This is a genomic window from Neobacillus sp. plas4, from assembly GCF_057221695.1.
In genome coordinates this window covers 3,835,950-3,951,292 of the sequence record NZ_CM170152.1, presented here as the reverse complement: position 1 = coordinate 3,951,292, position 115,343 = coordinate 3,835,950, and the positions used below count along the sequence as shown (strand labels likewise).

Here is a 115,343-nt window from a genome sequence, read left to right as displayed (position 1 = left end):
TTCTAGTTCATGTTAGATAAAGGAGTGCTTCGGATGAGGAATATGATGAATCCGTTTTTCAATATGTTTGGTAGAAAACGAAATAGAAAGGGTACCATGTGGGCATCTCTTATTGGACTTGGAATAAGTGCCGCTGTTTTTGGACTAACTAGAGGAAAACGAAAAAATATAACAATGCCGATCCAACATCTAGTCCAAAGCTTCACACCCAAAACGAACCTTAACCATATGAACAACACTGCACTAGCAGAGTTCTCAGAAGAGTTACTAGCGAGTGCATTGCGAAATGATAAAGATCGTTAAAGAAAAAGTCCGCATTTGCAAATGCGGGCTTTTTATAAAAGATAAGTATAAGTTTTTGAACTTAGTTTACTGTCCAGCTCCAGCTCCCTAGCGGCTAGTGTCCTTCGCTCTCCGCGAGTAAAAATCCCTTCAGGATTTTTACCTACTTACGATAAGTCAAGCACGAACGCGCCTCCGGCTCTTCGTGTTTCCTTTATCTCAGTTGGAGCGCCCAGGCCATATGCCGCTGACCAGGGCGCTTCCGCTTTTCTTATAATGGCGGGTTAGGGACTTTTTTTGGTTGATATTCTATAACATCTGATGAGAATAACGTGATGACTAAAAGATTCCCCATCGTTCTTGCTCGGATGATAATCGGCTGATTATACATATTTTTAAATTCAAAGTCAGGTCCATACCAGCTTACCGTGGCATCGCGCCCAGGTGGGATATAAGGAACATGTCTGCTGTGAGAAAACCGTTGCACGATTTTTAATCCTGCGCTATCGACTGCATTGAATAACGTGGAAGAAACTTGACAAATTCCACCGCCAATATCTTCTGCATATTCACCTCTTACGATTACTTTAGCCTTTTCATAGCCCTTTGCTGCAGTCCGCCTTCCAACTACACGATTAAAAGAAAAAGTCTCTCCTGGAAAAACGACATGATTATTAATAGCCTCCACGGCAAGTTTGATATTGATGGTCCGTTTTTTATTACTAGGATTAAAAGAAGTGAAATAACGTCCAATTCGTATACTCCGAATATCTGCTAGAAGTTCAGTATCAACTTTTGGATAAACAGGGTACATGGGAATCTCTAATGTTGAAGTTTGATTTTCGAAAAAATAAGTATAGAATTTTTCAGTAAATGCCTGACGATTGATACTCTGACCAACCTGCTCAGGAACAATATTTTCATTTTTGTCCAATTCTGCGTCTTTAGGCAAAACCGAAAACTTTTTCTCTAATTGTTTTAACAGGTTATCATACTTTTGGGTATCCAAAAGTAAATAATGCGGCCCGCCAATTGAATATTCTTCTCTATTGATAGTGGAAACGAAATTCCCATCTTTTGTAATGTGTAAACTAGTTTGTGGGATTACTTGTTGTATCAACAGTAAACCACTAAATAACCATGTGAAAAAATACATAATACATACCCCCTCCTGATAATTTGGTGCAAGATGGTTATTTTTATGTAAATTAGCTTTCTTAATTTTTAAGTGGCGGATTAGGGAACAGGTATTAGTCTTTTTTTAGGTTTTGTTGAAAAAAATGCAGAATAATAGTATATAATCAAGTAATAAAACGAATTACGCAAAGTGCTAGCGCTCTGCTATATAAATGATAGGAGTGTCTCCCTTGGCTGAAAACGGAAGAATACAATTAAATGTAAGGATTACAAGAGAAACATCAGACAAACTGGATGAAATAGTCGAATATTATCAAGAAAACCTCAAATTAGGCCGAGTATATAAAGGTGATGTGTTGACGGATATAATTGAAAAATCCTATGAAGTGATGAATAAACAAAAGAAAGGAATTAAGAGGTATTAATTATTAAAACAAAGGAAAAGTATTTGTCATTGCATAGGCATTATCCATGGGAACCATTTGCAGAATTGGCTGTAACAGAAGAAAGCAGGTGAGGTCTGGAAGTATCCAGGTCTCTTTTTTATGAAAAATATTAACAAACCATGAACAAACTATTAAATCCCTGGGAAGATTTTGAGGTATAGTTGATATGTATGAAAAATGTTATAAACTGAAGAATAGAAGAGTTTTTGCTAGGAGATGAAGCGATTTTGAAAATCCTTGTGATTGAAGATAATACAAGTGTTTGTTCGATGATTGAAATGTTTTTTGCCAAGGAAGGAATCGAAGGGATTTTTGTAAATGATGGTCTTGAAGGGTATAACACGTTTAAAACAGGAACGTGGGACGCTTTGATTGTTGATTGGATGCTCCCTGGTATGGATGGAGTAAGTATTTGCCGGAAAATCAGAGAAGAGAAATACACGGTGCCAATTATCATGTTGACCGCGAAAGATACAGAATCTGATCAAGTACTTGGACTTGAAATGGGAGCAGATGATTATGTGACGAAGCCATTTAGCCCGCTTACCTTAATGGCAAGAATAAAGGCAGTTACACGCAGGTATCAAACCCAAGTAAGTAATCAGCCGGAGGAATTCCTTCAGACAGATCATTTTAAGATCAGTAAAAATACCCGGGAAGTCCTTGTTGATGGAACTCCTGTTACAAACTTAACTCCAAAAGAGTTTGATCTTTTATATTATATGGTTGAACATCCTCGGCAGGTTTTTTCAAGAGAGCAGCTACTAGAACGGGTTTGGGGATATCAATTCTACGGTGATGAACGAACAGTAGACGTTCATATAAAGCGGCTGCGGAAAAAGGTAGAAACCACTGCGCAGCCATTCTTCCATACTGTATGGGGAGTAGGTTATAAGTTTGATGAATCGGCTCAGACAGATAAGAATTAAATATTTTTCTCAACAATTCATCAGCCATATTAGTATCATCATTGTTGCTTTTTTAGTCTTAAGTCTTTTGTTTGCCCATTATGTTGGGAATTTGGTGTATGAAAATAAAGCAGATGAATTGATCTCCTATGGAGAAGCCATTATTTCAGATATTGATCGTAATCCTGTTATGTCGGATCAAATAATCAATCAATATAGTAATGTTTTACGATCTAGAAAAGTTAGTTTTAGTATGTTTGATCAAGAGGCCAATCTGTATGCTGTCGGAAGAAGTGGACCAGCGATCGAGTTAAACCCTTCCGAATGGGAAAAAATTAAAAACGGGAAAACGATCATCGTCCAAAGTGATTATAAACGATTTGACCAAGGTGTTACCTTTGTTGTCTTGCCCTATATCGATCGCGGCAGGTTTGTTGGCGGAATTTTGTTAACCTCGCCAATCAGCGGTTCCAGTACAATGATCAGGCAAGTGAATCAATTTTTAATTTATACGATTCTAATCGCACTTGGCGTCTCCTTCCTACTGAGCTGGCTACTATCGAAAATACATGTGAACCGAATAAAGCGGCTACGTGAAGCAACATCGCTTGTCTCTGCTGGAGATTACCATGTCCATGTGCCTTCCTCTAATTTTGACGAAATCGGCGAATTGGCCAATGATTTCAACCATATGGTGAAAAAATTAAATCACTCGATGGAAGAAATCGAAAGCCTCGAAAATCGCAGAAGGCAATTTATGGCCGATGTTTCACATGAAATGCGGACACCCTTAACCACCATTAGCGGTGTCGTTGAAGGATTGAAAAATGACATGATTCCTGAAGAGGATAAGGAAAGAGGAATTAATTTAGTCAGTCAGGAAGCGAAGCGGCTGATTCGTTTAGTAAATGAAAACCTAGATTATGAAAAAATTCGCTCCAATCAAATTCAGTTATATCGCGAAGATATTCAGCTGTTGGAACTCTTAGAAATCATACAAGAACAATTGTCCGTACAGGCTGAAGAGAAAAATGTTCAAATAATCGTTGAGGCAAATGTGGACGTAATGGTCAATGCTGACTATGATCGACTTGTGCAAATTTTAATCAATATCACGAAAAACAGCATCCAGTTTACGTCGGATGGTACGATTTGGCTTAGAGGACGAACAGAACAGAATAATGTCATTATTGAAGTAGAAGATACAGGAATTGGTATTGACCCGAGTGAAGTTGAAAAAATTTGGCGGCGATTTTACAAAGCTGAAATATCCAGAACCAGTAATCCTTATGGTGCATTTGGTCTAGGTCTCTCTATCGTTAAACAGCTCGTTCTTCTTCATAATGGAGAAATTGAAGTACAAAGTGAAAAAGGAAAAGGAACGAAGTTTACCATTACCTTTAACCAGTAAACAGCAGAGAATTCTGCTGTTTTTTCTTTTTTTACGAAATAATTCTTTTGTCTTAAAAATTTCCAATTCCCGTTATAATTTGTTAACAATTTTTTCATATTTATGGGCTAAAGTATAGATATAGAAATCAATTACACAAGATTTTAGTGTAAAGGAGAAGAAAACGTATGAATTACAAAGATGAATTCGAAAAAGATAATGAAAATAACATTGAAAAAGCATCAGACTTTGAAAATATTCAGCCTGAAAATGAATCTATTTCCCAGCGTGAAGAAAGCAAGCCTGGACCACAACTTACTAATGAAGTGCCAAAAAGTGAAGAGTTAGTGGAAGAAGACGAGGTAAGGACAGAAGTATCTGAACAACAAGCTAACCGTATAGAGTTTAAAAATCATACCAAGAAAAAGAAAAAAGGTGTTAAAAGTTTTGCCTCCATGGTAGCGGCAGGGGTGGTTGGTTCTGTATTAACGTTAACGGTGCTTCCTTATACCGACTATATGGAAAACTTTGTTAATACAGGAACTCAGTCGAATGGTCTTACAGTGCAGAACACGAATCCTGAAGTTAATACCGTTACGGCACAGCCTACCTCAGCAAAATCATCTTCATCAATTGCGGATACGGTTGAGCACTTATCAAAAACAATTGTAGGGATCGTCAATTTTCAGCAGAAGCAAAGCAGAGGTTTTTATGGTAGCAGTACATCTCAAGATGTGGAGAGTGGGACAGGTTCAGGAGTTATTTTTCAAAAGAATAATGACATTGCCTATATCGTAACCAATAACCATGTTGTAGAGGGTGCAACAAAACTTGAGGTATCATTATACAACGGTGAAAAAGTAAATGCAGAAGTGGTTGGAACCGATGCTTTAACTGATTTGGCTGTTTTAAAAATTGATAGTAAAAACGTTGAAGCTACTGCCCAGTTTGGTGATTCCTCCAAACTTCGACCTGGGGATGAAGTTTATGCGATTGGGAACCCGCTAGGACTAGAGTTCTCAAGAACCGTAACACAAGGTATCGTTAGTGCGGTAAACAGGAGTATTGACGTTTCTACCTCAGCGGGAACGTGGGAAACCAATGTTATCCAAACAGATGCAGCGATCAATCCGGGAAATAGCGGCGGTGCGTTAATTAACCCTGATGGCTTAGTCATTGGAATCAACAGCTTGAAAATTGCTAACAGCGGTGTCGAAGGATTGGGATTTGCGATTCCAAGTAATGATTTAATTCCGATTGTGAATCAATTAATTGATAACGGAAAAGTAGAAAGACCTTATCTGGGAATTGGACTCGCTGATTTAGCGGAAGTGCCGCAATTATACTGGGAGAACCTTCCGGATAGCGTAAAAGAAGGGGTAATGATTACTGCGGTTGAACCTAACTCCGCTGCAGGAAATGGTGGATTAAGAGCGCAAGATGTGATTGTTTCCATGAATGGAACCAAAATCGCCAACAGCTCAGATTTAAGAAAATTCTTATACTCAGATGTAAAAATGGGTGATGACGTTAAATTTGAAGTTTATCGTGACGGAAAGTTTACCACGGTGAACGTTAAGCTAACGAAATAATATAAGGGAGCAATCCAATGACTTTTATTGAAAAAAACAAAAAATTACTTTTTATCATCGTGGTACTCATACTTGCGATGAGTGTGTTTCTTAGCTTAGCACTAACAAAGGACAAAGCCATTGCCAAAATTGATGGTGAAACCATCAGTAAAGACGAACTTTACGATGAAATGGTTAATCAATATGGTGCAGCAACTGTCGAGCAAATGATCTCCGATAAAATCGTAGCTTTAGAAGCAAAAAAACAAAAGGTTAGTATTTCTGATAAAGAGTTAAATGAAGAACTGGATAAATTAAAAGAATCATATGGCGGTGAAGAGGTTTTTGACCAGATGCTGGCAGCAAATAATACATCACTTGATGCTCTTAAAGAAGACTTGGAAAATTATTTAACGTTACGTAAACTTCTTGAGCCGCGAATCGAGATTACCGACGAAGAATTAAAAACCTATTTTGACGAGAATAAGGATTCATTAGGTGAAGCAGAACAAGTGAAAGCTAGCCATATACTTGTGGAAGATGAGGAGACTGCAAAGGAGGTTAAACAAAAGTTAACCGATGGAGCTGATTTCGCTGAATTAGCGAAGGAATATTCAACGGATGAAGGGTCAAAGGAAAACGGTGGGGAACTTGGCTTTTTCCCTAAAGGAACCATGGTAACTGAATTTGAAGATGTGGCCTTTACTCTGCCAATTAATGAAATTAGTGACCCAGTAAAATCTGATTATGGGTATCATATTATTAAAGTGGGAGAAAAGAAGGAAGCAAAAGAAGCAAATTATGAAAATAGTCAAGCAGCAATCAAAGATACGCTGATTGATCAAAAAATGGAATCGGAATACTCCATTTGGCTTGAAGATAAGAAAAAGGATTATGATATTGAAAATACGCTAGAATCTGTAGTGGGGTAACTCTTATAACGAGGTGAAAATGGTGAATCAGGTCGGAAGATATGCAGCTAGTGATGAAGTAGATGATTTCCTACTGATGAAGATGGTTATGGAACTCCCAGAAAAGGACAAAATGGTTATGTGGTCGCAAGGGTATTTAGATTCAGTAATCGAAAAATTACCTGAGTATGCGCGCGACATTTTGGAGAACCGTAAGCAAAAATGGGAAGATACGAAGGAGTTTTACCAACAACAGATTGAAGAAATTCTCAGCGATGAGGAATTCATAAAACAGTCAAAGGGCGAACGGAAGCAGTTTGCCCTTTTTGTCATGGAGCATTACCGTGAACTCCAGTCTTTATTGTTTGCGGCTTATGATGGAAAAATAACAGATGAAGACATTAGGAAATTTGTCTATCGGAGACGGTTTGGCGGCAGGAAAAAGTATCTTCATTAAGGTCTGTCTCGCGGGATTAAGTTTAAAAGCTTTTGATTAGTCAGACAAAATAGGCTTGCAATGATTACCAATAATATTTACAATATAATTATCTTGAGTTGAAACGGGGGTGTAAAGAGATGGTTCGTTCTATTTTTGTACGTGTAAAGTGGCTTGAAGCGCTATATTTGTGTCGTGCAATTTTTCATGATGTAGTTTTCAAAGGGGGGAGTCTGCCCTTTTTACCTAACTGCAAATTGAATATAGAACGATAACACATCTCTTTACCCATTAAAAAATATGGATAAATGAGGGTGCATTTTTGCACTCTTTTTTCATGCCATTTTTCAAGTGCGCAGGTATCTATAGATGCCTGCGCCTTTTTGTAAAGAGAGTGTTCAAAAAAGGAGAATGAACATGATCGTATGTAGTGTAAATCATATAGAAAAATCATTTGGCGGAACGATTATATTTGAAGATTTATCCTTTGAAATTTACGAAGGGAATCGAGTGGGCTTAGTTGGACGAAATGGAAGCGGGAAAACCACTTTGTTAAAATTGCTTGCCAATCAAGAAGGTGTTGATGGGGGAGTCATTCATTGGAAAAGGGGGCTGAAAATCGGCTATCTGGCTCAAATTCCTGATTATCGTGACTTAACAGTTAAAGAAGTCCTAAAAACAGCTTTTGAAGAATTAGTGGAAACAGAAGCAAAATTGCAGAAATTAGAAGTTGAAATGGGACAGGAACTTCCCCCTGTTCAATTGCAAAGGTTAATGGATCAATATGGTAAGCTGCAGGATGATTTCATCTTAAACGGCGGATATGAAATGGACGTGCAAATGGACACAGTTTCACACGGTTTAAAGATCACAGATTTGATTGATAAACCTTTTTCACTTTTAAGCGGCGGTGAAAAGACAAAGGTCGGTTTGGCATTAAGCTTATTAAAGAAGCCGGAACTGCTGTTGTTAGACGAACCGACGAACCATTTAGACTTGATGGCGATTGAGTGGCTTGGAACTTTTCTCAAGGAGTATTCTGGAACGATTATATTGATTTCCCATGATCGTTACTTTTTAGATGAGGTCGTAACGAAAGTACTCGACATGGAGGATGGGGAAATAGAGCTGTACCATACAAATTTTAGCGGCTTTGTTAAAGAGAAGGAAGAGCGCTTGTTACGGGAGTTCCAGGAATATCAGGAACAGCAGAGGAAGATTAAGAAAATGAAGGAAGCAATTAAACGGCTAAGGGATTGGGCAAATCGGGCCAATCCGCCAAGTGCCGCGCTTCATAAACGGGCTACCAATATGCAAAGGGCACTCGACCGAATAGAAAAACTGGATCGTCCAAAGCTGGATGTAAAGAAAATGGCCATCGACTTTGAAGCGAATGACCGCAGTGGCAAAGATGTCATTAAGCTTGAGGGTGTTGCGAAAAGTTTTGGCAGCCGGACGCTTTTTGAAAAAGTAAATATGCTTATTCAGTATAAGGACCGGGCAGCAATTGTCGGTGAAAATGGAACGGGGAAATCGACACTTTTAAAGATGATTCTTCGCGAAAGTGAAAGTGATATAGGAACAGTTAAGGTTGGCAGTAATGTGAAAATCGGTTATTTATCTCAACATGTCTTCAATACGATTGGTGATGATAAAGTAATCGATGTTTTCCGTTCCGAAGTAACGGTAAATGAAGGGGAAGCTCGGCATATTTTAGCACGGTTCTTATTTTACGGACCAGCAGTTTTCCGCAAGGTGAATCAATTGAGCGGTGGGGAAAGAATGCGATTGCGTCTTGCTCAGCTGATGTATCAGGACATAAATCTTTTGATTCTGGATGAACCGACGAATCACCTTGATATTGATTCATGTGAGGTGTTAGAAGAGGCTTTAGAGCAATTTAATGGCACAATTTTAGCTGTGTCACACGATCGTTATTTTCTTAATAAATTGTTTACGAAAATTTATTGGCTTCAGGATGGGACTGTCCACTTTTTTGATGGCAACTATGACTGGGCAAAAGGAAAGTTAAGTACAGTAAAAGTAATTCAACCTGCAGAACCAAAAAAAATCCAGCAAAAAAAGGTTGAAAAGCCCCAAGCTGCGAAAGCTCCTGTCCAGGTGGAAGCTATTGAACAACAGCTGGAGGAGCTTGAAGCCGAAATTTATTCGTTGAAACTGCAGATGGAAAGTGTGCTGGATATAGGAATGATTCAGAAGTATTATGCAGAAATTGAGGTAATGGAGGGAGAAAGGGATCAATTATACAGGCAATTAGATGAAGTGGTATGACTTTTCAGTGGCAACACTTACCTTTAAATGGAGCCGAAAATGCGGCTCCATTTATTTTGCTTTTCGAAAGATAAACCAATGATTATAATTAGTTATATTAAAAATAAGGTTGGTATGAAATGAATAGTTTTTCTATTAGTCATTTAATTTTTCTCCTCTCGGTGACGTTAGCGGGTGTGAGTTGGTCGGTCTTCTTTCATCAACCGCTCGTCATTGGTTTTCTGCCGGGATATATAACCCTTGTAATTCTATCTAAACAGAAAAATCAATCATTAAAAAAAATCATCAGAATTAGCTTGAAAGGAGTTTACAAGACAAGGATTGTTATTCTTATTCTTTTTCTAGTTAGTTTTTTACTCCCATCCTGGTATTTGTCTGGAACGATTGATCAAATGGTAAGACTTGCCCTTTATTTTATTAATCCTGATTATTTTTTTGTTTTAACGTTTATAGCTGCCATGGTGTTTTCGATGCTTCTAGGTACGACAGTTGGAACTCTTAGTGCGATTGGTATTCCGATTCTAGGGACAGCTTTGGTGCTTAACCTACCTACTGAGGTGGTAGCAGGAGCATTGGTTTCAGGGGCATTCGTTGGAGACAGAACATCACCTTTTTCTAGTGCTCATCAGCTATTGGCCCATACGCTAGAATTACCGGTGAAAAAACAATGGAACGCGATGCTGCTTACAACGGTTATGGCTGTGGGTATGTCGTTGCTGTTTTACGGGGCATTTGACTACTTTTCAGTTCCCGGATTGCATCAGGTTGAAACCTTGCATGGGTATGAGTTTTCCTTGATTAAGTTTATTCCACCCATCGTGTTGCTGCTTTTGGTTCTTTTTAAAGTAAGTATTCTATATGCCTTTCTATCTAGTATTCTTTCTGCTGCGATTATTACGTTGTTGGAGGGAGCCGGAGTTCTGGAAATAGCTCTAGCATTTTGGAGTGGAATTGAAGGTCTTGGCGGGGGATTCATACATATGTACCAACTCTTGCTGTTCCTTGCTTTGGCTGGTGCCTATAATGGTCTGTTGGAGGAATTGAATGTTATCCAGCCCTATCTTGATAAATGGATGAAAAATTCATCATCTTTAACAAGTGATACGTTAAAAACCCTCTTTGCTACTCTATTAATTAGTTTAATTGCGGCTAATCAAACGCTTCCGATTATCCTGACGGGCCGGTCCTTCCTGCGTCATTGGGCCAATAAATACGGGAAAGAGGAATTGGCTAGAGTGATGGGCGATACGACCATGCTATTCCCAGGAATGGTGCCATGGAGTGTGCTTGCCATCATGTGCAGTACGATTTTGGGAATACCAATCTTGGGATTTCTGCCATATGCGTTCTTTCTATGGATACTACCTTTATTAACATTGGTAGTGTCCATAGCCAAACATTTCCGAAAATCAAAAAAAATCGTAACAGTGTATTGAACGGAGTTCTAGTCTCCGTTCTTTTTGTTGCGAATGAACTCCCTTGTCCAAACATATAAGTGATTATAGAGAAATTTGGACAAGGGATGGTAGGATGCTGAAAAAATTGGCTGTAATTGGATTTGGTAGTACGATGATTGGCATTGGGGTTAACGGATTTATATTGCCATTCCATATCATAAATGGCGGTATGTTTGGAATTAGTATCGTGTTCAATTATTTGTGGCAATTAAATATTGGAATAACCTTTGTGTTTTTAAATATTCCTGTTTATCTGTATGCATACAAATCAGATTTTAACTATTTCTTTTACGGCTTAATCGGAGCCTTTTTTTCCGGTTTCATGATTGAATTTTGGTTCCCTTTAAGGGATGCGTTCCATTTACCGATTATTAGTTCGGTGATTCTTGGCGGACTGATCATTGGGATTGGAGTAGGGACGATGCTCAGGAATCACATAAGTCCCGGCGGAATGGATCTTCTTGCCTTATTACTAGCAAAATGGACAAAAATAAATGTAGGGATCATCGGATATGTAATAGATACAGTGATAATCATTTCGAGCCTGCTCCTGCTCAAGGAACCCAGATTACTATATTCGTTGTTAGTTGTATCGATAGTTGGTATATTAGCAACTGCGATAACATCATATGGTTCAGATGACTCGATATGAAAAAAGGGTGTAGTTTAGTATTATAAGGTGAGAAATGTATTTTGAATTGAGGTTTGTTTTTATGTTGAAACCAGTAAAGGATCATGTAAAAGAGAAATTAAACATTCTATTTGTTGGATTTAATCCGAGTATTCGTTCTAGTGAAACAGGACACCATTTTGCCAATCCGAATAACCGGTTTTGGAGAATCTTACTTGAGGCGGGATTGACTCCACGAAAATTTGAAGCTTCTGAAGACGCGAAGCTATTAGAGCTGGGCATGGGTATTACGAACATTGTGGCTAGACCAACAAAAGCAGCGGATGAAATTACGAAGGAAGAATTCAAAGAAGGAAAAGAAATTCTTCGAAGAAAAATTGAGCAGTTGAAGCCGCGTGTGGTGTGTTTCGTCGGGAAGGGGGTTTATCAGGAGTATAGTGGGTTGAAAAAAGTTCCTTGGGGGAGGCAGGAGGAAGCGGTCGTTCCGGGAACGATTGACTTTGTCGCCCCTTCTTCGAGTGGATTGGTGAGGATGAAGCTGGAGGAGATTGTTGAGATTTATAAGGGACTAGGAGCACTTTCTCTGGATTGAGCTAAAATTAGATGGGACAGGGTTTGCAGAAGTACACCGCCGTTGATTGTGCCGATAAATTAGGTGGTAGTGGGAATATCGTAAGAATCCGCCGTTGATTGTGCCGATAAATTAGGTGGTAGTGGGAATATCGTAAGAATCCGCCGTTGATTGTGCCGATAAATTAGGCGGGAGTGGGAATATCGTAAGAATCTGCCGTTGATTGTGCCGATAAATTAGGCGAGAGTGGGAATATGGTAAGAATCTGCCATTGATTGTGCCGATAAATTAGGCGGGAGTGGGAATATCGTAAGAATCTGCCGTTGATTGTGCCGATAAATTAGGTGGGAGTGGGAATATCGTAAGAATCTGCCGTTGATTGTGCCGATAAATTAGGTGGGAGTGGGAAGATCGTAAGAATCCGCTGTTGATTGTGCCGATAAATTGGTAGGAGTAGGATATGGTAAGAATCAGTCGATTATTGTGCCTGTAAATTAAGCGAATGTAGGGGTATGGTAAAAATTCAAGGTTTTTCTGCAATATTGAAATAATATAGGCAGCTGGGAAGTTACAAATAGAAAAAACGACGGAGACATTGAGTCCCGTCGATTCATGAATCAAATTTCTTTTGATAATGAGCCAATGCAAGCAGCGGAAAAATATAGCGGTAGCTGTGATAATGGATGTAAAAAGCACCCGCCATACCTTGGCCTTTGGGGTACGCAGTCGTCCAGTCATCTTTTTGCAGGTTTCTCAATAAATAGGCAATACCTTTTCGAATCTCTGATGTCGGTTTGTCTGAAACACTTATTAAAGCATCCAATGCCCAGGCGGTGTGGGTCAAAGTACTAATCTTAAGCGGAACATATTTTTCTTTACTATCACTATAACAAGATTCGCCCCAGCCACCATCTTTGTTTTGAATTCCCTTCAACCACTCTATTGTCTTTTGAAGCGATGTATCGGTGACAGGCACCCCAACGGCTGTTAATCCTGTCACTGCACCCCAGGTACCATAAATATAACAAATACCCCATCTTCCATACCAAGAGCCGTCAGCCTCTTGATGATCCATAAGCCATTTTATACCTTTTTTTATGATCTCATGGTCTTTTGGCAGATTTGTATAGTTACCGAAGAACTCAAGCGTCCTTCCTGTGATGTCCGCACAAGATGGATCGGTGAGGATAAACTCGCCTTTTTCAATTGGTAAAAATTCAATCAGTTTTGTATCGGTATTTTTTTCAAAAGCCGCCCAGCCACCATCGTCATTTTGCATCGACATCAACCAGTTAACCCCACGGGCCCAGGCGTCTTGACCTTCAGAAGGCATTCGAGAAATAGACCTCATTGAAGCGGTTGTATCATCAACATCAGGGTGGATAGTATTTATATTGGAAAAACCCCAGCCCCCAGGTAAACTGTTAGGATTATGAATCACCCAATCTCCGAACTTATCATGCTGTCTTGCTAATAAATAGTGATTTGCTTTCCTAACCATTTCATCCTCAAGGGAAACACCAGCCTCTTGAAGCGCATACCCAATTAACGATGTATTCCAAACATTTGCGGTTGTGTATTGCATATGCGGGAGGCCGTTAATTTCAGTTTTCATCGATTTAATTCCATTAATGGCAGCTGTTATGACAGGGTCGGTTTTCTTATACCCGAGTGAAAGAAGTGCGAAAATCATTAAAAAAGTTGAGCTGTAGTAGCTGTAGAACATTCCATCCTTTTCGATATGGTCAAGCATATATTTTTTAGCACGATCAATCGCAAGCTTGTGAAGATGGTCAGGCAGCCCCATTAAATTCTTTACACCATCCTCGATAAAAGAAAACAATGAACGCCATTCGTTAGAACGGACCCAGTTATCATCGGAATTCCGACTAACCATTAAATCAGAAAGGTCAGGACTCCTTTTCGTTATTAAGCTAAATTTCTTATCAGCGAGAATCATCATCGGTGTAAGATTTGCCCTTCCATAAACAGATAAAGAATAGAAATTAAATGGGAAATGAAGTGGGAGCAGGATAATTTCAATTGGCAGAGGCGAGAATCTTGGCCATTTAAGTTGACCTGTTAAGGACAACATCACCTTGGTAAACATACTAACCTCTTCGATTCCGCCCTTAGATAAAATAAACTTTTTTGCAGCGGCCATCCGTTTATCCGTTTTTTCAAAGTAGCCAGAATACAAAAGAGCATAATAGCATTCTACTGTAGCCGACAGATTTCCTTCATGTTCATCATAAAAAAGCTTCCATGCGCCATTTTGTTCTTGCTTGCTTAAAATCCTCTCAGCAAGCCCTTTTATTAATTCCTCATCATTAATTTCTAATGTCCGTAATAAAATGATCATATAGGCATCTGTGGATAGTCCAGTTTCAAATGGATCACTCCAAGAGCCGTCGGGAGATTGATTCCTTCTCAGCATTTCAACCAGCCAGTCAATGCCTTTCCTAGTATCCATCATCGCAGCGTTCATTCCTCTCCCTATTGTATATTCTCATCTATACATATTCAGGAAGTTGAAGGAGAATTCTCGAAGGAGGTGATTGTTATCTTTTCTATCAGGAGCCGGGAGAAGACGCCGATAGACACCATCAAGGAGGCATCACAGTTAAAGTTAAAAAATACAGAAGTCCATCACTTAACGAAAGATGAGCATGCTCTTTTAGAAAGGATTAGATGTGATACACAGGAACTGAATCTGAATAATGTCACAAGAACGAAGGCTTATTTTGATTTTTATCAAAAACATCCGGAAATCCATTGGGCATTTTTAGGGCATATGGTGTCACGGAATGGCGGCTGGAACATGACGGATTTAAAGGGGGACTTGCTCACTCGCCTTCTGACGAAAAAGGAGCGGAATGACTTTTTTAACTTTTTAGAACGCGGCAATTGGCTGATTTTTCAAGATGCATATCCACAATTTTTACTCTACAGTGAAAGTTTAAAAAGGGGGAAACCGCTGTTTTACCTTCTGCCCAATTTAAATATTTCTACATTCATGGAGACCATTTGGGATTATTTTTGGAAAAATCCGAACACTTATATCCTTACTATAGCTCTCGTAATTAACGAACAAAATTATTTAGAAAAAAGGGTTATACAAAACTCAGTCTATCAAAAGGATGTTCTAAACACGCTGGAGTTTAAACTGCAGGATCACCTGTCTTTTAATCATATTTTGTTTCCCTATCGAAAAAAAAGCCTAGCGGGTCAGACGCTTCATCAGTTTCAATCTTTACACGAGCGGATTGTATTAGGAAAACGGCTGTACGGTGTTCTTTTTAAAAAGAGAGATTTATTTATGAAATGGGCAAAGGAACATCCTCATACAGGTTCAAGAAAAGATTATTGGCCCCATATATTCAATAATGTGAACGAAGGAATTCCTGGGATTCCCTATCAGCTCCGCTTAAACTCCTGCAAGCTGAGGTGGGGAGCTAGAAAAATTTACAGTCCTGATTTAAAGTCTGCATGGAAAAATGTTAACCACCAAGAAGCGGAAAAGGGAGATTGGTTTCATGATTGGCAGGTAGCCGACTATCTCTCGGAGCTAGATGAAACACAATTAAGTGGGGAGATTGAATATGAATACTGTAAAACGCTCGAAAGGCTTGAACTTGCCGCCTTGGCCAAAAAAGTCATTACCCTTTTTGATTAAAGAATTTGGTCCAACACTCTTTTTGGCGATATTGCTGGGAACTAGCTTGGATCTTTACTTTGTTGGCAAGAATATGTACATGTTCCCGATTAGACCATTTCCTGAGGTGTTTTCGGTTAATATTGCATTTACGTTTGTAGCTTTGCCCGTTATGGTCCTTGTTTACCTTAAAATCATGAAGCAGGTTTCAAAATGGGGGAAAGCAGGAGTTATTTTATTTCTAAGTTTATTAATGCCAATTGTTGAGAGGTTTTCTGAACTGTTTGGTTTATTTGAGCATAGCCCCGAATGGAGGCATATCTATACCTTTTTTGGCTACTTAGTTTTCTTATCGATCATTTTAATATTTTATCGTGTGACAAATAAAGAACATTAAAAAAGCCAAGACCGAAGTCTTGGCTTTACGGAATGCCGCGCGAGCGACACTACGTACCCCTTCCGTCCGTACAGTGGTTAAGTGTCCCGCAACAAGCGAATGTTCGGAAGGGGTACAGTTATAATACCACAATATTGAAGATTTGAACCATGAAACTTTCTTTTCTGCGCTGGAAAGTGTATCATAAAGAAGAATTTTTTTACATAAAGGAGATGTTTATTGTGGCAAAAAAAGGACACATACAAATGCAAAACGGTGAGAAAATCGAATTTGAATTGTATCCAAATGAAGCACCGGGTACAGTTGCAAACTTTGAAAAGTTAGCAAAAGAAGGTTTTTACAACGGGTTAAATTTCCATCGAGTTATTCCTGGTTTTGTTAGCCAAGGTGGATGCCCAACTGGAACAGGCACTGGTGGGCCAGGTTATACAATTAAATGTGAGACACAAGGAAATCCACACACACATGTACCTGGATCTCTTTCAATGGCACATGCTGGTAAAGATACAGGTGGTAGCCAATTCTTTATTGTTCATGAATCGCAGCCACATCTAAATGGTGTTCACACTGTTTTTGGTAAAGTGACTTCTGGTCTTGAAGCAGCAAAAGCAATGAGAAATGGCGATGTCATGGAAAAAGTTGAAGTTTACGACGAATAGGATGTTCGGTAGGAAGGGCCTTTTGATAAGGTCCTTTTTTTGTTCACTTGCCATTGCAGCCAAGAGGCAGCTTACGTTGTGGGTAAATGGAATTACAAATGGGGATAATAAGTGACAAAGATGTGGAAGGGTCTGTTTTTATGCAATGAATCATATAAAAAGAAAACTCCTGCTTATTTTTAGCATGATCTGTATGCTATTTGTTGCAGGTTTTGACAAAACAGCAGAGAGTGAAATTACTTTTACTATTTACTCGATGACAATGGCAATGAATAAAAAAGATTCCCAAGGCTATATACAAACCTTAAGTGATTTTTTTATTAAAGAGAATTATGGAGATGAAAAATATATTACTGAAAAAATTAATGAATTTGGTCAGGTAATTGAAATTGATTTTCAAATTAAAGAGATAAAATCTTATACGGCTGTTGTTCAATATAAACTTTTACATATAAATGCTAACAGAGAAAAATCGACCTTTTATGGGGAAATGATCCTTATTAAGACTAAAGATGGCTGGAAAATCCATTTCGTTGAGGAAAAGATGATTTCTTGAAATACAACTGATTTCAAGATAATGATCGTAGTTGATGATATTTTTCTTACAAGAATGAATCGTCTCTCCCGGGGTAAATTAACGATATCATTTTACTATAGGGGGTTTTTATGAAGATAAAATTTGCAATGCTGGTGATTCCTTTTCTTTTCTTCTCGTTCCAGAGCTCATCGTTTGCAGAAAACAAGGAAACAAAAGAACTTAAAGCAGCCATTATTATTGACGATTTTGGTGGAGGGAATGAGGGCGTTAAAGAATTTTTGGAAGGGAATATTCCGATTACAGCAGCGGTGATGCCTTTTACAGAAAACTCAAAGGCGCACGCAGAATGGGCACATAAAAATGGCTTTGAGGTGATGGTTCATTTGCCCATGCAGCCGAAAAGAGGAAAAAGATCATGGCTTGGCCCTAAACCCATTACCGTGGAACTCTCTCCAGAGGAAGTAAAAAAGCGGGTGAAGGAAGCGCTCGAAAGTGTACCATATGCAGTTGGGATGAACAACCATATGGGGTCTCTAGCTGTTGAAAATGAAGGAATAGTCAGGGCAATTGTTGAAGTGGCGAAGGAAAGGAAATTATTTCTTGTCGATAGTGGTACAAGTCCCGGCACGAAGTTCCCAGAAATTGCAAAAGAACTTGGTGTACCCTTATTAAAACGAGACGTATTTCTTGATGATATTTCGTCCTCAGCACATGTTCGAAAACAAATGGCTAGGCTGGCAAAAGTAACCGAATTTCAAGGCAAAGGAATTGCCATTGGACATGTAGGAGTTACAGGAAAGGAATGTTCAATTGGAGTATTTCAATCAATGGATGAATTTAAGAAAAGAAATATTAAAATCGTACCAGTTTCACAGCTTTTCTCAGGAGAATTAGCGGACCAATATTTTATTCCATAAAACAAGGCACCTGCGGGCTGCCTTGTTTTGTGTTAAAATGACAGTCGTATAAAGAGATAAGCAGTAAGGGAGATGGAATCCGAATGAAACTTGTATCTTGGAATGTTAACGGCCTAAGAGCCTGTGTAAATAAAGGATTTTTAGATTATTTTAAAGAAGTTAATGCAGATATTTTTTGTGTGCAAGAAACAAAATTACAGGAAGGTCAAATCAACCTTGAACTGGAGGGTTATCATCAATATTGGAATTATGCTGTGAAAAAAGGCTATTCCGGCACTGCAGTTTTTACAAAGGTTGAACCGATTTCTATAAGTTATGGTTTAGGAAATGAGGATTCACAGGATGAAGGCCGAATCCTAACATTAGAATTTGAAAAGTTTTATCTAGTGAATGTTTACACACCAAATTCACAAAGAGATTTGGCTAGATTAGGTTACCGGCTTGAATGGGAAGATCGAATCATCTCTCATCTGAAAGAATTAGACGAGCTAAAGCCGGTTGTTCTTTGCGGGGATTTAAATGTGGCGCACCGGGAAATTGACTTGAGAAATCCTAAATCAAATTTAGGGAATTCTGGTTTTACTGTAGAGGAACGTGGAAAGATGACTGCGCTGCTAGAGTCAGGTTTTGTGGACAGCTTCAGGCATTTTTATCCGGAAAAAGAAGGGGCATATTCATGGTGGAGCTATATGGCCAAGGTTCGTGAGCGGAATATTGGGTGGCGGATTGATTATTTTATCGTCTCCGAAAAACTTCGTGACCAACTTATCAACGCAGATATTCATTGTGAAATTATGGGAAGTGATCATTGCCCCGTGGTCGTTGAATTGGAAATATAAGTATTTCTTATCTTAAATTATAAAAACCTCGTAATTCTATTACGTAACAGGATGGCTTAAAATAGAATGAAGAGGTGATTCCGTATGGATATTAAGAAAGAAGTTCAACAACAATTTGGAAAAAATGCGGCTTCATATGTTTCCAGTCCGATTCATAAGGATGGAAAAGACTTAGTAAAAATGGTCGAAATGGCAGATCTAAAGGGTCAGGAGGTTATGCTCGATATTGCTACAGGCGGCGGGCATACTGCTAACGCATTTGCATCGCTGGTTAAAAAAGTAACAGCGGTTGATCTTACGGAGAAAATGCTGATTGAGGCCGAGAAGTTCATAAAAGGAAATGGTCACAAAAATGTAGAATTTGTACATGGAGATGCTGAACAGCTGCCTTTTGCAGATGACGCATTTGATATTGTCACCTGCAGGATTGCACCGCACCATTTTCCGAATGTGGATTTATTTATAAAGGAAGTACATCGAGTTTTAAAGCCAAAAGGGCAATTCTTATTGGATGATAATGTAGTCCCAGAGACACAAGAGTTTGATCAATTTTATAATTCGATTGAAAAAATGCGTGATTACAGTCATTTTCGTGCCTGGAAAAAATCCGAATGGATTCAGAAACTTGAGGATAGCGGTTTAGAAGTCTTTGAATGGCACCGATTTGAGAAGACATTTTTCTTTGATCCATGGTGTTCAAACATGAAACTAGCCGATTCTGAAAAAAATCAGTTAACGAATTACATTCTTAAATCTTCACAAGGAATCAAGGATAAGTTTAGGATGGTTATCGAGAATGATAAGATAATTTCCTTTGTTGGTGAAGCAATTGTTTTAAAAGCAATTAAAAGGTAAGCAAAAGCCCAATGTACAAAAGAGAGCTGCCTCTCATTCATACATTGGGCTTTTTAAAATTCGAATGGACTGTGGAGGTCATTCAGCGCTGTACCGAAAACATCAAACTCAGGAGATCTTTCACCGTTACTAGTGTGTTCTTCTTGATCTGCTTGGTTCATAATGGTTTTTTCAGCGTCTTTTTTCTGGTAATAGCTCAAGGTAATTCAGCTCCTTTTTATGGGAATAAAGTATATTGTATTTTTACCCATAAAAAAGGTTCTAAAACATTTTTATATCTTTTCGCTTAAATACTGTATTTTGGTATAATAACAGTAGCTTTTAACTTTTAAAAAAAATCTTTAAAATTTGTTGTTGATTTCTGTCGGAATTCGTTGTATTATTATCAATGTCGCCGATACGAAGTGGCGAAGTTAGTAACTTAGTTTTCTAGTTCGTTTTTATACTATGCGGGTGTGGCGGAATTGGCAGACGCACCAGACTTAGGATCTGGCGCCGCAAGGCGTGGGGGTTCGACTCCCTTCACCCGCACTTATTATTTTTGCGATAGCAATATAATAACTTTCATGATGAATGCGGAAGTAGTTCAGTGGTAGAACACCACCTTGCCAAGGTGGGGGTCGCGGGTTCGAATCCCGTCTTCCGCTCCAAAGTTGCCGGGGTGGCGGAACTGGCAGACGCACAGGACTTAAAATCCTGCGGTAGGTGACTACCGTACCGGTTCGATTCCGGTCCTCGGCACCAGAGTTTTTTCGCGTTGGCGAAAATAACTTTCAATAATGCGCCCGTAGCTCAATTGGATAGAGTGTCTGACTACGGATCAGAAGGTTATGGGTTCGACTCCTTTCGGGCGCGCCATATTTTATCGGGAAGTAGCTCAGCTTGGTAGAGCACTTGGTTTGGGACCAAGGGGTCGCAGGTTCGAATCCTGTCTTCCCGACCATCTTCAAATTAACAAAATGGGGCCTTAGCTCAGCTGGGAGAGCGCCTGCTTTGCACGCAGGAGGTCAGCGGTTCGATCCCGCTAGGCTCCACCAAAGTTTTTTCACGATAGTGAAAATAACTTACAATTTAATCAGATATTTGGCGGTGTAGCTCAGCTGGCTAGAGCGTACGGTTCATACCCGTAAGGTCGGGGGTTCGATCCCCTCCGCCGCTACCAAGTATTTTTATGAAGTAAAAATACAAAAGTATTTTACTAAGCAACATAATTTTCAACATTTAGTATTACTGCGGAGGAATACCCAAGTCTGGCTGAAGGGATCGGTCTTGAAAACCGACAGGCGGGTCAAACCGCGCGGGGGTTCGAATCCCTCTTCCTCCTCCATAAAATTTAATTATTTATTTCTCCGATGTGGAGGGGTAGCGAAGTGGCTAAACGCGGCGGACTGTAAATCCGCTCCCTCCGGGTTCGGCGGTTCGAATCCGTCCCCCTCCACCAATGTTTTTTGCGAAGCAAAATAACCATAGTTTTTTCACGTTAGTGAAAATAACTTTCCAATTTCCATTTAGGGGTATAGTTTAAAGGTAGAACGAAGGTCTCCAAAACCTTTGGTGTGGGTTCAATTCCTACTACCCCTGCCAACGATTTGCCGGTGTGGCGGAATTGGCAGACGCGCACGACTCAAAATCGTGTTCCGTGAGGAGTGTCGGTTCGACCCCGACCACCGGTATCACAAAGAACAAAGTACGTTCATTTTAATAAATATAAATAAGCTCACAAACGTTGATAAAACAAGGTTTGTGAGCTTATTTATTTATTTATTAAGAAAGGATAGAAAAAGATAAGAATTGATTTTGTTTTACTCAAATTTTACGTTTCAATTGCAAGCTGACCTGGCACTCTTTTTCTATTCAATAAATGAATCAATACAACGACATACTGGTTTGTCCAAAATTCCACTTTTGTTTTTCCCATGGTGTAAAGACCGCCTTCCAAGGCTATTACTAAAATATTGGTGAAATACCTGAAAATGCCTTTTAATCTTAACAGATTTATAGTATCGTTCGATATGGAGCTAACGAAGAGGGGAAGAAGGAACTGTGTTGGCAGCCGTTTTTCTTTAAAAGGGCAGGAATTTATGTGTATCGACAGTAATATAAAACATGAGTTTTCCTTCACGCCTTCATTTTCGAACTATGTTACTTGCGAATCAGAAGCTTAAATTGACCATCTCTATCAAAAATTAAATGATGGTGGGGGAGCCTTTATGCCGATTGGGGACTATGGTTTTCAGTCAAAAATTTGGTTGGCTAGTTGATCGTTCCGGTGTGCCATGGCAGCTTGATTTACCTAACTGATATACATACGAACATACGCTTCTTTATAGAAAGTAAGCTTTCACCACCTGTAGATTATTGTTCCACTCTCATAAAAGAAAAAGAAAAAAGGAAGGATAAATTATGGCCCGTTGGCTGACAGGATATAGCCAAAAAGAGTTAGAAGCACTAATGGAAAACAAGACAGACTAGAACTAAGTAAAGACAAGCAAAGAAACACTGGTTTATATCAAATGGAAGAACAAATGCAGACGATCAAGCTAGCAACAAATAATTCCTAGCCATCTGAATATCGTCTTATTTAACAAACAAATTTAATTATTTTTTGGAGGTAACGATTGATGTCGCAACATAATATTAGCCCGGAACAAATTGAAAATGAACAAATATACAAGGAAATGGGATTAACAGACGAAGAGTATCAACTAGCAAAGGATCTATTAAAACGTCATCCGAACTACACGGAAACAGGCATTTTCTCTGCCATGTGGTCCGAGCATTGTAGCTACAAATCATCGAAACCATTACTTAAAAGGTTCCCAACGAAAGGTAGTCATGTTTTACAAGGGCCTGGTGAAGGTGCTGGGGTTGTTGATATTGGTGACAATCAAGCCGTTGTTTTTAAAATTGAAAGTCATAATAGCCCGTCTTTTGTCGAGCCATTTGAAGGTTCAGCAACTGGGGTTGGTGGAATAATGCGTGATGTCTTTTCAATGGGAGCAAAACCAATTGCAGCCATGAATTCCTTACGTTTTGGCAATCTAGATAATGACCATACGAAAATGTTATTTTCTGAGGTTGTCCGTGGGATTGCGAGCTATGGCAATGTGATCGATGTTCCAACGGTTGGTGGCGAGATCCAATTTGATAAGCAATATGAAGAAAATCCATTAGTCAATGCGATGGTTGTTGGACTAATTAATCATGACGATATGCAAAAGGGTGTTGCTGCTGGTGTAGGAAACGTCGTGATTTATGCTGGTGGGGATACCGGAAAGGATGGAGTTGGTGGCGCATCATTTTCTTCAGAGGTTGTTGAAGGTGGAAAAGAAGAAAATTCATCTGCAGTCGCAATTGGTAATCCACATATCGGTAAAAAATTAATGGATGCATGCTTAGAAGTCGTTCATTCGGATGCATTAGTAGGGATTCAAGATATGGGTGCGGCAGGATTAACATCATCTGCGAGTGAAATGGCAGCTAAAGCTGGTACAGGTGTTGAAATGAATCTTGACCTTGTTCCACAGCGCGAAGAAGGCATGAATGCATATGAAATTATGCTGTCTGAATCACAGGAGCGTATGTTATTAGTTGCGAAAAAAGGGCAGGAGCAGGAAATTCTTGATATTTTTGCAAAACATGATGTGGATGCGGCAGTAATCGGTGAAGTTATTGAGGAAAAAGCCTTCCGTATTAAGCAGCATGATGAGATTGTCGCAGATATTCCTGTCAATATCTTAGCTGATGAAGCACCTGTCTATCATTTGCCATCAAAAGAAGCGGCATACTATCAAGAATTTCAAGCGATGGAAAATGAAGTGCCAGCGGTTGACGATCATCAAGCGATGTTAAGACAACTCTTACAGCAGCCGACCATTGCTAGTAAGGAATGGGCATACAAGCAATATGACGCTGAGGCACAAGGAAACACGATTGCTGGTCCTGGATCTGATGCAGCAATCGTGAAAATCGATGGAACGGATAAAGCCATTGCGATTACGACGGACTGTAATTCTCGTTATATTTATTTAGATCCAAAAGTGGGTGGGCAAATTGCCGTTGCTGAAGCAGCACGTAATCTTGTTTGTTCTGGTGCAAAACCACTTGCCATTACAGATGGCTTGAACTATGGGAACCCGAACGATCCAGAAGTATTTTGGCAAATGGAAGAGAGCATTGATGGGATCAGCCAGGCATGTCTTGCTCTTGAGACACCAGTGATTAGCGGTAATGTTTCCATGTATAATCAATCAAAAGACGAAGCGATTCTTCCAACACCAATCATTGGTATGGTTGGACTAATCGAACATACAAAATATGTAACACAAAGCCATTTCCAAAATAATGGTGACCTTGTTTATTTAATTGGTGAAACGCTCCCTGAATTCGGTGGCAGTGAATTGCAAAATATAATTGCTGGAAAATATTCAGGAAAAGCGCCAGTCATTGATTTACAAATTGAAGCGAACCGTCAAAACATACTTGCGACTGCAATTAGAGAAGGTCTTGTCGTATCTGCACATGATTTATCTGAAGGCGGACTTGCTGTTGCCTTAGCTGAGAGTTTGTTTAAGGGACAAGCTTTAGGTGTTGAAGTTAACTTAACAGGTGACGCAACGGTAGTGTTATTTAGTGAATCACAATCAAGATTTTTAGTAACGGTAAAAGCAGAAAACAAAGAGCAATTTGAAACTCTATGGACAGATGCGAGCCAAATCGGCTCGGTAACGAACGATGGGAAATTGATTGTATCTGTAAATGGTGAACCTATAATTGAGGATACCGTTGATGAACTTCATAAACTTTGGAATGAAGCGATTCCTGGGTTAGTAGTAGCAAAATAAATTTTTTGTAGAACACGGCACCTTTCTGAATGGGCCGTGTTCTACCTAGTAATGTGCAAAAAAGAGGAATGTATAATGTTTGGAATTTGGAAACATGAAAAGGCATCAGAAATGAGAAGGGATATGTATTTTCTCTAGTGGGTCACCATTTATTATGCTTCCGAGTTATATTAAAGCACTTTTCTCTTTAACGATGATTATAAAAGCGAAAAAAGTGCTTCCGACACGTTATTGGAAGCACTCTTTTTTCTGCAGAAAGCGTTCTAAATCGTCTATCGAATAGATAAATACATGTGTGCTGCTACTCGGGTATTTAATAATCATAGTTGAAATCGATCCACTAAGAAAACTTACTACCATAGTATCGGCATGATCTTTTTAAATTATATAGAATCCTGTCGGCTTTAACCGCAAAGAGTTTCTGTATCAACTTTACTTGTTTAAACCCTTCATGTATTATTTGAATTGAAATACTTTATTGATTTTTCAGATTTTAAAAAACAGGAGGAAGATGAAATGGAGGAGCGAATTTTACATTTAATACGTAAGAAAAAGCAGTTGATGGCGCCTGCTTTGGCTGCTGCATTACTGTTTTATTTTTTGCTTCCTTTATCTCTTATTTTCATTCCTGATGTGATGACTCGGCCAAGCTTTATTTATAATATTTCTTGGGCATGGTTTTATGCATTTTTACAAATTCCGATGACATGGTTCTTCTGTTGGCTAAATCATACAACAGCAAAAAAAATTGAACGACAGATAGAAGCCAGCGCTAAGGAGGAATCGCTGTGAATCCTACTTATTTTTTATTCCTTATTTATATTATTGTTTGTACATTGATTATTACCTATTGGGCAGCCAAACGAAGTAAAACAACTAATCGGTTTTATATTGCTGCTGGGTCATTATCAGGTTTTCAAAATGGAATGGCCATTGCTGGCGATTTCATTAGTGCAGCCTCCTTTCTCGGTATCGTTGGGATGGTTGCAATTCGTGGCTATGATGGTTTTTTATATTCCATTGGCTTTTTAGTATCTTATCTTGTTGTATTATTTTTAGTTGCTGAACCTATTCACCGCTTAGGTAAATATTCACTTGGAGATGTCATTTGTTCACGATTTCCAAGTGAGAGTATGCGATTACTTATGGCATTTTGTACATTTATCATTTCCATCCTATATATAATCCCTCAACTAGTTGCTTCAGGATTTTTACTTCGTTTGCTGCTTGATATCAATTATTCTATTTCCGTCATTGTCATAGGGGGATTAATGACGATTTTTGTCGTTGTGGGTGGGATGATTGCGACTTCTTGGGTACAGATTGTGAAGACCGTTCTTCTTATGTCAGGAACATTTCTCCTCACACTTATCGTTCTTTCTCATTTTAATTGGGATGTTGCGGAGCTGATTGGAGAAGTAAAAACTGGTACGCCATTAGAAGAGAAATTTTTCCTTCCTGGAAATTTATTTGATCATCCACTGGAATTTCTTTCGCTACAACTTGCTTTAGTGCTTGGAACTGCAGGATTGCCTCATATATTGATACGACTATTTACGGTTAGTAATGCTTTTGAGGTTCGCAGGTCTCTAATCAGTTCAACATGGATCATTGGAATTTTTTATGTGATGACACTCGTCTTAGGGCTTGGGACTGTCGCATTCTTGGGATATGAATCGCTAATGTTACTGGACCCTACTGGAAATTTAGCTGCACCATTACTTGCAAAGGCGGTTGGAGGTGACTTCTTATTGGCATTTGTTTCTGCGATTGCCTTTACAACCATTGTTGCAGTCGTTGCAGGGCTTGTTATTTCCGCCACAACAGCTTTTTCCCATGATTTTTTTCATCATATTTTGAAAAAAGGGAAATCAACGGAGAAGGAGCAATTGAGGGTAGCTCGTTGGTCGGCATTAGGAATCGGATTGATTTCCACCTTATTTGCATTACGTTTAGAGAACATTAATGTAACATTTCTCGTTTCGATGACTTTTATTGTTGCCGCGTCAAGTATTTTCCCAGTTCTTTTATTAACGATTTATTGGAAACGCTTTACTCAAGTTGGCGCCATAATAGGGATGTTTAGTGGACTTGCTGCTTCTTTATTATTTGTCATTTTAGGTCCTTACATTATGAATCCAAGTGATGGTTGGATTAGAGGAGAGGCAATTTTTTCTCTATATAATCCAGGTATAATTACCATTCCTATTGGTTTTCTAGGTGCATATTTGGGAACTATTCTATCAAGAAGGCAATCCCAATCCATTGTAGATTTTAATAAATTTTATATTCAATCGCAGTCTGGCATTGCCTCTAGGGGAGAAAAGAAATGGAAAACTTAACGATTATATTGTTTGAACGTTTGGGACTACTTCTTATTATTGCATTTGTGATGACACGGACACCTGGTTTCAAATCATTAATGTACCGTAATTATAGTATGAAGATGTCGCTCGTTCATGCAGGAGTGTTTGGTTTATTTGGAATGGCTAGTACGGTTACAGGGATTGTCATACATGAGGATGGATTCATCAGTCATAATCTAGTTATTTTTCCAGTAGAGGATCAACATTTAATTGTTAGCATGAGTCTTGTTGCGATTGTGATTGCGGGTTTATTAGGCGGGCCGATACTTGGTTTTGGCGCTGGGGTTATTACTGGAATCCATCTCCTTTTTCTTGGCGGTGTTGGGGGATTAGCGAATGGCCTTGTCAATCCTATAACAGGCTTACTTGCAGGATTAACGGCAAGATTTTTTTCCAATGAACGCGTTATTTCTCCGCTGAAGGCATTATTTATTGGGGTTTTTCCTCCAGTTTTACATATGCAATTATTACTTATTATATACACAGATAGAATTGATATGATTGCACTTGTCAATACGATTGGCTTACCACTTGTGTTATCAAATAGTGCAGCGATTGCCATTTTTACAGCGATGATAGGAATTGTTTTACGTGAACAAGAGAATGAGGCAGCTCTTGCATCGAAACAAGCATTAACCATCGCGAAGGAAGCACTTCCATTTTTAAAAAAAGATTCTCCTTTTGATGTTGCGAATGGCTTAGCAAATTTATTATATAATCGTCTGAGGCTTGCTGCCGTTTCCATTACAGATCAAAAGGAGGTCTTAGCCCATATAGGATTAGGAGAAGATCATCATCATTTTGGTGATCCGATTACAGCACTTCCAGCACAAAAGGCGATTACATCGAAAAAGATCCAGGTTACACACGAGAAATCAGATTCGTTGTGCACTCATAAAAAATGTAGCCTAGAGGCAGCTATTTTCATTCCAATTATTGAAGATGATCAAGTAACGTATCTTATTACTTTCCATTTTCGAAAAGCAGAGCATATTTCTCCAGTTGAAATGATGATGGCACAAGGGCTTGGACAATTTATTTCAGATCAATTGAACATGCTTGGGGCTGAGAAACTAAAAGCACATATTCGAGATGCAGAGTTAAGGAATTTACAGGCACAAATCAATCCACACTTTTTGTTTAACACCCTTCAATTAATTGCAGGTTTGTTTCGGGAAAATCCAGCGAAGGCACGTCTCTTAACATTACAGTTAGCCAGTTATATGAGGTTTAATCTACGCTTAGTATCGAGATCTTTGGTTGAACTTGAAAAAGAGTGTGAACATGCGGAGGCTTATACTTCTATTATTCAAGAACGATTTAAAGGAAGATTACATATTAATTTTGTAAAGCCAAATGATCTTTCCAATATTTATATTCCGCCATCGACCATTCAGCCTTTGATTGAAAATTCGGTTCAGCATGGTTTAAAGAATGTAATAGATGGTGCAAAGATTGAAATTATAATAGAAAAAGAGAATGGGAGACTTGCCGTTTTCGTTCGGGATAATGGCAGCGGTTTTCCTAAACATATTTTACCGATTGTCAGTCTACAGCCATTAGTAGATCAAATTAATGGTGGGATAGGTATTTATAATGTGAACCAACGATTAGTTCATTTATTAGGAGAGTCAGCGAGAATGCATATTCGAAATTTGTCCGATGGAGGCAGTGAAGTGAAGTTTTCGATTCCAATACCAAATCAATTGGAAGAAATGAGGTGATAGGATGAATATTCGTGCGATGATTGCTGAAGATGAGATGATGGCAAGAAAGGAATTGCTTTATTTATTGAAAGATGAAAAGGGAGTTATCCTTACTCCGCATGCGGAAACAGGCGAACAATTAATTGAGTTATATTCTGAACATCGCCCGGATGTTATTTTTCTTGATGTAGAGATGCCAGGTTTTACTGGTATCGAGGCAGCACGATATATTATGAAACAGGAGACAGACACAGTTCCCCTATTTGTGTTCACCACTGCATATGATGAGTATGCAATGGATGCTTTTGAAGTAGAAGCAGTTGACTACTTATTAAAACCATATGACGAGACAAGATTTCGAAGGACGATGAACCGAATTCGCAAAAGTATGGCAAATCGAAAGATTAGTAGTGAAGCAACGGAAAAAAAGGCACAAACGATTGTATCAAAGATGTTAATTGATGATGGAGAACGGATGATTGTAGTCTCTCCTGATTCCATTTTCTACGCTGTACCAAATAAACGATTATTAGAGATTCATACCGAGGATAAAGTCATTATGAGTCGGATGACCTTACAAGAATTAGAGGATCAGTTGGCTGGTCATATGTTTTTCCGTGCACATCGTAGTTATTTGGTAAATCTAAATCACGTTTTAGAAATTACCCCATGGTTTAATGGAACAAGTAATTTGACATTAAAAGATAAAAGTCGAACACAAATCCCTGTAAGTCGTTCTGCGAGTAAATCTATTCTTGATATTTATAAATGATAAGATCCATAGACTAGGATCTACAACCATTCACGAGCTATATATAACCATTGAACCTATGTTTTCGACCGTTCATCCATTTTCTAGTTACAAAATATTCAAAAAATATATAATTATCTATAAATTGAAGCAGAAGGGGATGGTCAATTTTGGCTCAAAAGGAATTAATGACGGGCAAGAAAAAAAGTGTAGATTATGAAAGGGTTCAAAGCAGTCCGCAATTCAAACAATTTTTGAGCAGAAAGAAGAAATTTATTGTACCGTTAACAGTATTTTTCATGATTTTTTACTTTTTATTGCCAATTTTCACCTCTTACACAACATTTTTAAACAACCCAGCGATTGGAAATATTTCTTGGACTTGGATTTTCGCATTTTCACAGTTTCTGATGGTTTGGGTGTTAAGTGGAATGTATGTAAGAAAAGCAGCTTCCTTTGATAAAGAAGCCGAGCAAATCATTCATGAGCAGTTAAAATAAGGGGGTATGTAGATGGATCCGATAGTAGTAGTTCTTTTTCTAGCAATCGTTATTCTTACGTTAGTCATCACTTATATAGCAGCAAAACAAACAAAATCCACCGGTGATTTTTATACAGCGGGTGGAGGATTGACTGGATGGCAAAATGGATTAGCAATAGCTGGTGATTATTTATCGGCGGCATCCTTCCTAGGTATTGCAGGTATGATTGCTTTAAAAGGGTTTGACGGATTTTTTTATAGTATCGGATTTTTGATTGCTTATTTAGTTGTATTGTTTTTAGTTGCAGAGCCATTGCGTAACCTTGGTAAATACACATTAGCGGATATGATTAATTCTCGCTTTGATGCGAAAAAAGTAAGAGGGGCCGCTGCGCTTAGTACGATTACCATTGTCCTTTTCTACATGATTGCACAACTTGTTGGTGCTGGTGCACTTATACAGCTTTTATTCGATATCCCGTATTGGATTGCAGTGTTAATTGTTGGGGTAATGATGACGATTTACGTTCTATTTGGTGGAATGATTGCTACAAGTTGGGTACAAATTACAAAGGCTGTCCTTCTGATGGCAGGAATGGTTGTCATCTCCTTCCTGGTATTATTGAAATTTAACTTTAATATTGGGGCAATGTTTACGGAAGTGAAAACGGCGACCAGTCATGGTGCAGATTATTTAAATCCGGGAGTCAAATATAATAATCCTCTAGGAACGCTTTCCTTAATGCTTGCCTTAGTACTTGGAACAGCCGGTCTTCCGCACATTCTAATGCGTTTTTTCACGGTAAAAGATGCAAAAACTGCCAGAAGCTCCGTTATTACTGCAACTTGGACGATCGGAGTTTTTTATATTTTAACATTATTCCTTGGCATGGGGGCAGCAATATATGTCGGGGAAAGTGAAATTCTCGCAGCAAACCCTGGTGGAAACATGGCTGCACCACTACTAGCCCAGGCAATTGGCGGCAATATTTTATTTGCATTTATTTCAGCTGTTGCATTTGCGACAATTTTAGCAGTAGTTGCTGGCCTCGTGTTATCTGGAGCATCTGCATTTGCACATGATATTTACGGACAAATTATTAAAAAAGGCGAGATAACAGAGAAACAGCAAATGTTAGCAGCTCGCTACGCAGCATTAGGTGTATCTATTTTATCCATCCTATTATCATTAGGTGCTCAATACTTAAACGTAGCCTTTCTAGTTTCTTTAGCATTTTGTATCGCAGCAAGTGCGAATTTGCCAGTTATTTTATACACAGTATATTGGAAGCGCTTTAATACATCGGGTGCAATTTGGGCAGTTCTTTCTGGGTTGATTTCAGCATTAATTCTAGTATCGATCAGTCCTAGCGTATTCTCACCAGTTGAAGGGGCCGCTCTATTTGTAGGAAACCCAATCTTCCCATTAGATAATCCTGCACTTGTTAGTGTACCATTAGGCTTTCTTGGTGGTTATCTCGGAACAATTTTCTCGAAAGAAAATGATATGAAACGCTATGCTGAAGTCACTGTGCGGGCACATACAGGCTTTAAAAAGGCGGAATGAGAGTAGATTAGGAAACCGCGTTTTAAAAATGGGATGTTGTGTGTCTATAAAAATGACCTGTCCTGATAAGGATGGGTCATTTTTTTTGGTTATGATAAGCCGATACCAAAAGCACTTTCCTCCTTAACGATGGTTATCAAAGCGAAAAGAGTGTTTCCGACACGTTATCGGAAGCACTCTATTTTCTGCAGAGGGCGGCTGCAGAAGTATCTATAAAACCATTAATTCATTTAAAGTTTCTATAGATATTATTCAATTTGTTTGTTGAGGTTAAATACATATACCTCCTTTCTTATTTAGAGTTACTTTCTGATCACCTGGACCTATAAATTGTAATGCGGCAGGAGAAAATACCCTAACTTTTCTCTTCGTTTCCTCAAGCTGTATTCGAATTTGACTTGAAATTCTTTTACCTTCTTTTAAGTTAAAATGACATTGTATTGCCAGCTTTTTGCACTCTTTCACCACTTCTTCGGTCATTTTATACATCGTCATGACCTTTACCTTGGGAGGGATCTTTCGGACGGAATCCTTCATTACTTCACCATTGGATTTTTCGGTTTGAGCAGGAACCTTTCGATGTAGCTTAAGAAATTTCATCTTTCAAATCACTACCTTTCCGAAAAGAAATAGGGGATTTTTTTCCCTGTTGGTAATAATTCAGTAAATATTCCTAAAATCCTTTGACGAAGATATCCTTTTTCTTCGTCATTTTCTCTCGAAAACTCTGTAAAATCTATTTATACCGAGTTAATAGGAGAAATTCTTTTATCGAAATTGGAAGATTGCTAGCATTAAATGAGGAAAAGATTCATATTATTTTACCCTGAATTTTTAGAGAAATTTTCAATTTTTATAGAGATGAAAAAATTTTATATGATCCTCAAATTTTTATAGGCATTGTGTGTATTTGTATAGGCTGATATTAGCCCGTTAGCCTTTATATCCTCTTTTTTTACCTCCTTAAATACTAACTGCACTTGTGCTTCCTTCTCCAAAGGAGACATCGAGAGCGAGACGGTATTTATATCATTCCAATTTAACTGTATTGGTTCATTATTAGCGAATGAGAATGCAGGAGAGATTCCATTCCTGAAAAATGAATATTCATTTTCTTTTGTTACACCTGGTTCGTGTAAGCAAATATAAAGTGATAGGTTATCACACCATTTTAAAATGCTTAGATGGTGGAGAAACAGCTTTTCCTTTGCCATATTCCCTAGTATCCCGCACTGTTTTAATAAGCGCAGCCTCCTTGTGCTTTCGTCCTCCATAAATTTAATGCCTATTGGATCTTCTTCATATTGGAGAAAGGACGCATAATGTGCGCTGCAAAGAAGACCTGCATATTTGCTCATTTTTGCGACTTCGTCGATTCCATTTTTATAAAAAGAAACCTTTGCTTCCAAAGGATAATCCATAAAAGTGTACGGTTTTTGCTGTTCCATATTCCATAAAGGGGCTAAATCTGGTTCAATCCAACCACGATCATGTTCGTAAATCCCTAGAACCACTTCTTCTTTTCTTTCCTCTCCCTTAAAATATTCATCCTTCCACTGATGGGCAATTTCCCCAGATATTTTAGCATGGTCATGTTGGGTGATCATAATAAAGCTATCTTCAAGTTCGCGAATAATCATGTTCTCATCCTTTCTACGGCAATGTGTTATTTTTATTTTCCCTAAATTTCTTTAATTATTACCTAATCTTAGAGGCGGCATTGCTGCACGAGAAGTATCCCAAGTGATTTCGTTTCACTTGGGACCTTTTATTAACAATAAAATAAACGAAAGTGCACAAATGATGGCAAATCCAATCAGGAGCCAAAATGCTGCATCAAATGAGCCTTTTGCGGCTTCAACAAGGAATCCAATCGCAATAGGGGTTACAAAGCCTGCAAGCTGCCCGCCGAAACTGACAAACCCCATTGCTGTACCAACAATTTGTGAAGGCACTGTCTTTAGCACGTTTGTTGGAAGGAAGATAATAATAAATGCACCAAAAATCATAATAATAGTCTGATAAATCATAAATTCGGTGACACTGTTTGCAATAAACATCAGATAGAGCAAAATGCCAACACAACATGCACTAATAATTCCATAAAGATATTCCTTTCCTTTTGGCAGTTTATCTAAAAGATAACCTGATCCAAATGTTCCGATGATGGCCGCTAATCCTGGTATGGCCGCAATCCAGCCTAATTGAAGTAATTCTAATCCACGAACGCTAACAAGATAGGTTGGCAGCCACGATAAAAGTCCCCAGTTAATCGCATTTACACTAAAAGAAGCGATAAACAAGCACCAAATATAAGGGTATTTTAATAATTGAACTAGGGAAGTTGACTGGTTCGTTGTTGTTTCTTCTCGAAGATTCTCTTCCTCTGGCTGAGGATCCTTTATGTAATACCAAAAAATCGCTGCTAAAACTACGCCAATGATACCGATAATATAGAACATTGCCCTCCAGCCAATGGTTGCCATCAAAGTCGTTGCTATTATGGGTGAAAGAATCCCTAAAAATGCTCCAGATGAAAGCACAATGGACATAGCTCTGCCTCTTTCCGAATACGGAAAAGTTTGGGCAATCAGCTTTGAGCCTGCTGGCATGTAACCTCCTTCGCCAATACCAAAAAAGAAGCGAATAATTAATATGGAAGTTAACGACCAAGCAACTCCCGTTAGTACGGTAAAGATGGACCACATAATGATGGCTGTTAATAGAACCTTTCTTGAACCAAAACGATCGGCCAACCAGCCGCCAGGAATTTGCATTAAGGCATACCCAGCAAAAAAACTGCTAAGCAGAAATCCTGTTGCAGCAGCATTAAGATGTAAGTCCTTCGCAATTGAAATGACTGCGTAATTCATGACAAATCGATCTAAATTTCCGAGTGACCATCCAGCAAATAATAATGCTAATATGAAGTGTTTTCCTTCCAATGCTTTAAATTTCGCCAATAGCTTCTCCCCAGTCATTGATTTTCTAGGTAAAAAGTACGGTATCAAATATATTTTTTAAATTATGGATATAGCACTCTTTAAAAAAATAAAGATTCATTAACGAGTAGGCATAATGATCGGAGTATTTTGTTCTATACCTACCTAAAAATTCGATTAACCGCTAGTACTACATCCTTTATTAAATTATGACGAATATGTGAAAGTCTTTAAAAGGACTTTACAAATTTTTTTCAAATCGTATAATACCCATATAGGTATAAACCCTATGGGGTATTATGGTTGTTTCCTAAATACAATTAGATGATATAGACATGAATCAATTAGGAGGGACTAATATGGCACAGAAAGTAATCATTGTAGGCGGGGTTGCCGGTGGAGCTACTGCAGCGGCTAGATTAAGAAGAATTAGTGAAGATGTAGAGATTGTTCTTGTGGAACGTGGGGAACATATATCATTTGCAAACTGTGGATTACCCTATTACATTGGTGAGACTATTAAGGACAGAAGTAAATTATTAGTACAAACAGTTAAAGGAATGTCGGAACGTTTTAATCTAGATATTCGAAACTTAAGTGAAGTAACGAACATAGATCCAGAAAACAAAAGTGTTACCATAAAGAATCTACAAACTGGAGAAGTGTATGAAGAAACGTATGACAAGTTATTATTATCTCCGGGTGCGAGGCCAATTGTACCACCTATCCCAGGGTTAAATGAAAATAAAACATTATTTACGCTAAGAAATATCCCAGATACAGATAAAATTAAAAACTATGTAGATCACAATCATCCCAAAAAGGCTGTTGTTATTGGGGGAGGATTTATTGGAATTGAGATGGCCGAGAACCTTGTCGACAGAGGAATTGAAGTTACACTTATTGAAATGGCAAATCAAATTATGGCACCGATTGATTTTGAAATGGCTAGTATTTTACACACCCACTTACTTGAAAAGGGTGTGAAACTAATCTTAGAAAATGGTATTCATTCTTTCGCTAATCAAGGAAAACAAGTGCTTCTATCAGATGGAACAGAAATTCTAACAGATATGACAATTCTTTCAATTGGGGTAAGACCTGAAAACGAATTAGCCAAAACAGCAGGATTGGACTTAGGAGAGCGCGGAGGAATAATCGTAAACGAATTCCTCCAGACATCTAATGACGATATTTATGCCGTTGGGGATGCTATAGAAGTGGTAGATTACATTAGTGGAACAAAGGCGATAATTCCACTTGCTGGACCAGCCAATCGACAAGGGCGGATCGCTGCCAATAACATGATGGGGAAGAACGAGAAGTATCAGGGGACATTAGGTACTTCGATTGCAAAGGTATTTGACTTAACTGTTGCTGCTACCGGAAACAATGAGAAAATACTAAAGCGTTTAGGAATAAACTATGAAGTGGTACACATTCACCCAAGTTCTCATGCTGGATACTACCCTGGCGCAGCACCCATTTCCCTAAAATTAATTTTTAATAAGAATAATGGAAAAATATATGGTGCACAGGCAGTTGGTGCGGATGGTGTTGATAAGCGTATTGATGTGATTGCAACAGCGATTAAAGGTGGATTAACGGTAGAAGATTTAACGAATTTAGAATTAGCCTATGCACCTCCATATTCTTCTGCAAAAGATCCTGTAAATATGGCAGGTTACGCAGCAACAAATATTATGGAAGGTGAATTAGAACATATCCAATGGCATGAAGTGAATCAAATTGTTTCTGAAGAAGGTGGACTACTTATCGATGTTCGGGAACCAATGGAAAGAGAATTTGGCTTTATAGAAGGTTCTATTAATATCTCCCTTAACGACCTTAGAACTGCATTAGATGAAATTCCAAAGGATAAAACTGTCTATGTAAGCTGTCAGGTAGGATTAAGAGGCTACTTAGCGAGCCGCATTCTAAAAAATCATGGCTATCAGGTTAAGAATGTCGACGGCGGTTGGAAAACGTACTCCTCTGTATATGGCAACAATATAAATAAAAATGTTGAGAAGCAGACAAATGACCTTGGGGAAACGGAGGCAGTTGAACAAATATCAAATGAATTAAAAGCCGATTCTGTGGTGGATGTTAGTGGATTAACATGCCCAATGCCAATAATTAAATTGAAAAAAGGTATCGATTCATTGGAAAGCGGACAAGTAATCGAGCTTCTTGTGACTGACCTGGGTGCCTTAAATGATCTGCCAGCATGGTCTAAAAATGCTGGTCATACTCTTTTAAAAATGGAACAAGAAAAAAAGCTTATAAAATTTTGGATTAAAAAGAAATAATAGATATCTAAAAAAAGCAGGACTTGTATTTTCGAGTTGCGCTTTCTATTTTTTCTTTTTCGCTAGTAGAAGGTGTCTTTAATAATGCGAAATGAATATTTATGGTTGACATTATACCTATAGGGGTATAATATTGATTTTGTCATTGATATTTGTTTCATTCCAGGAGGCTTACATGATATATTTAATTCTAGTGTTGCTTGTAGTAACAATTTCTATATATAAAAGATATTTTCCTGTTTTGGGTATAAAATGTACTCCGTTAACAGAACTTGAATTATCTAGAATGGAAATTCTTGATGTCAGAGATTTTATTGATTCTTACAAGAATCCGATAGAAGGAGCAATAAATATTCCTTTAGCCTATTTTAAAAGAAATATCAATGAGATACCACATAAAGATTTACATTTAGTTGTATCCACCTTACTTGAAAAAAATGTTGGTATACGTACTTTGAAAAAAAAGGGTTATCGAGTTGTTGGATACACCCTTGTTAGGAATAATGAATATAAAAAAAGACATTTGGAAATACACGCTAATTGTTAGGAGGTAAAAAATAATGGAATATAATGATCAAGTCAAAAATCGAGTGAAACGGATTGAAGGTCAGTTAAGAGGTATATTACGATTAATGGATGAAGATAAGGATTGTAAAGACGTCATTACTCAGTTGTCTGCTGCTCGTACCGCTATTGATCGAACAATTGGAGTCATTGTGAGTTCCAATTTAGTTGAATGTGTCCGAAAGGCCGAGGAAACAAATGAAAGAAGCGCCGAAGAGTTAATTAAAGATGCTGTAAACTTATTAGTAAGAAGCAGATAAAAAAGGGTAGACACCCTCTTTTATTTTTGTTACGATAATACCCATAGGGGTAATGGTAATTAAATTATTTTTTTAATCGAATTAATACCCTGCGGGGTAAAATTTCAGGAGGTCATAAACATGACAGAAAAGAAAAAAACTACAATCGTCCTATTAAGCGGTGATTACGATAAAGCTATGGCAGCTTATATTATTGCAAATGGTGCAGCAGCTTATGATCATGAAGTAACAATTTTTCACACTTTTTGGGGATTAAATGCTTTGCGAAAAAATGAAAGCATTTCGGTGGAAAAAGGGTTTTTGGAAAAAATGTTTGCCAGAATGATGCCTAGAGGCGCGGATAACATGGGATTATCAAAAATGAACTTTGCTGGATTTGGTCCAAAGTTAATCAAGAAAGTAATGAAAAAACACAATGCGCTTCCACTTCCTGAACTCATTGAGATGGCACAAGAACAGGATGTAAAATTAATTGCATGTACCATGACGATGGATTTACTGGGTCTTCAAAAAGAAGAACTGTTAGACAATATTGAATATGCAGGGGTGGCAGCCTATTTAGCTGAAGCGGAAGATGGTAATGTAAATCTGTTTATTTAATTTAAATAGGGATTTCGGCCTACAAATTAGGAGGTTTTAGGAATGGAATTTATAAATTATCTCTTTATTGGACTTATACTCTTTTTGATTGTGAAACGTTTCATTCCAATAAAAGGCATAAGAACGATTTCAACAACAGAATTAAAAAATGAATTAAATGATAAAAATAAACAATATATTGATGTTCGAACAGCTGGTGAATTTAAGGGAAATCATATAAAAGGGTTTAAAAATATTCCCCTCCATCAACTTGCTCAAAAAGCAACTGAGCTTTCAAAAGATAAAGAAGTAGTAGTCATTTGCCAAAGCGGAATGAGAAGCCAAAAAGCTAGTAAGCAGTTAAAAAAACTTGGTTTTACAAACGTTACGAATGTTAAAGGCGGTATGAGTGCTTGGTTTTAAAATAAAAAGGAGGACTTAATCATGAGAGAAATAACAGCTAAAGAAGTGGAAAATAAATTAAATGAAGGATTAACCTTAAACATTATTGATGTGCGCGAAGTAGATGAAGTTGCGTCTGGAAAGATTCCTGGTGCTATGAATATCCGTTTAGGATTATTAGAATTCCGTATGCATGAATTAGATAAAGCAAAAGAATATATTATCGTTTGCCGATCTGGTGGAAGAAGTGCTCGTGCATCACAATTTCTAGAGTATCACGGATATAATATCATTAACATGACAGGCGGCATGATGTCTTGGGAAGGAAAAGTTGAATAAAATTTTTTATCGAAAATAATACCCTGTTAGGTATATAAAATGGAGGTTTTTAGATGGAAAACATAAAAGCAAATGTCATTTTAGACGCAAAAGGATTAGCATGTCCAATGCCAATTGTTAAAACAAAGAAGGCAATGAATGGTTTAGAAGCTGGACAAGTTTTGGAAGTCCAAGCAACAGATAAAGGGTCAAAAGCTGATTTAAAGGCATGGGCACAAAGCACAGGTCATCAATATTTAGGTACATTAGAGGAAGGCGAGGTATTAATGCACTACCTAAGAAAATCCTCTAATGATGAAACCATCGAAAGGAAACATCCAAATGTTATCGATAATGATGAACTAGAAAGAAGACTCGAAACAAATGATAAAATGGTTGTTCTTGACGTTAGAGAAAATGCCGAATATGCGTTTTATCATATCCCAAATGCTATTTCTATCCCGTTAGGTGAATTAGAAAAACGTTATGAAGAGTTAAGCAAAGAAGCTGAGATTTATGTTGTCTGTCGAACAGGCAGCCGCAGCGACCTTGCTGCACAAAAGTTAACAGAAAAGGGATTTACCAAAGTGATTAACGTAGTTCCAGGAATGAGTCAATGGTCTGGGAAAACTACTAATATGGTAAAATAAATTTTTTTAAATGAAAATATACCGTGGGGGGTAAATGGTGATGGCGATAAATGTTATGACTTCAAAAGAAGTAGCGAAAAAAGTCTTTAATAAAGAAGAGTTATTTATTCTCGATGTTCGCAATGAAGGTGACTATCTGGACTGGAAGATTGAAGGTGAAAACTTCGAACATTTCAATATTCCATATTTTGAATTACTAGATGGTATCGAAGGGATTATGGATAAGATTCCTTCAGATAAAGAGGTTTTAGTGGTTTGTGCAAAAGAAGGTTCATCCATTATGGTGGCGGAAATGCTCTCAGAAGCTGGACTTACAGTTTCTTACTTAAAAGGTGGAATGAAAGCATGGAGCGAACACTTAGAACCTGTTAAGGTTGGAGATCTAAAAGGTGGCGGCGAAATTTATCAGTTTGTCCGTATTGGTAAAGGATGTTTGTCTTACATGGTTGTATCGGACGGTGAAGCTGCGATTATTGATGCCACCCGTATGACCGATATTTATCTTGAATTTGCAGAAGGTATTGGGGCAAAAATCACACAGGTTTTTGACACACATCTACATGCAGATCACATTTCTGGTGGAAGAAATATTGCAGGAAAAACGGGTGCAACGTATTGGCTGCCTCCAAAGGACGCAACAGAAGTAACGTTTGCATATCAGCCATTAGAAGACGGAAATAATGTTGAAATTGGAAATGTAAAAATCAATATTCATGCCTTGTATTCACCAGGTCATACGATTGGATCTACTTCATTTATTGTTGATGAGAAATTCTTACTTTCAGGTGATATCTTGTTCATTGACTCCATCGGCAGACCTGATCTAGCAGGCTTGGCACAGGATTGGGTAGGAGATCTAAGAGATAGTTTATATATACGCTACAGAGAATTATCAGAGGATTTAACCGTTCTTCCTGCTCACTTTATGATTATTGATGAACTGAATGAAGATGGTAGTGTATCAGAAAAATTAGGAAACTTATTTGCCAAAAATCATGGCTTAAATATTAATGATGAAAATGAGTTCAGAAAAATGGTAACAGAAAACCTACCGCCACAACCAAATGCTTATCAAGAGATACGGGAAACGAATATGGGAAAAATCAAACCTGATTTAGAAAAACAACGTGAAATGGAAATTGGACCAAACCGTTGTGCGGTCCGTTAAAAATAGGAGGTTATATCAATGGAAGTAAATAAAATTTTAGACGCAAAAGGGCTGGCATGTCCAATGCCAATTGTGAAAACCAAAAAGGCGATCAATGAATTGGAAAGTGGCCAAGTTTTAGAAATCCATGCAACAGATAAAGGAGCAAAAAACGACCTTACTGCATGGGCAAAATCAGGCGGGCATGAATTAGTGAAACACGAAGAGGAAAATGATGTTTTTAAGTTTTGGATTAAAAAAGGTTAAGAATAAGGGAACCAGATTGGTTCCCTTTTCTTAATAGGGGAGGCAGTAAAATGGATATGGCTTTTATTATTATCATTTTCTTAATAGGTTTTATTGGTTCATATATATCCGGGATGTTAGGAATCGGCGGGTCCATTATTAAGTATCCCATGCTTTTATATATTCCACCATTATTTGGTTTAGCAGCATTTAGTGCCCACGAAGTATCCGGTATAAGTGCCGTTCAGGTATTCTTTGCGACGATTGGTGGTGTTTGGGCATATCGTAAAGGTGGCTATTTAAATAAAACGCTTATTGGTTATATGGGAGCAAGTATCTTATTTGGTAGTTTTATCGGGGGATATGGTTCAAGGATAATGACAGAAGGTGGTATTAACGTAGTTTATGGTATTTTGGCAGTAATTGCGGCTGTCATGATGTTTATTCCGAAAAAGGGAATCGATGATATTCCACTTGATCAAGTGAAGTTTAATAAATTGCTTGCAGCATCACTAGCATTCATTGTTGGGATTGGTTCGGGAATAGTTGGAGCGGCAGGAGCATTTTTGTTAGTTCCGATTATGCTAGTTGTATTAAAAATACCAACACGTATGACGATTGCGTCTTCATTGGCGATAACGTTTCTATCTTCAATCGGGGCCACTGTAGGGAAAATTACCACGGGGCAAGTAGAATTCATACCCTCTGTCATTATGATTATTGCCAGTCTAATCGCCTCACCATTAGGTGCAATGGCTGGGAAAAAGATAAACACCAAGATTTTACAAGTTGTACTAGCTTTATTAATTTTAGCTACAGCTATAAAAATTTGGATGAATATACTATAACCTTAAAAACATAAAATGAGTCTGCCTGTCTACACTATTAACTTCGTGAGACAGGCTTTTTTTTATGCCCCTGCCAAGGACCTTTATTTTACCATAAATGATAGGAAGCGTGTAATCTTACATAGTCTTTGTACTAAATCCCTACCTAAAAATTAGATTTAACAGCTTGAAGTATTTTATTAATCAAGGTCCCAGCATCATCAGCCTCGATGGTTGTTAATTGAATCCGGCAGAACGGTCTTACTCTACATTCTAAACACCTGCTAAAGCAGTCTACAATATGAACATCTACGTCATTTTGATGATGCTGGAGAAGAAGGTAAATGACTTTCTCAGCATCGGTCACTTTTATATTTCGCACGCAAAACTTAGCCACTCTCACTCTGTTTTACCTATTAGAATAAATATGCTATTCCTGATCGTAATGGGTAAATTGGATATCTAAAGTACGAAGGTAGGTTTGCAGACCCGCATCTTGAATTGGAATAATGAAGGCAGGTTCCCCTGATTCATTGTGATGAGAGTGCCACAGCCCTGGAGGGGTAACGAATGCTTTTCCTGTTACCCACTCAATCCGAATCGGATCAATGATTTGTTTTGTAAAAGGGTCTACCTTATCCCCAACTAATGTATAGGTCCCAGGTGCAGCATATGCAACAAAGTCGAGAGCAACTGATTTATGACTATGCGGTGCTTGACTTGCGCCAACCGGGACAATTCCATACATAGCCCATAAAACTTGAGTAATCGTTAAAGTTTGAGCAAAATTTTGATTGTTTAACAAAATGGAGATGCGGTTTTTTAAATGTGCATCGGGTGCATTTGCTACTTCATCTAATTTTGCTTCCGTCTGTTCCGCTGTATAAAGTGTCGGCTTAAATCGGGCTTCAGTCGCTTTTGCTCCTAAGTAGGTAAGGAGCGGTGTGTCCAAAATGTAGTAAATGGTTGAATCCTCTGCCGCTGTATGAAGGCTGACGGATCCTGCTGGAAGGGTTAAAAAGTCACCTTTTTTCCAACTGATTGTTTGACCATTTACTTCGGTGGAGCCTGCCCCGGAAATAATATAGTATAATTCACTGGTTGCGTTTGGTTGGGTATCAATCGAATCTCCTGCATTAATTCGGATAAAGTGGGCAAGGAGGGATGGGCTCGTTGCCGGATAGTTGGTCCGTAGTTCATTTGATAAATCCAATGAAATTATCCGAGTTTGTCCTGAGTTATATAATTCAGGCGAAAATTCTTTAGGAGAGATAGGACTTGTAATTCCACTGCCAATTGGATCAGCTGCAGCAGTGTACTCGTAAAAAAGGGCATCCTCGGTCCAGTTTTCGCTTACAGTTCCAATATAAAATTCCCCTGGTTGTACATTTGACATATGTAAACCTCCTGTTATATAAATATTATTTTGGCAGCCAGCTACTCATATAATTCTCAACTTCTAGATGGTGAGCATCCTTAACAATATAAAGTGGACGGAAAGTGTCAACCATGACTGCAAGTTCACGTGTCTCTTTTTTTCCGATACTTTCTTCAATTTTACCAGGGTGGGGTCCATGTGGAAGTCCGCTCGGATGAAGGGTGATGGAGCCTTGCTCAACCCCGCGCCGGCTCATAAAATCACCATCCACATAATAGAGTACTTCGTCACTGTCGACATTGCTGTGTACATAAGGGGCAGGAATGGCCTCTGGATGGTAGTCATATAAACGCGGCACAAATGAACAAATAACAAAATTATAGCCTTCAAAAGTCTGATGGACTGGTGGCGGCTGATGAACACGGCCAGTTATTGGCTCAAAATCATGAATACTAAATGCATAAGGATATAAATATCCATCCCATCCCACTGCATCAAGCGGATGAAAATCGAACGTATAGGAAGTAATCATACCTTGTGCCCGGACTCGAATTTCAAATTCACCTTTTTCATTTTTTGGCTCTAATTTTTCTGGTGTCCGGATATCGCGCTCGCAAAAAGGAGAATGCTCAAGAAGTTGGCCAAATTCATTCCTATAACGTTTAGGAGTAACGATGGATGAATTTGATTCGACAATTAAAAAGCGCGCTTCCTCTGATTCCAAAACAACACGGTAAGTAGTACCTATAGGAATCACCAGGTAATCTCCTGGCCCGAAACTTAACTCCCCAAAAATACTTTCAATTTTTCCAGTTCCTTCATGAACAAATAACATTTCATCCCCTTCGCCGTTACGATAAAAATATTCCATTTGGCGATTCGGGCGTGCCACGCCAACTGCTAGATCATTGTTTGCCATGAAAATTTTGCGTGCGGATAGAAAGTCCCCGCCAGCTTCTGTATTCCAAGAACGAAAATGCCGATGTCTCAAAGGTCCCTTTTCTTCGAATTCATAACGAACATCACAAATTTTTTCAGCTTTTTTCACTTGGGTCGGCTGATTAATATGATAGATAAGAGATTGGATGCTGGAGAAGCCTTTCGTGCCCATTAATTGCTCATAATAGAGACTTCCGTCTTCTTGACGAAATTGAGTATGCCGTTTATGAGGGATGCGACCCATTTTAACATAATATGTCATAGTCTAAACTCCTTTAGTTTTAATATTTTATTTAGATTTTTAATGCAGCTTGATTGATTAATACATTGGTCTCTGAATGTGCGGGCAGGATTTGACCTGTTACTTCACCAAACCCAATTCGATATCCATCTCCTTGGCACCAGCCGCTAATCGTCAAGGTATCACCGTCTTCTATCCAGCTGCGCTCACCACCGCCATTTAACTGGACTGGTTCAGAACCACGCCAGGAAAGTTCGAGCAAGCTGCCGCGTTCTTCTCGAGTAGGACCGCTTATTGTTCCGGATGCATGCATGTCTCCTGGACGGATGTTGCAACCTGTTATCGTATGATGTGCAACCTGTTGAGCAATGGACCAGTACATATAGCTGAAGTTGGTTTTTGTAATCCTGGTCTCTGTCCCAGTGTTTTCAGGTGTTAAATAAACTTCTAGATTAATATTAAAAGACCCAGCTTTTCCTTGCTGCAGGTAAGGAAGTGGCACTGGATCCTGCTTAGGGCCGGCCGTACGAAAAGGTTCAAGCGCCTCTAATGGTACAACCCAAGGCGAGATGGAAGTGGCAAAGTTTTTCGCTAGGAAAGGACCCAGCGGCTGATACTCCCATGCTTGAATGTCCCGTGCGCTCCAATCATTCACAAGTACGAGGCCAAAAACATGATCCTCCGCCTCATGAACGGGGATAGGTTCACCAAGTGTATTTCCAGGGCCGATAAACCATCCAATTTCAAGTTCAAAATCAAGCTGTGTACATGGGCCGAATACTGGATATTCTGAATCCCTCGGTTTTCTTTGACCTAAAGGGCGCCGAACCGGGGTACCGCTTGGGACAATTGAACTTGCTCGTCCATGATAGCCAATTGGCAAGTGTGTCCAATTTGGCATGAGTGCGTTATCCTTACCCCTAAACATCGTTCCTACATTGGTTGCATGTTCCTTTGAAGCATAGAAATCAGTATAATCACCAATTTCTGCCGGAAGCAGCATGGTTACATCTTTTAATAGGTAAAAGGCATGGGCACGAAGTATTTCATGATCACGTAAATCAGGAGTGTTTTCATCCAAAAGATGTTGAAGTTTCTTTCTTACGGCTGACCAGACTGAACGGCCAAGTGCCATAAATGAATTTAGGGAAGGAGAAGTGAAAATATTTTTTCCTTCCACACCTGTACCGTCTAATAAGCCGGCTTCTTCAATTACGGTTAAATCAAGAACATAGTCTCCAATGGCAGTACCAACACGAGGATTTGCACTATTTACCTGGAATATACCATACGGTAAATTTTGAATCGGGAAATGTGATTCTGGTTTTGTTTCAATAAAAGATTTTTTCATCTGACTAACTCCTTCTGAAATAATGCAAGCTCTCCAAGTTCTTCTCGTGGCTCATCAAAACTGCAGCTTCCGTATGATAGAGCAAATAAATTACGTGCCGTATTGATCTCTTTAGAAGTGACAGTTAGATTCCGCCAACAAAGTTCATTTGTTGTAAAGGTAAAATGGTCCGGGTTTTCATCAAGTAATATCGCTTCAATCGTTTCTTCTCTAATGGAGAGGGAATAGGTCATAATCGAAGCCGTAAAAACGTTAACGAATCCATGCATGTAGGCCTCTACTTCTTGACGGTATTGGCGAATCGGGTGGTGAAGACCGGCTGTAAACTTTAGTGAAAGTCCTAGTTTTTTACATTCATGGATAACGTACGCTGCAGTTCTCGCAGATGGAAACAAATTTGCTGTAATTCCACCCATTCGAAGTTTAATCCCAATAGGTCGTGAGGATCCTAGATTCATCATCTTAATTTTTTCAAATGAGGATTGCAGTTGTTCCTTTGTACCTGCTATTTCAGAATAAATTCGATATCCCGAAATCAATTGATCAAGCTTTTCGAAAATTCCAGAATTCAGTTGATAGGTTGGAGGAACTTCAATACCCTCTATCATTCCTGCTGTTTGATAGGTTTCTGAAAAATGCTGAATTGCTACCAAATCTGTTTTTAACTCATGAGATTTTGATAGAATAATGGATAGTCTTAGTGGCAGCTGTTCATGAAATAAATCCCTAAAAGGTTCTAGTTCCCCCAATCGTGATGCCGGAATCACAAACGGCCCAAGCATCCAGCTATCCTCTTCCTGAAAATAAGAATGATAGTTTAAAATTGCTTCTTTAAGAGGAAGTGCTGCAGGTGGGAACAAGCCTGCATAATCAATCAGGTCCGTCATGAAATGACTGACTGCGTCCTCTTTCCAATTTTTCTTTACTGTTGTTAACAATTAACCAGCACCTCCTATGAAAGTAGGTCATGCCAGCTATGAAACTGGCATGACACCGAATCCATTAAATATTTCCTCGAAGTTCCTGCTCGCGTTCAATTGACTCAAAAAGCGCTTTAAAGTTTCCATCACCAAAACCAAGTGCACCTTTTCGTTGAATAATTTCGATAAATAGTGTTGGCCGGTCAACAAGTGGTTTTGTAAAGATTTGGAGCAGATATCCTTCATCATCTCGATCAACGAGAATATTAAGTTCCTGCAGTTTTTTTACATCCTCATCAATTTCACCTACACGGCTGGCGAGGTCTTGATAATAGGTGTCAGGTGTAAACAATAATTCAACTCCGTTTTCTCTAAGTGCGGCAACCGTGCCAATGATATCATTGGTTAATAGAGCAAGATGCTGAACTCCTGGTCCATTATAGTAATCTAGGTATTCTTGAATCTGTGATTTTCGTTTTCCTTCCGCAGGCTCGTTAATTGGGAATTTAATCCGGCCAGTTCCATTCATCATTACTTTAGACATGAGCGCAGAATATTCAGTGGAAATATCTTCATCATCAAAATGCTTAAGAACGTTAAACCCGAATACTTTTTCATAATAATTTACCCATTCTTCCATTACCTCTACATTGCCGACAAGGTGGTCGACACCAATTAGGCCTGTTGGTTTTGTACCATAAATGTCCTCACGCGCTTCAAAACCTGGCATAAAGACACCTTTATAATCGATCGGTTCAACCAATGTATGAATGGTGTCCCCATATGTACCAAGAATCGCTTTTTTTACTTTGCCATTTTCATCTTCTTCTACCCAAGGTTCCCGAATTGCAATGCCACCACGTTCAATTGCACCCGCATATGTTTTTTCTAAGTCCTTCACAAGAAGGGCGATATCTTTAACACCTTCACCGTGAGTTTTTATGAATGTTGCAATGTCAGTTTGATCTGATAGACTACCAGTTAAAATTAAACGAATGGCCCCTTGCTCCAATACATATGAAACACGATCACGGCAGCCAGTTTCCAATCCTCGATAAGCTACAAGCTTGAAACCGAATGCCTTTGCGTAATAATAAGCAGATTGTTTTGCGTTTCCTGTATAAATTTCTACGTAATGAATATTTTTTACTGGGAATACTTCTTCCTTTTTTACCTTAGTTGCTGCTAACATTTTTTCGACCATTTTTACCACTCCCACAATTGTTTTAGACTAACAAACAGAATTTTCAAAAATCACTGCCTGTTAATGTCAAACATCATAATACATAAAAAAAACGGGTGCAAACCTAGGATTTAACGCGTTTTTTCTTTTGAGCAATAACATTTTAATGCGTTAAAGCTAACTTGCGTTTAGGCATGCTCTTGCGAGTTTTTTAAATATTCCCATAAAATATGGGCAATAAAATAAAGGGAGTGCTATCAAGTGAACATTAAAGTAAAGTTTTGTCCTTGTAATTTTGAAGATGAATTGGAAACTACTAAAGAAAAATTAAGAGTACGAGAGGATTTAGAGGTTATTGAAGAAAGATGCTTGTTGTACTGTGGTCAATGTCTAATGGAACCCTTCGCGATTGTAAACGGAAAAAATGTTGTTACAGACCATCCAGATAAACTTTATGAAAAAATTGATCAATGTGTTACTGAATTGAAGCTGGGAGTGGTATATCAATAAATAGTATTTAACTTATCAACAACCTTATGAATATATGCAAAATTCACTTAATCCTTCAGAAGGAGAAAATAAAAATATTTATGGTAAAATAAAAGTAAAGCCCTGCGAAGAAAAATTGTAGGGCATTCTTTGTTTTTGAAGGAGTTTTTTCTGATGACTGCATTGATTGGGAAAAAATTTAAAGATAGTGTTTTAATTATGGCGGATAAAAGAATTACCTATAGAGAAACAACAAGATTTAATGATGATGAAAAGAAAATTATTGCGTTAAATCATAATGTGATATTTGCTTATGCAGGTGTCAAAAATATCATTGATCTGCCCCTAGAGGAACTTAAAAAGTTTTCAAATAAATCAAATTCTTTTGAAGAAATTAAAACACACGCACAAGGATTATTTGCTGCTTCTTTACAATTATTCAAAAAATTGAATCCAGATCAAGATTACGCAACTGTTTATATTTTGGCTGGTTTTTCAGCAGATGGTTTACCATGTGTTACTTATTTTTCTTCAGATAACGACTTCCAGAACGGTAATTTGCTAGAATTTTTTTATAAGACTTTTCCTACTAGCGAAATGGAGCATTTAAGGGAGTTTTTAATAAATGAAGTGGATGTTAACAAGAATTGTTTAAAATACTACATTCGAAAATTTTCCGCAGCCATTCGTCAGATTAACAGTGGAAAAGTTAGCAAAAATGCCTATTCTATCTTTTTATCCAAAAAAGGTTTACAGGAAATTGACATAAATCAGCACGGAAAATTTACTATTGTTCCATTTAACCCTAATTATTAATACTTCTAAAGGCTAGCTTTTTTGCTTTAATACAGTAGTGTAAAGCCTCGTCGAAGTAACAATGCTTTGAAGTGCAGGATTGCAGTATATCAAAAGTGATTATAAAATTTAGAAAAATCAGAAATGATTTTAATTTTTTGTTGCTTTAACACTATTATCACAGTAAAATTAGGAGGAATGATAGGCAAAAAATAAATGTGAGTGATGTATGCTTTTTCTGAGTGATTATTCTGTATACATTATCTGAAAATTTAGACTACAGGTGGGATAAAGGTGAAATCAAAAAACAATCAGTCTAAAACTCTACAAAATCAAGTTTATGAATATTTACATGAAAAGATTGTAAACGGAATCATACCTCCTGGACAACGAATCGTGGAAGAAAAAGTTTCTCAGGAAACAGGGGTCAGCAGAAGTCCGATTCGCGAGGCAATTCGCCGGTTAAATAGTGATGGATTAGTTTCAGTCAGTCCAAGGGGAGGAGTAAGAGTTTATCGACCAACGTTTTCTGATTTCAAATATCTTTATGAATGCCGGTTAGGTCTAGAACCAACTGCTGCTTATTATGCCGCTATACGTATGAATGATGAGCAACGTAATCATTTGAAAAATTTAGTAGAAGAAATGAACTTGGTTATTGAAAAGCGGGATCTTGAAAAATTAAAAAATCTTAGTACTCAATTTCACTTCTTTATTGTTGAATCAAGTGAAAACCCTTACTTAATGAAAATGATGAAACAGTTAAATTCGTTAATGTCTTTCTACCGGAATGAGGTATTGAATATTCCTATGAGGGTAGAGGATGGTGCAAAAGAACATCAGGCAGTATGGCAGGCTATTCAAATCAGAGATGGAAAAGCAGCTGAAGAGTTAATGAGGACACATATTCAACTTGACTACCAATTTTATAGTGATATGTATTCAGAATTTAACAGTAAAAAATTGAAAAACTTTAGTTATTCAGTTAATCATTTATGAATGGAGTGAATTTGCCGTGATTTTTCCTGAAAAGATTAAAATTCGTGATGTTACTTTAAGAGACGGTCTGCAAAATGAACCGGTGTTTGTAGAAACCGAACAAAAGATAAATAAAATTAAAGATTTAATTTCTGCAGGATTTGATCGTATAGAAGTGACATCCTTTGTCCATCCCAAATGGGTTCCTGCCATGCAAGACGCAGATCTTTTAGGACAAAATTTACCCAAGGTTGCTGGAGTTGAATATGAAGCGCTTGTTCCGAATCAACGCGGCTTGGACCGATTTTTAAAATCGAATATAAATACTGCGGTTTTTTTCCTTTCAGCAAGCACTAAGCATAACCAGGCAAATTTGAATAAGAGCAGTGATGATTCGTTAGCAGAAATAAAAAGTTTAGTTGAAAAGACGAAAATGGAAGGTAGAAGGGTGATTGGGGCCATTTCAACCGCATTTATCTGTCCGTTTGCTGGATCTGTTCCATACTCAGAAGTAGAAAGAATTGCAGACAATCTTGTCAGCATGGGAGTAGATGAATTAGGTCTTGGAGATACAATCGGAAAGGCAACACCGAGAGAAGTATATGAATACTGCAGCCGTTTAGCTGAAAAATTCCCAGATATCCCAATTGGACTTCATTTGCATGATACATACGGATACGGCTTAGCGAATATCATGGCTGGTATTCAAGCGGGTGTGCATTTATTGGATGTAGCTCAAGCTGGACTGGGAGGCTGTCCATATGCGCCTGGGGCACCAGGAAATGTTCAGGCAAGCCGGGTTGTTGAGTTTTTAGAACTTCAGAATATTAAAACAGGCCTGAAGCTCGAACAGTTAAAGCAGTTAGATCACTCCTTCTCTCACTTATTAAGAGAAACCAAAGCCTTAACAAAGACCGTACAAAGTTTGTAGAAAAGAGCGATTTATTTCGCATATATTAACTGAATATTCTGTTAAATATTTTACAACAATTAAAAAGGCGGGATTCCATGAGAAAACCATTAGACGGAATAAAAGTTCTAGAATTAGGAAACTTTGTGGCAGCACCCTTTGCTGGAAAGATTTTTGGTGAATTTGGTGCCGAAGTGATAAAAGTTGAGGATCCAAAAAGTGGTGATTCAATCAGGAATTGGCGAGTCATGCATAAGGGAACCTCTCTATGGTGGTATGTTCACGCAAGAAATAAAAAATCGATTACCCTTAATCTTCGTGAAGCAGAAGGACAGGAAATGGTGCGTGAATTAGCAAAAGACGCTGATGTAGTAATTGAAAATTTTCGACCTGGAACATTAGAAAAGTGGGGAATTGGGTATGAAGATTTAAAGAAAATCAATCCAAGTATAATTATGACCCGGATTTCTGGTTATGGTCAAACCGGTCCTTATCGTGACAAAGTGGGTTTCGGAAGTGTTGCTGAGTCAATGGGAGGTCTTCGATATTTAACCGGGTTTCCTGATCGTCCGCCAGTTCGTGTTGGATTGGCTATTGGGGATTCGATAGCAGGTCTTTATGCAGTAAATGGAACGTTAATGGCGTTAAGAGCAAGAGATATGGATCCATTGAAAAGGGGGCAATATGTCGATGTTGCTCTTACTGAAGCGGTATTCTCTTTGCTTGAGGGGGTTCTACCGGAATATGATTTGAAAGGAATTGTAAGAGAGAGAACAGGCGCTACATTAGAAGGGATAGCTCCATCTAATACGTACCTTTGTGCTGATGGTAAATATATTGTCATTGCCGCAAATAGCGATGGTATTTTCAAGCGATTTATGGAGGGCATTGGTCGAAAGGACCTGGCAGAGGATCCGAATCTCTCTAATAATCAGGGAAGGGCTAAACAAGCTGAACAATTGGATCAAATGATTGAGGAGTGGACAAAACTTCATACGCAAAAAGAAGTAAAAAGAATCCTTGATGAGGCTGGAGTACCAGCAGGACCAATTTATAGTATTGAAGATATTGTGAATGATGAACAGTTCCAGGCGCGAGATATGCTTCAAACGGTTACCTTGCCAGATGGGGAAGAGGTACTAGTTCCTGGTATTGTCCCAAAATTATCGGAAACTCCTGGAAGTATCGAATGGATTGGACCTGAACTCGGACAACATAACGAAGAAATCATAGGTAAGACTCTTTGTAAGCAAAAATAATCTAGTATTTTAAAAGGATTATAGTGCAGTTAAAATTCCAGTCACCAATGATAGTGCAAACAAATCGAACATTGGGGAGGAAAAAGTATTGTTGTCTATTTTGGGGTTTTTGATGATTTTTACCTTTTTATTTTTGATTTTGACAAAGCGTGTATCTCCGTTTTTAGGTTTAACCGTTATACCAATTATTTATGGCGTAATTGGAGGATTTGGGCCGGAACTAGGCGTGTTGATGATGGAAGGTATTCAGAAAGTTGCACCTACTGCTATTCTTTTGTTATTTGCCATTTTGTATTTTGGAATCATGTTAGACACTGGATTGTTTGATCCATTAACTTCCAAGATCATTCAGTTAGCGAAAGGGGATCCATTAAAAATCATTGTGGGAACGGCTGTGTTAGCAGGAATCATTGGATTTGATGGTGATGGATCGACAACGATGATGATAGTTGTAACTGCTTTTCTTCCATTATATAAAAAACTTGGAATCAGTCCGATTATTTTAGCTTCCATAACCATCATGCAAATTGGGATTACTACACTCGTTCCATGGGGAGGTCCTGCCGGTAGGGTAGCAAGTGTTCTAAATCTTGAGCCTAATCAATTATATCTGGAAATGTTACCAGGGATGATTGTAAGTTTACTATTTGTTATTGCTGTAGCTTATTTTATTGGGTTGAAGGAACGTGCAAGATATAGAAAGACAAGTAGTGAAGCCATTTCTATGTCTGAGGGAATTGTCGATGCTGCAATTGAAAGCGCTGTAATAGAAAATATTTCTCCTGAAAATCAAAATGTTAAACGTCCTAAATTAATTTGGTTTAATCTTTTTCTCTCAAGCATCATTATGGTTGCCATTGTACTAGAATGGCTTCCTTCAGCAATTGTTTTTATTGTAGGTACGGCTCTAGCTTTACTTATTAATTATCCGGCTTTACAAAATCAGCGCGAACGAATGGCAGCACATGCCCCTAATGCATTAGCCGTGGTAGCTGTCGTTCTAGCCGCAGGTATTTTTTCTGGAATTTTTAAAGGAACTCCTATTTCAGAATCTATGGCACAGTCGTTGGTATCTATTATCCCTGATGGACTAGGTGCTTATATGGCATTATTTACTGCTATTGTTAGTGGTCCTGCCCTTTTCTTAATTGGTGCAGATGGGTTTTACTTTGGAATTCTCCCAATACTTGCAGAAACAGCATCTAATTACGGCATTGGTTCTTTAAAAATTGGAACCGCTTCATTATATGGGACTCCATTTGGTATTATGGGCCCGCTTGTAGCGTCTGTTTATTTACTCATTAACATAACAGGGATTAATTTAGGTGACCTCCATAAGCACGCAGCAAAATGGTCTTTAGGCATTATGCTTATCTATATTATCGTTGGTGTGTTTACTGGAATCATCGCGTTATGGTGATGTGAAATCGAGTGACAGACAAGATATTTTAGTACCAATGCTGGAAGCGGGGGATGAACGTCCTTCGGGATGATTCTCCCTTCTATTAAAAAAATGAGAATAGTCATTAACGATATTCAGTGGAGGAAGTTACATGTATATAAAAAAATTACCCCAGGAACCCATTGAACAGTTATTTAAAGCAATCCTTTCGTTACAAACACGGGAAGAGTGCGCGGCATTTTTGGATGATTTGTGTACCATGAATGAGATAAAGTCTTTTGTTCAAAGGCTTGAAGTTGCAAGATTACTAAAAGAAGGCAATACATATATGGATATTCAAATAGAAACGAATGCCTCATCTTCTACAATTACAAGAGTTAAGAAACTATTAGATTATGGAAATAATGGTTATCAAACTGTTTTAGAACACATAGAAATGAATGCCGTTAAATGAAATATTCCCCTTTAGGAGCACAGGTTTCTTAAAAATATCTGGCGGCCAAAGGGGAGTATTTTCTATGTTCAAGTGCCTTCAACTTGATTACTAAATTGTCCTTGTTTTTTTGCTATTTTCCTATATGCCAGATTTGCAGAGGAAAGAATCACCAGACCTAAAATACTTATACTGAAAAAGAACCCTACTCCAGATAAATAGGTAACAGCGAAATATACGGCAGCAAATCCAAAAATAATATATAGACTTGGCAGCGGATTAGAGATGGTAATAAGTAGGGCATTTTTTATATGAGTTCCCAATGGCTGATCAAATTCAACATAGGAAGCCAGTGTATAGCAAATGATTAGAAAGTAAATACAACTCATAATAATGCTAGAATAAAATAGAAACGATGATATCTCATTAGGTGTTGATTGTAAAAAGTTGATATTCAGATATAAAATAAAACCGATAATTACAATCAATAAACCTAATTTATTACTGTTGAAAAATTCCTTTTTATAATAGTGCCAAAACGTTTGGAATACAGGTGGATGGTTTTTTCTAATAAACTGTCTTAAGGTTGCCAACATCGCTACTGTAGCTGGGAAAAATCCAAACAGCACGAAGCCGCTTAGCGTAAAAAGAATCCATAATAGATTAATATAAGCTAGTCTTGCGACCCAATCACAAAAGGTATAAACTGCATTTGAAAATGAACCTAATTGCATGTGTGCTCCCTCCTTATTAATAAATATATCATGCTTAGCGTGCAAGTGTTTTCCTTTTTAAAAGGAGGTAAAAATTTTATCTAAGAAGTAAAAATAAAGCTGAAAATACTAGGAATATCAAGCAACTGTCATGTGAAAGTAAAATATGACGAGAGTAGTAAAAGTTTTCCAACCACTTTTCTGTTGGTGACGAGTTGAAAAGTGAGAAAAAATAGAAAATATAGTTATAATATAGTTAACGTTATCGGATCCACACCTTAAATAAATGGCGTGGATCCTTACAGTTTTGGTACATAAAGCCGTTACGGCTAGTATTTGACGATCGATTGTTGATTCGCTTCAAAGGAGGAAAAAGAGATGGCTGTTGAAATTTATAAAAAAATTGCTGATTACTTGGTTGCAGCGGAAGTAGAAAAACGTGAAGTGGTAAAGGTAACAAAGGTAATCAAACCTGATCTAACAGTTGAGGAAGCGTATCAAGTACAGAATTTGCTTGTTCAAACAAAATTAAATGAGGGGCACAAAATAATAGGGCCGAAAATGGGTTTAACAAGCAAGGCAAAATGGGATCAAATGGGTGTATCTGAGCCCATTTACGGTTATGTATTCGATTATATGCTTATCGATGATGGAGGTGTACTGCGTTTTTCAGATTTAATCCATCCAAAAGTGGAAGCAGAAATTGCGTTTTTAATCGGTGAAGATATCGAGGGACCTGGAATTACGGCTGACCAGGTATTAGCTAAAACACAATATGTTTTGCCTGCTCTTGAAATTATTGATAGCCGTTACGAAAATTTTAACTTTACACTTCCGGATGTGGTTGCAGATAATGCTTCTACTTCTAGAGTAGTTTTTGGGGATACACGTAGTAAACCAAATGATTTTGACCTAGAATTAGTAGGAGCCACTTTATCGGTCAATGGTCAAATAAAAGAACATGGCACAGGAGCTGCTGTTTTAGGGCACCCAGCCAATGCAATTGCTGAGCTAGCGAATATGCTTGCAAGAAAAGGAGATACAATTAAAAAAGGGGAAATTATTTTATCTGGTGCTCTAACAAGTGCTGTAATGTTGGAAATCGGAGATCATGTTTCAGGTAGTTTTGAAGGATTAGGTGAAGTAACTTTTTTTGTTGGAGAGTAAACGTTAAGCATCATTAAATCAATTTATTGAGAAGATAAATTGGAAAATGCATGAAGCTTTTTGTTAAAAACACACACAAATGTTGTAATTCAACGTTTATGTGTGTTTTTATTTTTTGGAGATGAATTGCTACTTATAAATTCAAACTAACTTTAATGTGAAATGAAAAACATGACAAAAGTAGTAAAAATTTTCTCAATAATGTAAAATTTGAACATTGTTGAAAGCGATTCCAAAAACTATACTTAAACTACAATACAGAAGAAGGGGTGACTATAGTGAGTAGCGAAGTAAAGGTCGAAACAAATGTGGTACATACAGCAAAAAGTAAAGTGAGCAAAAAAACAAAAAATAGAACTCCCTTTAGTGGCTGGAAGGAAAATCTAGCAGGTTATGCATTTATCGCACCAATGTTTATTGGGACTTCTATATTAGTATTATTTCCGATTCTCGCTTCGTTTGTTTTAAGTTTTACAGATTGGAATTTTGTAGCTGGCTATGAAAATGCTAAATTTGTAGGGTTTGCAAATTTCACAAAATTACTTACCAATGCATTATTCCTTAAAGGATTAGTAAATAATATTCTCTTAATTTTAGCAATACCGATTACGTTGATTTTATCACTTGGATTAGCTGTGATCATTAATAAATATGTTTATTTGAAAGATTTGTTTAAGGTGATTTATTTTATGCCATTCATTTCGAGTATTGTTGCAGTTGCGGTTGTCTTTCAAGTGCTATTTCATCCAACGAAAGGTCCTATTAACCAATTACTGTTGTCGCTTGGGATTGATAACCCGCCGGGTTGGATTGCAGACGTTAGCTTTGCATTACCATCCGTTATGTTAATTATGATTTGGACAGGTATTGGGTTTAATTTAATCATTTACTTGGCTGGTTTGCAGAACATTCCAAAGGAATTATATGAAGCAGCACAAATGGATGGTGCTTCTGCTTGGTCTCAATTTTTAAAGATTACGATTCCATTAGTTTCACCTACAACTTTCCTATTGTTCGTTACCGGTGTAATTTCAAGCTTTAAAGTATTTGATTTAATCATCGTGTTAACAAATGGCGGGCCAGCAAATTCGACGATAACACCAGTTGTTTATTTGTATCAGCAGGCATTTATTGAATTAAGAACAGGCTATGCTTCTGCTATTTCATTGGTGATGTTTGTGATTATCTTGATCATTACCTATATTCAATTTATTGGTCAGAAAAAATGGGTGAATTATTAATAGAAAGGAGCAGGACAGATGGCAGCAAAATTGGATATAAGAAAATTGATCGTGACACTCATTATGGTTTTAATAGGAATTGCTTTTCTAATGCCATTTTTATGGATGATATCTGCTTCTTTTAAAGTTGAAGAAGAAGTATTAACGTTTCCGATTCAATGGATTCCTGAAAAATGGAATGCTGTTGAAAATTATAAAGAGGTTTGGACAGGCTCAATGCCATTCCTTCTTTTATATTGGAATTCTATCAAGGTAACAGTTTTAACCACATTGGTTTCATGTACGATATCCTGTTTGGCAGCTTATGGATTTGCCAAAATTAATTTTAAAGGGAGAGACTTCATCTTTTTAATCGTACTGGCAACTTTCATGATTCCACCGCAAACATTGTTAGTTACACAATTTCTATTGTATAGATGGCTAGGACTTTATGATACTCACACTGGTCTTATTCTATTAAATAGTTTCAGTGTATTTGGTACTTTTATGCTGCGCCAATTCTACTTAGGAATTAGCAATGAAATAATTGAGTCAGCGAGAATGGATGGAGCAGGTCATTTTAGAATTTTTACTTCAATTTGCTTACCATTAGTAAGACCTGCGATAGCAACTTATGCCATTTTACGTTTTATTTGGACCTGGAATGACTTCCAAAATCCATTAATCTTCCTGCGATCAAAAGAATTATTTACCATTCAGCTGGGTGTACAAAGTTTTGGAGATCAACATGGCAGCGTTTACTCATTGATGATGGCCGCATCGGTTTCCGCCATTTTACCTTTACTGATTATCTTCATTATCGGACAGAAAAACGTTATTGAAGGTATACAGCTTGGAGGAGTGAAGGGATAAAAATGGTATGAACTCTCTTAATTTTATATAGGGAGAGTTGATATATAAACTAAAAATAAGGGGGAAATTATCATGAAAAAATGGGGTTCATTGTTTCTAGTCGGACTTTTGGCAATATTTATGTTAGCTGCATGTTCCGGAAACGATAAAGCTTCGTCAGATGATTCAAAATCGGATAAAAAGGATGAAGAAGTTACGCTGAAATTTGTCCACTGGATCAATGAGGATGTTGGAAAATGGGAAAGTGTCATTGCAAAATATGAAGCAGCGCATCCAGGTGTTAAAGTGGAATCTATCCCACTTGTAGAAAACATGAACTCTTTGGATTATTTCAAACAGTTAGATTTAATGGCATCCGCTGGTGATGAAATGGATCTAATTTTGTTCAACAGTTCTCAAGAACTAGCAAAACGAGTGGATGCAGGACTGGTTGAACCAATTACTGAATTTGCTAAAGAAGAAGGTATGGATATTAATAAAGAATACAATAATAGCTATCCGAAATTTAATGGTGAGTACTATGGCTTGCCGATGAAAAATATCACGATGCTTATTATGCTAAATAAAGCACATCTTGATAAGGCTGGCTTAGAGATTCCAACTGAGTGGACATGGGATGAATATACAGAATACGCTAAAAAACTAACAGCAGATGGTCACTATGGTTCTTATTTACACTCATGGCATAACTTCCATTCTGTTTTAAAAGTAATGAGTAAAGCAGAAGATAATTTGATTTTAAAAGAAGATGGCAGCTCTAATGCTAATGACCCTATGGTACGCGCTTCTCTTGAATTACGAAATCAATTAGAAAATGTAGATAAATCATCTGTTCCATTTACTGAAATATTATCGCAAAAAATGGATTATCGTCAGCAATTCTTTAGTCAATCCGCATCAATGGTGCCTGCCGGCAGCTTTATGATTAATGAATGGGGTCAATTTACACCAGAATTCGAAATCGCTTGGGCACCATGGCCAAAAAATAAGGAAAGTGATAAAGCAGTTGCAGTGATGGGCGGGGATTTAATCTCTATTGCAAAAAGCTCAAAACACAAGCAAGAGGCCTATGATTTCATGCGTTGGTTGACAACAGAAGGTATTGTAGAACAAGGAAACTGGGTACCGTCATGGAAGGAAGCAGATATGGACAAAGCGTTGGAAACAGTGGTGAATGGAACCAAAAAGCCTGATGCAATCCATATGGAATCATTGAAGAATGCACTTACCTCGGTAGTGGCAAGTGAAGTCATTGCACCAGCTCCATATATTAATGAAGTTTATACTGAATTTGGGGCAGAGGTAGAATTATATCTCCTTGGTGAACAGGATCTTGATAAGACGATGAAAAACATCAAAGAAAAAATACAAGCGGTTGTAGATGCGAATAAATAATTAGAATATTCATGATATAATAGAGAGAAAACAGAAATGTTTTCTCTCTATTTTTTGTGCTTTTTACCTATTGAAAGCGGTGAACATCAATGAAGGTATTTTGGAAACATATTAAGCAAATGTCCCTTAGAACGAGGTTAATCATTTCAATCATTCTTTGTATATTATTACCATGGATTGGGACCTATATCGTTTCGAACTATTTTACAAAAGATGTATTGGAACAACGTGCAGCAACACAATCAGAAGATGATTTAAGAATGATTGAATTAGGTATAAAGAATATGTTAGATGATATAATGTATACCTCAAATTTTATTCAATTTGATACAAAAATGAATCAGCTACTAAAATCGCATAAGTTAATTGATGCAGATTCACCCAGTGTAAAACAAGAAGTGGCTCTTAATTATAGTAAAATATCGAATGAATTGTCTGGGATTACTGATTTATTAATGCCTCTGTATATTACCATCTTGTTTAATGATAACTTATATTACACCAATTATTCTCAAATAGATTTTAATCCATTGAACTTCAAAGAAGAACCATGGTTTGAAAAATTAGATCACTTAAGTTTTTATCAAACATATTGGCTAGGCGCACATCCCACTTATATTAATTCTGAAAGAGATACATACCCATATCTGATTACCATTGGAAGAAGAATTCAAAGAGCGAGTTCCTTCAATTCTTATTTAATAATTAGTTTAAAAGAAAATGAGATTAAGAAGCTTTTTAGTCAAATTCAAAGTGAAAAGAGAGCTAAATTTTATTTGACAAACAAGTCAGGAGAAATCTATTCTAGTTTGAATACAGATGAAGTAGGAACGATATTACCCTATGATGTAATGAATGCTGATTATCAAATTGTTGACTACCAGGATGACAAGCATTTATTGGTTTCCTATCCAGTGTCTTATTCGAATTGGAGGTTGGTCAGTCTTGTGCCATATAATGATACAATTGGGTCTATTAATAGGGTAACGAGAACAACGATTTTAATTCAAGGTGTTTTTTTAGCTTTATTCTTACTTGGATTAATCATGCTTGTGCGTGAATTTACGAAACCGATCACAAGATTACACCACGTAACAAAAGCAATTAAACAGGGGGACTTAACAGCTAGGATCCATCTGTCCGGAAATAATGACGTCGCTCAGTTAGGCCATTCCTTTAACCATATGTTGGATACTATTGAGGACATGATTGAACAAATTAAAATTCAAGAAGAAGCAAAAAGAAATGCTGAATTAGAAATGCTTCAAGCACAAATTAACCCACATTTTTTATTTAACGTATTAAATGCAATTCGCTTGAAAATAAAAATGGAGGGTAATACTGGCAGTGCTTCTCTCATTTATTCTTTATCAGCACTTCTAAGAATGACGATTAATCGTAACAATGCTTTTATTCCCTTAGAAGAAGAGTTAATGATTGTGAAGCACTATGTAGATTTGATGAATTTTCGGCACCAACATAATGTCGAATTAGAAATCGATGTGAACGAAGCAGCCTCTAGCTTTCAAGTACCAAGATTTTTCTTGCAACCTATTATTGAAAACGCAATCATTCATGGTAATAATAATAAAAAGGAAACGATTAAAATCATCGCAAGTGAACAAATAAATACTTATCTGGAGCTAATTATTTCAGACAATGGTAAAGGTATGGATAAGCTCACACTGGAAGGATTGCGAAAGAAAATTTTTCAACCAAATCGTCATGATACTGTAAAAAGTAGTAAATCGTTTAACGGGATAGGGGTACAAAATGTCTACCAGAGAATGAAATTGATTTATGGAGAAGCATTTCTATTGAGCATAGACAGTATTGAAGGTGAAGGAACAACGTTAACGTTTCAAATTCCGGTCAATAAGAGGTGGTTAGGATGTATGAAGTAGTTTTGGTGGATGATGATGTGATCGTGATTGAATTTTTGAAGAAAGTTATTCCATGGCAGGACTATGACTTCCAAGTAGTCGCAAGCTTTCAAGATAGTAATGAGGCTTTAACATTTATGCAAGAAAACCCTTATGATGTATTGATTACCGATATTGGTATGCCAAAACTAAATGGCATTGAATTAATTGACCAATTGAGAAAATCAAATATCACCTCATATAATGTGATCCTTTCTTGCCATGATGAGTTTTCCTTTGCACAACAAGCTATAAAATTAGAAGCTTATGATTATATTTTAAAAGAATCAATGGAAGAAACAACTATCATGGCTTTACTTGAAAGATTAAAGACTAAGTTGGACCAAGAACGTTATACAAGTAACCAGCACTTAAAAGTAACCAAATTTTTAGAGATGACGAATAAAAATGAGGATGTATTAAAAGCGCAAAAGTATGTACAAACCCATATTGGCGAAAAGATTACTTTGACAGAAGTAGCTGCCCATCTACATTTAAATTCTAGTTATTTCAGTAGAATGTACAAGAAAGAAACAGGAGAAGGTTTTGTTGAATATGTGACAAGAGTTAAAATGGAAAAAGCGATAGATTTACTAGATCACTCGATAAAGTCAGTAGAACAGATTGCTTATGAGCTAGGTTTTGAAAGTAAAAGCTATTTTTTAAAAACATTTAAAAAGTATTATAACGTGTCACCCAAGTCCTATAAGTATAAAGATAAGAAATCTGTATAAAACCAACAAAGGAAAACCCGCCATCGGAAAAATCGATGGCGGGTTTCTTTCAATCTTACTTACTTGTTTGTTTTGTTTTATTAAGGTTAAGTTCAGCTTTATTAAGATCGAAACGATCTGCATTCATTACCTTGACCCAGGCAGCAATAAAATCACGGACAAACTTCTCTTTGTTATCGTCCTGAGCATAAACTTCTGCAAGGGCACGTAAAACCGAGTTTGAACCGAATACTAGATCCACTCTTGTTGCTGTACGTACTACTTCACCTGATTTACGATCACGTCCTTCATAGACGTTTCCATCTACAGGCTTCCACTCTACTCCCATATCAAGTAAGTTCACGAAGAAGTCGTTCGTGAGTGCGCCAACAGTATCAGTGAATACCCCGTGACGGGTACCACGGTAGTTTGTACCCAAGACACGCATACCGCCAATAAGAGCAGTCATTTCTGGTGCAGTAAAGTTTAAGAGTTGTGCCTTGTCTACTAGGAGCTCTTCTGGACTGACAGAATACTGCTCCTTCTGATAGTTGCGGAACCCATCCGCAATAGGCTCAAGTACGGCAAAACTTTCTGCATCTGTTTGCTCTTGCGTTGCATCACCGCGTCCAGGAGCAAAAGGAACGGTTACATCAAAGCCTGCATTTTGTGCAGCCTTTTCTACCGCTGCACTGCCGCCTAATACAATCAAATCGGCAAGACTAACTTCCTTCTCTATATTACTTTGTATATCTTCCAGCACATGAAGTACTTTTTCAAGGATTTCTGGCTGGTTCACTTCCCAATTCTTCTGTGGAGCAAGACGGATTCTGGCACCATTCGCACCGCCGCGCATATCTGAACCACGGAAAGTACTAGCAGATGCCCAAGCTGTAGTTACTAGTTCGCTGATGGTAAGTCCTGAATTTAAGATGATTTCTTTCAGTTCGGATACGTCTGTATCTGTTAATCCATAATTGCCGGCTGGGACAGGATCCTGCCAAATAAGCTCCTCTTCCGGAACCTCTGGGCCTAGATATCTTGTGCGAGGTCCCATGTCACGGTGTGTAAGTTTAAACCACGCACGAGCAAATACTTCAGCAAACTCCTCTGGATTCTCATGGAAACGACGTGATATCTTTTCATATTCTGGATCATAACGTAATGCCATGTCCGCGGTAGTCATCATTGTCGGAACACGAACAGATGGATCTTCAGCATCAGGGGCAAGGTCTTTTTCGTCAGGGTTTACAGCAAGCCACTGATACGCACCTGCAGGACTCTTGGTAAGCCACCATTGATAGCCAAATAATAGATCAAAGTAACCATTATCCCACTGTGTTGGGTTCGCAGTCCAAGCACCTTCAATACCGCTGGTTATCGTATCATGACCTTTACCGCTGCCGTGGGTACTTAACCAGCCTAAGCCCATTGCTTCAATTGGAGCTGCTTCTGGTTCTGGACCAACATGTGCAGCATCGCCTGCACCGTGTGCCTTACCAAAAGTATGGCCGCCGGCGATTAGTGCTACGGTTTCTTCATCGTTCATTGCCATACGTGCAAAGGTCTCGCGTATGTCACGAGCACTTGCAATCGGATCTGGAGTACCGTTTGGCCCTTCTGGGTTCACATAGATTAGACCCATCTGGACAGCTGCAAGTGGATTCTCAAGCTCTCGATCACCCGTGTAACGCTTATCACCTAACCATTCGGTTTCAGTACCCCAGTAGATGTCTTCTTCAGGATGCCAAATATCAGCGCGTCCTCCTGCAAAACCAAATGTTTTCCCGCCCATTGATTCAATCGCGACGTTACCTGTTAGAATAAATAAGTCAGCCCAAGAGATCTTGTTCCCATACTTTTGCTTAATCGGCCAAAGCAGCCGCCGAGCTTTATCGAGGTTGCCATTGTCAGGCCAACTATTAAGAGGGGCAAAACGTTGGTTACCAGTTCCAGCTCCACCGCGGCCATCACCTGTGCGGTATGTACCTGATGCATGCCAAGCCATTCGGATAAAGAAAGGGCCATAATGTCCATAGTCGGCAGGCCACCAATCTTGGCTGTTTGTCATTAAATCGCTAAGATCCTGTTTTAGAGAAGCGTAATCTAACTTTTTAAATTCTTCTGCATAATCAAAATCTTCTCCCATCGGGTTAGATTTTCTGTCATGCTGATGGAGAATGTTCAAGTTCAACTGGTTTGGCCACCAGTTTCGATTTGACGTACCACTCGATTTTGTACTTGTAGCACTGCCATGAAACGGGCACTTTCCAATGTTACCATTGTCTTTCATACGTTTTGCTCCTCCCTATCTGTTAAAGTAAGTGGAGAAAAATTCCCCTCTTGTAATCTAAAAAATGGAAAATTCTTCTCAATTTTAATTATAATAAACTATTAATTATGTTGAAAGAAATATCATTTCGTGAGAATGATATATTTGTCAACATGGTGAACTCTGTCTTGAGGTATACAAATTCTATTCAGCAATAGAGTAGATAAAGGGACCATCAGTAAATGGTTATGTGAACAAAAGACAAAATATGAAGACAAGTTTCAGGTAGAAGGTGAAAAAATGGAAGCAATCGTCTTAGCTGCTGGATATTCCAGTCGTGCGAATGCATTTAAAATGACCTTGCCGCTAGGTCAAATAACGGTGTTGGAGCAAACGATTTCTAAATTCGAAGGATTATGCAGCAGGGTCATTGTTGTAACCGGGTTTCAAGCCGAGCTGATTGAAGAGGAACTGGCAAGGATCAGCAGAAAAAAAACTTATTCCTTTCAGATGAAGTCTGTTTATAATGAAAATTTTAACCAGGGAATGTTTCGTTCCATTCAAAAGGGAGTGAGCGAGATAAATGCCCCAACCTTCTTTATCACACCTGGAGATTGCCCAGTTGTTAAAAAAGAAACACTTCAGATACTAAAAGAACACCTAGGGCACGTAGGGATTCCCAGTTTCCATTGTAAAGGGGGCCACCCCATTAAATTATCTAGCGATGTGAAACAGAAAATTCTCGAAACCAATCCAGAAAGTAATTTACGAATGGTTCTTAACGGCTTCGAAAAGCAATACATCGATGTAGATGACCCAGGAGTAATCATGGATGTGGATACGCCGGAGGATTACCAAAAAGCCATTGATTATTATGATAAAGCTATTTTTGGCTTTTAATGTTGTGTGTTTTGATTTTTGTACCTACGCCCACACTCTGAAACAAAACCAATCATAGTTTATCAAAAAGATTAGTGAAGAAGGAAGACGTTATGGAGGAGATTGTAAATAAACAGAAAAAGGAATCGAATGGAGAAGTTGACCTGTTTTCAAGATTAATGTTTGGAAACAAGAAACATAGAGAAACTTACGAAGAAGGCGATAATCATTCAAAAGAATTGCCCGAGTCCGAAAAAAAAGAGCAATCTTCTTTTGATAACAGATTGCGACGGAACGATGATTGGATACTTGGTTTTAGGAGAAAAGAAAATAAAACCAGAACAGAATCCATTCAAAACCAGATAGAAAATCTTTTTAACAATGTTGATGTCGAATTGCTTAAGCAAACAATCGATATGTTTGTTACAACATCTAAACAATTAAAACCAATAATTAAAGAAGTCACCCCTTTTATCCATCGATTTATTAAGAAGTTCAAATTCGATAAAGATGCCTAATATCAGAAAAAATCAGTATGAATACTTTATTAATACGTAATTGCCCCTTATAGTTCACAACAATCGTAATCTGCTATCAACGAAAAAATTGGTATTGAAAGGACCACTCAAATCATTGAGTGGTCCAAAAAAGTAAAGACAATATGGACCTACTTTTAAAGTTAATAGAATCTACGCCTTCTTCTTCCATCAAAACGTCTTCTTCTCTCTATATCAAATACAAATACAAAGGGAAAAAACGGTCTTCTTCTAAAGTTGTTACGAAAAAACCGATCTCTTCGGTTAAATCCAAAAAGTGGCATTTTATTCACCTTCCTTTTAAATTGAGAAGTTTATATAAAAAAGGCAGTTTGAGAACTAACACCAACTAGACAGTACGATAATCAACAGAATAAACAATACAACGATTAGTACAAAGCTACTGCCGTTATAGCCGCCACTATACCCGCCACTATAGCCATAACCGCCACAACCGTATCCAAATCCCATATCTTCACCACCTCTTGGAAATCCGAAAATAAATATCCCTTTATATATATTTCTTAAGACAAGAATGGTTTGGACATTTACCATAAGGGTTAAGACAAAATAAGCAATTTGCATAAACAGTTTCTAAAAATACAAAAAGGCGTCTGAAATTCATGCAAACGCCTTTTCAGTGGGTATTTATAAACTCTTTTTATTTTTGGTACAAACATACACACTCGGATACAAAAACAATCATAGTTTATTTAAATGAGTAAAAAGAGAGGAGAAGAAGTCAGTGGCGGGGAATGACAATAAACAAAAAAAAAAGCCGAAGGAAGAAATAAAGTTCGAAGAACATGTCATGCCTTTAGAAAAATACAATTTAGTTCACAATTGGAAACTCATAATGCAATTCAATTTTGCTTTATTTACAAACAAAGATGAATACGTAATTATTAATAATAAAGATGAATATATAGCTCGTTTTAGCATTACCGATGTGGGAGTAATTGAATTAAAAAAAACGTCAAAGGACTTAACTCCAAAGATTGATTTTAAGAATAAAACGATAAAGTTCCCTATTTATTACAAAGCACAGTAAATGATGAGTATTAATAATAAAAAAATTACATTTAACGCAGTTGATTCGATTCAGCCTTCCAAACCGAATCAAACTGCTTTTTTATTACAAAAATTCTTGATTGAAATGATTCATAATTCATCACTCTTATTTATAGAATCGTAGGAAGAGGATTCTATTCATTATATGTCAGCTTTTAAAAAATGAGTCGAAGGGTGTTGTTGGAAGGAATGAATCTTAAAGACATAAGCACCTCAGTGCCCAGAAAGGATCATAAAGGAAAAGTATCTGGACAGATGCCCTATATTAGTGACGTGAAAGTAGAAAACATGGTTTATGGCGTACTTTATCGGTCGCCTATTGCCTATGGAAAAATCAAATCCATTCAATTACCAAACCTTCCGGAAGGATATGAGGCGGTTGGTGCAGAGCATATACCTGGACCGAACTATGTCAAAATTATCAAAGAAGATCAGCCCATTTTTGCCAATAAGTGGGTCAATTATATTGGTGAGCCGATTCTCATGCTCGTTGGAAAAGACCTAGAGATACTGTACCAGTTATTAAATGAAATGAAGGTCGAAATCGAAGAACATGAGGCTACTTATACATTAGACGAAGCGATAAAACAAATTTTAAACCCAGGTGTAACGATGGCTTGCTATGAATTTGGGGAAAGCTTAGCAGACATTTCAGCTATTGAGCAGAAAGCCTACAAAATAATCGAAGAAGAATATGAAACCGGTTATCAGGAGCATGTCTACTTGGAGCCACAAGGAATGCTCGCGATTTATAAGGATGATGAAATTGTCGTCCAGGGATCGATGCAGTGTCTGTATTATATAAAAAATGCTTTAATAAATGCTTTAGCGTGTGGTGACGATGACGTCAGAGTGGTGCAAAGCCCTACCGGCGGGGGCTTTGGCGGAAAAGAAGAGTTTCCTTCGATGATGGCGTGTCACGTAGCTATAGCTGCAAAGGCAGTCAAAAAATCGATAATGCTCGTGTTCGACCGTTCAGAAGATATGGTGGTGACGACAAAAAGGCACCCGGCCAAATTTAAATACCGAACCGCCCTTGATGAGGAAGGAAATATTTTAAGCATGTGTGTAGATCTTTTTCTAGATGGAGGAGCGAATGAGGGGTTAAGCTCTGTAGTGCTTCAGCGTGCATTACTAAATAGTGCGGGTGTTTATAAAATTCCACATTTTCATGCCAAAGGCTATGTTTTAAAAACCAATACCGTTCCAAATGGTGCCTTCAGAGGCTTTGGTGCGCCGCAAAGCTTTGCTGGAATTGAAAGTCATATCGGTCATCTTAGTAAACTAGCAAACATCGATCCACTTGACTATAAACGAAAATACCTCGTCAAACAAGGAGACCCCACCATCACCAAAGGAAATTTCCGCGATCCAATTTTAATGGAAGAAATGATAGAAGACTTGCTCAATACCTCGTATTACAAAAAGAAAAAAACAGAGTTTCAAACGTTCAATCAGCAAAACCTGCGTTTTAAAAAAGGGATGGGAACATCATTGTTTCTCCATGGCTGTGGATTTACAGGCAGCGGGGAGAGAGACCATATTAAAGCAAAGGTAAAGTTGGTCAAATCAAAGGACGACCAGGTGTCTCTAAAAATATCAAATTCTGATATGGGACAAGGCATTTACACCACGCTTTGTAAAATTGTTGCCAAAGAATTAGACCTTCCATTTGAAAATGTCCTTTACCCAGCTCCCGATACAAAAGAAGTTCCCGACTCTGGTCCGACCGTAGCATCCAGGACGACGATGATTGTTGGTAAATTACTTGAACGTGCTGCAAAAAAACTGAAGGCTCAGTGGCAATCAGGGGTAGAACAGGAAGTGGTAGAGGACTATGTTCATCGCGAAATGATTCCTTGGAATGAGAAAACTTTTACGGGGGATGCATACCCTGCCTATTCATGGGGTGTAAATATCGTGGAAGTAGAAGTAGATACGTTGACCGGAAATGTAAAGTTGGAAAAAGTATACGCCAATTATGAAGTAGGAAAGGTCATCGATCACAGAGTGATGAAAGGGCAAATAGACGGTGGTTTAGCTCAAGGATTGGCTTACGGCTATTTAGAAAAAATGACGTCAAAACAAGGAAGAATCCAACAAAAAAGCATATCCGATTACGGTCCTCCGACTTCATTGGATGTTGTTCCAATTGAAAGCAAGGTTTTTGATAACCCCTATGCAGACGGACCATACGGCGCCAAGGGTGCAGGTGAGTTGACATTAATTGGCGGCGCACCAGCTGTCCAAGGTGCAATAGAGGATGCCCTGCAAACTTCTTTTCAGCAAATTCCAATTACACCTGAAGTCATAATTGAACGTCTTTGGATGGAGGAAGGTGAAGAAGGTTGATTACATTTACTCTTAATGGAAGAACGATAGTAACGGGCGCTCCGCCTACAACAAGATTACTAGATTTAATTCGAGATGAGTATCAGTTAATTGGAACAAAGGAAGGCTGCGGGGAAGGAGAATGCGGAGCCTGCAGCGTGTTTGTGAATAACCTTCTGCAAAACAGCTGTCTGATTCCGATTGGCGCAATTGATGGCGCCGAAATTGTTACGATCGAAGGGATCATGGAAAGTGAGCAATTTAAGATTTTAGATGAGAGCTATTCCCATGCCGGTGGAGTGCAATGCGGATACTGTATTCCTGGGATGGTGATGGCAAGTGCCGCCCTTTTATTCAAAAATCCGCATCCTTCAGAAGCTGAAATTCGTGAAGGGATTTCTGGGAACCTGTGCCGTTGTACGGGCTACAACATGATTGTTGATGCGATTAATCTGGCAGCGAAAAAAGGGGACGGCTTATGGCAGAAAAAATAATCGCGTACCGATTCGAAAGGTTAGATGAAACCTTGAGCCAATTGAGTAAAGAAAACTGTTTGATTATGGCTGGAGGAACCGATGTCATGGTCCTTCACAAAAGTCGCAGGGGAGTGCCTCCGAAAATTACGAAACCGGTCGTTTTTATTGATCATCTTTCTGAGCTAAAGCGGGTGTACAAAAGAGATAAGGATGTCTATATTGGCGCATGCTGCACCTATAGTGAATTACTAGAAAACCCGTTAATTCCTAATGCCTTAAAGGACGCAATCAAAGCTATTGCGGCACCGGCGATTCGAAACAGAGGGACATTGGGTGGCAATATTTGCAACGCTTCCCCCGCGGGTGACACACTGCCACTTTTATATTTATATAACGCAAAACTTTTACTGCGGTCTGTTACTGGTGAACGTGTGGTTTCCATTAGTGATTTTATTCAAGGTGTGAGAAGGATTCAACGGAGTTCTAATGAGATTTTAGTCGAAATTATTTTGCCCTCCGTATTAGAAGAAGGGGCTAATGTGGTTTTTGAGAAAGTGGGCAACCGCAACGCAGATGCCATTGCCAAAGTGGGGTTTGCAGGTTATATTCGGGCAAATGGCGCTGTCATTGAGGATGTTCGCTTTGCCTTTGGGGCGGTTGGACCTACGATGGTTCGGTCCGTTGATATAGAGAAGAAACTGCTTGGGAAGACCATCCCGTTAGTGGATGCTGACATCGCTCAGGTGGTGGCAGCTTTCGATAAAATCATCAAACCAATCGACGATCAGCGCTCCACAGCCGTATATAGAAAAACAGTCGCCTTAAATCTTTTACGTTATTTTCTTAGTAGAAAGCAATACCCACCGAACGAATGGTAAAAAGCTATGTTAATTTTCGTTGCTGATTCCTTGGGAAGCGGTTTAATAATTCGATGAAGGACAAATCAGAAAAGATTACAGTGAGATTTGTCCTTCATGAGGGGGATGAAGGACAAAACATAAGAGTTCCCAGTGAGATTTGTCCTTCATGAGGGGGATGAAGGACTAATCATAAGAAATCCCAACGAGATTGGTCCTTCACAAGGAATTCTATGGAAAAATCAAAATTTGTTTTAACAAAACCATGTTGATAAAGGAGGGAGCTAGTCATGCTACTGATGGAAAAAGTGGCTTTGCTGACTCGCCAAAACGAAAACTTTGCACTAGCGATGATTATTGAATCAAAAGGCTCGACTCCCAGGCATGTTGGGAAAATGATTGTCTATCGGGATGGTACGATTGAAGGCACGGTCGGAGGGGGCTTGGCTGAACACTATATCATTGAAGAAAGTGTAAATGCTCTTCAAATGGGGAAATCGAAAATCGTTGAATACAAATTGAATAAACATGCGAAAGACGGAATTCAAATGAATTGCGGCGGTACAATAAGGGTGTTTATTGAAATCTATCAAAGCAGACCAGAACTCATTTTGGCCGGCGCCGGACATCTGGCTTCTGCTCTTGCAAAGCTCGCGGATATGCTTGAATATCCCTATTGCGTGGTGGATGACCGTATTGGTTATGCTACGAAAGAACGCTTTCCCAATGCAACCAACATTTTTGTGAATGAGGATATTGGCGAGGCTTTACTCGAGGCCGGACCAACAGAAAGGTCATACGTGATCATTGTTACAAAAGACCGTGATGATATTGTATTAAAAACGGCATTGCAATTTCCAATAGCCTATGTGGGGATGGTCGCCAGCAAGCGCAAAACGATAACTATATTTGAAAAATTAAAAAGTGAAGGCATCACAGAAGAACAGCTGGAGCAGGTACATTCGCCCACCGGATTAGAAATTGGCTCGGAAACAACAGAAGAAATTGCTATCAGCATTATTGGAGAAATCATCAAACTAAGCAGAGAAACGAAGCCTATTAAAGTAAAGCAGTTAAATAGATAAGTTAAAAAGGGGCAATGGTATTTTGCCAATTTCCCCTTTTGCTTTTAATCTGTTATTTTTTATTATAGATAGAAATTAAAAAATGACAGAGAGGAATTGTTACTATGAATATATGTGTTTTAGACGGCTATGCATTAAATCCTGGTGATTTAAGTTGGAGTGAATTGATTCAGATTGGGGAAATTGCTATTTACGACCGGACACCTGAGGAGCTTATTGTAGAAAGAGCTGTAAACGCTGAAATCGTCTTAACGAACAAAACCCCCTTAAGCAGGGGTACTCTCGACTGTCTACCTAAACTAAAGTATATTGGGGTATTGGCAACAGGCTTCGATGTTGTCGATATTCAGGCTGCTAAAGAACGAGGAATCGTAGTAACGAACATTCCCGCTTATGGTACGGAATCAGTGGCTCAAATGGTATTTGCGCTGATTCTTGAACATTGCAATCATGTGCAGCGCCACAGTGATGCCGTTATGGACGGGCAGTGGGGAAAGAATCCTGATTGGTGCTTCTGGAACTATCCGCTTGTTGAGTTGGCAGGTAAGACGATTGGCATTATCGGTTTAGGACGAATTGGGCTACAAACTGCCAGAATTGCTTCAGCTTTTGGAATGCATATTTTGGCATATGGCAATCATCATCGCGAAATGGACCTGCCTAATTTTCAATGGTGCGATTTGAATGAATTGATGAGGTTATCTGATGTCGTTAGCTTGCACTGCCCATTGACCAAGGAAACGGAAGGTATCATAAACTCCGAAAATTTATCAATGATGAAACCAACCGCTATTATTATTAACACGTCACGCGGCAAGTTAGTCAATAATAAAGATTTAGCAGATGCGCTCAATACAGGAAAGATTGGCGGCGCAGGACTGGATGTGCTGGCGGTAGAGCCTCCAGAGGATAGCAATCCTCTGCTGCATGCAAAAAATTGTATTATCACGCCACACATAGCTTGGGCTACGAAGGAAGCACGCACCAAGCTTTTGGATATAGCAGTTGAAAATATAAAGGCATTTATCGACTCGAACCCAAAGAATGTTATCCAATAGACTGGTAACACTGGTCCACCATTCTCCCTTCGGTGGACTTTACTTTTTCTTAGATAGACTTTTAGCAATGGGGATGTAACCTGGAACTTTCTCGAATATATTGTCATCTTTATTGGTTTGGTTATTTGGTATATTACCTTTTTGATCTTTGTGAAGACTTTCTAATAACTCTTTACGGGTAATCGGTCGAGCATGTTCCATTAATTCATACCCTAACCCGCCATCGGATTCGAGTGTAGCGGTTTTTACATCAGAAATATAGGAAATGCCTTCTTGCCGGAGTTTAGCTTCAAGTTGTTCAGTTGTCATTCGTAATTTTTTTAAGTTGTCAAATTCAATTTGACCATTAAGTATAACAATAATGGCATTACCTGATATGTAGCGGTGAATAATCGTAAACTTTAATTGAAGATATTGAACGAACACTAGATAAATCACAAACAAAGTTAAAATTACTATTATTTGCCAAAGCTTGTGTTCTTTGATTGCATGTCCCATTGTGGTTCCAATACCTAAGATGATTATGACCTCAAGGCTTGACATTTGAGCAATAGATTTTTTTCCGGCAAGCCTAAGGAGAATGGTGCTGGCAACAAGTAAAAGCAGGGTTTCTCCAATAAATTCCATACCCAATTACTCACCTCTCAAAAATATGTAATTATCTAGAAGTAGTCCTTTGTTCAAAAGGAAATCGAAATGTTTTTAAATACTTTGAAAGGTGATAATGGAACACAGCCATTACTCCGCCTATTAAATCGGATAGTAAATCCTGGTTTGTATCCAGCAGGCTGGGTTGATTTTTGATTATCGGTTTAAAAACTTCATCTTCCATAAACTCCAATAATTCATAAATCGTACCCAATGCTAATGCAAGAATTAGTAAAAATAAAATAGTCAGTCTTTTGTTGGTTAATTTTATTTTAATAAATTGCTGGATGACAAAAAATATCCAAAGTGCCAAGGCATAGGTGCCAAATATATGCTGCAATCTGTCATACATCCAAGAGGTTACATATAGGTTAAAATAGTCACCAAGTAGGTCGTTAAACGTAATGGAAAGTAAAGTTACGACCCTAATATAAAAAGGGATCCGCCAGTTCTGTTTTTTCTCCAAAATCATATACATTACCCAAAAAATAAGGTTTCCAGAAGCCATTCTCATATAGTCGAAATTTTTAATTTTAAAGAGTGCTATGATACAAATGATTTGGATACCTATAAAGAGGATATCGACAACTTTTTCTTTATATCTGTTTGAAGCCACGGATTTTTCCCTTTTTCTATTCATATCTGTTTTCTAAATGCCAACAGTGTGGTTTTTAATGAAGCATATGAACCAATGGCAGCATATCCATAAAACCAACCCATAAAAAGACCTGCTATGAAATGGTGACGATGGCTGATAAAAATAGAAATGCACAAACCAAGGATAAGCGCTATGGTCGGAACATATTTTTTCTTTATAGGGAAAAAATTCTTTATTAGCTGAGTAATCAACATGACCATGGGAACAGCAATCACAGCGTCCCAAAAGTTTGTATGTATAGTCGGAAAGTCCAAGGGATCCACCTACTTAACAGGAATATGTTCTAACACTCAAAAGTTCATCACAAATCAAACACACCATTACTATTTACTTGATAGTATATATTTATTACCTGTTTATATTATAAGATGTAATATATTGACAACGTTTACAACGTGGAATACAATTTATCTAAGTTAACATTTTGTGTCGGAGACTAGGAGATTCACACTGATTAACCTATTTTAATAGGTTTCTTCTGTGTAAGTCTCTATTTTTTTACGTCAGTTCTTTATATGATTAAATTTTTAGGAAGTAAAGGGGCAGAACATTTTAACGGATGAGGGGAAGAGATTGAAATGGAAAAATATATTTTATCTTTAGATCAAGGAACGACAAGTTCGAGGGCCATTCTGTTTAATAAAAAAGGTGAAATTGTCCATTCCGCTCAGAAAGAATTTACACAATATTTTCCTAAACCAGGCTGGGTTGAACATAATGCAAATGAGATTTGGGGCTCCGTACTGGCTGTTATTGCCGGTGTTTTAACTGAATCGGGAACGAAGCCTGAACAGATATCCGGGATTGGTATTACGAATCAGCGTGAAACGACTGTCATTTGGGATCGAGAAACGGGAAATCCAGTCTATAATGCCATTGTATGGCAGTCACGCCAAACGAGCGGGATTTGCGATGAGTTAATGGAAAAAGGATATAATAACCTGTTTAGAGAAAAAACGGGTTTATTAATCGATGCTTATTTTTCAGGAACAAAGATTAAATGGATTCTAGACAATGTAGAGGATGCCAGAGAAAAAGCAGAACAAGGGAAATTGCTATTTGGCACGATTGACACTTGGTTAATTTGGAAGTTGTCTGGCGGGAAAGCACATGTCACAGACTACAGTAATGCCTCAAGGACGTTACTATTTAATATTTATGATTTAACTTGGGATGAGGAATTGTTAAACATTTTAGGAGTTCCTAAATCGATGCTTCCAGAAGTAAAATCATCATCTGAAATTTATGCGCACACGATAGATTATCATTTTTTTGGACAGCAAGTTCCGATTGCTGGAGCGGCGGGTGACCAGCAGGCTGCTTTATTTGGGCAGGCATGTTTTGAAAAAGGAATGGCCAAGAATACGTATGGTACAGGTTGTTTTATGTTGATGAATACAGGCGAAAAAGCAGTTCGTTCTGAACATGGCCTTCTCACGACCATTGCCTGGGGACTAAATGGAAAGGTCGAATATGCGCTGGAAGGCAGTATTTTCGTTGCTGGTTCAGCTGTCCAGTGGCTTCGAGATGGGTTACGATTATTAAAGGATGCTAAACATAGTGAAGTATTAGCAAGGAAAGTTGAGTCAGCTGATGGAGTGTATGTTGTTCCTGCTTTTGTTGGGTTAGGAACACCTTATTGGGATAGTGATGTTCGCGGTGCTGTGTTTGGGTTAACACGCGGGACGACAAAAGAGCATTTTGTTCGGGCAACATTGGAGTCCCTTGGTTATCAAACGAAAGATGTTTTAGATGCAATGGAAAGTGATTCTGGTATTGAAGTGAAAACACTCCGGGTAGACGGTGGTGCGGTAAGGAACAATTTCCTCATGCAGTTCCAAAGTGATTTATTAAATGTACCTGTTGAAAGACCAGTGGTGAATGAAACAACCGCCCTCGGAGCTGCCTATCTTGCCGGTCTCGCAACAGGATTCTGGGAAAGCCAGGAAGAGATTTCAAGCCAGTGGGCAATTGACCAAAATTACCAACCGGCAATGACAGAAGAAAATCGGGAAAAACTATACAATGGCTGGAAAAAGGCAGTAAAAGCTGCGATGGCGTTTAAATAAGTAAGTCTGTTTCATTATTAAAAAGCGGGAGGTCAAAGATGCATAAAATATTACCTGCTTCGACTTCCTTACGGGACTTCGAAAAATTCTTAACGAGTGACTATGAAATTGGCTTATTCTTGGATGTTCATATTGCACAATTAAAGAATATCGCGTTGATGGCTAAGCAACATAGGAAGAAAATGATTTATCATTTGGATCTTATACAAGGATTAAAAAATGATGAATATGGAACAGAATTTATTTGTCAGGAATACAAGCCATTAGGTATTATTTCAACAAAGTCTGGTGTGATCTTAAAAGCGAAACAAAAAGGGGTAATCGCCATTCAACGGATGTTTTTATTGGATTCTTATGCATTAGAAAAGAGCTACGCCATTATTGAAAAGACAAAACCAGATTATGTGGAGGTCCTGCCGGGCGTCATTCCTTCCATGATTAAAGAAATAAAAGATCGTACACAGACAAAAATTATTGCAGGCGGACTAATCCGCACGGTAGAGGATGCAGAAAATGTTCTTGAAGCTGGAGCTGAGTCAATTACCACTTCCAATAAAGAAATTTGGGACCATTTTAAAGGCAGATTGTAGAAATTACTTTATAAGCATTTTTTACCTTTTCTAAGATGAAATACTAAGTTATAATAATAATAAGTTAATAGTTGACGGTATGAGATGTGGAGAGGCCAAAAACGAAGTTATAGCTTTTGCTATAATGCAGTTTTTGGTCTCTTTTTTTATAACATAATGAAACTTCGCATAGGAGGAACTAATAATGTCAGAATTATTTTCAGCATTAAAAAGAGAAGAGCGGCTTAACATCATGTCAGAGGCGCAATATGACCTGTTGATTATCGGCGGAGGCATCACCGGTGCCGGAATCGCTTTGGATGCGGTCCTTCGAGGAATGAAAGTGGCATTAGTGGAAATGCAGGACTTCGCGGCAGGTACCTCTAGTCGATCAACAAAGCTGGTCCATGGCGGGTTGCGTTACTTAAAGCAGTTTCAGGTTGGAATGGTGGCGGAAGTGGGAAAAGAACGGGCTATCGTTTATGAAAATGGTCCACATGTTACCACACCAGAATGGATGCTCCTCCCGCTGCATAAAGGCGGAACATTCGGTCCTATAAGTACATCGATCGGCTTACGGGTTTATGATTTTTTAGCTGGAGTGAAAAAATCGGAGCGCCGCAGCATGCTTTCTCGAAATGAGACCATTGCAAAAGAGCCGCTGGTCAAAAAAGAAGGACTTAAGGGCGCAGGGTATTACGTAGAATACCGAACCGATGATGCCCGTTTGACGATTGAAGTGTTAAAAGCGGCCTTTGAGAATGGGGCTCATCTATTGAACTATGTAAAAGCTGAGGAGTTTATCTATCATAATAATGTGATAACCGGTGTCAAGGTAAGGGATATGCTTTCAAATAAGGTAGTTGTTATTCAGGCGAACAAAGTGGTGAATGCAGGAGGTCCTTGGGTCGATAGTATTCGGAAAAAAGATTACGCTCGAAATAATAAGCAGCTGCGATTAACGAAAGGTGTCCATCTGGTGATCGACCAGTATGTTTTCCCGCTGTGTCAAGCGGTTTACTTCGATACTCCAGATGGACGGATGGTGTTCGCGATTCCCCGAGATGGAAAAACCTATGTGGGAACAACCGATACATTTTATGATGGAGACGCAGCATATCCTAAAATGCTGACAAAAGACCGTGAATATCTATTAAAAGCCATTCATTTTATGTTTCCAGAGGTTAAGGTAACTGAAAATGACATTGAATCAAGCTGGGCCGGTGTTCGTCCATTAATATATGAAGAAGGAAAGGACCCTTCAGAGATTTCCCGTAAGGATGAAATTTGGGAAGCGGAGAGTGGTCTTATCACGATTGCGGGTGGAAAGCTAACAGGATATCGGAAGATGGCAGAATCCGTCGTGGACTTGATTGCAGCACGCCTCGATGAACAAGGGCAAAAGTTTAAAGAAGCACGAACCAAAAATTTTCCAATTTCAGGCGGGAATGTTGGAGGCTCGAAAGGTTTTCAATCATTTATTACCCTTAAGGAACAGGAAGCAAAGGGTTATGGATTGACAAAGGAAGAAGGACGCAGGTTCGTTCAAATATACGGATCAAATGTGGATGAACTTTTCAAGTACGCTAGAATCTATGATGAATTGGAAAAGGTAAAGCTAACAAGGGGCGTTTATGCACAAGTCATGTATTCGATTGAGCATGAAATGGTAACGACCCCTGCAGACTTTTTTATCCGCAGAACCGGGGCGTTATATTTCAACATCGACTGGGTCCATTCGTGGAAGGATGAAGTCATTGCTTTCATGGAAGAGAAATTTGGCTGGAATCAGAAACAAAGTGCTCAATATAAAGAAGAGTTGGAAAAAGAATTAACCGATGCTGTTATCCCTGTTGATGAACAACTTAATAATTCCATTTAATGGTAATATTATTAATATTAAAAAAGTTCCTGGCACCATTCGGTAATAATGGAAGGTGCCTGGCACTTTTCAGTCTTTACTACTAGAAGAAAAATTTTAGTTCCAAGCCCCACGATATTTATTTCGCCTGCATTCCAGAGAAATAGCAATACCAAAGAAAAGGATTCCCATGACTGGCGTGAAAAAGTACCTTGTAAAGTAAGTCATCTGTACCAAGCCTTTTTTATCACCTCCTGTTTGGCCTCCCCATACATTGAATCGATCAATTAAGTTTCCCAGCATATAATCTTGACTAAATCACTCAAGATTCAACCCGTAAAAAAATGGTTGACAATGTTGGAAAATTTTGATAAATTAATTCATAGTTAACCAATCGGAATAATGAAGGTTCGATCAGACCACTGAAGGCCTTGCAATGTTGAAATCTCAAGATTAAATATTGCGGGGCCTATTTTGTTTTCCTTTACTAAATTTAGGATGGAAACATGTGGGAGACTTTATTAGGAAGACTGTAAAAGAAAGGAGACAAGATTAATCAATTAAACAAAACATCCCATCCCCACAGTAATTTAGGGGCAAATCGAATAATCATGACGACCGATCAGACAGCTGAAGGTCCTTAACTTATTAAAGGGTTAGGGGCCTTTTTATTTTTAAAATAATTTATTAAAAAAAGGAGCCAATGTAAATGTCTAAAATCTTAATTATTTCAGGGAGCCCTGCCACTGTTTCACGAACGGCAGCCATTGCTTCATTTGTCAGTAATATCCTCGTAGAAGGAGGAAATGAGGTAGAACAGGTTTCCGTTAGGGATTTTCCTGCCGAAGCGCTGTTACATGCACAGTTTAACCATCCAGAAATAAAGAAAGCCCTACAGTTAGTAGAACAGTCAGATGCACTGATTGTGGTGAGTCCTGTTTATAAAGCCAGTTTCCCAGGAATTTTGAAAAGCTTTTTTGATTTGCTGCCGGAGAAAAGTCTGGGTGGAAAAAAAGTGCTGGCGATTGCCTCAGGTGGGACGATTGCTCATCTGTTGACACTGGAATATGCATTTAAACCTTTATTTTCTACCCTTGGTGCACGTGAAATCCCTCAAGGAGTCTATCTCGTTGATTCACAGGTTAGCTATTCCGGTGAGCAGTTAAATTTCATTGACCTTCACCTTAAAGAAAGACTGGAATTAGCCATGGTTGAATTACAGGCATCCTTAGACCTTTTAATTAAGTATTAAAAAAATACAAAAAAATCAGGAGGTATACCAATGAAGTCAATACGAAATAAATTCATGCTGATTAGCTTGACCCTGTTTTTATTTTTACTAAGTGCATGCACCAATCAAAATTCCACAGAAAAGGCTTCCGCGGATAAGAGTGGAAGTGCAACCATTCACATCGGTTATCAAAAGTTTGGTTCCCTAAATTTCCTAAAAGCAAAAGGAACATTGGAAAAGAAGCTAGAGCCTTTGGGATATAAGGTAGAATGGATTGAGTTTCCTGGCGGTCCTCAGCTCCTAGAAGCATTAAATGTAGGCAGCCTGGATTTCGGGCATACTGGTGAGGCGCCTCCGATCTTTGCTCAGGCAGCAGGCGCTCCATTGGTCTATTTCGCTAATGAGCCGGCTAATCCAAAGGGTGAGGGAATCCTTGTTCCTAAAGATTCAGAGGTTAAGAGTATTAAAGATTTAAAAGGAAAAAAGGTAGCTTTAAACAAAGGGTCTAATGTTCATTATTTGTTAGTTAGAGCATTGGAAGAAAATGGGGTGAAGTATGAAGATATCGAAACGGCCTTTTTACCTCCATCAGATGCAAGAGCTGCCTTTGAAAAAGGGGCTGTGGATGCCTGGGTCATTTGGGATCCATTCTTAGCAGAAGCGCAAAAACAAACAGGAGCTCGTATTTTGGCAGATGGTACAGGGCTAGTCAATAATCGTGAGTTCTTCCTAGCCTCTAAGACATTTGCCGAAAAACATCCGAAGGTTCTTGAAATCCTGATTGAGGAATTAGGAAAAGAAGAGCAGTGGGTGAAGAATAACCAATCAGAAGCTGCTGAATATTTAGCTCCGCAAAGCGGAATCGATAAGGAAACACTGGAAGTCGTACTCGGACGCAGAGCATTCGGCATTGAAAAGATTACGAAGGAACGAATTAAGGATCAACAAGAAATTGCCGACAAATTTTTTGAACTACAGTTAATCCCGATGGAAATTAACACATCCGAAGCACAATGGAACCCAAAAGAGTAAGAGGAGGAAATATGATGAATGTATTTTGGTTTATTCCCACGCATGGAGACTCACGATATTTAGGTGTAACGACCGGGGGAAGAGAAGTGAATACTCCTTATCTCCAGCAAATTGCTCAAGCCGTTGACAATCTCGGATTTACGGGTGCATTACTGCCGACTGGAAGATCCTGCGAAGACGCTTGGGTGGTTGCGAGTTCGTTAATTCCGGTAACCTCACGTATGAAATTTTTGGTGGCAGTTCGTCCTGGTATTATGTCGCCAACCAATGCAGCCCGGATGGCTGCAACCTTTGACCGGTTATCGAATGGCAGACTTCTTATTAACGTCGTAACCGGTGGCGATCCTGTGGAACTTGCGGGTGATGGAATCCATCTATCTCACCAAGAACGGTATGAGCTGACCGATGAATATCTAACGATTTGGAAGGACCTACTTGAAAAAGGAGAAGCGAATTATTCAGGTACCCATTTAGAGGTTTCGGGGGCTAAGCAATTATATCCTCCAGTTCAGAAACCATATCCTCCACTTTATTTTGGGGGCTCTTCGGCAATTGGACAGCAAATTGCGGTGGATCATGTCGATGTTTATTTAACATGGGGCGAGCCGCCAAAGCAAGTCGAAGAAAAGATAAAAGCTGTGAAAAAATTAGCTCAGGAACGAGGAAAAACAGTTCGTTTCGGCATCCGCCTCCATGTCATAGTTCGGGAGACAGAACAAGAGGCATGGGACGCGGCCAACAAGTTAATTAAGTATGTCGATGACGATATGATAGCTGCATCACAAAAGGTCTTTTCCCGGATGGACTCTGTTGGACAAAAGAGAATGTCAGAGCTTCATAGAGGCAGGAGAGATCATTTAGAAATCAGCCCTAACCTTTGGGCTGGGGTCGGGTTGGTACGAGGCGGTGCGGGTACCGCTCTAGTTGGAGACCCAGAAACAGTGGCCAAACGAATGAAAGAATACGAGGAAATTGGAATCGAAACGTTTATTTTATCAGGCTATCCACATTTGGAAGAGGCCTACCGCGTATCGGAGTTATTGTTCCCACACTTGAATTTAGAGGGACTAAAGCCTTCAACCATCGTCAGTCCATTTGGTGAGATTGTGGCCAACAGCATTTTACCCAAAAATAGGGCAGTGAGGTAGGAGGCAAATGAAAACGAAAAAAATTTTACCTTGGATTTTTCCTGCTGTATTAATTATCGCTTGGCAAGTATCTTCTTCCACCGGGATACTCTCCAATAGAGTACTCCCAAATCCGCTGGATATCTTTACTGCAGCCGCTGACCTGATGAAGAACGGCCAGCTTGTATCGGATGTATGGACCAGTACCAAAAGAGCCTTTGTTGGGTTTTTGATTGGCGGGGGAATCGGTTTTGCATTAGGGTTGGTTAACGGTATATCGAAAATCTCAGAAAGTTTGCTGGATTCATCAATTCAAATGATCCGCAATATCCCGCACCTGGCATTACTGCCCATTGTAATCCTGTGGTTTGGGATTGGTGAGGAAGCGAAACTATTTCTCGTTGCCCTTGGAACGTTTTTCCCAATTTATCTAAATACCTACCATGGAATTCGTTCGGTTGACCCTTCCTTGATTGAAATGGCGTATGTATATGAACTAAAAGGATTTTCATTGTTTTGGCATGTCATATTTCCCGCTGCATTACCATCCATCCTTGTCGGGGTAAGATTTGCGCTGGGAATTACCTGGGTAACATTAATCGTGGCGGAAACGATTGCCGCTGATTCGGGAATTGGCTACATGGCAATGAATGCTAGGGAATTTATGCAACTGGATGTCGTGATTTTGAGTATTCTGCTTTACGCACTATTAGGAAAACTGTCTGATGTGATGGCAAAGCTAGCGGAAAAACAATTTTTAAAATGGCATCCAAGCCATCAGAAGTAAGAGGGGGAAAAGAAGATGGCAACGAAACAACCGATAATCGACCTTTCAAATATCCGTAAAGAATTTGATGGGAATGAAGTTTTAAGAAGTATTGATTTACAGGTAAATCGGGGAGAGTTTATTGCAGTCGTTGGAAAAAGCGGCTGCGGCAAGAGCACCTTACTGCGTATTATGGCGGGTCTCGAAGCACCCAATTCAGGTAAATTAGTCGTAAACGGTATGGAATTAAAAGGGCGTAATGATTTGGCTAAAATCATGTTCCAGGATGGAAGGCTTCTCCCTTGGAAAAAGGTATATGATAATGTAGCACTGGGGCTAAAAAAGGAAGCTCAGAAAGACCAGATTGATAAAGTCCTGAAACAAGTAGGATTGGCGGACCGTGCCTCTTCTTGGCCCTCTGAGCTTTCAGGGGGTCAAAAACAAAGGGTAGCACTTGCTAGAGCACTGATTCATGAGCCGGAACTGTTATTACTAGATGAACCGCTCGGTGCTTTAGATGCTTTGACCCGACTCGAAATGCATGAATTGATTGAAGGATTGTGGAGTGAGAAGCAATTAACAGCAATTCTGGTGACCCACGATGTTGAGGAAGCAGTAGCGTTAGCGAACCGAGTCATTTTAATTGAGGAAGGGAGGGTTGTACTCGAAGTTCCTGTCCGTCTTCCCTATCCAAGGCACCGGGACCACCCTCTATTCACGAAACTAGTCAGTCAAATCTTAAATAAAATTATGGGTCATAAACAACGGGGGATTGCAACGGAGGTAGCTGCTGCAAGCTTGCCGGCCATGGAATGGTGAAATTCAATTTGGTATATTACCCCGATTTTAAAAGCTTCCGACCTGAATCTGGCCGGAAGCTTTTATATCTATTTTAAGTACATCCAAAAATAAATACAGCAAATCTGTAAAACTTTTCCTTAATAAAAAATATTAATTCCCAGCCCCGCGATATTTTTTTACGCCGGTATTCCAGAGAAAAATCGCCATCCCGAAGAAAAGAATTCCCATCACAGGTGTAAAAAAGGCGTAGCCAACCCATTCTTCTCTATTTAAAAAGTATGATGCTGGATACACCCCGACAAAGGCGAAAGGTAAAATCCACGTTAACACAAATTGAATCACTTTGTTGTAAATATTGACAGGGTAGCGGCCGTAATTGCTGATATTGTACATCATGGGCATGATATCGGTGCGACTGTCTGACCAAAAACCAATCGTGGCAATCGAAATAAAGATCCCAGCATAAATAAAAGCTCCGCCCATAACCATAACGATAAAGATTAAAACATCATACCAAACAAAGGTTAAGTCAAGGTTCACCATCGCATATCCCATAATCAGTAAACCGGTAATGACACCAAATAAAGATTCCAGTTCCATCCGTTCCATGATAATTTGGAAAAGGCTGTGAACAGGGCGAGTTAAGACCCGGTCCATTTCTCCTTTGACAATATAACGTTCATTAAAGTCCCATATGTTAAAAAAGGATGAAAATAAGGCATAAGGAACAAGGAAAAATCCATAAATAAAAATGATTTCATCACGGTTCCAGCCGCCTAAAGCAGCTGTATGGCGAAATACGATTAAAATGAAAATTAAATTGACGGCTTGTGACAATAGATCTGAAAAGATTTCAATTACCGTATCAACACGATATGTAAACCTAGTCTTTAAATATTGAGAGGCATATTGAAAGAACAATGATAGATAAAACATTGGTCAGCCCCCTTGTACGATTAAGTGTTTTTTTGCGAGCAGCCATAAAAGGTAGATCGGAATCAGTAAGATGAAAACCCAGAACGCTTGCAGGAGCAAGGCGTTATAAATCTCCTGACCGACAAACCCTTCTGTAAATATCATACTAGGAACATAGCTGATTGCTTGAAATGGCAAATAGGACATCAAGTCCTGAGCCCAGCCTGGATAAAAAGAGATTGGCAGCAGCAAACCTGAGAACAAATCGATTACAACACGTTTTGCCCGAATCAGCCCTGTGTTATTAAACAAAAAGAACGTCATAATCCCCGTTAATAAGTTGATATGAGTATTGATAATAAAACTAAAAACAAGCGAGAGGAAAAACAACATCCACGTTGTCAAACTAGCATCAAAGCGGACAGGAAAAATTAATGCCACAATGATCATGCCTGGGACTGAGAAAAACAATAAGCGGAAGATTCCTTCCCCGAGTGCCTGCATGGTTTTCATTCCTAAATAGTTATACGGACGAATCATTTCAATCGCGACTTTGCCATCTTTGATTTCAGCTGCAATTTCACGATCAATATTGTTGTAATAAAACGCTCTTGCCATCCAGGCGACAGCCAAATATGTGGTCATTTGGATGACGGACAATCCTTGAATTTCTTCTTTTCCTCCATAAATTGCAGACCATAAAAAATAGTAAGCTCCTATATTAATACTATAAATTAAAATCCCGCTATAATAGTTTGTCCGGTAGGCAAGCATCATTAAAAAACGAACCCGGATCATTTCTAAATACATACTCATGTCAGGGCCATTCCTTCTTCATAAATCTTCCGGACAATCTCTTCGGTAGAAACTTCATTTATTCGGACATTTTTAATCGGATTTCGTTGTACCACATCACTTATTAATTTAGATACAAGTTGTTCATCCCCATTAATATACCCGAGCCAGGTGGTCGCATCCTTTTGTTCCCATTGAATATTTTCAGTGCGAGGCAGGGAACTGCGAGGGACTTCTGACAAAAATTCAAATTCGATTTGTTTTCCTTCCACCGCATGTGCTTGAAGTTGATTCAGCTTGCCGTCATAGATAATTTTACCTTCATCTAATAGTACAACGCGTTCACAAAGGGCTTCAATATCCGTTAAGTCATGTGTCGTCAAGAGAATGGTGGTCTTATATTGCTCGTTAATTTCCTGTAGAAACTTACGAATTTTTAATTTCACCAATACATCCAGCCCAATCGTTGGCTCGTCCAAAAAGAGGAGGGGAGGATTATGTACGAGAGCAGCAGCTAATTCACAGCGCATTCGCTGTCCAAGCGAAAGCTTTCGCACCGGTTTATCTAGTAAAGGACCGATTTCTAACGTCTCTATCACATGGCCCATGTGATGGTTATAGTCCTCATCCGAGACACGGTATACCTTTTTTAATAACCGGAAACTCTCTTGTACCGCGATATCCCACCATAGCTGTGAACGCTGACCAAACACCACGCCAATGGTTCGCACGAATTCTTCCCGCTGCTTATGCGGGTTCATCCCATTGACGATAATGGAACCGGATGTAGGCGTTAAAATACCGGTTAACATTTTTATCGTCGTTGATTTACCAGCACCGTTTTCTCCAATATAGCCAACCATTTCTCCTTGTTTAACCGTTAAGGAAATATTATCAACAGCTGCATGGACTTTGTAATTCCGCGTAAATAAATCCCTAAATGCTCCAGCCAAACCTGGCCGGCTTGAATAGGAATTAAATTCTTTTCGTAAATTTTGTACCTCAATGACATTCATTTCGTTTCCCCCTAATAATAGAAAAAGAAAAACATGATAACATAAACGTATTACCAAATTTAAATATTAACGTGAGCAGGTTATTCATGCAAGCAGGATGATTGAAGATTATGTCTGCTTGACTTGTATCATAATTTTGGTGACATAATCCTCCTTATGATTCTTTACAACTGAATCATAGATATATTCTTCGAAAACATATTCACCTATCGTCACATTTAACTTTTCCATCTCTAAAAAAAGCCGGTTATAGGTGAGATGTATGGTGTGCTCATCCCCGATATGATAGCCGATGATAAAATCACCCTTAACACTTTTAAAATACGGATGTCCTTCTTTTGGATTTGGCTGTTCAATATATAAAAAGCTGTAATTGGTGTATTCACCTTTTAGTACTTGCTCTCGCTTCGTGATAACACCTATGGGATATCCGGTATCAAGATGTGATTCGTTCAATTCATTTAGAAAGTCTGAAACAACTTCGACAAATTCCTCTTCTGTTATATTTTCAATGTTTCTACTTAAATAAAGTGTTTTTTCTGGTAATGGTTCAAGTGTAATTTGATGAAAATCAAGGTGTGACGCTTCTTCTATTAATGCTATTTGTGCCTCGATAAACTTTTCCTTCATTTCTATCTCCTGACGCTTTTTCACAATCTCATCTTTCTTTTGATACATTAACGACAAATAACTTTCAGGAGATTTCGTTTGCATATAGAGTTGAATATCGTTAAGCGACATATCAAGATCTTTTAATAAATCGATAACAAAGAATAACTCGATTTGGTGAATTGAATAATAACGGTACCCTTTTTCATTTTTCAATATCGGCGATAAGAGTCCAATTTGATCATAATAAAAGAGAGTCTGTTTGTTTACTTTACAAAGCTTCGCAAATTCGCCCGTAGTTAAATATTTCCCAGTCTTTTGATTCATTTTTTACAGCACCACCCTTGACTATATAGTAACTATATACACTAGGATGGGGATTGTAAACAACAAGTGTTTGGTTAAGGAGAATATAGAAGATGAAGTCTCAAAAAGTCACTTTAGGATTATTATTACTGAATTTATTCATAGCTTTTTTGGGGATTGGACTTGTGATTCCAGTTTTACCAACGCTGATGAATGAATTAGGCATAACAGGAACAACCATTGGTTATTTAACAGCCGCTTTCGCCATTGCTCAATTGATTGTTTCACCATTTGCAGGGAAAGCAGTGGATCAATTCGGCAGGAAAATTATGATTGTCATTGGCTTATTTATTTTCGGCATATCTGAATTTTTATTTGGAATCGGCAAAGAAATAGAAATGTTATTTTTCTCCCGTATTTTAGGTGGAATTAGCGCTGCCTTCATTATGCCGGCAGTTACTGCTTATATTGCAGATATCACAACTTTGGATACTCGTCCCAAAGCACTTGGTTATATGTCAGCTGCTATTAGTACCGGATTTATCATTGGTCCGGGTATTGGTGGATTCTTAGCCGAATTTGGAACACGTGTACCATTTTTATTCGCAGGTGCACTTGGTACAATCGCTGGTATTCTTTCGATTATTTTATTATCTGAGCCAAATCGTCCAGGGGAAAATAATGAACAAGTCTCAGAAACGAAGAATAGTTTCAAACGTGTACTTGAACCAAAATATTTCCTAGCATTTGTTTTAATTTTTATTGGCTCATTTGGTTTAGCAGCTTTTGAATCGTTCTTTAGTTTATTTGTTGACCACAAATTTCAATTTAAACCATCGGATATAGCCATTGTTATCACAGGTGGTGCTATTATTGGTGCAGTTTCACAAGTCATTTTATTTGATAGACTTACGCGAATTTGGGGTGAAATTAAACTGATCCGCTACAGCTTACTTTTATCTGCCGTGCTGGTCTTTTTAATGACCGTTGTTCATTCGTATTTCTCTATTTTACTTGTTACCTTTATTGTTTTTGTAGGATTCGATTTATTCCGACCAGCAGTAACTTCCTATCTTTCAAATATCGCTGGAAATGAACAAGGGTTTGTTGGAGGAATGAACTCAATGTTTACCAGTTTGGCGAATATTAGTGGTCCCATTCTAGGGGGGATCTTATTTGATATAGATATTAACTACCCTTACTACTTTGCGACTGTCATATTAGCGTTGGGAATCGTTATAACATGGTTCTGGAAAAAACAAGAAAATCGTTCTTCCATCAAAGTGAAGGCTAGTTAATAATAAAAATTTACTTCACCTAATCTAGAATTGTGCGGAAACTAGTTTCAATAATATATCAAGGCTGTTTGTAGTAAAATGATCATTAATGGGGACAAAGAATTTACGTGTGGAGGGTACACTGTTGTTGCAAGATATAGTTATAAGAAAATCAAAAGAATCGGATCTAAATTCCATACTAGAAATTTATAATCAAGGCATAGAAGACAGAATAGCAACATTAGAGGTTGAAACTAAAAGTTACTCCTACATGATGAGTTGGTATGAAAATCATCAAGGCCGTTTTTCAGTAATTGTCGCTGAAATTGAAGGAAAAGTAGTAGGCTGGGCTTCGTTAAATCAATATAACAACCGAAGTGCATATGACGGGGTGGCCGATCTATCAGTCTATATTTCCAGGGATTATAGAGGTAAAGGTGTTGGAAAGAAGCTTCTAGCAAAACTTGAAACCCTTGCTAAAGAAAATGGATTTCATAAAATCATCCTGTTTACCTTCCCTTTTAATCAATTAGGACAGGGTTTATATAAAAAAATGGGATTTCGTGTTGTAGGGGTATTTGAAAACCAAGGAAAGCTAGATGGAGAATTTGTTGATGTAATGGCAATGGAGAAATTATTGTAAACTGTAAAAAAGAGATTGATCACTACGGTTATCAATCTTTATTTTTACAATATCTTTACATTAAAATCTTGATTTCCACTGTTTTTTATTTTAACATATAAGCAAATAGTTATATATCCGTTTGAATGGACAATAAACAGCAATGAAATGAATAAATCTACTCGATGCAACAAAAAATTTAAAAATGTAAATAATTCTTAGAATTTATATAAGCAAATTATTATTTACTTATATGTGGTAAGGAGGTGCTTAGTAAATTGACATCAATCATTGAATTAGAGCGTGCGGCAAATGTTTTGAAATTATTAGGTGATAAAACGCGTTTAACCATTATGGGGATTTTAAAACAACGTGAGTGCTGTGTATGTGAATTTCTTGAAGTGTTTGAAATGAGTCAGCCTTCTATCAGCCAGCATCTTCGCAAGTTAAAGGATGCAGGAATGGTTAAGGAAGAGCGGAGGGGCCAATGGATTTATTATTCATTGAACACTCAGAATGAGTTCTATGGACTTATTGAAGATGTTTTGGAACATGTACCAGAGCAGATAGATAAAATTAAAATGATCGAAAAAGCGAACCCGACACTTCAGTGTGGATGTTAGTTTTTTTTAGATGGGAGTTAGGAATTAGAATAAAACAGCCAAGGCATAACATATTCTTTCCTATTCCTTTTACTAATCGATATAAGCAAAGACTTATATTATAGGAGGTAATTTTATGAGTAAAGTAGAAATTTTTGACCCAGCATTGTGTTGTCCTACGGGTGTCTGTGGTCCCAGTGTTGACCCTGAATTAACGAGAGTGGCAACTGCAATCTTTTTATTAGAGAAAAAAGGCTTTGATATTAAACGGTATAATCTTGGGACTGAACCGGCCCAATTTGTTGAAAACACAGAGGTAAACAAAGTCCTTCATGAAAAGGGACCAGATTTACTGCCCGTTACCATTTTGGATGGCAAAATTGCTAGGATTGGTATTTACCCCACCAACGAAGAATTTGCGGAATGGTTTGGCGTAAATGTGGAGGAGCTTTCTAAAAAGCATAAGGTTAGTCTAAAAATAGAATTAAAATAATCGAGTTAGAAAGAAGTGTAGATATGTTCCAACCTTTCGATACAAAGATGATTGTAAATACAAAATTTTTATTCTTCACAGGCAAAGGAGGCGTAGGAAAGACTTCAACAGCATGTGCAACGGCTGTTACATTAGCAGACGAAGGCAAAAAGGTACTAATTGTTAGTACAGATCCTGCGTCTAATTTACAGGATGTATTAGAAGTCGGTCTCACCAATATTCCAATGGCAATTCAAAGTGTACCCAATCTTAATGCTTGTAATCTTGACCCAGATGAAGCAGCAAGAGCATACCGAAACAAAATGGTTGGACCATATCGTGGGAAACTCCCTGACGCAGTTGTAGCGAACATGGAGGAACAATTGTCAGGTGCATGTACAGTTGAAATAGCAGCATTTAATGAATTTACAAAATTGCTAGCGGATCCATCAGTTGTTGACGCATACGAGCATATCATCTTTGATACAGCTCCTACGGGACATACGCTTCGACTTCTGCAGCTGCCAACTGCCTGGAGTGGGTTTTTAGAAGAAAACACACATGGAGCTTCTTGTTTAGGACCTTTATCTGGGTTGTCTGAAAAGAAACAAATTTATTCTATTACAATGGACGCACTTTCTGATGCAACGAAAACAACCCTTATTCTTGTAGCAAGACCCGATGAGTCGTCCTTACTTGAGGCAAACCGTGCATCAAAAGAGCTAAAAGAGATTGGTATCACAAACCAGGCTCTGATCATAAACGGACTAATGCAATCCTATCTACCTGAAGATAAAATTTCCTCTTCCTTTTATGAACGACAACGTAAAGCGATAAAACAAATGCCAAATGATTTAAAACAAGTTGTCACGTATTCGTTGCCATTTGTATCGTATTCTTTAACAGGTATTCAGAACCTACGTTATTTATTTAAGCAATACACAATGCCAGCACAACAATCGGATGTGAAAGGCAAATCCATATCTTTACCTGACTTAAGTAAAGTGATTGAAGATTTCACAAACAACAATACTAGAGTGATTTTCACCATGGGTAAAGGTGGGGTTGGAAAGACAACAATGGCGTCTGCAATCGCCGTTGGGTTAGTAGCGAAAGGTCATAAAGTACATTTAACAACAACAGACCCAGCAGCACATTTGGAGTTTGTTTTCCAAAATAGTGGAATAAGTGACCAATTGACCATAACCCGTATTAATCCAGCAGAAGAAGTAGAGGCATATAAAGCAGAAGTTTTATCCAAGGTGAGCGATGAGTTGGATGAAGCAGCAATTGCCTTTATAGAAGAGGATTTAAACTCCCCTTGTACGGTAGAGATTGCCGTTTTCCGTGCATTTGCGGAAGTTGTGGCAAGATTACAAGAGGAAATTGTAGTCATTGATACTGCACCAACAGGACATACACTTCTGTTACTAGACGCTGCGCAGTCTTATCATAAAGAACTGGCTCGTTCGACGGGAGAAATACCAGAAAGTGTGAAAATGTTACTTCCTCGATTAAGGAATCCTAAAGAAACGAGCGTGGTGATTGTAACCTTAGCAGAAGCAACTCCGGTTCTTGAAGCTAGCCGTTTACAGGATGATTTAAAGCGGGCAGATATTATTCCAAAATGGTGGGTCATTAATCAAAGCCTTTATGCAGCCGAAACGAAAGATCCTATATTAAAAGGAAGGGCACGAGCTGAAGAAGGCTGGATTCAAAAGGTAACCACTGAATTAGCTGAAAAATGTGCCATGGTACCTTTAATGACTGAAGAAATTACTGGTTATGAACAGTTAAAAAAGGTGATTAATTTGGAGGTAGCACATTGACATCAGTTATATTAGCATCCGTGATTTTCTTATTAACACTTATTTTAGTAATATGGCAGCCGAAAGGATTGTCCATTGGGTGGTCTGCCTGTGGTGGGGCTATCTTAGCTCTTATTGTAGGAGTGGTTGATTTTCATGATGTAATGGATGTAACATCTATTGTTTGGAATGCAACGTTAGCATTTGTTGCCATTATTATTATTTCACTCATTTTGGACGAAATTGGATTTTTTGAGTGGGCTGCTCTGCATATGGCAAAAGCAGCAAAAGGTAATGGAGTTCTAATGTTTGTTTATGTTTCGATATTAGGCGCATTGGTAGCCGCATTTTTTGCTAATGATGGAGCCGCTCTTATATTAACTCCCATCGTTTTGGCAATGGTGAGAAACTTAAAATTTGAAGAAAAAATGGTTTTTCCATTTATTATGGCAAGTGGTTTTATTGCGGATACAACATCATTGCCACTCGTTGTCAGTAATTTAGTAAACATTGTGTCTGCTGACTTTTTTGGGATTGGATTTGCTGAATTTGCTTCAAGAATGATTGTTCCTAACCTTTTTTCATTAGGAGCAAGTATTCTTGTGTTATTTCTATATTTCCGAAAAAACATTCCAAAACAATATGATTTGACACAATTAAAGAAGCCAGTTGAAGCCATTCGAGATGTAAGAATGTTTCGGTTGTCATGGGTCGTGTTAGGGATCCTTTTAATCGGGTATTTCCTAAGTGAGTTTTTAAATATTCCAGTTTCTATTATTGCTGGTATTGTGGCTGTTTTCTTCTTATTTATGGGTAGAAGAAGTCCAGCGATTGAAACAAAGAAAGTGATCAAAGGAGCACCATGGGCAATTGTATTTTTCTCAATTGGAATGTATGTGGTGGTGTATGGGTTAAGAAATGTTGGTTTAACGAATGTGTTAGCAGATTTAATTCAAATAACAGCTGATCAAGGTCTATTTGCAGCAACAATTGGGATGGGTTTCATCGCTGCCATCCTTTCTTCCATCATGAATAACATGCCGACGGTGATGATTGATGCATTAGCGATAGCAGACACCAACACAAGCGGTGTAGTAAGAGAAGCACTTATTTATGCCAATGTAATTGGGTCAGATTTGGGTCCTAAAATAACTCCGATTGGTTCACTTGCGACCTTATTATGGTTACACGTGTTATCCCTTAAAGGGGTAAAGATTTCTTGGGGAACGTACTTTAAAACAGGTATTGTATTAACGATCCCAACACTTTTTATTACATTAGCGGGTCTTTATATTTGGTTGTTGCTTATTTAAAAAATGAATTAACAAAAAGGAGAAATTAACATGTCAAAAAAATCAATTTATTTTCTATGCACAGGTAATTCGTGCCGAAGTCAAATGGCGGAAGGATGGGCAAAGAAACATTTAGGTGATGAGTGGGAAGTAAGAAGTGCTGGGATTGAAGCACACGGTTTAAATCCGAATGCGGTGAAAGCGATGAAAGAAGCTGGAATTGATATTTCAAATCAAACTTCTGATATTATCGATTCAGAAATCCTAAACCATGCTGATCTTGTTGTAACATTATGCGGAGATGCGGCAGATAAATGCCCAGTAACACCACCAACAGTGAAAAGAGTACACTGGGGATTTGACGATCCTGCCAAAGCTGAAGGGACCGAAGAGGAAAAATGGGCATTTTTCCAGCGAGTTCGTGATGAAATTGGAGACCGAATCAAACGATTTGCTGAAACTGGTGAGTAAAAAGTACTTGGAAAGCTAGGAGTGATATCTCTGGCTTGCAATTCAAATCTATTTCTTTAATAAGAAAGAACAGTTAAGATAAGAACGTGAATTATTTGAAAGGTGATGGGGAAATGAATATTACAGATCAAGCCCGTGTTGTATTGAAGCAATTGCTTCAAGATAACGGTGCAAAGAACATTCGTGTCTATTTTGCAGGAATATCTTGAGGACAGCCAAAAGTGGGACTGGCTCTGGATGAGCCAGAAGAAAAGGATAAAGTAGTAAACATTAATGAAGTAGTGGTGGCGATTGATCCCGATATTGAGATATATACTGAAAATCTTACTTTAGATTTCAGTCAAGAAGCTAATGGGCTTGTGTTAGCAGGAAATGAAAGTAATTGTTGTTAAATAACTTCGAAGGAGTAGTTAGATAAGAAAAACTAACTACTCCTACACTTAACATATTAATCAAAGAAAATTGATGTATGAATTAAAAAATTAGCAACAGGTTGGTTTAAACACGCAGCAAAGTTCATGCGATAGTAAATGATTTAGTTCCTCTTGATTCAATTCATAATAACTCCATGTACCTCTTGTTTCTTTTGTAATAATCTTGGCGTCTAATAAAATCTTCAAATGGTAAGAGAGCTTCGATTGAGCCATATCAACCATTGGAGCTAGATCACAAACACACATCGCACCTTCTCGAGTTAAAATATTCATAATCTGCAGTCTCTTTTTATCAGCAATGGCCTTAAATTTTAACTCATACTTTTCAAAGAATGAATCCATGGATATATCTTGTACTTGAATTTCGTCATTCATCAATTTCACCCTTTTTAAATCAAATAATCTTGATATTTTTATCATATATCCAATATTTTCATGAGTCAATCTCTTTAATCAAAAAAAATTGATTTTTTCATCAACTTTTTTTGATTAATGGGTTGTAATTAGAAAAATTTGCTAATATACTTAGGTTGTTAAATCAAAAAAAATTGATTTATGAATTTAAAATTAAGAAAAATTGATTTAACAATTATCTTAGTTGCTAACTTACCTTTTATTCAATTATTTGGAGGGATATTTATGAAAATGCATGTTGGTATCAATGTCACAGATTTAAATGAGTCGATCGAATTTTATTCAAAGGTTTTTAACACAGACCCAGTAAAGGTAAAACCAGAATATGCCAAGTTTTTACTAGATAATCCAGGCCTCAACTTCACTTTAAATCTAAAGGACCAAGTTTCAGGAAATCAGGTTGGACATTTTGGTTTTCAAGTAGATAATCTTGAAGAAGTCCTTCTTCAGAAAGAGCGGTTAGAGAAATTAGGCTTTTTTGCAAGAGAAGAAATGGACGTTACCTGTTGTTATGCTACTCAAGATAAATTTTGGGTTACCGATCCAAACGGGAATGAGTGGGAGTTTTTCTATACAAAAGGTGATGTAGAGAGCAGGGCAATTGATTCATCTTGCTGCACTACTCAACCAGTAAAAGTAGAAATCAAATCCTCTTCATCATCTTGTTGTTCATAACTTATTGTGACTTAAATGCTCTAAGCTTCTGAGTAAATGAATTTAAGGCTTCCTTTTTTGTTAGGGAAGCCTTTTGTCAATTTTAAAGGGGGAGAACAATGATTTACGATGTTCTTGTTATCCCTTGTAAATTTAAACCTGGGAGCGAACTATATGTACGGGGTGTAACAAGGTTAAGGAGTCATACCTATTTCTCCAGCTCCCTCCAATTTTACTTTCTTTATCTACTATAAGGAAAGATAAATTCGTTTGTTTCAAGTAATATCCCATTGCAAGCCCTGCTTGCCCCGCACCAGCAAAAACATTTTTACTTCCCATTCAGCATAATACTTTTGTGACAAAGTTGGAAAAGAAGACCGATTTATTTTGTCCACTACCCAGGGTGAATTCCAAAGTAAAAACGTGATTGTAGCAACTGGTCCTTTCCAAGAACCATCCATTCCAAAATTTTCACAGTTTCTATCGGATAACATTCTTCAACTTCATTCATCAGACTATAAAAATCCTAATCAATTACAGGATGGACCGTCACTTGTAGTTGGAGGAGGGAACTCAGGGGCACAAATAGCAGTCGAAATCTCACGAGGAAGAAAAGTTTATCTGTCAGTTGGCCAGTCATTAAGATTTTTGCCACAGGATATAGGGTCCAAAAGTATATTTTGTTGGTTTGATAAATTTGGAGTTTTAAAGGCAAATGTAAATAGTAAAATGGGTCAATTTATCAAGAATAAACCTGATCCGATTTTTGGTTTTGAGCTTAAGTCACAGCTCAAAAGTGGAGATATTATTCTTAAACCAAGAGTAACGTCAGCTGATAGAAGTCAAGTATCCTTTAAAGATGCTACTCGTTTGGAAGTATCTAATGTCATTTGGTCCACTGGGTTCCAGTCAGATTATCGCTGGATTAAGATTCCTTCGATTTTTAATGAAAAGGGGATGCCGATTCATAATAGAGGCATTACATCCATGAAAGGACTCTACTTTTTAGGGCTGTCATGGCAATATCGTAGAGGTTCAGTCTTACTCCAAGGTGTTGGAGATGACGCTGAGTATTTACTTAAAATGCTATTTTAGCATAGAGAAAGCATTGGATATCTTGAAAAAGAATGTAAATGGACTAACGAACTCTCAGGAATATCCCAGTAGTTTTATCTCATTGGTACTGTAATATTTATTGTTGTATACTAGAGGGAGACTTCAGGATGAAAGGTAGAATAATATGAAAAAATTTCCCATTACCATTCCCATTATGATTATTGTTATGGTAATAGCGATGTGGATGCTTGAGAAGGACTACTCCGAAATTAACTTGATGACCAGAATAATGATTTCAATAGGTGCAGGAATCTTTTCTGGGTTAATTTCGTTCTTTTTATTTAGGTTTGACAAAGGTAATGATAAGTAATTACTTAAAAAGAGTTTCTCTTAAAAGAAAAACTCTTTTTCTGTGTAGACATATATAATTGATGGGAATCCAACGACACCGCCAATGTTATTAATGTGAGAAGTGTGGTGGTCAAATGTACCCAAAATATTACAAAGGAATAAATAGCATAGAACACAAAATTTCGGATGTTCTTTAAACAAAAAAGGACCGGGCTGGTTCACCCGGTTGGCTGAAAACCTAAATTACTTATGAAAAATGATCCGCTTATTTCCAAAACGTTGTAAGAAATTTACTACCTATAAACTCTTCAGCAAGTATAGAATAATTATTCCTCTGATTATATCTTTTTCGAATCATTTCCATTAATCTGAGTGGAATTGGTTTCCCCTCAATTAAATGGTAATACTGATCATATGCTTTTTTTAAATGCTCCCATCTTAAATCATTTCCAGGTTGAACATATTCGGAAACATCAATTATTTTTGCTCTGCCATTTTGTAGAAAAACATTTTTCAAATGGATGTCACGAGGATTTAATCCTTTTTGACGCGCATACTCTCTTGCATGGTCAACATCTTTTATAATCTGTTTTGGAATCGGTATACCTTGAAGTAAACAATCATATAAAGTGATTCCTTCCTCGAAATTTAGAACAAGGTAATTATCTTTGAAACCAAAACATGTTGAAAAATAGGGGGAGTCATTTAATAATTCATAGACTTTCTTTTCTATTTGAATTTTAGCGATTTTATCATCCGCATACATTTTAAATGCATAGGCTGGATTTTCAAGGGATTGAAATACAGCTGCATCCGTCCCTATACCCATACACCTTAAATGATTAGAGGATCCATGGATCGAAACAGGTTCGTTGTTTGGGTTTGATGAAATCGAGATTTCTGATAAATTTTTATCAGCAAATATCCAATCCTCTTTCATGATTATCCTCTCCTTTGAAGGTTTTTCGGTACTTGCTATTGGCGCAAATCTAAATTTATAAAATTATATAAACGATAGTTTAAATATCTAGTGTACTCCACTAAGTTTTCCTGCTGCTTACATTTTGCCCACAGCTTGTACAATCAAAATCGTTCATTTCATCCGTTATCTAATTGAGATATTTCCGTTTTTGCATTTAGTCTTTTGGTAAGTTTATGTCTATTTTCCTTATATAAATAGATGATTTCTAGTAAAGAAATACATATCACTAGCCAAACACTTCCAGCTATCAATCCTGCCAGCACATCAGAAGGATAATGCACTCCCAGATAAACACGACTTATACCAATTAATAAAATAACGAGAGAAAGCAAAATTCCCAAGCCTAACTTTGAAAAAGGCCTTCGTTTACTTCGCAATACTAAATAGCCTAAAAACCCGTAATATGTCATACTGCCCATGGAATGCCCGCTTGGAAAACTGAAACCATCCGCCTCGATGATTCGATTGATGTTGGGACGTTCTCTCTCAAAAAGGTTCTCAACAAAAGATTTAATAGACCTCCGCCTGCTACAGTAATAAAGTACAATCGCATTCCCCAAACATCTTTACGCTTCACGAATAGCCAAATCATACTAATTACTAGAAGAATACTAAGCATAAACTTGGAGCCCAATTCCGTCACAAACAGCATGAATCCATCAATTGTTGGTGAAGAATAATATCCGATAGTATCAATAACGTTCTGATCAAATAGGTATGGCTTCTTTTCTATAAAATCGGTTGATAAACTACTAAATATGTATAAACAAATAGTAGAAAATAACAGGCCAGTAATTGCCCACATAGTTACATGGGGTAGGGAAGACATAGCCTCTTTACGTTTTCGAATCAATATACTTCACTCCTATCTATCAATATGTTTAAATATATAAATTAATAACGTTCCCGAAAGTGAAAAAACCTTTACTATTGTAGTAAAGGTTTAAAAATAAAAAGAGACCTTTACCAAGTATACTGGTAAAGGTCTCGCTAGCAATTGACATTGCCAACAAAGCCGGGGACTCTCATCCCGGAATGACGACTTTGTTGTTAAAGCTACTCCCCTTTGGAGAATCACGTTCATTTATATTATTAACATTGTAACGTTAAAAAAATTGAAAGTCAAAAGATATGTATAACTACTAATTACGGACGAAGGTGTTTTTTATTCAAAAGGGTGCGAAGGGTTCAGGGGGTATTCACGAGTTTTCCAGCCAAGCGGGGTGTTATAAGCAGGGAAGAATTTGACTCATTGTTTTTTGGATGATTATCATGATAAGGGAATAGACTTGTTTTTATGTGAAGTTTTCCTATCTCATTTACGAATTGCCTTAGTTCAATATGAACTAAGGCTTAATTCTTTCATATTCTAGAGTATTTTCACACTAACAGGGTAAAGATAGGGTTCTTTAGGTTCCTTAATTTTTTTCCAATTGGTAATTTTTATGATGGGAAGTTCGGTTCCATTATAGGTTGTCGTGTCCAAAACACCTTCAACATCAATCCATGTATTCATTTCAAGTGATGAGGCCTCTGGCAATTCTGATATAAACCCAATAATGCCTGCATCAGCGACACAATGAGTAATCATAAATCTCGCTATCACCAGCTGATCCTTTTGAAGCCCTTCTTCTTTATAAACAAAGCCCTTTATCTTGATCTCTCTACCTCTATATTTATCGAAGTCCATATTGATTTCATCGTAATAGCTAGAAAAAAGATCATCGTTCATCTCGATAATTGAACTTTGTTGTAGTTGCTGTTGTAATTGTTCATATTCTTCTTTTGTATAGACTTTTGGAACACTCAAACGAGATTGATTGATAAGATTCTCTTCAATAGATGGTTCTCCTGCATCATTAGTGGTCGGAGTTGTCTTTTGCTCTTGTTTTTGCGTTTGATTCATTATAACAGCCATACCTCCTTTTTTTTCAGCAATGGAGGCGTCCAGGACCTTTGCAGGGAGCAGGAATCCGGTGACCAACGGAAAAACAATAATTAGATATGCGATTAATTTTCTTATATTAAAAGGAGAATCACCATGATCATGGCTACAGTTATGGTCATGATCATCGTGATGGCAATGATGATGATGGCTAGTTTCTTTTACCGTCCATATTCTTGTGGTTTGGATAATAAACAAAATTAAAAATAATACAGAAGCGGACTGGCTTAAACCCTCATATTTTGGATTAATAAACTTTGTCATTTCGCCGCTAAAATGCAGTTTCAATAGTAAAACTGAAAATGCCAGTAAAATAAACGCTCTGACAGCCTGTTGAAAATGGAATTTCACTCCTCTTCCCCCTAAATAAAGCTTTGTACAAGCATCATCGTAATGAAGACAATCGATATAATTAACGCCAAAACACCCATAACAAACTTCACTCGAAATACGCTAAGCATCATAAGGGTATTTTTTAAATCCATCATTGGACCGAATACCAAAAATCCTAAAATAGCTGAAGTTGGGAAAATACTGCTAAAGGAAGCACCAATAAATGCATCTGCTTCAGAACATAGTGATAAAAAGTAAGCTAATCCCATCATGATACCGATAGAAGATACAGTTCCGCTTCCAGCTTCCAATAGAGCTTTTGCCGGCATATAGGTTTGAACAAAAGCAGCTAAAAATGCTCCCATAACTAGATACTTCCCCATATCAAAAAACTCATCAATCGAATGGGTCAGCATCTCCCAAAATCTATTTGTAAAAGGTTCCTTTTTAGAATGGGAGTGAGAGGGGCCTGTAGGGATGGTGGATTTAAATTGATTTCCTTTAAATATCAAGCTGACAACAAAAGCAACCATAATAGCGATAAAAAAACCTAAACCCATTCTTAATCCCGCAATCTTAAAATCGTTCCCAAATGCCATGAATGTAGAGGCTATGACAATGGGATTAATAAGAGGACCTGTTAGCATAAATCCTATGGCCGCATGAATGGGTACACCTTTTCCTACGAGACGACGGACAATGGGTACAATTCCACATTCGCATGCTGGAAAGAGGGCTCCTATAACACAACTCATGATGATCGCCAAATACTTATTTTTTGGAATCCAGCGTCGAATATGTTCTTCGGTTACAAAAATTTGAATCACACCTGCGATGAGGACTCCAATTAAAACAAAAGGAAGTGCCTCTATTAAAATACTTAGAAATATCGTGTTTAGATTTAACAAAGACTGAGGCAGCTCGAATGAAAGTTTAAAACTAGTACTGAAAGAAACAAGCAGCAGGGCTAAACCGATAAGGATTATACCTGTAATATCTATGATATTAGTGCGGAAAATACGCTGCATAATTACCTCCCATAAATGTAGTATTTAATAGAATATATAAGTACATCTAATAGATTATGTATAAATGATTTGAAAATGTACCTATTATGTAAAAGGAATCCCTGCCAAAACATTATGGTAGGGATTGGATATCTTATTCATTTAATGCTGTTTCTAAAGTTTCTAAATTCCTGCGCATGATGCTAAAGTAATCATCTTTTTGCTTTATGTTCTCATCTGTAATCGCTTCAAGATTATGGAGAGTTAGTGACTTTGCCCCTATTTCATCTTGAATGATTTTAGCTACTTTTGGTGAAACATTCTGCTCAAAAATCACATAATGAATATTGTGTTCTGTAGATTCCTCAATAATTGTTTGCAACTCTTTCTGAGAGGGTTCCTGTGTAGGTGATAGACCTGATATAGCAATCTCTTCAATGCCATAACGCGCTTCCCAATATCCATAAGCTGCATGTGCAACTAATAATTCCTTCGTTTTTGCGCTTTCAATCGTTGTTTTAAATTCTTGATCTAGCTTTTCTAATTCACTTTTTAGTAGATTAAAATTAGCTTCGAACTCTGATGCATGTTCTGGCAATAAGTTACTCAAAGAATTTTTTATGTTATTTGCTAGATCAATAGAAAGGATAGGATCTAACCATACATGGGGATCTAAGTCACCATGGGCACCATTTTCTTCTTCATGGACCTCAGATTCTGTGTTTTCATCCTCATGGGATTCGCTTTCCGAGTGACCTTCTTCACCTTCATGATGATGCTCATCAGCAGATTCGATGAGAGCGATTCCTTGCGCAGCTTTTAAAACTTGTACGTTTTCCTTTACTAATGCTTCAGATGCTTTTTCTGCAAACCCTTCAATTCCAACTCCTGTATAGATAAATAAATCGGAATTGGCAAGTTGCAACATGTCTTTTGTTGAAGGCTCATAGGAATGCGCATCCACGTTAGGAGGATAGATACTTTTTACTTCGACATAGTCACCGGCAATTTTTCTTGTGAAATCTTCAAGCGGATAAATGGTAGTAAACACGGTTAGAGTGTCTTTAACATTATTTTCTTCTTCGGTTTTTATGACTTCTTGGGATCCACAACCAGTTAACAAAAGGCTAAAAGCTAGAATAGAGGTAGATATAAGTGTTGATATTTTCATATTTTGCTCCTTTTTAAAAAATGATAGTTTGTAATAAAACGAAATCATTACGTTTTACATTCTAAAATAAATCTATGCGTTTGTAAATGAATTTAGGAATCATTACGATTTATTTTTTTTAAAAAAGAAGGATGTAGGTTTTCCGCTTGACAGAAAAAAGAAATTTTGATAAAGTCCAAATCGTAACAATTTCGATTTGAAACCTAAAATAAAAAGGAGGACGATGTCATATGCGTGTAAACATAACCTTGCAATGTACTGAAACTGGCGACAGAAATTACATCACAACAAAGAACAAACGAAATAATCCGGATAAACTCGAGCTGAAGAAATATTCTCCTCGATTAAAACGATACACCATACATAGAGAAACAAAGTAGGAATTTGGGAAAGGGAAATAGGTCTAAAGGGAAATGGGGAAAATTCTCGCTTAGATAAGGAGAAATGCAGTTTGTAAATCGTAATAATTACGATTAAAAACGAAAGGAAGGAATACGATGAAAGACACAAAAATACCAGTAACTGTTTTAAGTGGATATTTAGGAGCAGGTAAGACAACATTATTAAATCATATTCTCCAAAACCGTGAAGGCTTAAAAGTGGCAGTTATTGTCAATGACATGAGCGAAATTAATGTGGATGCTGAACTGATTAAACAAGGCGGGGGGCTAAACAGAACGGAAGAAAAGCTTGTAGAACTTTCAAATGGGTGTATTTGCTGTACATTAAGAGAAGATCTCTTAATGGAAGTGGAACGGCTCGTTGAGAACGGAAATATTGATTACATTGTGATTGAATCAACAGGTATAAGTGAGCCAGTTCCGGTTGCTCAAACTTTTTCTTACATAGATGAAGAGTTGGGGATTGATCTAACAAAGCTTTGTAGACTCGATACCATGGTTACAGTAGTGGATTCCAATAGATTTTGGCATGATTTTGCATCGGGGGACCTCCTTTTGGAAAGAAGCCAGGCTGCTGGTGAAGAGGATGACCGAACTGTAGCGGACCTATTAATAGACCAAATTGAGTTTTGTGATGTTCTGATTCTTAATAAATGCGATTTACTTGAAGAGGAACAATTAAAAAAGCTGGAGGCTTTTTTAAGAAAGCTGCAGCCTTCAGCGAAAATTCATCGTTCTATAAAAGGAAAAATTCCTCCAACAGAGGTTTTGAATACGGGTTTGTTTGATTTTGAAACGGCAAGCGAATCTGCCGGTTGGTTAAAAGAATTGGAGGCACCGGAGCATACACCGGAAACGGAAGAGTATGGGATAAGCTCCTTCGTTTATAGAAGCTCGGTTCCATTTCATTCTGAAAGATTTAATCGCTGGGTGGAAGAAATGCCAGAAGAAATAGTGAGGGCAAAGGGAATCGTATGGTGTGCAACCAGAAATGACCTTGCTTTACTATTCTCGCAAGCAGGTACATCAGTCCAATTAGAGCCAGTTTCCTATTGGATTGCATCCTTGTCCCAAGAGCAACAAGCCCAGTATTTTCAGGAAGACCCTGCTTTAAAAGAAAGTTGGGATGAAAAGTTTGGAGATAGGAAAAATGAACTCGTTTTAATCGGAATCGGCATGGATAAAGACGTTGTGAAAAGTACGTTAGATCACTGTTTATTGACTGAAGAAGAGATGACACAAAATTGGAATCGAATGAATGATCCATTTGTATGGAACATTACTACTGCCGTGTAGCATACGTGAAACGGTCAGGAATAAACGCAAGAAGGTTAAATTAAATTAATTATTGATCTCACTCTAGAAACATTAAACACCTATATTCTTGCTTAAGTTCATACTAAAATGCAAAAACGATCATTTTGATTATGTTTTTTATGGTCATCTTCATCATGAACGTAAAGGATACTTGGATGATTTTATAATTCCCGTTAGTGATATCAACTAGGGAGTGATTAAATTGAAGAAAGTAAAATTAAGAAAAACTGGACAAATTTACCTTCCAAAAACTGTAGCTAAGATACTAAATATCAAAGTAGGTGATTTTATTAATATTTTTTTAGACGGTAAAAAAATTGTATTAACAAGTAGAGAAGGATTCGAACAAGAAAATAAGTGTATTTATAGCCGATCGGGCACCGTCCATATACCCGTTGAAATTAGAAAATTAAACAATATTAACTCAGACACATCTTTTACTATTAGTATTGATGAGAAAGAAAAAAGTTTATGTCTTATTCCTGAGGCTGACAAAGTGGTATTGGCTATTGATTAAGAAGGTTCGCAGGCGATTATAGTATACGCCGTCCAAACACATGCTGAATTTATTTTAAAAACTTTTAAACACTCACAAATGTTTGATACATCAATATTTGTGAGTGTTTTTTGTTTAAAGTGAATAGAGGGCTAAATAAAGTTTATTAGTAGAAATGCTGCGGTTAGATTGCCAAGAGCATGGGCTAACCATAGTATATATAGGTTATTTGTTTTTAACAAAAAATAACCACCCTTGAAGGATGGTCATAATTGCTTTAAAGGAGTAGTACTAATTATTTTTTTTTAGCAGTCCGTTGAGAGCCAAATCCGCTAAGAAACTCGCAGCCTCGTCTAATGGTAAAATTTCCGCTATTTGTTTGGTCATTTGAGGGTTTATCATATTTTGAAGGAAAATTTCAAGTAATCTAGGATCAACCTCTCTAAAAATATTTTCCTTTTGTCCATTTATAATAATCTCAGTATGTAGATTTTTTAATCCTAATAAAAAGGTTTGTTTAAACTCTTCATCATTTTCCTTTGAAACTAATAAATCAACAATCATAGGATGGATGTTTCCATACTTTTGAGAGATTTTTGCATAGCAGGCAAATATCTTTTTAACCTTTTCGACCGTTGATAGATTGGATTTCAAAATATCCACTTGTTCTTCGTAAGTTTCTGCAAGAACTTCATTGGCAACTGCGTTTGCCAATTGGTTCTTATTGTTAAACCGTCTATATACGGTTCCTACACCTACATTGGCTTCCACTGCGATTTCTTCAATTGTTGTATCTAAACCCTTTAGGGCGAAAACTTTTTTCGCAGCTTCAAGAATTTTAACCGCATTTTTATTGGCATCTCTTCTTTTAGAAGTAATGATAAATTCACTCTCCATATTCCAGTTGAGCTTCCCTTCTTCAAAAAATTATTAATGAGTCCTAATTATAGTTATTATAAAGTATTTAATGGAAAAAAACATGAGAATGGGAAAATGATTGACTATCTTGTAAAAAACTAGTAGATTGGTAATGAAAACGGAGTGCATATTCCGTTTTGCAAAAAACAAGTAGAGGATTGATTTGTTTTAAATTTTTAGAACAATCGAAATAGTGATAAAAAAATGGTTGACCAGCTTTTTAAAACCTAGTAGAATGTGATTGAAACGGAATATAGATTCCGTTTTTTAAAAAATTAAGAATGAAAACGCTTAAAGTATGAGGAGGAGAACAATGACGAAAGAACTAAAATTCGTGGATACGACTTTACGTGATGGAACCCAAAGTTTATGGGCAGCTGAATCTCGAATTGGAATGGTAGAGGCAGTAGCTGAAGAACTTGATCAAGCGGGGTTTGAGGTAGTAGAAGTTCCATTAATGCCATACAATTTTAAAAAAATTGCCCGTGAATTAAAAGAAGACCCATGGTTGTTAGCAGATATAGTGGCGGAGAAAATGCCAAATGCGAAAAAAGCATTCATGGGTGAACCAGGACTTGTTCTTTTTGAGCTATTAGAAACTCCTCCATCTGTTGCGAAGCTGTTCTATGATTTATTAATTGAACGGGGAGCACTGAATCGTGTACAGACCATGGCAAATATTTTTGGAAATTTAAAAACAGATTTCCCGTGGTTCCTGCCTTATTTACGCAGTAAAGGAATGGAAATTGCACACGCCATTGCCTACAGTATTTCGCCAAGACATACAGATGAATACTTTGCAGAGAAGACGAAAGAAGTAGTAAAAAATAAGCCAGATATTATTTATTTTAAAGATGCGGCAGGGTTGTTGACGGTTGAAAGTCTTAGAAGACTATTACCTATTATTATCGAAAATTCAAATGGAATTCCTGTAGAATTCCATGGTCATTGTACGACAGGAATTGCAGATGAGCTCTATGTTGAGGCGATGAAACTCGGTGTCCGAACTCTACATACCGGAATTCCACCATTGGCAAATGGTTCAGGACAGCCATCTGTATTGACAACAATAGCAAATGCAAAATATTTGAATTTAGATCATAACTTAGATATCGAACGTATTCAAAGAATTTCAGAGCGTCTCATGGTGGTTGCAAAGACTGACAATTTACCAATCGGTGCGCCGCTTGAGTACGATTACTCGCAATATATACATCAAGTACCTGGCGGTGTTATTTCAAATCTGCGCCATCAGCTGCAAGCGATGAATCTTCAAAATAGAGTAGATGAAGTAGTGGAAGAATCCATACGAATTCGTGCAGAACTAGGTTATCCAGTAATGATTACACCATATTCACAATTTATGGTAACACAAGCAGCAATCAATGTTGCTACAGGGGAACGCTACAAAGTGGTTATCGATGAATTGATTCAATTTGCAGCAGGTATCTATAGCGAAGATTCAGGTTACTTAATGATGGATCAAAATTTGAAGGATAAATTCTTGAGCTTACCACGTGCAAAAGAATTACATTATGAGCCAGTTGCAGATATACCAATCAAAAAATTGAAAGAGCAATTCGGCGGTCCGACACTCTCAGATGAAGAGTTCATGCTGCGTTATATCATGAAAGGGACAAAAGATATTGTGGAAATGCGAAAAGCAGGTCCGTATCGTCAATATTTTTCGGCTTCTACACCGATCGTCCAACTTTTAGACAAGTTAAGTAAACAACCATCTATAACACATGTACAAATTCAAGGCCGTGATAGCTCACTTATTTTAACAAATAACTGATTATTGTAAATGGACTGATTGTTTTGAATTAACCAAGAATATAGGAGGAATGAAAGATGAGCAAGAATCTTTTAGGTGTACTGAATGAAAAGGATGTAGAAACGCTAACCACGTTAATTGATAAATTAGAGGCGTCTTCTTTTAACTTTTTAAAATTAGAAAATCAAGATATTAAAATTGTGATCGGTAAAAATGGTGTAACTGAAAATGCTGAAACTAACGTTCAACAAGCAAGTAACGTGGAACAAATAGAACCACAACAAATCACACAGCTTGAAGCTGCGGCAGCAATCGAAGTACCGGTAGAAGAAGCAGAGGTAGTGGAAGAAAAGCAAGGAGTAAAGACAGCAGAAGAAATTGTGACGATCAATGCAGAAACTACCGGGTTATTCTATGCACAACCTGAGCCTGGTGCTGAGCCGTATGTAAAAGTGGGTGACACGGTACAAAAAGACTCTACCGTTTGTTTAATTGAAATTATGAAAGTATATAGTGCTATTGCGGCCGGTGTAGAAGGCGTTATTACTGAAATTCATGTTGAAGATGCAGATTTAGTAGAAGTGGGACAACCATTATTCTCAGTAAAAGTGAAATAAATCTATAAGAAGAGAGGGGATAGTTGAATGGCAATTTCACGTATTTTCATAATTAATCGTGGTGAAATAGCAGTACGTATTATTCGAACATGTAAAGTTTTAGGTATTGAAACGATTGTGGCTGTTTCAGAAGCAGACAAAGATAGTTTGCCAGCGAGATTAGCAGATAAAGCCGTTGTGATTGGACCAGGACCTGCAACGAAAAGTTATCTTAATATCCCAACAATCATATCGACAGCTGTATCCGTTGGAGCGGATGCCATCCATCCAGGGTATGGATTTTTAGCAGAAGTGCCGGCATTAGCAGAGGCTTGTGCAGAAAATGGAATTATCTACGTTGGTCCACAGCCAGATCATATTTTGAAAATGGGGAATAAGCTTGTTGCACGTGCGATTGCACAAGAATGTGATGTACCTGTTCTTCCAGGTTCAGAAAAGGTAGCTACATATGAAGAAGTCCTTCAAACGATTGAAAAAATTGGTTTGCCTGTTATGTTAAAAGCAGCTGCTGGCGGCGGGGGCCGCGGTATGAAGATTGTTACTGACAGAGCACAAGTGAAAACCGTTTTTGAATCTGCTTCAGCAGAAGCTAAGGCTGCTTTTGGAGACGGAACGATGTACGTAGAAAAGTATATTGCCAATGCTCGTCATATCGAAGTTCAGGTACTTGGAGATAAATATGGCAACGTGGTTCATTTGGGTGAACGTGATTGTTCGACACAGCGCCGTCATCAAAAATTAGTGGAAGAAGCGATGGCACCGATTATTTCAGAAGAGCTTCGCCAAGATATTCGCAATGCAGCAGTAAAACTAGCTGAAAATATTTCTTATGAAAATGCTGGTACGGTAGAATTTATCGTTGATCAAGACGAAGCAACATTCTATTTCCTTGAAATGAATACACGCATTCAAGTCGAACACCCAGTTACCGAAACAATCACGGGTGTGGATTTAATTCAAGAGCAAGTGAACGTGGCCAACGGAGAAACACTACGTTTTGCCCAATCAGATATTCAATTCAATGGCCATGCCATCGAGTGCCGAATCAATGCAGAAGAACCAGCGGAAGGATTCCGCCCAACTCCAGGAGTGATTACAAAATGGGAAATGCCGCAAGGTCCTGGGGTACGAGTAGATACGCATTGTTACCAAGGATATAAAGTGCCGGTCTATTATGATTCCATGATTGCAAAAGTAATTGTTCATGGAAATACCCGTGAACATGCGATTCAAAGAATGCTCGTAGCTTTAGATGAGTTTGCAGTAGAAGGAATCAGCACGACCATCCCATTCTTAAAACAAGTTTTGCAGGATGAAGATTTTGCAAGCGGTCATGTGCATACACGTTTATTGGAAAAAATTATGGCTTAAATCTTCTTTAGAAGTTTGCCTTTTTAATAGAATCCTATTGAAATGGGCAGTTTCCTATCATATAGATTCTAGTTTTAGATATAAATAAAAGGAGGATACTAGAATGGAAAAATTAATTATCACTGTCGCGCCAACAGGAGATTTTGCGACGAAGGCCCATACTCCATACTTACCGACGACACCGCAAGAAATTGCTGACTCTATTTATGAATCATGGCAGGCAGGTGCCGCTATTGCTCATATTCATGTTCGAGATGAAGAGGGAATCCCGACACTGGATACTGAGAAGTATTGTGAAGTAAGAAGATTATTAGACGAAAAGAACTGTGATATCATTATCAACTATACTACTGCCGGTGGAGAACTTAGAGATGTAACCAAACGTTTTCCTGTTGTGGAATTACAACCTGAGCTTGCTTCCTTTGACGCAGGGTCTTTCAACATAGGACCGAACGCATTTATTCATACTCCTGCCATGCTGGAACAATTGGCGGAAGTGATGCAGAATAATAACGTGAAACCAGAACTTGAAGTCTTTGATGTTGGGATGATTCATAATGCGTTACGCGTTGCCAAAAAGGGATTAATCAAACCACCATTCTTTTTCCAATTTGTATTAGGGGCACAGGGTGGAATCCCGGCGACACCTGAAAATCTGATGTTTATGAAGAGCAATATTCCGGAAGGAGCTCTCTGGTCAGCGATTGGAGCCAGTAAAGATCAGTTAATGATTAATACGATGACGATTTTACTTGGCGGGCATGTACGTGTCGGCATGGAGGATGCTGTGTATTTCCGCAAGGGGGAACTAGCAACTTCTAACGCTCAATTTGTAAAGAGAATTGTAGAATTAGCGCATACATTAGGCCGGGAAGTGGCTACACCAGATGAAGCGAGAGAAATGATCGGGTTAAAAGTGAAAAAGGCAATCAACTCTTAAAGTAACATCTGAAGGGAGGTAGTGAAAATGATTGTAGAGTACACGTTTAAGGTCAGATGGGGAGATACGGATGCTGCGGGAATTGTGTTTTATCCAAACTTTTATAAATGGATGGATGAAGCTACACATGAATTTTTAGCCAGCATTGGGCTGCCATCTTCTACCTTGTACAGTGAGCAGCAAGTGAGTGTTCCACTACTCGAAGCGCATTGTGAGTTTAAGAGTCCATTATTTTTTGAAGACGCTGTCATCGTTCGTAGTTCGGTTGTAGAAATGCAACGAAAAGTATTCAAAATAAGTCACAAGTTTTTTAAAGATGAAAAAATGGTCGCAGAAGGATATGAAATCCGTGCTTGGACATCGTTTAAAGAAAAACCAAAAGCTTATCCGATTCCAGATGAGGTAAGGGAAAAAATGATGCCTGCAAATGCTGAGAAAGTAATGAATTGATGTAAAAGTTGAAACTGCTGATTGCCAGTATTACACTGAGCATCAGTAGTTTTATTTTTTTGCTTGAAATCATAATGATTTATCGAACGTTATCTTTTAAAGCGGCATTTTTTCAAGTTAAAGGTATCCGGAGATGAACAATGTTCTGCGTATTAACATATCTAATCTCATTTAGGTAATTTTAGTAGTAGTGTTACTAATTAACAGAGAGGTGGTGATCACATGAATGGTAAAAAAATAACGGTAATAGGAAGCATTAACATGGATTTAGTAACAAGTACTAACCAAATACCGGAGGTCGGCGAAACGGTGTTAGGTCATTCATTCCATTCAATACCGGGTGGAAAGGGTGCGAATCAGGCTGTGGCCGCAGCCCGGCTTGGCGCGGATGTAAAGATGGTCGGTGCTGTAGGGGATGATTCTTTTGGTAAAACACTCGCGGATCATTTAAGCAATCAAGGAATAAACACCGAAAATATCATGAAAGTGAAGGATAGTTCTACTGGAATTGCTTCCATTACAGTATCAGAGGGAGACAACAGTATTATTGTTGTATCTGGGGCAAATAACCATGTCACACCAGAGGTAATCGAAAAAAATGAAGATAAAATAATAAATAGCCATATTCTCTTATTACAATTGGAGATTCCCCTTGAGAGTGTTATCAGAGCTGTAGAACTTGCAAAAAAGCATAGGATCATCACGATCCTAAATCCGGCGCCTATTCAAAAGCTTCCGAAGGGATTACTAGAGATGGTAGATTATCTGACACCGAATGAACATGAACAAGCCCTGCTATTTACTTCAATAGAAGGGACAGAACAAGAAGTAGAAAAATTAAAAGAAAAATGTATTGTAACAAAAGGATCCAAAGGGGTAATGATTAATAAAAACGGCGAGGAAATAGAAATTCCCAGTATTCAGGTTGAGGCTGTGGATACAACAGGTGCAGGAGATTCCTTTAATGGTGCATTGGCTGTTGCTTTGAGTGAAGGGGCTGAAATCGAAGAGGCATGCAGGTTTGCCAATGTTGTTGGGGCAATTTCTGTTACGAAGCTAGGGGCACAAAGCGGAATGCCAACGAAAAAGGAAGTTGAGGAATTTTTAAAAATACATAATTTGGAGTGAGGTTGAATGAAGCCAGTTATACTGGATGTGGATACAGGTATTGATGATGCACTCGCGATTGCCTATGCCTTGAACTCTCCGGAGTTAGAAGTCATTGGTTTGACAACATGCTTTGGGAATGCGCCCATTGAATCTACCACCCGCAATACTTTAGTGGTGTTAGAGAAGCTTGGAAAAATGGTTCCTGTCTATGCAGGAGCAGATAAACAGCTAAAAGGAGGGTTAAAAAAATACCCCACACATGTTCATGGGGAAGATGGCCTGGGTAACCAAGTTGATAGGACTCCTGAAAAGAGAGCAGAATCTGAAGGTGCAGTGGATTATATCATTAATCAGGTAATAAAGCAGCCGCACGAGATTACGATTATAGCAGTGGGGCCGCTTACAAATCTAGCGCTCGCTGTTAAGAAAGAACCTGAAATTGCTTCTCTTGTAAAAGAGGTAATCATTATGGGCGGCGCTGTCTTTACGGCTGGAAATGTTACCCCTTATAGCGAAGCGAATATCATCACTGACCCTGAAGCTGCTGATATTGTGTTTTCATCCGGGCTGCCAGTAACGATTGTAGGGCTTGATGTGACGATGAAGACACTATTACCAAGAGAAGCATTAACAGATTGGCGGGATTTGAAAAGGGACGCGGCACATTTTTTTGCTGATATGACCAGTTTTTATATGCAATCTTATGAAACGCATCACCCAGGTATTGGCGGCTGTGCCCTGCATGACCCACTGGCAGTAGGTGTGGCAATTGACCCTAGTTTCGTTAAGAAAGAAGAATGGAGTGTTAAGGTTATCTTAGAAGGGGAAGAGAGAGGGAGAACAATTGCGCACACTGAAGGTGGGCCGAAGATTCAAGTATGTACCCACGTAAAATCAGAAACCTTTTTAAAGCATTTTCTGGGTCGGATTTTTTAGAGTTAGGTAAAACCCAGCTATCCTTACATCTTTGTTTTAATTATTGCTATCTCATATAATAGAAATAAGACTCGGATCAGCGCTTAGAGTATATTTATGGTGAATTCTCAATGTAAAAGCCTTATTTAAATAGGCTTTGTTATAGGGAGATCTTGATTTTTTATACGAAAATCTTTATAAAGGACAAATCTCACTGGGAATTCTCCTGATTTGTCTTTCATTGACCTTATGGAGGACAAATCTTACTACAAATTCTCCTGATTTGACTTTCATTGCCCTTATGAAGGACAAATCTTACTGGAAATTCTCCTGATTTGTCTTTCATCACCCTAATGAAAGAGAAAGCTTAAAGGGAACTCTCCTGATTTGTCTTTCATTGCCCTTATGAAGGACAAATCTCACTGCGAACTTTCCTGATTAGTCTTTCATCACCCTTATGAAGGACTAATCTCATGGTGAACTTTCATGATTTGTCCTTCATCAGCATTTTATACAGTTATACTAATTTTCAAAAATGATATTTAACAAGGCTTAAATAGTAGAAAATAAAACCGGTCGAATTGATTGGCTTTCTAAGCAAAAGATAAAGAGGGAAGGGAAAAACGATGGATTTCGATATAGTAATGAAAGAACTAGAATCGCTTGGTAAGGAACGAATCAAAAAGACATACATAAGCAATGGAGCACATGAGCCGCTATTTGGCGTAGCAACAGGTGCCATGAAGCCACTCTCAAAGATAATTAAGAAAAATCAGCCTTTGGCCGAGCAGCTTTACGCAACTGGGAACTACGATGCCATGTATTTTGCCGGCATTATTGCGGACCCAAAAGCAATGACGGAGGCAGATTTCGATCGTTGGATCGAAGCTGCGTATTTTTATATGCTGAGCGATTATGTGGTTGCCGTAACGTTGGCAGAAGCAGATATTGCGCAAAAGGTAGCCGATAAATGGATCGCGAGCGGTGAAGAACTGAGAATGTCCGCAGGCTGGAGCTGTTACTGCTGGCTATTGGGTAATCGTAAGGACAGTGAATTTAATGCAGACAAGCTTGCTAGTATGCTTGATCAGGTGAAAATTACGATTAAAGATGCTCCTGAACGAACTAAATCGGCTATGAATAACTTTATCTACACAGTCGCTATTTCCTATGTGCCGCTCCATGAAAAGGCGGTTGAAACCGCTAAGGCAGTGGGTCCGGTAGAAATGATGCGGGACAAGAAAAAAAGCAGTATTCTCCATGCCTCTGAAAATATTCAAAAGGAATTAGATAGAGGGAGGCTTGGTTTCAAACGCAAATATGTAAGGTGTTAGGATGGTTAACAAATTTGAGGTCCCGCTGGTAAATACTGGTGGGCCGATTTGCCGTTTAGGAATATGAATTGAACTTTCTTAGTAAAAATAATGTGATAGTATAGATAGAATATGCTCGGTATCGTAGGGAGAGGCTTTCTTCCATTTATATAGCTGAATGACTGTATCAATACAAAGAAAAGAGGATATCCATTGCAAGTAAATAGGAACAACTCAGAAAAACTATGGACAAAAGACTATTGGCTAACGTTTATTTATGCTATGTCCACATCTATTGCAAGCAATATGTTAATGACTGGACTCCCGTTATACGCAATCCACTTAGGCGGAGATAGTTCGATTTCAGGAATGCTTTTTGGTTTCTTCATGTTTGTAGCGATCCTCTTTAGACCTTATTTTGGTAAACTATCAGATGAAAAGAGTCGTAGAATTGTGCTCATTATTGGTGCTGTGACCACCGCATTTATTACTCTTTCTTATCTTGTTGCTTTTTCTATTAGTCTACTACTGATATTAAGAAGTTTACACGGAATAGGATTTAGTGCTACCACTAATGCTTCCGGAACAATTATTTCGGATATTGTGCCAAAAAGTCGTTTGGCTGAGGGTGTTGGTTATTTCGGATTATCCAGTACAATCGCAACGGCCGTAGGGCCTGCTTTAAGCATATACCTGATTCAACAATTCAATTATCAAATCTTATTCATTGTTGCCGGTTTGATTGGCTTGCTTTCCATTGTTTGCAGCCTATTTATTAATTATGAAAAAAGAAATCCAACCTTTGTTGGTAAAGCCACTGAAAGAAAAACAAAAAGAAAAATTTCGGAATTGCTTTTTGAAAAAACAGCGATTCCCACTGGTGTAGTTACCGCATTTGTTTATGTTGGGATGGGGGCATCGTTAACCTTTATTCCAATTTTTGCTCTTTCTTTAGGGATTGAAGACATCGGTTTATATTATACGTTTTATTCATTTGCTCTATTGTTCACAAGAATTGTTGGAGGGAAATTGGCAGATAAATATGGAAGTTCCTACGTTATCATCCCTGGTTTAGTCATCATGACGCTATCGTTTGTCGTCTTAGCCAATGCCCAATCACTTGGAGGTTTTATTCTTTCAGGCGTCCTTTATGGATTGGGATTAGGTTCTGTAGAGCCAGCTTTGAATGCGATTATGATCAAGCTTTGTCCGCCTGATAGAAGAGGCGCTGGAAACTCAACGTTTTTTACAGCCAAAGATATAGGCGGGGGAGTGGGAGCCATTGCATTAGGATTTATTTCCCTTCATGCTGGTTTCAAAGCAGTATTTTTATATAGTGCATTATGTATTATTCTTGCCTTTTTGGCATATGTTTTCATCCTTCGAAGACAAATGAGAAACGTAAAGAGAGATGAAGAGTTAAAATTGCAGGCCAATATAGTTTAGATTTATAATATTCATTTATTTGCTATACTAAATTTATTCCTGTTAAATAACCCAAGAGGTTATTCTTTTTTTATATAAATATTTCTAAATATTATTTATATTTTCAATATATATAGTATACGAGTAATATGGATTTTACTTTTGAATGGAGGGTAACTAACCTATGAAACATCACCTAGAAGAAGAGAGTAATGATTTTTATATCGAAAAATTGCAAGTTGGACACTGGGTAGATACGAATATTCTTTTTTTACCTCCTACAACTAGTTTAAAAGATG

Annotated in this window: 119 protein-coding genes, 11 tRNA genes and 2 pseudogenes (1 of these 132 only partly in view); 101 read left to right on the top strand and 31 right to left on the bottom strand. The window is 38.0% G+C overall.

All coding sequences use genetic code 11. The features are described 5' to 3' along the window. Positions 1–33 precede the first annotated feature (33 nt). Positions 34–303: a hypothetical protein gene (locus tag AC2TFD_RS19740; protein WP_335567786.1), complete on the top strand. Its 270-nt coding sequence runs from the start codon at positions 34–36 to the stop codon at positions 301–303. Positions 304–553: 250 nt separating this feature from the next. On the opposite strand, the gene AC2TFD_RS19735 is transcribed toward AC2TFD_RS19740, so the two are convergent. Further along, positions 554–1,438, bottom strand: coding sequence for a VanW family protein (locus tag AC2TFD_RS19735; protein ID WP_484673799.1), 885 nt, complete (start codon positions 1,436–1,438; stop codon positions 554–556). A 211-nt stretch (positions 1,439–1,649) separates the two neighbouring features. On the opposite strand from AC2TFD_RS19735, the gene AC2TFD_RS19730 reads away from it, so the two are divergent. The 11 genes from AC2TFD_RS19730 to AC2TFD_RS19680 all read left to right on the top strand — a co-directional run bounded on the left by AC2TFD_RS19730 (position 1,650) and on the right by AC2TFD_RS19680 (position 12,053). Further along, positions 1,650–1,844, top strand: a complete 195-nt coding sequence (locus AC2TFD_RS19730; protein WP_335510171.1) for a hypothetical protein — start codon at positions 1,650–1,652, stop codon at positions 1,842–1,844. A 248-nt stretch (positions 1,845–2,092) separates the two neighbouring features. Further along, positions 2,093–2,794, top strand: coding sequence for a winged helix-turn-helix domain-containing protein (locus tag AC2TFD_RS19725; RefSeq protein WP_484673798.1), 702 nt, complete (start codon positions 2,093–2,095; stop codon positions 2,792–2,794). Continuing rightward, complete coding sequence (locus tag AC2TFD_RS19720) at positions 2,766–4,184, top strand: ATP-binding protein (protein ID WP_335510175.1); 1,419 nt, start codon at positions 2,766–2,768, stop codon at positions 4,182–4,184. The genes AC2TFD_RS19725 and AC2TFD_RS19720 overlap by 29 nt, the downstream gene beginning before the upstream one ends. 209 nt (positions 4,185–4,393) lie before the next feature. Continuing rightward, positions 4,394–5,755, top strand: a complete 1,362-nt coding sequence (locus AC2TFD_RS19715; RefSeq protein WP_484676350.1) for a S1C family serine protease — start codon at positions 4,394–4,396, stop codon at positions 5,753–5,755. Positions 5,756–5,772: 17 nt separating this feature from the next. Beyond that, complete coding sequence (locus tag AC2TFD_RS19710) at positions 5,773–6,666, top strand: peptidylprolyl isomerase (RefSeq protein WP_335510179.1); 894 nt, start codon at positions 5,773–5,775, stop codon at positions 6,664–6,666. 22 nt (positions 6,667–6,688) lie between these two features. After that, positions 6,689–7,102 (top strand): hypothetical protein, encoded by a 414-nt coding sequence (locus tag AC2TFD_RS19705; RefSeq protein ID WP_484673797.1) that lies wholly within the window; start codon positions 6,689–6,691, stop codon positions 7,100–7,102. A 119-nt stretch (positions 7,103–7,221) separates the two neighbouring features. After that, complete coding sequence (locus tag AC2TFD_RS19700; RefSeq protein WP_335510182.1) at positions 7,222–7,356, top strand: RAxF-45 family protein; 135 nt, start codon at positions 7,222–7,224, stop codon at positions 7,354–7,356. A 142-nt stretch (positions 7,357–7,498) separates the two neighbouring features. Continuing rightward, entirely contained in the window at positions 7,499–9,373 is a 1,875-nt protein-coding gene (abc-f, locus tag AC2TFD_RS19695) for a ribosomal protection-like ABC-F family protein (RefSeq protein ID WP_484673796.1), read from the top strand. A 119-nt stretch (positions 9,374–9,492) separates the two neighbouring features. Next, entirely contained in the window at positions 9,493–10,809 is a 1,317-nt protein-coding gene (locus AC2TFD_RS19690; RefSeq protein WP_484673795.1) for a Na+/H+ antiporter NhaC family protein, read from the top strand. Between the two features lie 94 nt (positions 10,810–10,903). Beyond that, positions 10,904–11,482 (top strand): YitT family protein, encoded by a 579-nt coding sequence (locus tag AC2TFD_RS19685; protein ID WP_335519979.1) that lies wholly within the window; start codon positions 10,904–10,906, stop codon positions 11,480–11,482. A 64-nt stretch (positions 11,483–11,546) separates the two neighbouring features. Continuing rightward, a complete protein-coding gene (locus AC2TFD_RS19680; protein ID WP_484676349.1) occupies positions 11,547–12,053 on the top strand; it encodes a mismatch-specific DNA-glycosylase in 507 nt (168 codons plus the stop codon). Between the two features lie 589 nt (positions 12,054–12,642). Here AC2TFD_RS19680 and shc read toward each other — a convergent pair. Further along, positions 12,643–14,520, bottom strand: a complete 1,878-nt coding sequence (shc, locus tag AC2TFD_RS19675) for a squalene--hopene cyclase (protein WP_484673794.1) — start codon at positions 14,518–14,520, stop codon at positions 12,643–12,645. A gap of 69 nt (positions 14,521–14,589) precedes the next feature. On the opposite strand from shc, the gene AC2TFD_RS19670 reads away from it, so the two are divergent. The 7 genes from AC2TFD_RS19670 to AC2TFD_RS19640 all read left to right on the top strand — a co-directional run bounded on the left by AC2TFD_RS19670 (position 14,590) and on the right by AC2TFD_RS19640 (position 19,892). Continuing rightward, on the top strand, positions 14,590–15,708 hold the full coding sequence (locus AC2TFD_RS19670; RefSeq protein WP_420489078.1) for a DUF2515 domain-containing protein: 1,119 nt from the start codon (positions 14,590–14,592) through the stop codon (positions 15,706–15,708). Beyond that, positions 15,635–16,084: a CBO0543 family protein gene (locus AC2TFD_RS19665; protein ID WP_335515511.1), complete on the top strand. Its 450-nt coding sequence runs from the start codon at positions 15,635–15,637 to the stop codon at positions 16,082–16,084. Before AC2TFD_RS19670 ends, AC2TFD_RS19665 begins: the two co-directional genes overlap by 74 nt. Positions 16,085–16,305: 221 nt before the next feature. Then, a complete protein-coding gene (locus AC2TFD_RS19660) occupies positions 16,306–16,743 on the top strand; it encodes a peptidylprolyl isomerase (RefSeq protein WP_132097090.1) in 438 nt (145 codons plus the stop codon). A gap of 145 nt (positions 16,744–16,888) precedes the next feature. After that, positions 16,889–17,299, top strand: coding sequence for a hypothetical protein (locus AC2TFD_RS19655; RefSeq protein ID WP_335515507.1), 411 nt, complete (start codon positions 16,889–16,891; stop codon positions 17,297–17,299). Between the two features lie 110 nt (positions 17,300–17,409). Further along, positions 17,410–18,198, top strand: coding sequence for a divergent polysaccharide deacetylase family protein (locus tag AC2TFD_RS19650; protein ID WP_335567794.1), 789 nt, complete (start codon positions 17,410–17,412; stop codon positions 18,196–18,198). An 83-nt stretch (positions 18,199–18,281) separates the two neighbouring features. Beyond that, positions 18,282–19,037, top strand: a complete 756-nt coding sequence (locus AC2TFD_RS19645) for an exodeoxyribonuclease III (protein ID WP_335567795.1) — start codon at positions 18,282–18,284, stop codon at positions 19,035–19,037. A gap of 84 nt (positions 19,038–19,121) precedes the next feature. Continuing rightward, positions 19,122–19,892 carry a class I SAM-dependent methyltransferase gene (locus AC2TFD_RS19640; protein ID WP_484673793.1) on the top strand — a complete coding sequence of 257 codons (771 nt, stop codon included), beginning with the start codon at positions 19,122–19,124 and terminating at the stop codon, positions 19,890–19,892. 53 nt (positions 19,893–19,945) lie between these two features. Here AC2TFD_RS19640 and AC2TFD_RS19635 read toward each other — a convergent pair whose 3' ends face one another. Then, entirely contained in the window at positions 19,946–20,092 is a 147-nt protein-coding gene (locus AC2TFD_RS19635; RefSeq protein ID WP_335567797.1) for a hypothetical protein, read from the bottom strand. Between the two features lie 249 nt (positions 20,093–20,341). Between AC2TFD_RS19635 and AC2TFD_RS19630 the strand changes: the two genes are divergently transcribed. From AC2TFD_RS19630 to AC2TFD_RS19540, 19 genes and pseudogenes are all read left to right on the top strand, one after another. After that, a tRNA-Leu gene (locus tag AC2TFD_RS19630) sits at positions 20,342–20,423 on the top strand. A 44-nt stretch (positions 20,424–20,467) separates the two neighbouring features. Next, positions 20,468–20,542 (top strand) — tRNA-Gly (locus AC2TFD_RS19625). A 5-nt stretch (positions 20,543–20,547) separates the two neighbouring features. Continuing rightward, positions 20,548–20,636 (top strand) — tRNA-Leu (locus AC2TFD_RS19620). Between the two features lie 37 nt (positions 20,637–20,673). After that, positions 20,674–20,750, top strand: a tRNA-Arg gene (locus tag AC2TFD_RS19615). An 8-nt stretch (positions 20,751–20,758) separates the two neighbouring features. After that, positions 20,759–20,835 (top strand) — tRNA-Pro (locus tag AC2TFD_RS19610). An 18-nt stretch (positions 20,836–20,853) separates the two neighbouring features. Continuing rightward, positions 20,854–20,929: transfer RNA gene (locus AC2TFD_RS19605), tRNA-Ala, on the top strand. Between the two features lie 48 nt (positions 20,930–20,977). Beyond that, a tRNA-Met gene (locus tag AC2TFD_RS19600) sits at positions 20,978–21,054 on the top strand. A gap of 72 nt (positions 21,055–21,126) precedes the next feature. Then, positions 21,127–21,219, top strand: a tRNA-Ser gene (locus tag AC2TFD_RS19595). A gap of 29 nt (positions 21,220–21,248) precedes the next feature. Further along, positions 21,249–21,333 (top strand) — tRNA-Tyr (locus tag AC2TFD_RS19590). Positions 21,334–21,402: 69 nt separating this feature from the next. Next, positions 21,403–21,476: transfer RNA gene (locus tag AC2TFD_RS19585), tRNA-Trp, on the top strand. Positions 21,477–21,483: 7 nt separating this feature from the next. Further along, positions 21,484–21,565 (top strand) — tRNA-Leu (locus AC2TFD_RS19580). Between the two features lie 317 nt (positions 21,566–21,882). Continuing rightward, positions 21,883–22,193: pseudogene (locus AC2TFD_RS19575) on the top strand (VOC family protein); the annotation flags it as partial. Between the two features lie 320 nt (positions 22,194–22,513). Beyond that, on the top strand, positions 22,514–24,736 hold the full coding sequence (purL, locus tag AC2TFD_RS19570) for a phosphoribosylformylglycinamidine synthase subunit PurL (RefSeq protein ID WP_484673792.1): 2,223 nt from the start codon (positions 22,514–22,516) through the stop codon (positions 24,734–24,736). Positions 24,737–25,252: 516 nt separating this feature from the next. After that, positions 25,253–25,528, top strand: a complete 276-nt coding sequence (locus AC2TFD_RS19565) for a DUF485 domain-containing protein (RefSeq protein ID WP_484673791.1) — start codon at positions 25,253–25,255, stop codon at positions 25,526–25,528. Beyond that, positions 25,525–27,078, top strand: a complete 1,554-nt coding sequence (locus tag AC2TFD_RS19560; protein ID WP_335510950.1) for a solute symporter family protein — start codon at positions 25,525–25,527, stop codon at positions 27,076–27,078. Before AC2TFD_RS19565 ends, AC2TFD_RS19560 begins: the two co-directional genes overlap by 4 nt. After that, complete coding sequence (locus AC2TFD_RS19555; RefSeq protein WP_484673790.1) at positions 27,066–28,826, top strand: LytS/YhcK type 5TM receptor domain-containing protein; 1,761 nt, start codon at positions 27,066–27,068, stop codon at positions 28,824–28,826. The genes AC2TFD_RS19560 and AC2TFD_RS19555 overlap by 13 nt, the downstream gene beginning before the upstream one ends. A 4-nt stretch (positions 28,827–28,830) precedes the next feature. Beyond that, a complete protein-coding gene (locus AC2TFD_RS19550; RefSeq protein WP_335510947.1) occupies positions 28,831–29,580 on the top strand; it encodes a LytR/AlgR family response regulator transcription factor in 750 nt (249 codons plus the stop codon). 149 nt (positions 29,581–29,729) lie between these two features. Then, entirely contained in the window at positions 29,730–30,059 is a 330-nt protein-coding gene (locus AC2TFD_RS19545; RefSeq protein WP_420489024.1) for a DUF485 domain-containing protein, read from the top strand. A 12-nt stretch (positions 30,060–30,071) separates the two neighbouring features. Beyond that, positions 30,072–31,607: a solute symporter family protein gene (locus AC2TFD_RS19540; protein WP_335510945.1), complete on the top strand. Its 1,536-nt coding sequence runs from the start codon at positions 30,072–30,074 to the stop codon at positions 31,605–31,607. 270 nt (positions 31,608–31,877) lie between these two features. On the opposite strand, the gene AC2TFD_RS19535 is transcribed toward AC2TFD_RS19540, so the two are convergent. From AC2TFD_RS19535 to AC2TFD_RS19525, 3 genes are all read right to left on the bottom strand, one after another. Next, the gene (locus AC2TFD_RS19535; RefSeq protein WP_335510943.1) at positions 31,878–32,207 is read right to left on the bottom strand and encodes a hypothetical protein; all 330 of its coding nucleotides are present in this window, start codon (positions 32,205–32,207) and stop codon (positions 31,878–31,880) included. A gap of 272 nt (positions 32,208–32,479) precedes the next feature. Then, positions 32,480–33,247 carry a DUF3891 family protein gene (locus tag AC2TFD_RS19530; RefSeq protein WP_335567799.1) on the bottom strand — a complete coding sequence of 256 codons (768 nt, stop codon included), beginning with the start codon at positions 33,245–33,247 and terminating at the stop codon, positions 32,480–32,482. 114 nt (positions 33,248–33,361) lie between these two features. Then, positions 33,362–34,570, bottom strand: a complete 1,209-nt coding sequence (locus AC2TFD_RS19525; RefSeq protein ID WP_335510938.1) for an MFS transporter — start codon at positions 34,568–34,570, stop codon at positions 33,362–33,364. A 338-nt stretch (positions 34,571–34,908) separates the two neighbouring features. On the opposite strand from AC2TFD_RS19525, the gene AC2TFD_RS19520 reads away from it, so the two are divergent. The 10 genes from AC2TFD_RS19520 (at position 34,909) to AC2TFD_RS19475 (ending at position 41,875) form a co-directional block, all read left to right on the top strand. After that, entirely contained in the window at positions 34,909–36,861 is a 1,953-nt protein-coding gene (locus AC2TFD_RS19520; protein WP_484673789.1) for a CoA-disulfide reductase, read from the top strand. A gap of 175 nt (positions 36,862–37,036) precedes the next feature. Continuing rightward, complete coding sequence (locus AC2TFD_RS19515) at positions 37,037–37,408, top strand: rhodanese-like domain-containing protein (RefSeq protein WP_335567802.1); 372 nt, start codon at positions 37,037–37,039, stop codon at positions 37,406–37,408. A 13-nt stretch (positions 37,409–37,421) separates the two neighbouring features. After that, on the top strand, positions 37,422–37,685 hold the full coding sequence (locus tag AC2TFD_RS19510; protein WP_335510582.1) for a metal-sensitive transcriptional regulator: 264 nt from the start codon (positions 37,422–37,424) through the stop codon (positions 37,683–37,685). Between the two features lie 120 nt (positions 37,686–37,805). Continuing rightward, on the top strand, positions 37,806–38,285 hold the full coding sequence (locus AC2TFD_RS19505) for a DsrE/DsrF/DrsH-like family protein (RefSeq protein ID WP_335567803.1): 480 nt from the start codon (positions 37,806–37,808) through the stop codon (positions 38,283–38,285). Between the two features lie 42 nt (positions 38,286–38,327). Further along, on the top strand, positions 38,328–38,687 hold the full coding sequence (locus AC2TFD_RS19500; protein ID WP_335510585.1) for a rhodanese-like domain-containing protein: 360 nt from the start codon (positions 38,328–38,330) through the stop codon (positions 38,685–38,687). Between the two features lie 21 nt (positions 38,688–38,708). After that, a complete protein-coding gene (locus tag AC2TFD_RS19495) occupies positions 38,709–39,005 on the top strand; it encodes a rhodanese-like domain-containing protein (protein ID WP_335510587.1) in 297 nt (98 codons plus the stop codon). Positions 39,006–39,058: 53 nt separating this feature from the next. Beyond that, positions 39,059–39,634, top strand: coding sequence for a sulfurtransferase TusA family protein (locus tag AC2TFD_RS19490; protein WP_335510589.1), 576 nt, complete (start codon positions 39,059–39,061; stop codon positions 39,632–39,634). 40 nt (positions 39,635–39,674) lie between these two features. After that, a complete protein-coding gene (locus tag AC2TFD_RS19485) occupies positions 39,675–40,802 on the top strand; it encodes an MBL fold metallo-hydrolase (protein ID WP_335510591.1) in 1,128 nt (375 codons plus the stop codon). A gap of 18 nt (positions 40,803–40,820) precedes the next feature. Then, positions 40,821–41,048 (top strand): sulfurtransferase TusA family protein, encoded by a 228-nt coding sequence (locus AC2TFD_RS19480; RefSeq protein ID WP_335510593.1) that lies wholly within the window; start codon positions 40,821–40,823, stop codon positions 41,046–41,048. 50 nt (positions 41,049–41,098) lie between these two features. Then, positions 41,099–41,875, top strand: coding sequence for a sulfite exporter TauE/SafE family protein (locus AC2TFD_RS19475; protein WP_335510595.1), 777 nt, complete (start codon positions 41,099–41,101; stop codon positions 41,873–41,875). Positions 41,876–42,020: 145 nt separating this feature from the next. Here AC2TFD_RS19475 and AC2TFD_RS19470 read toward each other — a convergent pair whose 3' ends face one another. The 6 genes from AC2TFD_RS19470 to hppD all read right to left on the bottom strand — a co-directional run bounded on the left by AC2TFD_RS19470 (position 42,021) and on the right by hppD (position 47,887). After that, positions 42,021–42,236, bottom strand: coding sequence for a YuzB family protein (locus tag AC2TFD_RS19470; protein WP_484676348.1), 216 nt, complete (start codon positions 42,234–42,236; stop codon positions 42,021–42,023). A gap of 48 nt (positions 42,237–42,284) precedes the next feature. After that, entirely contained in the window at positions 42,285–43,250 is a 966-nt protein-coding gene (locus AC2TFD_RS19465; RefSeq protein ID WP_335510596.1) for a cupin domain-containing protein, read from the bottom strand. Positions 43,251–43,275: 25 nt separating this feature from the next. Further along, positions 43,276–44,433 (bottom strand): homogentisate 1,2-dioxygenase, encoded by a 1,158-nt coding sequence (locus AC2TFD_RS19460; RefSeq protein WP_335510598.1) that lies wholly within the window; start codon positions 44,431–44,433, stop codon positions 43,276–43,278. A gap of 31 nt (positions 44,434–44,464) precedes the next feature. After that, the gene (gene fahA / locus AC2TFD_RS19455) at positions 44,465–45,763 is read right to left on the bottom strand and encodes a fumarylacetoacetase (RefSeq protein WP_335510600.1); all 1,299 of its coding nucleotides are present in this window, start codon (positions 45,761–45,763) and stop codon (positions 44,465–44,467) included. Then, entirely contained in the window at positions 45,760–46,701 is a 942-nt protein-coding gene (locus tag AC2TFD_RS19450; protein WP_335510602.1) for a hypothetical protein, read from the bottom strand. Before AC2TFD_RS19450 ends, fahA begins: the two co-directional genes overlap by 4 nt. A 64-nt stretch (positions 46,702–46,765) precedes the next feature. Then, a complete protein-coding gene (gene hppD, locus AC2TFD_RS19445) occupies positions 46,766–47,887 on the bottom strand; it encodes a 4-hydroxyphenylpyruvate dioxygenase (protein WP_335510604.1) in 1,122 nt (373 codons plus the stop codon). Positions 47,888–48,127: 240 nt separating this feature from the next. Here hppD and AC2TFD_RS19440 point away from each other — a divergent pair, with 240 nt between their 5' ends. From AC2TFD_RS19440 to AC2TFD_RS19410, 7 genes are all read left to right on the top strand, one after another. Beyond that, positions 48,128–48,376: a DUF1450 domain-containing protein gene (locus tag AC2TFD_RS19440; protein WP_335510605.1), complete on the top strand. Its 249-nt coding sequence runs from the start codon at positions 48,128–48,130 to the stop codon at positions 48,374–48,376. A gap of 153 nt (positions 48,377–48,529) precedes the next feature. Then, entirely contained in the window at positions 48,530–49,171 is a 642-nt protein-coding gene (locus AC2TFD_RS19435) for a hypothetical protein (RefSeq protein WP_484673788.1), read from the top strand. Between the two features lie 273 nt (positions 49,172–49,444). After that, complete coding sequence (locus tag AC2TFD_RS19430) at positions 49,445–50,149, top strand: GntR family transcriptional regulator (RefSeq protein ID WP_484673787.1); 705 nt, start codon at positions 49,445–49,447, stop codon at positions 50,147–50,149. Positions 50,150–50,165: 16 nt separating this feature from the next. Continuing rightward, the gene (locus AC2TFD_RS19425) at positions 50,166–51,059 is read left to right on the top strand and encodes a hydroxymethylglutaryl-CoA lyase (RefSeq protein ID WP_335517258.1); all 894 of its coding nucleotides are present in this window, start codon (positions 50,166–50,168) and stop codon (positions 51,057–51,059) included. 77 nt (positions 51,060–51,136) lie between these two features. After that, positions 51,137–52,297, top strand: coding sequence for a CaiB/BaiF CoA transferase family protein (locus AC2TFD_RS19420; RefSeq protein WP_335517255.1), 1,161 nt, complete (start codon positions 51,137–51,139; stop codon positions 52,295–52,297). A gap of 88 nt (positions 52,298–52,385) precedes the next feature. After that, positions 52,386–53,717 (top strand): CitMHS family transporter, encoded by a 1,332-nt coding sequence (locus AC2TFD_RS19415; protein WP_335517252.1) that lies wholly within the window; start codon positions 52,386–52,388, stop codon positions 53,715–53,717. 133 nt (positions 53,718–53,850) lie between these two features. After that, positions 53,851–54,153, top strand: a complete 303-nt coding sequence (locus AC2TFD_RS19410; RefSeq protein WP_335517249.1) for a YerC/YecD family TrpR-related protein — start codon at positions 53,851–53,853, stop codon at positions 54,151–54,153. Between the two features lie 68 nt (positions 54,154–54,221). On the opposite strand, the gene AC2TFD_RS19405 is transcribed toward AC2TFD_RS19410, so the two are convergent. Further along, positions 54,222–54,866 carry a YesL family protein gene (locus AC2TFD_RS19405; protein ID WP_335567811.1) on the bottom strand — a complete coding sequence of 215 codons (645 nt, stop codon included), beginning with the start codon at positions 54,864–54,866 and terminating at the stop codon, positions 54,222–54,224. Positions 54,867–55,223: 357 nt separating this feature from the next. Between AC2TFD_RS19405 and AC2TFD_RS19400 the strand changes: the two genes are divergently transcribed. The 6 genes from AC2TFD_RS19400 to AC2TFD_RS19375 all read left to right on the top strand — a co-directional run bounded on the left by AC2TFD_RS19400 (position 55,224) and on the right by AC2TFD_RS19375 (position 62,156). Beyond that, complete coding sequence (locus AC2TFD_RS19400; RefSeq protein ID WP_335519248.1) at positions 55,224–56,012, top strand: 2-keto-4-pentenoate hydratase; 789 nt, start codon at positions 55,224–55,226, stop codon at positions 56,010–56,012. Positions 56,013–56,290: 278 nt separating this feature from the next. After that, the gene (locus AC2TFD_RS19395) at positions 56,291–57,253 is read left to right on the top strand and encodes a carbohydrate ABC transporter permease (protein WP_335519246.1); all 963 of its coding nucleotides are present in this window, start codon (positions 56,291–56,293) and stop codon (positions 57,251–57,253) included. Positions 57,254–57,271: 18 nt separating this feature from the next. Then, positions 57,272–58,105: a carbohydrate ABC transporter permease gene (locus AC2TFD_RS19390; RefSeq protein WP_335567814.1), complete on the top strand. Its 834-nt coding sequence runs from the start codon at positions 57,272–57,274 to the stop codon at positions 58,103–58,105. Positions 58,106–58,177: 72 nt separating this feature from the next. Then, on the top strand, positions 58,178–59,500 hold the full coding sequence (locus tag AC2TFD_RS19385; protein ID WP_335519241.1) for an ABC transporter substrate-binding protein: 1,323 nt from the start codon (positions 58,178–58,180) through the stop codon (positions 59,498–59,500). An 89-nt stretch (positions 59,501–59,589) separates the two neighbouring features. Further along, positions 59,590–61,404: a cache domain-containing sensor histidine kinase gene (locus AC2TFD_RS19380; protein WP_335567815.1), complete on the top strand. Its 1,815-nt coding sequence runs from the start codon at positions 59,590–59,592 to the stop codon at positions 61,402–61,404. Then, positions 61,392–62,156, top strand: coding sequence for a response regulator transcription factor (locus tag AC2TFD_RS19375; RefSeq protein ID WP_335513423.1), 765 nt, complete (start codon positions 61,392–61,394; stop codon positions 62,154–62,156). Before AC2TFD_RS19380 ends, AC2TFD_RS19375 begins: the two co-directional genes overlap by 13 nt. A 55-nt stretch (positions 62,157–62,211) precedes the next feature. On the opposite strand, the gene katG is transcribed toward AC2TFD_RS19375, so the two are convergent. Beyond that, entirely contained in the window at positions 62,212–64,428 is a 2,217-nt protein-coding gene (gene katG / locus AC2TFD_RS19370; RefSeq protein WP_335513422.1) for a catalase/peroxidase HPI, read from the bottom strand. Positions 64,429–64,707: 279 nt separating this feature from the next. Between katG and AC2TFD_RS19365 the strand changes: the two genes are divergently transcribed. After that, on the top strand, positions 64,708–65,307 hold the full coding sequence (locus AC2TFD_RS19365) for a nucleotidyltransferase family protein (RefSeq protein WP_335513420.1): 600 nt from the start codon (positions 64,708–64,710) through the stop codon (positions 65,305–65,307). A 92-nt stretch (positions 65,308–65,399) separates the two neighbouring features. Next, positions 65,400–65,804: a hypothetical protein gene (locus AC2TFD_RS19360; protein WP_335513418.1), complete on the top strand. Its 405-nt coding sequence runs from the start codon at positions 65,400–65,402 to the stop codon at positions 65,802–65,804. Positions 65,805–66,161: 357 nt separating this feature from the next. Here AC2TFD_RS19360 and AC2TFD_RS19355 read toward each other — a convergent pair whose 3' ends face one another. Further along, positions 66,162–66,293, bottom strand: a complete 132-nt coding sequence (locus AC2TFD_RS19355) for a YjcZ family sporulation protein (protein ID WP_335567817.1) — start codon at positions 66,291–66,293, stop codon at positions 66,162–66,164. 274 nt (positions 66,294–66,567) lie between these two features. On the opposite strand from AC2TFD_RS19355, the gene AC2TFD_RS19350 reads away from it, so the two are divergent. The 6 genes from AC2TFD_RS19350 to AC2TFD_RS19325 all read left to right on the top strand — a co-directional run bounded on the left by AC2TFD_RS19350 (position 66,568) and on the right by AC2TFD_RS19325 (position 72,700). Further along, complete coding sequence (locus AC2TFD_RS19350) at positions 66,568–66,873, top strand: hypothetical protein (RefSeq protein ID WP_335567818.1); 306 nt, start codon at positions 66,568–66,570, stop codon at positions 66,871–66,873. A gap of 209 nt (positions 66,874–67,082) precedes the next feature. Further along, entirely contained in the window at positions 67,083–69,245 is a 2,163-nt protein-coding gene (locus AC2TFD_RS19345) for a xanthine dehydrogenase family protein molybdopterin-binding subunit (RefSeq protein WP_335514699.1), read from the top strand. Then, complete coding sequence (locus AC2TFD_RS19340) at positions 69,242–69,718, top strand: (2Fe-2S)-binding protein (RefSeq protein ID WP_335514690.1); 477 nt, start codon at positions 69,242–69,244, stop codon at positions 69,716–69,718. Before AC2TFD_RS19345 ends, AC2TFD_RS19340 begins: the two co-directional genes overlap by 4 nt. Beyond that, positions 69,703–70,578 (top strand): FAD binding domain-containing protein, encoded by an 876-nt coding sequence (locus AC2TFD_RS19335; RefSeq protein ID WP_335514688.1) that lies wholly within the window; start codon positions 69,703–69,705, stop codon positions 70,576–70,578. The genes AC2TFD_RS19340 and AC2TFD_RS19335 overlap by 16 nt, the downstream gene beginning before the upstream one ends. A gap of 269 nt (positions 70,579–70,847) precedes the next feature. Beyond that, positions 70,848–71,642: an XdhC family protein gene (locus AC2TFD_RS19330; protein ID WP_335514686.1), complete on the top strand. Its 795-nt coding sequence runs from the start codon at positions 70,848–70,850 to the stop codon at positions 71,640–71,642. Positions 71,643–71,746: 104 nt separating this feature from the next. After that, complete coding sequence (locus tag AC2TFD_RS19325) at positions 71,747–72,700, top strand: D-2-hydroxyacid dehydrogenase (protein WP_335514683.1); 954 nt, start codon at positions 71,747–71,749, stop codon at positions 72,698–72,700. A gap of 39 nt (positions 72,701–72,739) precedes the next feature. Here the strand turns inward: AC2TFD_RS19325 and AC2TFD_RS19320 are convergent, their stop codons facing one another. The 3 genes from AC2TFD_RS19320 to AC2TFD_RS19310 are packed head-to-tail and all read right to left on the bottom strand — an operon-like array spanning position 72,740 to position 74,260. Beyond that, positions 72,740–73,327: a DUF421 domain-containing protein gene (locus AC2TFD_RS19320; protein ID WP_335514696.1), complete on the bottom strand. Its 588-nt coding sequence runs from the start codon at positions 73,325–73,327 to the stop codon at positions 72,740–72,742. 31 nt (positions 73,328–73,358) lie between these two features. Beyond that, positions 73,359–73,964: a DUF2238 domain-containing protein gene (locus AC2TFD_RS19315; protein WP_335514681.1), complete on the bottom strand. Its 606-nt coding sequence runs from the start codon at positions 73,962–73,964 to the stop codon at positions 73,359–73,361. A gap of 20 nt (positions 73,965–73,984) precedes the next feature. After that, positions 73,985–74,260, bottom strand: a complete 276-nt coding sequence (locus tag AC2TFD_RS19310; RefSeq protein ID WP_335514678.1) for a hypothetical protein — start codon at positions 74,258–74,260, stop codon at positions 73,985–73,987. Positions 74,261–74,584: 324 nt separating this feature from the next. Here AC2TFD_RS19310 and glpK point away from each other — a divergent pair, with 324 nt between their 5' ends. From glpK to AC2TFD_RS19270, 8 genes are all read left to right on the top strand, one after another. Continuing rightward, on the top strand, positions 74,585–76,075 hold the full coding sequence (gene glpK / locus AC2TFD_RS19305) for a glycerol kinase GlpK (protein ID WP_335514676.1): 1,491 nt from the start codon (positions 74,585–74,587) through the stop codon (positions 76,073–76,075). Between the two features lie 38 nt (positions 76,076–76,113). Then, positions 76,114–76,665 (top strand): glycerol-3-phosphate responsive antiterminator, encoded by a 552-nt coding sequence (locus tag AC2TFD_RS19300; protein WP_335514673.1) that lies wholly within the window; start codon positions 76,114–76,116, stop codon positions 76,663–76,665. Between the two features lie 184 nt (positions 76,666–76,849). Continuing rightward, positions 76,850–78,526, top strand: coding sequence for a glycerol-3-phosphate dehydrogenase/oxidase (locus tag AC2TFD_RS19295; RefSeq protein WP_484673786.1), 1,677 nt, complete (start codon positions 76,850–76,852; stop codon positions 78,524–78,526). Positions 78,527–79,214: 688 nt separating this feature from the next. Beyond that, on the top strand, positions 79,215–79,757 hold the full coding sequence (gene ssuE, locus AC2TFD_RS19290; RefSeq protein ID WP_484673785.1) for an NADPH-dependent FMN reductase: 543 nt from the start codon (positions 79,215–79,217) through the stop codon (positions 79,755–79,757). A 30-nt stretch (positions 79,758–79,787) separates the two neighbouring features. Further along, positions 79,788–80,768 carry a sulfonate ABC transporter substrate-binding protein gene (locus tag AC2TFD_RS19285; RefSeq protein WP_484673784.1) on the top strand — a complete coding sequence of 327 codons (981 nt, stop codon included), beginning with the start codon at positions 79,788–79,790 and terminating at the stop codon, positions 80,766–80,768. A 14-nt stretch (positions 80,769–80,782) separates the two neighbouring features. After that, the gene (ssuD, locus tag AC2TFD_RS19280; RefSeq protein ID WP_484673783.1) at positions 80,783–81,916 is read left to right on the top strand and encodes an FMNH2-dependent alkanesulfonate monooxygenase; all 1,134 of its coding nucleotides are present in this window, start codon (positions 80,783–80,785) and stop codon (positions 81,914–81,916) included. Between the two features lie 7 nt (positions 81,917–81,923). Continuing rightward, complete coding sequence (locus AC2TFD_RS19275) at positions 81,924–82,682, top strand: ABC transporter permease subunit (protein WP_484673782.1); 759 nt, start codon at positions 81,924–81,926, stop codon at positions 82,680–82,682. A gap of 15 nt (positions 82,683–82,697) precedes the next feature. Further along, positions 82,698–83,480, top strand: a complete 783-nt coding sequence (locus AC2TFD_RS19270; protein ID WP_335567833.1) for an ABC transporter ATP-binding protein — start codon at positions 82,698–82,700, stop codon at positions 83,478–83,480. 132 nt (positions 83,481–83,612) lie between these two features. Here AC2TFD_RS19270 and AC2TFD_RS19265 read toward each other — a convergent pair whose 3' ends face one another. The 4 genes from AC2TFD_RS19265 to AC2TFD_RS19250 all read right to left on the bottom strand — a co-directional run bounded on the left by AC2TFD_RS19265 (position 83,613) and on the right by AC2TFD_RS19250 (position 87,124). Continuing rightward, on the bottom strand, positions 83,613–84,398 hold the full coding sequence (locus AC2TFD_RS19265) for an ABC transporter permease (protein ID WP_335567834.1): 786 nt from the start codon (positions 84,396–84,398) through the stop codon (positions 83,613–83,615). 3 nt (positions 84,399–84,401) lie between these two features. Beyond that, positions 84,402–85,193: an ABC transporter permease gene (locus AC2TFD_RS19260; RefSeq protein ID WP_484673781.1), complete on the bottom strand. Its 792-nt coding sequence runs from the start codon at positions 85,191–85,193 to the stop codon at positions 84,402–84,404. After that, positions 85,190–86,188, bottom strand: coding sequence for an ABC transporter ATP-binding protein (locus AC2TFD_RS19255; RefSeq protein WP_335514663.1), 999 nt, complete (start codon positions 86,186–86,188; stop codon positions 85,190–85,192). The genes AC2TFD_RS19260 and AC2TFD_RS19255 overlap by 4 nt, the downstream gene beginning before the upstream one ends. Positions 86,189–86,296: 108 nt before the next feature. Continuing rightward, positions 86,297–87,124, bottom strand: coding sequence for a MerR family transcriptional regulator (locus tag AC2TFD_RS19250; RefSeq protein ID WP_484673780.1), 828 nt, complete (start codon positions 87,122–87,124; stop codon positions 86,297–86,299). Positions 87,125–87,216: 92 nt separating this feature from the next. Between AC2TFD_RS19250 and norA the strand changes: the two genes are divergently transcribed. The 8 genes from norA (at position 87,217) to AC2TFD_RS19210 (ending at position 94,039) form a co-directional block, all read left to right on the top strand. Beyond that, positions 87,217–88,401, top strand: coding sequence for a multidrug efflux MFS transporter NorA (gene norA, locus AC2TFD_RS19245; RefSeq protein ID WP_484673779.1), 1,185 nt, complete (start codon positions 87,217–87,219; stop codon positions 88,399–88,401). Positions 88,402–88,528: 127 nt separating this feature from the next. Further along, complete coding sequence (locus tag AC2TFD_RS19240) at positions 88,529–89,023, top strand: arsinothricin resistance N-acetyltransferase ArsN1 family A (RefSeq protein ID WP_484676347.1); 495 nt, start codon at positions 88,529–88,531, stop codon at positions 89,021–89,023. A 257-nt stretch (positions 89,024–89,280) separates the two neighbouring features. Beyond that, positions 89,281–89,625 carry an ArsR/SmtB family transcription factor gene (locus tag AC2TFD_RS19235; protein ID WP_335512398.1) on the top strand — a complete coding sequence of 115 codons (345 nt, stop codon included), beginning with the start codon at positions 89,281–89,283 and terminating at the stop codon, positions 89,623–89,625. 115 nt (positions 89,626–89,740) lie between these two features. Then, complete coding sequence (arsD, locus tag AC2TFD_RS19230) at positions 89,741–90,097, top strand: arsenite efflux transporter metallochaperone ArsD (RefSeq protein ID WP_484673778.1); 357 nt, start codon at positions 89,741–89,743, stop codon at positions 90,095–90,097. A gap of 23 nt (positions 90,098–90,120) precedes the next feature. Continuing rightward, on the top strand, positions 90,121–91,905 hold the full coding sequence (arsA, locus tag AC2TFD_RS19225) for an arsenical pump-driving ATPase (RefSeq protein ID WP_484673777.1): 1,785 nt from the start codon (positions 90,121–90,123) through the stop codon (positions 91,903–91,905). Beyond that, positions 91,902–93,197, top strand: a complete 1,296-nt coding sequence (locus tag AC2TFD_RS19220) for an arsenic transporter (RefSeq protein WP_484673776.1) — start codon at positions 91,902–91,904, stop codon at positions 93,195–93,197. Before arsA ends, AC2TFD_RS19220 begins: the two co-directional genes overlap by 4 nt. 30 nt (positions 93,198–93,227) lie before the next feature. Continuing rightward, positions 93,228–93,647: an arsenate reductase (thioredoxin) gene (gene arsC, locus AC2TFD_RS19215; protein ID WP_335512390.1), complete on the top strand. Its 420-nt coding sequence runs from the start codon at positions 93,228–93,230 to the stop codon at positions 93,645–93,647. Between the two features lie 221 nt (positions 93,648–93,868). Then, positions 93,869–94,039 carry a hypothetical protein gene (locus AC2TFD_RS19210; protein WP_335512388.1) on the top strand — a complete coding sequence of 57 codons (171 nt, stop codon included), beginning with the start codon at positions 93,869–93,871 and terminating at the stop codon, positions 94,037–94,039. Between the two features lie 90 nt (positions 94,040–94,129). Here AC2TFD_RS19210 and AC2TFD_RS19205 read toward each other — a convergent pair whose 3' ends face one another. Beyond that, positions 94,130–94,456 (bottom strand): ArsR/SmtB family transcription factor, encoded by a 327-nt coding sequence (locus AC2TFD_RS19205; protein ID WP_335512386.1) that lies wholly within the window; start codon positions 94,454–94,456, stop codon positions 94,130–94,132. Positions 94,457–94,720: 264 nt separating this feature from the next. On the opposite strand from AC2TFD_RS19205, the gene AC2TFD_RS19200 reads away from it, so the two are divergent. Next, complete coding sequence (locus tag AC2TFD_RS19200) at positions 94,721–95,170, top strand: ArsI/CadI family heavy metal resistance metalloenzyme (protein ID WP_484673775.1); 450 nt, start codon at positions 94,721–94,723, stop codon at positions 95,168–95,170. Between the two features lie 121 nt (positions 95,171–95,291). On the opposite strand, the pseudogene AC2TFD_RS19195 reads toward AC2TFD_RS19200, so the two are convergent. Next, positions 95,292–95,488: pseudogene (locus AC2TFD_RS19195) on the bottom strand (NAD(P)-binding protein); the annotation flags it as partial. A gap of 48 nt (positions 95,489–95,536) precedes the next feature. Between AC2TFD_RS19195 and AC2TFD_RS19190 the strand changes: the two are divergent. Together AC2TFD_RS19190 and AC2TFD_RS19185 are read left to right on the top strand one after the other, a co-directional pair. Then, positions 95,537–96,244 (top strand): NAD(P)-binding domain-containing protein, encoded by a 708-nt coding sequence (locus AC2TFD_RS19190; RefSeq protein WP_484673774.1) that lies wholly within the window; start codon positions 95,537–95,539, stop codon positions 96,242–96,244. Between the two features lie 145 nt (positions 96,245–96,389). After that, positions 96,390–96,575, top strand: coding sequence for a histidine kinase (locus AC2TFD_RS19185; RefSeq protein WP_335512381.1), 186 nt, complete (start codon positions 96,390–96,392; stop codon positions 96,573–96,575). 246 nt (positions 96,576–96,821) lie between these two features. Here the strand turns inward: AC2TFD_RS19185 and AC2TFD_RS19180 are convergent, their stop codons facing one another. The 6 genes from AC2TFD_RS19180 to AC2TFD_RS19155 all read right to left on the bottom strand — a co-directional run bounded on the left by AC2TFD_RS19180 (position 96,822) and on the right by AC2TFD_RS19155 (position 101,994). Next, positions 96,822–97,496, bottom strand: coding sequence for a serine/threonine protein kinase (locus AC2TFD_RS19180; RefSeq protein WP_335512379.1), 675 nt, complete (start codon positions 97,494–97,496; stop codon positions 96,822–96,824). Between the two features lie 158 nt (positions 97,497–97,654). After that, complete coding sequence (locus tag AC2TFD_RS19175; RefSeq protein ID WP_484673773.1) at positions 97,655–97,957, bottom strand: phosphatase PAP2 family protein; 303 nt, start codon at positions 97,955–97,957, stop codon at positions 97,655–97,657. Then, positions 97,945–98,391 (bottom strand): hypothetical protein, encoded by a 447-nt coding sequence (locus AC2TFD_RS19170; protein ID WP_484673772.1) that lies wholly within the window; start codon positions 98,389–98,391, stop codon positions 97,945–97,947. The genes AC2TFD_RS19175 and AC2TFD_RS19170 overlap by 13 nt, the downstream gene beginning before the upstream one ends. A 516-nt stretch (positions 98,392–98,907) precedes the next feature. Continuing rightward, positions 98,908–99,834, bottom strand: coding sequence for a TIGR03943 family putative permease subunit (locus AC2TFD_RS19165; protein ID WP_484673771.1), 927 nt, complete (start codon positions 99,832–99,834; stop codon positions 98,908–98,910). Positions 99,835–99,845: 11 nt separating this feature from the next. Continuing rightward, the gene (locus AC2TFD_RS19160) at positions 99,846–100,844 is read right to left on the bottom strand and encodes a permease (RefSeq protein ID WP_335567843.1); all 999 of its coding nucleotides are present in this window, start codon (positions 100,842–100,844) and stop codon (positions 99,846–99,848) included. Positions 100,845–100,977: 133 nt separating this feature from the next. Beyond that, the gene (locus tag AC2TFD_RS19155; protein ID WP_484673770.1) at positions 100,978–101,994 is read right to left on the bottom strand and encodes a metal ABC transporter solute-binding protein, Zn/Mn family; all 1,017 of its coding nucleotides are present in this window, start codon (positions 101,992–101,994) and stop codon (positions 100,978–100,980) included. Between the two features lie 230 nt (positions 101,995–102,224). On the opposite strand from AC2TFD_RS19155, the gene rpmG reads away from it, so the two are divergent. The 3 genes from rpmG (at position 102,225) to AC2TFD_RS19140 (ending at position 104,229) form a co-directional block, all read left to right on the top strand. Continuing rightward, positions 102,225–102,374 carry a 50S ribosomal protein L33 gene (gene rpmG, locus AC2TFD_RS19150; RefSeq protein WP_484673769.1) on the top strand — a complete coding sequence of 50 codons (150 nt, stop codon included), beginning with the start codon at positions 102,225–102,227 and terminating at the stop codon, positions 102,372–102,374. A gap of 117 nt (positions 102,375–102,491) precedes the next feature. After that, on the top strand, positions 102,492–103,691 hold the full coding sequence (locus AC2TFD_RS19145; protein WP_335568130.1) for a GTP-binding protein: 1,200 nt from the start codon (positions 102,492–102,494) through the stop codon (positions 103,689–103,691). A 223-nt stretch (positions 103,692–103,914) separates the two neighbouring features. Further along, on the top strand, positions 103,915–104,229 hold the full coding sequence (locus tag AC2TFD_RS19140) for an AbrB/MazE/SpoVT family DNA-binding domain-containing protein (protein WP_484673768.1): 315 nt from the start codon (positions 103,915–103,917) through the stop codon (positions 104,227–104,229). A 270-nt stretch (positions 104,230–104,499) separates the two neighbouring features. Here the strand turns inward: AC2TFD_RS19140 and AC2TFD_RS19135 are convergent, their stop codons facing one another. After that, entirely contained in the window at positions 104,500–105,105 is a 606-nt protein-coding gene (locus tag AC2TFD_RS19135; RefSeq protein ID WP_335567846.1) for a TetR/AcrR family transcriptional regulator, read from the bottom strand. 334 nt (positions 105,106–105,439) lie between these two features. Between AC2TFD_RS19135 and AC2TFD_RS19130 the strand changes: the two genes are divergently transcribed. The 10 genes from AC2TFD_RS19130 to AC2TFD_RS19085 form a co-directional block, all read left to right on the top strand. After that, positions 105,440–106,924, top strand: coding sequence for a hypothetical protein (locus tag AC2TFD_RS19130; RefSeq protein ID WP_335567847.1), 1,485 nt, complete (start codon positions 105,440–105,442; stop codon positions 106,922–106,924). A 56-nt stretch (positions 106,925–106,980) separates the two neighbouring features. Further along, positions 106,981–107,520, top strand: coding sequence for an acetyl-CoA carboxylase biotin carboxyl carrier protein (locus AC2TFD_RS19125; protein WP_335567848.1), 540 nt, complete (start codon positions 106,981–106,983; stop codon positions 107,518–107,520). Between the two features lie 27 nt (positions 107,521–107,547). After that, positions 107,548–108,891 carry an acetyl-CoA carboxylase biotin carboxylase subunit gene (locus AC2TFD_RS19120; RefSeq protein ID WP_484673767.1) on the top strand — a complete coding sequence of 448 codons (1,344 nt, stop codon included), beginning with the start codon at positions 107,548–107,550 and terminating at the stop codon, positions 108,889–108,891. Positions 108,892–108,994: 103 nt separating this feature from the next. Continuing rightward, on the top strand, positions 108,995–109,831 hold the full coding sequence (locus AC2TFD_RS19115) for a beta-keto acid cleavage family enzyme (RefSeq protein WP_335567850.1): 837 nt from the start codon (positions 108,995–108,997) through the stop codon (positions 109,829–109,831). A gap of 30 nt (positions 109,832–109,861) precedes the next feature. Continuing rightward, positions 109,862–110,281 carry an acyl-CoA thioesterase gene (locus AC2TFD_RS19110; RefSeq protein WP_484676346.1) on the top strand — a complete coding sequence of 140 codons (420 nt, stop codon included), beginning with the start codon at positions 109,862–109,864 and terminating at the stop codon, positions 110,279–110,281. A gap of 222 nt (positions 110,282–110,503) precedes the next feature. Continuing rightward, positions 110,504–111,409 carry a ribokinase gene (gene rbsK / locus AC2TFD_RS19105; RefSeq protein WP_335567851.1) on the top strand — a complete coding sequence of 302 codons (906 nt, stop codon included), beginning with the start codon at positions 110,504–110,506 and terminating at the stop codon, positions 111,407–111,409. Positions 111,410–111,415: 6 nt separating this feature from the next. Beyond that, positions 111,416–112,327, top strand: coding sequence for a nucleoside hydrolase (locus tag AC2TFD_RS19100; protein WP_484673766.1), 912 nt, complete (start codon positions 111,416–111,418; stop codon positions 112,325–112,327). 605 nt (positions 112,328–112,932) lie between these two features. Beyond that, on the top strand, positions 112,933–113,640 hold the full coding sequence (locus AC2TFD_RS19095) for a DNA alkylation repair protein (RefSeq protein WP_335567853.1): 708 nt from the start codon (positions 112,933–112,935) through the stop codon (positions 113,638–113,640). A gap of 192 nt (positions 113,641–113,832) precedes the next feature. Further along, positions 113,833–115,065, top strand: a complete 1,233-nt coding sequence (locus AC2TFD_RS19090) for an MFS transporter (RefSeq protein WP_335515609.1) — start codon at positions 113,833–113,835, stop codon at positions 115,063–115,065. 163 nt (positions 115,066–115,228) lie between these two features. Next, a protein-coding gene (locus AC2TFD_RS19085) for a sigma 54-interacting transcriptional regulator (RefSeq protein ID WP_484673765.1) crosses the window boundary here: on the top strand, positions 115,229–115,343 show its start. The gene runs 1,715 nt beyond the window's last position; the window shows 115 of its 1,830 coding nt (coding positions 1–115); its start codon is at positions 115,229–115,231; its stop codon lies off the right edge, out of view.

What these genes read in the sequence shown, in the direction of transcription:
- AC2TFD_RS19740 (WP_335567786.1), top strand. Translation starts at nt 34, where the DNA reads ATGAGGAATATGATGAATCCGTTTTTCAATATGTTTGGTAGAAAACGA.
- AC2TFD_RS19735 (WP_484673799.1), bottom strand. Translation starts at nt 1,438, where the DNA reads ATGTATTTTTTCACATGGTTATTTAGTGGTTTACTGTTGATACAACAA.
- AC2TFD_RS19720 (WP_335510175.1), top strand. Translation starts at nt 2,766, where the DNA reads ATGAATCGGCTCAGACAGATAAGAATTAAATATTTTTCTCAACAATTC.
- AC2TFD_RS19710 (WP_335510179.1), top strand. Translation starts at nt 5,773, where the DNA reads ATGACTTTTATTGAAAAAAACAAAAAATTACTTTTTATCATCGTGGTA.
- AC2TFD_RS19700 (WP_335510182.1), top strand. Translation starts at nt 7,222, where the DNA reads ATGGTTCGTTCTATTTTTGTACGTGTAAAGTGGCTTGAAGCGCTATAT.
- abc-f (WP_484673796.1), top strand. Translation starts at nt 7,499, where the DNA reads ATGATCGTATGTAGTGTAAATCATATAGAAAAATCATTTGGCGGAACG.
- AC2TFD_RS19690 (WP_484673795.1), top strand. Translation starts at nt 9,493, where the DNA reads ATGAATAGTTTTTCTATTAGTCATTTAATTTTTCTCCTCTCGGTGACG.
- AC2TFD_RS19685 (WP_335519979.1), top strand. Translation starts at nt 10,904, where the DNA reads ATGCTGAAAAAATTGGCTGTAATTGGATTTGGTAGTACGATGATTGGC.
- shc (WP_484673794.1), bottom strand. Translation starts at nt 14,520, where the DNA reads ATGAACGCTGCGATGATGGATACTAGGAAAGGCATTGACTGGCTGGTT.
- AC2TFD_RS19665 (WP_335515511.1), top strand. Translation starts at nt 15,635, where the DNA reads ATGAATACTGTAAAACGCTCGAAAGGCTTGAACTTGCCGCCTTGGCCA.
- AC2TFD_RS19655 (WP_335515507.1), top strand. Translation starts at nt 16,889, where the DNA reads ATGAATCATATAAAAAGAAAACTCCTGCTTATTTTTAGCATGATCTGT.
- AC2TFD_RS19650 (WP_335567794.1), top strand. Translation starts at nt 17,410, where the DNA reads ATGAAGATAAAATTTGCAATGCTGGTGATTCCTTTTCTTTTCTTCTCG.
- AC2TFD_RS19645 (WP_335567795.1), top strand. Translation starts at nt 18,282, where the DNA reads ATGAAACTTGTATCTTGGAATGTTAACGGCCTAAGAGCCTGTGTAAAT.
- AC2TFD_RS19640 (WP_484673793.1), top strand. Translation starts at nt 19,122, where the DNA reads ATGGATATTAAGAAAGAAGTTCAACAACAATTTGGAAAAAATGCGGCT.
- purL (WP_484673792.1), top strand. Translation starts at nt 22,514, where the DNA reads ATGTCGCAACATAATATTAGCCCGGAACAAATTGAAAATGAACAAATA.
- AC2TFD_RS19565 (WP_484673791.1), top strand. Translation starts at nt 25,253, where the DNA reads ATGGAGGAGCGAATTTTACATTTAATACGTAAGAAAAAGCAGTTGATG.
- AC2TFD_RS19555 (WP_484673790.1), top strand. Translation starts at nt 27,066, where the DNA reads ATGGAAAACTTAACGATTATATTGTTTGAACGTTTGGGACTACTTCTT.
- AC2TFD_RS19550 (WP_335510947.1), top strand. Translation starts at nt 28,831, where the DNA reads ATGAATATTCGTGCGATGATTGCTGAAGATGAGATGATGGCAAGAAAG.
- AC2TFD_RS19540 (WP_335510945.1), top strand. Translation starts at nt 30,072, where the DNA reads ATGGATCCGATAGTAGTAGTTCTTTTTCTAGCAATCGTTATTCTTACG.
- AC2TFD_RS19535 (WP_335510943.1), bottom strand. Translation starts at nt 32,207, where the DNA reads ATGAAATTTCTTAAGCTACATCGAAAGGTTCCTGCTCAAACCGAAAAA.
- AC2TFD_RS19530 (WP_335567799.1), bottom strand. Translation starts at nt 33,247, where the DNA reads ATGATTATTCGCGAACTTGAAGATAGCTTTATTATGATCACCCAACAT.
- AC2TFD_RS19520 (WP_484673789.1), top strand. Translation starts at nt 34,909, where the DNA reads ATGGCACAGAAAGTAATCATTGTAGGCGGGGTTGCCGGTGGAGCTACT.
- AC2TFD_RS19515 (WP_335567802.1), top strand. Translation starts at nt 37,037, where the DNA reads ATGATATATTTAATTCTAGTGTTGCTTGTAGTAACAATTTCTATATAT.
- AC2TFD_RS19510 (WP_335510582.1), top strand. Translation starts at nt 37,422, where the DNA reads ATGGAATATAATGATCAAGTCAAAAATCGAGTGAAACGGATTGAAGGT.
- AC2TFD_RS19505 (WP_335567803.1), top strand. Translation starts at nt 37,806, where the DNA reads ATGACAGAAAAGAAAAAAACTACAATCGTCCTATTAAGCGGTGATTAC.
- AC2TFD_RS19500 (WP_335510585.1), top strand. Translation starts at nt 38,328, where the DNA reads ATGGAATTTATAAATTATCTCTTTATTGGACTTATACTCTTTTTGATT.
- AC2TFD_RS19495 (WP_335510587.1), top strand. Translation starts at nt 38,709, where the DNA reads ATGAGAGAAATAACAGCTAAAGAAGTGGAAAATAAATTAAATGAAGGA.
- AC2TFD_RS19490 (WP_335510589.1), top strand. Translation starts at nt 39,059, where the DNA reads ATGGAAAACATAAAAGCAAATGTCATTTTAGACGCAAAAGGATTAGCA.
- AC2TFD_RS19485 (WP_335510591.1), top strand. Translation starts at nt 39,675, where the DNA reads ATGGCGATAAATGTTATGACTTCAAAAGAAGTAGCGAAAAAAGTCTTT.
- AC2TFD_RS19480 (WP_335510593.1), top strand. Translation starts at nt 40,821, where the DNA reads ATGGAAGTAAATAAAATTTTAGACGCAAAAGGGCTGGCATGTCCAATG.
- AC2TFD_RS19475 (WP_335510595.1), top strand. Translation starts at nt 41,099, where the DNA reads ATGGATATGGCTTTTATTATTATCATTTTCTTAATAGGTTTTATTGGT.
- AC2TFD_RS19465 (WP_335510596.1), bottom strand. Translation starts at nt 43,250, where the DNA reads ATGTCAAATGTACAACCAGGGGAATTTTATATTGGAACTGTAAGCGAA.
- AC2TFD_RS19460 (WP_335510598.1), bottom strand. Translation starts at nt 44,433, where the DNA reads ATGACATATTATGTTAAAATGGGTCGCATCCCTCATAAACGGCATACT.
- fahA (WP_335510600.1), bottom strand. Translation starts at nt 45,763, where the DNA reads ATGAAAAAATCTTTTATTGAAACAAAACCAGAATCACATTTCCCGATT.
- hppD (WP_335510604.1), bottom strand. Translation starts at nt 47,887, where the DNA reads ATGGTCGAAAAAATGTTAGCAGCAACTAAGGTAAAAAAGGAAGAAGTA.
- AC2TFD_RS19435 (WP_484673788.1), top strand. Translation starts at nt 48,530, where the DNA reads ATGACTGCATTGATTGGGAAAAAATTTAAAGATAGTGTTTTAATTATG.
- AC2TFD_RS19420 (WP_335517255.1), top strand. Translation starts at nt 51,137, where the DNA reads ATGAGAAAACCATTAGACGGAATAAAAGTTCTAGAATTAGGAAACTTT.
- AC2TFD_RS19410 (WP_335517249.1), top strand. Translation starts at nt 53,851, where the DNA reads ATGTATATAAAAAAATTACCCCAGGAACCCATTGAACAGTTATTTAAA.
- AC2TFD_RS19405 (WP_335567811.1), bottom strand. Translation starts at nt 54,866, where the DNA reads ATGCAATTAGGTTCATTTTCAAATGCAGTTTATACCTTTTGTGATTGG.
- AC2TFD_RS19400 (WP_335519248.1), top strand. Translation starts at nt 55,224, where the DNA reads ATGGCTGTTGAAATTTATAAAAAAATTGCTGATTACTTGGTTGCAGCG.
- AC2TFD_RS19390 (WP_335567814.1), top strand. Translation starts at nt 57,272, where the DNA reads ATGGCAGCAAAATTGGATATAAGAAAATTGATCGTGACACTCATTATG.
- AC2TFD_RS19385 (WP_335519241.1), top strand. Translation starts at nt 58,178, where the DNA reads ATGAAAAAATGGGGTTCATTGTTTCTAGTCGGACTTTTGGCAATATTT.
- AC2TFD_RS19380 (WP_335567815.1), top strand. Translation starts at nt 59,590, where the DNA reads ATGAAGGTATTTTGGAAACATATTAAGCAAATGTCCCTTAGAACGAGG.
- AC2TFD_RS19375 (WP_335513423.1), top strand. Translation starts at nt 61,392, where the DNA reads ATGTATGAAGTAGTTTTGGTGGATGATGATGTGATCGTGATTGAATTT.
- katG (WP_335513422.1), bottom strand. Translation starts at nt 64,428, where the DNA reads ATGAAAGACAATGGTAACATTGGAAAGTGCCCGTTTCATGGCAGTGCT.
- AC2TFD_RS19365 (WP_335513420.1), top strand. Translation starts at nt 64,708, where the DNA reads ATGGAAGCAATCGTCTTAGCTGCTGGATATTCCAGTCGTGCGAATGCA.
- AC2TFD_RS19360 (WP_335513418.1), top strand. Translation starts at nt 65,400, where the DNA reads ATGGAGGAGATTGTAAATAAACAGAAAAAGGAATCGAATGGAGAAGTT.
- AC2TFD_RS19355 (WP_335567817.1), bottom strand. Translation starts at nt 66,293, where the DNA reads ATGGGATTTGGATACGGTTGTGGCGGTTATGGCTATAGTGGCGGGTAT.
- AC2TFD_RS19345 (WP_335514699.1), top strand. Translation starts at nt 67,083, where the DNA reads ATGAATCTTAAAGACATAAGCACCTCAGTGCCCAGAAAGGATCATAAA.
- AC2TFD_RS19335 (WP_335514688.1), top strand. Translation starts at nt 69,703, where the DNA reads ATGGCAGAAAAAATAATCGCGTACCGATTCGAAAGGTTAGATGAAACC.
- AC2TFD_RS19330 (WP_335514686.1), top strand. Translation starts at nt 70,848, where the DNA reads ATGCTACTGATGGAAAAAGTGGCTTTGCTGACTCGCCAAAACGAAAAC.
- AC2TFD_RS19325 (WP_335514683.1), top strand. Translation starts at nt 71,747, where the DNA reads ATGAATATATGTGTTTTAGACGGCTATGCATTAAATCCTGGTGATTTA.
- AC2TFD_RS19320 (WP_335514696.1), bottom strand. Translation starts at nt 73,327, where the DNA reads ATGGAATTTATTGGAGAAACCCTGCTTTTACTTGTTGCCAGCACCATT.
- glpK (WP_335514676.1), top strand. Translation starts at nt 74,585, where the DNA reads ATGGAAAAATATATTTTATCTTTAGATCAAGGAACGACAAGTTCGAGG.
- AC2TFD_RS19300 (WP_335514673.1), top strand. Translation starts at nt 76,114, where the DNA reads ATGCATAAAATATTACCTGCTTCGACTTCCTTACGGGACTTCGAAAAA.
- AC2TFD_RS19295 (WP_484673786.1), top strand. Translation starts at nt 76,850, where the DNA reads ATGTCAGAATTATTTTCAGCATTAAAAAGAGAAGAGCGGCTTAACATC.
- ssuE (WP_484673785.1), top strand. Translation starts at nt 79,215, where the DNA reads ATGTCTAAAATCTTAATTATTTCAGGGAGCCCTGCCACTGTTTCACGA.
- AC2TFD_RS19285 (WP_484673784.1), top strand. Translation starts at nt 79,788, where the DNA reads ATGAAGTCAATACGAAATAAATTCATGCTGATTAGCTTGACCCTGTTT.
- ssuD (WP_484673783.1), top strand. Translation starts at nt 80,783, where the DNA reads ATGAATGTATTTTGGTTTATTCCCACGCATGGAGACTCACGATATTTA.
- AC2TFD_RS19275 (WP_484673782.1), top strand. Translation starts at nt 81,924, where the DNA reads ATGAAAACGAAAAAAATTTTACCTTGGATTTTTCCTGCTGTATTAATT.
- AC2TFD_RS19270 (WP_335567833.1), top strand. Translation starts at nt 82,698, where the DNA reads ATGGCAACGAAACAACCGATAATCGACCTTTCAAATATCCGTAAAGAA.
- AC2TFD_RS19265 (WP_335567834.1), bottom strand. Translation starts at nt 84,398, where the DNA reads ATGTTTTATCTATCATTGTTCTTTCAATATGCCTCTCAATATTTAAAG.
- AC2TFD_RS19260 (WP_484673781.1), bottom strand. Translation starts at nt 85,193, where the DNA reads ATGAGTATGTATTTAGAAATGATCCGGGTTCGTTTTTTAATGATGCTT.
- AC2TFD_RS19255 (WP_335514663.1), bottom strand. Translation starts at nt 86,188, where the DNA reads ATGAATGTCATTGAGGTACAAAATTTACGAAAAGAATTTAATTCCTAT.
- AC2TFD_RS19250 (WP_484673780.1), bottom strand. Translation starts at nt 87,124, where the DNA reads ATGAATCAAAAGACTGGGAAATATTTAACTACGGGCGAATTTGCGAAG.
- norA (WP_484673779.1), top strand. Translation starts at nt 87,217, where the DNA reads ATGAAGTCTCAAAAAGTCACTTTAGGATTATTATTACTGAATTTATTC.
- arsD (WP_484673778.1), top strand. Translation starts at nt 89,741, where the DNA reads ATGAGTAAAGTAGAAATTTTTGACCCAGCATTGTGTTGTCCTACGGGT.
- arsA (WP_484673777.1), top strand. Translation starts at nt 90,121, where the DNA reads ATGTTCCAACCTTTCGATACAAAGATGATTGTAAATACAAAATTTTTA.
- arsC (WP_335512390.1), top strand. Translation starts at nt 93,228, where the DNA reads ATGTCAAAAAAATCAATTTATTTTCTATGCACAGGTAATTCGTGCCGA.
- AC2TFD_RS19205 (WP_335512386.1), bottom strand. Translation starts at nt 94,456, where the DNA reads ATGAATGACGAAATTCAAGTACAAGATATATCCATGGATTCATTCTTT.
- AC2TFD_RS19200 (WP_484673775.1), top strand. Translation starts at nt 94,721, where the DNA reads ATGAAAATGCATGTTGGTATCAATGTCACAGATTTAAATGAGTCGATC.
- AC2TFD_RS19185 (WP_335512381.1), top strand. Translation starts at nt 96,390, where the DNA reads ATGAAAAAATTTCCCATTACCATTCCCATTATGATTATTGTTATGGTA.
- AC2TFD_RS19180 (WP_335512379.1), bottom strand. Translation starts at nt 97,496, where the DNA reads ATGAAAGAGGATTGGATATTTGCTGATAAAAATTTATCAGAAATCTCG.
- AC2TFD_RS19175 (WP_484673773.1), bottom strand. Translation starts at nt 97,957, where the DNA reads ATGGGCAGTATGACATATTACGGGTTTTTAGGCTATTTAGTATTGCGA.
- AC2TFD_RS19160 (WP_335567843.1), bottom strand. Translation starts at nt 100,844, where the DNA reads ATGCAGCGTATTTTCCGCACTAATATCATAGATATTACAGGTATAATC.
- AC2TFD_RS19155 (WP_484673770.1), bottom strand. Translation starts at nt 101,994, where the DNA reads ATGAAAATATCAACACTTATATCTACCTCTATTCTAGCTTTTAGCCTT.
- rpmG (WP_484673769.1), top strand. Translation starts at nt 102,225, where the DNA reads ATGCGTGTAAACATAACCTTGCAATGTACTGAAACTGGCGACAGAAAT.
- AC2TFD_RS19145 (WP_335568130.1), top strand. Translation starts at nt 102,492, where the DNA reads ATGAAAGACACAAAAATACCAGTAACTGTTTTAAGTGGATATTTAGGA.
- AC2TFD_RS19135 (WP_335567846.1), bottom strand. Translation starts at nt 105,105, where the DNA reads ATGGAGAGTGAATTTATCATTACTTCTAAAAGAAGAGATGCCAATAAA.
- AC2TFD_RS19130 (WP_335567847.1), top strand. Translation starts at nt 105,440, where the DNA reads ATGACGAAAGAACTAAAATTCGTGGATACGACTTTACGTGATGGAACC.
- AC2TFD_RS19125 (WP_335567848.1), top strand. Translation starts at nt 106,981, where the DNA reads ATGAGCAAGAATCTTTTAGGTGTACTGAATGAAAAGGATGTAGAAACG.
- AC2TFD_RS19120 (WP_484673767.1), top strand. Translation starts at nt 107,548, where the DNA reads ATGGCAATTTCACGTATTTTCATAATTAATCGTGGTGAAATAGCAGTA.
- AC2TFD_RS19115 (WP_335567850.1), top strand. Translation starts at nt 108,995, where the DNA reads ATGGAAAAATTAATTATCACTGTCGCGCCAACAGGAGATTTTGCGACG.
- rbsK (WP_335567851.1), top strand. Translation starts at nt 110,504, where the DNA reads ATGAATGGTAAAAAAATAACGGTAATAGGAAGCATTAACATGGATTTA.
- AC2TFD_RS19100 (WP_484673766.1), top strand. Translation starts at nt 111,416, where the DNA reads ATGAAGCCAGTTATACTGGATGTGGATACAGGTATTGATGATGCACTC.
- AC2TFD_RS19095 (WP_335567853.1), top strand. Translation starts at nt 112,933, where the DNA reads ATGGATTTCGATATAGTAATGAAAGAACTAGAATCGCTTGGTAAGGAA.